Genomic DNA, 85,384 nt, shown 5'->3' with positions numbered 1-85,384 from the left:
ATCAGAGCCCATCTCCTGATAGCAGCGCGCCAGACCTAACAGGGCTGTTTTATCTTTAGCCCACTCGGGTATTTTTCTAAAGGTTTGCAGAGCCTCCACATACTTGCCCATTTCCTGATAGCAGCGTGCCAGGCCTAACAGAGCTGTTTTATCTTTAGCCCAATTGGGTATTCTTCTAAAAGTTTGCAGAGCCTCTGCGTAGTTGCCCATTTCCTCATAACAACGCGCCAAACCTAACAATGCTGTTTTATCTTCTTCCCAACCGGGTATTTTGGTAAAGGTTTGCAGAGCTTCTTCATAACGCTCTATTTCTTGATAGCAGCGTGCTAAGCTTAATAATGCTGTTTTGTCTTTATCCCAATCAGGTATGTTGAAGTAGGTTTGCAGGGCATCTGCATAACAGTTCATTTCCTGATAACAGCGCGCCAAACTTAATAAAACAATTTTATCTTTATTCCAACCAGGAATGTTCGTATAAGTTTGCAAGGCTTTCGCATAATGCTCTATTTCTTGGTAGCAGCGTGCCAGGCTTAATAATGCTGTTTTGTCTTTATTCCAGCCAGGAATGCTCATATAAGTTTGCAAGGCTTCTGCATAATGCCCTATTTTTTCATAACAGCGTGCCAAACTTAACAATGCTGCTTTGTCTTGAGCGCAATCAGGTATTTTATAAAATATTTTCAAGGCTTCTTCATAATGCTCCATTTCTTCATAGCAGCGTGCCAAGCCTAACAACGCTTTTTTGTCCTTCTCCCAGTCAGGGATTTTTTTGAAAGCTTGCAGAGATTCTTGATAGTTACCTAAGTGTTGATAAGAGCGTGCTAACAAAAGACGTTCGCTATTACCCAGATCCCTTTGGATGTATGATACAAAGCTTATCAATTCGGAATACCGCTGCAAATTAAACAAACAGATTACTTTGGCGTATTGATGGCTTTCGTTGTAAAGAGGATTCATAGAATCGAGCAAACTCAGTGCAGCAGCATACTTCTGCGCACGTATGGCATTCCAGGCTTGTTTGAGACGATCAGGTAATGGCGTCTTGATCATATGATCGACATAGGATGCTATTGAAACTCAGCATATTAGCGATGGCGCATTGTCTTGTCCATAATGTTGGGCTTGGCGCTTACATTAAATTGTTTTAGCCCAAGATTGGCTGAAATAATCCGATATAAGCACCGGTTGGGTCTTGAAGCATGGCAATCATTCCTAAATTCTGAATGGTTTTTGCCGCTACTACCAGTTTGGCTCCATGGCGCACGGCTTTGGATACCGCTTCCTGGATGTTTTCTACCGTGATGTAACTCATCCAATGGGGGCTTATCCTTGGATCTTGTGCTTGCCATGCTGGAGGCAGCCACATTAAACCGGCAATATTTTTGTTGCCTAATTTGAATATGAAGTAAGTTATTCCATCAAGTTCTACTTCAATGGTTTCCCAGCCAAATAACTGATGATAAAAATCCTTGGCTTGTTCAACATCCACAGTTAATAATCGGTTCCATCCTATTTCTCCTGCATTCCGGGCTTTATCGGTCATTTAGGTTCTCCCTCTTATTCAGAATGGTTGATAAAGGCCTGCAACAGCACCTGTTGGATCCTTAAAAAGGGCTACTAATCCGAGACCGGTGATGATTTTAGGCTCTATTATCAACTCCGCACCAAGACGCCTGGCTTCGTTAATGGTGTTCTCGATATTCTCTACCGCTATAAAACTCATCCAATGAGGCGGCGCTTGCCACTGTTGGGGTAATTGCATGAGGCCTGCGATTTTTTTAGCGCCTAATTTGAAGATAAAATAGGGCGCTCCTTCCAGATCCACTTCAAAAGTTTCCCAGCCAAAAACATCTTGATAAAAAGCTTTGGCTTTCTCAATATCATCGGTCATCAAGCGATTCCAGCCTATTTCTCCTGTTTTAGGGATTCCATTGGCCATCAGGTTTTCCTTGTTAAGCATATTTCCTATTAGATTAGCATATTTTATGATGTCCAAAATTCACTCTAATAAGTTATTGATGCATTGCCCGTCATTTTCGACTACCGCAGAAATAATCCTGCTAAACTCAGATGCGATAAGATTTTTACACTCAGTAGTCAATGGCCCATTGATTGAAAGCTGATACTCGCCATGTTGATTTTTTGAAAAGTAAATCCATAGCGTTTGGTTGCCGATAGGACGGTTTGCAGAGGCAAAATGATCCGGAAATGAATAATTGAGATTGGCAAAACGCTGATTCTGAATTTCCTTGGTAAAAAAGCTTGGCGTAATGCTGATAAGAGTCCGTAATCTGTCCGGTTTCTGCAGGCAAAGGTTCCAGTTGAATAATTGATTCAGCTTAAATTTAATTGAAATACTTCGTCTGATGGCGGCTATCTGGCTTAGGTATTTTATGTAGAAGTCAGTTAGTATTGCATTGACCTTTTTTTCTTTAAAATTCCTGGTAAGAAGGAGCTTATTCAACTGAGTTGTCAGGTATTGGCCAATTGTTACCCTCGAGCCTTTCAACCCGGCATCTCGGATGAAATGGGAACATTTTTGGTAAGGGGCAGTTTTAGTCAGCTGTTCTTCAATAGATTGGATGCAATCAATAAATTGATATTGTTCGCTTAAAGTAATATTGATTCTCTTATATTCTGAGAATAAACCTACTACTGATTTGTATTCACTCCTTTCACGGCCGCTGTGAATCAGAATAATTGGAATTTTATTTTGGCGGCTTATCTTGTAAAAAACAATCTGGCAAGCAGCGATTAATCCTGAGCTAACGTTAAGATTTTTTTCCCTATGCCAATTGATTAATTTTTCGATCGCCAACGGCTCAAGGGTATAATGGAATAAATGTTTTACTTGTCTTGCAGCATCGGGCAAATGATGTTTGGCGCCGAAACTTAACATTTGAAAGCCATGATTGTATTTCTGCCAAAAGCCGATTTTTTCTTGCAGATTTTTCTCATAATAATGATTGCTTTGTTTTACATAGCGGAAATACAAATTCGCTATTGGTTCGCCTGTTAGTTTTTTCCCCAATACGAGAGCTTCATAACATGTTTTAAATTGACTGAATACAATTTCACATGAGACATCATCCACAATAATATGCGGGATAATCATGTGCAGCTCATGCAATTCATGGTTCATTTTATAAAGATACACGCGAATCAACGGCTGCTCATTCAAAGGAATGACGCGCATGGTGTTGCTGTGGAATTCATCATTGAGGCTTTTGATTTCATGGCTTAAAGAAATATCTTTGTAGAGTAACTTGAATTGGCCTTCTTGTCTTAACCGCTGCGTGGGAGTCTTGTGGTTGAAATAAATCCAGAAGGCTTTGTTTTGATGAATAACAAAATTAAAAGCCTGAAATAAATAATCCTGATTGAGTTTGCCGTGTAATTGAACTTGCATGCCGATATTAAAACTATATTGAAACTTGTTGAGCACCCAAAATATATACTGGAAATCACATAAAGGTATTTCTTCATCCGGTTCTGCAAATGGCAGATTATTGCTGGTTCCTGCGGCAAAGAGGGTTTGGATTTCATCCGCGATATTTCTTGCAATTTTTGCAATGCTTGGAGAATTAATAAAATACTCGATTGACAGGCTTAGCGCTTCACATTGTAATTTATCATGAATCCTGTTTCTGATGTCTATGGCCATCAAGGAATCCATGCCCATTGAGAATAAATTATCTTTGGCTGTGATTTGCGCTGTATCGTCTAACCCCAACACATCTGCTGCAATCTCACATAAGGTCTGGCTCAGTATTGCAATTTTTTCTTCCCGGGTTCGCAACTTTAAGGAATTTAAAAAATGCTGCTGCGCTTGAATTTTGTGATGAGCCAGTTCAGACAGCCATGCCTGTTTTGGCGAATAGTTAAAATAGGTATCCCAGGCAACAGGGCATAACGCAATTTGGGGTAACTGGGTTTTCAATAAAACATCGAGAATCTCAAGGTTATCTTTGTTAAGCGGCATAAATCCGCGCTGCTTCAGGATTTGCGTAAGGTTTGTAGTCATCCCGGTTTCATGGAAAGGTCCCCAGTTGATGGTTAAAGCCGGCAAGCCTTGCTGCTGGCGAAAATGTGCCAATCCGTCTAAAAATCCATTGGCAGCAGCATAATTTGCCTGCCCTCTGGCTCCCAGCAGCGAAGCTGTAGATGAAAATAAGACAAATACATCGAGGTGAAGGTGTTTGGTTAGTTGATGCAGAATTAAGGCGCTTTCCATTTTTGCGCTGAATACGCTTTGCATGTCTTCATCATTTAAATTCACAATCAATCCATCACGAACAAGGCCTGCAAGATGGAATACGCCTTTTAAGGGTCTTATGCTTTGAATGTCCGCGATAAGCTGTTCCATATGCTGATAATGGGAGGCATCAACTTTATAATGGGTGATAAAGGCCTGGTTTTGTTTTTCATGTTTAATCAATATCTTGATATCTTCCGGGCACTCAGAGCGGCTGGTAATGACCAGATGTTTTGCTCCTCTTCGCGTGAGATATTTAATTAATGCCTTGCCTAACCCTCCAGTACCGCCGGTAATGAGGTAAGTCGCATGAGCATCGAACAAAGGCTCTTCTTGTACATTTGAAACTGGCAGCTTTGTTTTCTTAAGTCTTGGTACGTAGATTGAATCGCGAACAGCCAGTTGATTTTCTGGATCATCAGTACTGAATATATAAGTTAGTGGCTTGGCCAGAGTCTCATTCGGGCCCAGATCGACTGTGTAATTTTTGTTAAGCTCAAGCTCATTGCTAAAACTTTTCCAGAAAGAGCTGGCCATTGTATGGTAAGGGTTAACCGGTTCACCCTCGCGCACGGCATAAGCATTTTCAGTAACAAAGATAAAACTGCGGGGGCTTGACTTAAACATGGTTTGGCAGCAATGAAACAAGTCTGAAAACTCTTGATCATGGAGAAAGACGATGTGTTTATCTTTGATATTGGTGAATTGGGTCATATCCTTAATAAGTTGATAATTCATATGTCCTAATGCTTTTTCAGCTTTCACTTCATCCTTGGCCACAACCCAAAGCTCAGGGATTACAGGATTAGCTTGCAAGATTGAATCAAGAGGCTGCCATTTGATGCTGTAAAGATGCTGAATCCCCGGTTCATATGAGGCAAAATGCTTTCTTGTGACGGCTCTTAATTTCAGTTCCTCAATTTCGCCTATCAACAAGCCCGAGTTATCATACAGTTTTATATCGACGCCAAGTTCATTTTCATGCTTTGTTGCGCGCTTGGTTAAGTGCACCCAAATATTTCTTGGGGCTTCCTGGTAAGTCGTCATGTTTTTTATGGCATAGGGCACGTAGGTGGCAGTATCGGCATGACGGGTAGCGAGTAACAGCAGGCTTTGCATCGCGCCATCCAGGAGAATGGGATGAAAGTAATATTCAGAACCATAGTTGGCTTTGGTTGATCCTACCTTAGCCAAAACCTGGTTAACCTGCACATACCCTTCTTGTAAAACATGAAACTCATCGCCATAAAACAATGATCGTTTCCTGAAATCTTCATAAATTTCTGATACATCTATTTTCTCAATGCATTCGGATTTAAGCGCATCCAAATCCAGGGTTTCAGTCTTTGGCGTGGTTTGCGGCTTAATCTCCATTGAAGAAAATCGTTGCCAACTGATATCTTCCCTGGCAAAAATATTGATTTGGTATAGCCCGTCATTTTGGGGTTTTGCCTGTAATTGGAACTCCTGGTCTTGCTTTGGGAAGAAGGGGCGCTCAATTGTGAATTTTTCTATTGTGCAGGCGCTCCCCTTAAAGATTAATCCAGCCACGGCCAAACCACACTCGATATAAGCTGTTGCTGGAAAAACCATTTTTTCAAATACGCTATGCTGGTTGATATAGCTTAAATTTTCCAAGTCCAGTTTTTGGTGAAATAAATACTCATTGTTCGGCAGGGAAATCATTTGCCCCAAGAGGGGATGCACCGCGTTTGGAAAGACATTCCCACTGCTTTTTTTGTCCAGCCAATATTCATGGCGGTCAAATGTATAATTCGGTAACAAAATTTTTTTAAATTCATCCCCGCGGGTTTTATAGTAAGAAGCCCAATTGACCTCTTCGCCCCTGAGGTAGGCCAGCAATAACGATTTAAGCGCAATATCCTGGATATCAAGTCTGTGATTTTCTTTGGCTGATTCGACAAATTGCCCGCTGCTGAGCAAGCGGCTGGCCTCTTCAGCGCTCGCTGCCATCACCGCAAGGCGATGGGGATAATGTTCCCGGCAGGTCGCCGCCGTAAAGCAGATGTCAGCAAAATGATGTGGAGTGGTTGCTAAATATTGTTGATAACGGTTAGCTAAATTGGTTAAGGCAGTCCTGGATTTTGCGGATAAAACCAGCAAATGCTTTTTAAACGCCCTGATTGAGGTCGCGCTTTGGTTAGCTGGAAATTCCTGCAAAATGACATGCGCATTGGTGCCGCTGAATCCAAATGCATTGACACCCGCGCACAGGGGCTTTGAGCCATGATGCCAATCTATATTTTGTAAAGCGATGCGTGTGCCATTTAATTTTATATTTGGGTTTAAGCGGTTAAAATTTAAATTTTTGTAAATTTTCTTATTTTGTATCCCAATCACGGTTTTAATCACGCCGGCAACACCAGCCGCGCTTTCAAGGTGGCCAATATTTGTTTTAACCGTGCCAATATATAAAGGATTGTCACGGTCGCGCGATTCCCCATAGATTTTATTGATGGCATGAACTTCTATTGGATCGCCCAAGGCCGTTCCTGTGCCATGCGCCTCAATATAACCAACATCGCAAGAAGCCAGATCACTCTGCGCCAAGGCTTTCAGCATCACTTCCTCCTGGCTTTTGCCATTCGGCACGGTTAACCCGGCAGACTGGCCGTCATTATTGACAGCAGACGCTTTAATGACGGCAAGAATATGATCTTTATCGCGCAAGGCATCCGATGTTCTTTTAAGGAATAGCACGCCGCAGCCTTCTGCTCTCACATAACCATCGGCTTTTTCATCGAAGGTTTTGCATTGCCCATCCGGTGACAAGGCGCGGGCCTTGCATAAGGTTATATTGGATTCCGGCAAGAGCAGTATATTCACGCCGCCCGCCAAAGCATAATCAATTTCCCGGTTTTTCAAGCTTTGGCACGCATAATGAATGGCCACAAGGGAAGAAGAACAGGCAGTATCGACACTAATTGACGGTCCTTTCAAATCAAAAGTATACGCTACCCGTCCCGGTATGAGGTTTAATACATTGCCGGTTATGGAATAGGCGCTAAGCTCCTCATTTGAGAACCCCATTTTTTCGAGCAGGCCATAGTATTCATTGGGACCAACACCGGCGAATACGCCTGTCAGGCTGCCGCGCAATGCATTTGCAGGATAATTGGCATTTTCCAGGGCTTTATAACAGCATTCCAAAAAAATCCGTTGTTGGGGCTCTATCAATTTGGCTTCACGAGGGCTTATCCCAAAAAAATGGGCGTCAAAACATTTGATGTTTTCTATCAATCCAAGTTTGTTTACATAGGATTTCAGAGGCGCATTGATATTTGGATCATAGTATTTGCGATTATCCCAACGTTCCAGAGGAATATCTTGAATGCCGCTTAGCCCTTGTTCGAGCAGGCGTTCAAATGCCGCCACATCAGGCGCATTCGGCAAAGAGCAGCTCATGCCAACAATAGCAATGGAATCATCACATGCCTCAGAAGAGTTGGAAACCTGTTGTTTAATCAAATGATGATTCAGCTCAGATTCTATGAATCTTGCTAATTTATCAATCGATGGATAATCAAAGCCAATACTCACCGTCACCTTAAGGTATGGCTCAAGCTCTTTCTTAAGCCGGGCTGCCATTTCCGTTATCATCAAAGAATCAAAACCAAGCTCAAAAAAGCCGGTGTCTTCATTAATATCTTCAGCATCCGCGAGCTCCAGTATCTCTTTGCAAATCTTGCCCAGCATGTCCTTGCAGGCCTTAAGGCGTTTATCAGAATCAATTCGGAGATAACTGCTTAGCCACGGTGACAACAGTGGATTGACTTCGGGTATGTTGTCAGCCAGATCTTTTGCCAAATGCTCATGGAAAAGAGGCCTGGGCTTTGGTACAAAATCAAGCATGAATTTGAGGTAGTCCGGCGAAATAATGGCTGCATGGCTTAGCCGGCTATTGAGAAGCATCTTAATGAGCGTATAGCCCTGGTCGTTAGCAATTAAGGCTTTTTTTAGGTTTTGGTTGCGAGACCGGTTCTGGGCCATGCCAACTTCTCCCCATGGCCCCCATTGAATGGCGGTACCGACGAGGCCCAGGCGTTGCCTTTCGGCAATCAAAGCATCCAGAAAGCCATTGGCAGCACCGTATACTGATTCTTTGTTGCTCCCAAATACTGAAGCAATGGACGAATAAACGATAAAAAAATCCAGATCACAGTGTTGAGTTAGCTCATGCAGGTTCCATCCGCCCTGGACTTTGGCAGAAAATACATAGTCTACATCCTCCTCCCGATGCTCCAGCAAAGGCGCTTTAACTGCAGCGCCGGCGGCATGAATAATTCCCTTGAGAAGTCCATCTGCGTTTATCTCTGCTAGAAATGCGCGCAGCCCTTCCTTATCCGTTACATCCAGGCTGACCATGCGGACTGTGCGGCCTGGATAAAAGGATTGAATTTTTTGAATCGCTTTTTTTATCTCGGGTTTGTCTATATGCCTTGCAGTAAGAATCAGCTCTTTTGCCCCAGCCGATAACAAAGCTTGTGCAGTGACGAGCCCAAGCCCTCCAGAGCCTCCGGTAATGAGGTAACGGCCAGCATTGTGCAACGAGCGCCTGCCGTCTTCCAACGCAACTCTTTTTAAACGCGGAACATAGCGTTTGCCCTTACGATACGCCACCAGGTGTTCATAATGCGCCCCCTGATTGTGCTCAATTTCTGCAACTACTTGTGCTGCATATTGTTTATCGTCAGGATTTTCCAAGTCTATCAAAATGGTGGAATATTGCGGCAACTCCAGGGCAAGGGTTTTGCAAAATCCGGTAAGGGAGCTATGGCTTAAATTTAAATTATCCCCAGCAAGCTCCGGTATGCCGTTTGCGGTCAACACAACCAGCCGTAAATCAGCTTCTTTCCTGTTTTGCTTTTTAATCTTTTTAATCAGGTTGAGGAGCGTTTTTAATATTTCCTTTTGGGAATGAATATCGTTGCGGCAAGTTTCTAATGGCGCGGCAAAAATAATGCCGGCTAATGCATTGAATGAATAATCATCCTCTTCCTGGAGAATATGCAACCCTTCCTTGCCAAAATCAGAAGCCTTTTGCGGGTTGCCAACCAGGAGCCAATGCCCGCCTTGTGTTTTACGATGAGTGTTGTCATATGCCTGCTGTTCCCATTGCAATTGGAAACACCAATCTTTGGGAGGCAGCGCATCTTTCAACTTATCTTTATGGCCATACCAATGCTCTGTACGGGTGAACTCATATAGCGGCAATTTAACCTTGAGAAATTGATAACCCAGTGACTGATAACACTCTCGCCAATTTACTTTATGGCCTTCCTGATATGCAACCTGCATTTGTTCCAAGGTACCTGGTTTTTGGCAGAACTCTTGTTCCTTTTGAATTTGATGAATTTGATATTCCTTTTTAGCAATCAAGGCTGCGGCCTCTCTTGCCGAGTTGGCTTTAATGACCACGCGGAATAAAAAATGGCTCCGGCAGGTTGCTGCAGTAAAACAGATATCGGCAAACTCATGTTCTGTCAGGGATAAATAGGTTTGATAACTGGATAACAGCAATTCAAGGGAGGTTTTATTTTTTGCCGATATGAGCAATAGGGATTCTTTTGGCAAGGTACGGCCTTCTTGCTTTTTGCGGGGGGCTTCTTGCAGGATGATATGCGCATTTGCCCCGCTGAACCCAAATGAACTGACGCCCGCGCATCTTGGTCCATTAGGCTTATGCCAATCTATTGTTTGCAATGGGATGGCGGTATTTTTTAGTTCAATTGCGGGATTTAGCTTTTTGAAATTCAAATGCTTGAAAATTTTTTGTGTTTTTATGCTTAACACTGCCTTGAGGAGGCTTGCCACACCTGAAGCGCTTTCGCTATGGCCTATATTGGTTTTTACCGAGCTGATATAAAGCGGCTTCTCGGGGCTATGGTGTTCACTGAAAATCCTGGTTAACGCGTTGACTTCTATGGGATCAGCAAGCGGCGTGCCCGTGCCGTGCGTTTCAATATAATCGATATCTTTTGGAGATAGCCCTGATTTTGCAAGCGAACTGCGTATCACTTCTTCTTGGGCAATCCCATTGGGAACGGTGAATCCGCCGCTTTTCCCATCACTATTGATAGAAGACCCCTTGATAATAGCGAGAATATCATCTTCATCTTGAATGGCCGTACTTAAACGCTTTAATACCACCACACCGCACCCTTCGGATCTGGCATAGCCGTCGGCATCCTCGCTGAATGTTTTGCACCGGCTTTCAGGCGATAACATTTTGGCTTTCGACAGCGTAATATTTGAATAGGGGGTGAGTAAGATATTGACGCCGCCGGCAAGAGCCATATCGCACTCGCCAGACTGCAAACTTAAGCAGGCATTATGAATGGCAGTCATGGAAGATGAACAGGCAGTATCAATTGCCTGGATTGGTCCATGAAAATCAAATGCATAGGCCACGCGCCCCGCCAAGGCATTGAGAACGTTTCCTGTCGCAAAGTAGATATTTAATTCTTCTAAACTGACGCCAAGCGCTGCCAGGGCGCCTGGATATTCATTTGTTCCAACGCCAACGAATACTCCCGTATTGCTGTCCTTGATGATGTCAAGGGGTAAATTTGCATCTTCGAGTGCGTGATAGCTTTCCTCCATAAATACCCGTAATTGGGGAGCCATGAGTTTGGCTTCGCGAGGGGAAATATTGAAGAAATCCGCGTCAAAGGCTTTAACATGATCAATTAAGCCCAGTTGCTTGATATAAAGCCGGCCTAATGCATTGGCATCAGGATCATAATATTGATCATTATCCCATCGTTCCGGCGGAATATCGACCATGCCGCTTTCGCCATGCACCAGCAAGGATAAAAATTCGTCGACATTCGCTGCCCGGGGCAGGCGGCAGCTCATGCCCACAATGGCAATCGGTTCGATATTCAGAACCTTTATGGAAGGTTGGCGATGGACAGCGGGCGGCATGATGATTTGCTGCAAATGCCTCGCCAGCTTATCTAGAGTTAAATAAGGTGATAACAGCGAATTTGGAATCTTGAGCCGTGATGGGAACAGTCCCAAAAGCGCCTGATAAAGGTCGTCCAACAAGGGTTCGGTAAAGCCCAATGATTCAAAGTCTTGATGTTCATCTATCGGTTCTTTCTCGACAATCTCCTGAATAAGGGGTGCGATTTTTCCCTTGATGGTTTCTATCTGTCCTTCTTTGGAAGAACAATACAAGCTATTTAGCCAGTGGCTGTCAGCGTCGCGGTTTCTGGGTTCATGCCAATAAGGTTTTCTGTCAAAATAATAAAGTGGCAAGTCTATTTTTTGATACTGAATTGGATTTAGCCTTGGCTTCAATCCTTTTAAATAAGCGTCATAAATTTGTTGGGCATCATTTGCCAGGGTTATGCTTTCATGGTGTACGATGGTTTTTTTTATTTCATACTCTTCAGATTCAATTTGTTTAATTAATGTTTCCTTGTCGCGGACGATGATTGCCAGGCGGAACTGATAATGATCGCGGCAATTGATTAAAGTACAGCACACATCATGAAGGCTTGCGGCCGACTCCCTTAGAAATTGGACATAGTTTGTCAGCATTTGCCGCAATGAACGCTCGCTATGGGCAGAAGCCACAAAACAATAGGGCTTTCCATGTTCTGCCTCAGGGTATTGTTTTATCTGCTTGGGCGGTTCCTCTATCACAACACTGATATTGGTTCCACTGAAACTGAAATTGGATACTTGCGCGTATCTTTTTTTCCCTGGATGGTGCTGAAAGGGGACACTTTCAGTTGCAATCAGCGCGGGTATGCTGTCTGGCTCAATCATGTTATTGGGTGTTGTGTAGTGCAAGTTCGGCGCGATTGTTTCATATCTGAAGGCGCAAACTGCTTTGATAAGTGAGGCAATGCCGGAGGAAGAGATGGTGTGGCCGATGTTACTTTTTAATGCGCCTATAATCAGCGGCTTATCTTGGCGATGATGGCCCAGGTGGACGCATTGAATTGCCTGAAATTCCACCGGATCGCCAACAGCAGTTCCGGTTCCATGCGTTTCAATGTAATCAATGTCGCCGGCAGCCAGGTTCGCTTGTGCCAATGCAGCTTGATGCATCGCGATCTGGGCTTCGATGTCAGGCACCATTAAGCCTGTCCCGTCGCCATTTTGGTTCATGACAATACTTTTAATAACCGCATGGATCTTGTCGTCAGCCTCTATTGCGTCCTGCAGCCGTTTGACAATAATCACCCCGCAGCCTTCGCTGCGAACAAAACCGTCTGCTTTGGCATCAAAGCTTCGGCATTTACCCGAGGCGGAGAGCATGTTTGCTTTGGTTAAGCCCATAAAGCTTTCAGGACAAAGACTAAGATGAACTCCCCCAACAATCGCCATATTGCATTGGTGGATCCTGAGCGCGGTGGCTGCAAGATAAAGAGCGGAAAAGGAGGAAGAGCATCCCGTGTCAACAGCCATGCTTGGACCTTTTAAATTTAATACATGACTCAGTCTTCCTGCTGCAGCGCTGTTAGCAATTCCTATAGGGGTGTAGGCATTAAATTTTACATTGTCTTTATACTTGAGTTGGCTGTATTCATGAGTTGAAATTCCGCAATATACCCCAGTATTAGTATCTTTTAATGAATCAAGAGTGATGTTGGCGTGGTTTAAAGCGCGAATGGACACTTCCAGAAATAAACGCTGCTGGGGATCGATTTGTTTTGTTTCTGCGGATGACAGCTTAAAAAAAGCGGCATCAAATAACTCTGGATTATTTAAAAATCCTCCGTGGCGGCTAATGATTTTACCAGCCTTTTTTCTATCAGCATCATAATATTTTTCAATATCCCATCGGCTCCTTGGCACTTCCTTAATTGGCGACTGCCTACTCAACAACAGTTCATAAAATGCCTGCACATCTTCAACATCGGCATCGATTCCTGGGAACTGGCAATTCATCCCGATGATGGCAAGGGGTTCATTGAGAATACCTTCAATATGATTTCTTTGATTTTCGTGGGCCACGCCTGCTCCTACAATATTGTGTGGTGTGAGACTTTATGGTGTATGCAATGCAGTCATACAAGAATACAATAACCGCTCGCCCTGATGAGCTTCTTTTCCATGCATAAAGGTAAAGTTATCCACTATCATAAAATCTCCCTTTTGCCAATTTAAAACACAAGCATGATTCTCAATAACCCGATTAATTTCTTTGACCTCGCCAGGCGAAAAAGCTTGGCCATCACCATAATGGCATACTATAGGGAACATATCTTTCAAGATAAGATAGCGGTAAGCTGCATATTTCCAAAAGTGTGAAGCTTTTAAGCCGTTATAAATCATATTTGAGTAGTAATTCAGGTAAGCAGAAGAGTTAAACCAGGCCATCTGATTGCTCAAGGGATGGTGCAAGACCCCCGGTAAATAGCTTGAGAGGATCAAATCATGGCAGGGGTTGACCCATTCCCAGGTAACCTCGTCTTGCATGAGCCTTTTTTCTACGGTTGTTTTATCCGTTGTGCCGAAATAATCAGGCCAGCCTTGGGCGCAGTGTTGGCCTAAAATCTTTTTTAGCCAATGATACTTGAGTGATTTCCCATGAAAAAACTGCTGGTACAAGACGCCGTGCTTTATGATTTTTTTCTGAATTTCTCTCGGCATGTTAAGCCAAATATCCAAAGCATTCGCAAAAATGGTTCCGCCGCCTTTTGCTGGCGGAGTAATGCAGCAAAAATAGATATGGGTTGGCGGGTTTTTCGATCTTGGTTTTTCATGGTGAAGTGGTAAAGGGATGTGGGAAGGCAGATCGCACGAGGTATATATATCATTCGCCAGCAAGGTTCTTGGCAAATCATAGTCTCTGGTACTGCATCTTTCGCCAAGCCCGCATAATTCTACCGCTTGAGAGAAATGATCTGCATCAAGACAGCCAAATCCCCTGAATAAAATAGCGCCTTTCTGGTGGAGCTCAGCCATAAGTTCGGCATGATACAGGGTTAATAGTTCCAATAAAGATGCAGGGGGCGCCTCCCGTTCAGAAGAAGCGGTGACCATAGGTATATTGGTGCTTGGCTCTGTTACGATATTTAACTTCATGCTTATCGCCTTAAAATGCAATCACTTAACAGCCTCCAGGAAAATAGGGCGGGTTTCATAATAAAGTTTACCGGCGTATTTACGCTGACAAATGACTTGCAGCGCTTCTTGCATATCTCTAATAAGATCGTTTAGGATTTCTGCCGGAAAGGTATGCATGAACGGCATCGTCAAGAGCAAATTCTTAAAATGATCAAGGGTTGGAAGAGGCACGCTTGCGGTTTCCAAATTTAATTTGACTTGCTTAAACGGCAAATGGCTCAGGATATTAACCACACGCAAAAAATACTGTTCGTTTGTTGAGTTGATATATTTATCCGTCAGATCACGGTAACGATTCTGTTTGGCCAACTCACGCCAGGTTTGCAAAATGCTGTTGTCGGAGAATGAAGAAAAGACGGCATACATTTTACCTCCAGGTTTTAAAGCCTGGTAAATATTAGGGAAGGACAATTCAATAGGAGTCCAGTGCAAGCACCAGAAAGAGAGAATAAAATCAAACGGCTGAGTATGCTTGAGTTCTTCGATGCGCTGTACCTCAAAGGAAAGATTCTTCCGGGCCCAATGCTGCCTTGCATGTTTTACCATAGGTTCCGAGCTGTCGATACCAAGTATTTGGCCGCTTTTTAGGTTATCCGCCAATAACTTAGTGAATAATCCATCACCAGAGCCAATATCCAGGATATTTCCAAATAATCTGAAATTTAAACGTTTGCAAAATGCCTCATTGATTTTATTTTGAATATAATTTCCATGCACATAACGCTCAGGATCCCATGACACGTTGCCTCCAATCCTCATCTGGCTTATTCGCCTCATATTTACGCTGTTTTAGCCTCGATTGTCCACTTTTTTGATTCATCAAACAATTTGTAACAAGGCTCTTACAAGGCCGGATTTTTTTGTGCTTTACTCTCATCTATGACGTTTTTCAGAATTTCTTTTTTATTTGGCCATTGCTGTACTACTGATTGATTCAATTGTGGACAATGTTCAACAAGCCAGGGTCCGAATTGAACCAGGAGCAAAGGAATTCTGGGCTTGAGGCACGCTTCAAATTTTTTCCGGCCTTCTTTTTTACAAAGGTCTCGATTGTCTATGCAGTTTTCAATAATATCGTTGGTTGATTGCTGCCAGTTTTCTGGCGGAGCAACGCCAAGGAAGGATTCAGTCATGATCTCTGACAGTATGTTTTGACTGAAAAAAGCAAATTTTTTAGGATGAACTTGATCTTCACAAAATTCCTGCTGCAAAAGCTCACGGATTTGTTTGCCAATCTGTTTCATGTCATTCATGTTAAAGCACGGGGTTAGCCTCAAGGCTGATTGAGGCGCGGGGCTTGCGGTGAGCAAATTGCTGATTATAATGAGGCCCAATCCAAGTAATACCCGTATCATTTTTATATCCATAATATTCCGCTGATTAAGAAAATTATAAATTCCATTTCATTGTTTGCCGGCCAGTATAACAAACTGTTTTTTTCATTTTAACTATCAGGTGCCGGTACCCTTGAAGCCAAAATATAAATTAAATGTTTTTCTTGTCGCCATTCAGAACATGAACCGCAGCAGCTATTATTTCGGGTATTGTGAGAAAAGGTATTTTTTTGTTCTTTCTAGCTTGAAAATAAACTGTCTTTGGCATAGAGTATGCTTGGCTATTAATGTCAAAAGGAATACTCTATGATTAACAAAATTGCAAAAATGGCAGCCATAGCACTGGCAAGCAGTGTTTTGACGGCGCATGCGGAAGAGTCCTGTTTCATTGAAGTCGCCGTGGCATCTCCTCCAGTTGAACTCTATGAAAATGTTGCTTTTAACGCAAGCAATGATATTGGCGTTAACCGTTCTGTCACGTTAAGCGGCGGAAGCGCTCCTTATGTTATAGACAAATTGCCATGTGTTGATAATCCATACGTCATTTCAGCTACCCGTTATGGAATTTTAAATGGCGGAGCAATTGGGGAATGTGAATTAAGAGCAGGCGCTGTTAGATTAAGCCATCCTGGCAGCAGTGTTTCTGTCGTATTCCCAAATGATTTCATTTGTTTGTTAAAAAAATAACGCCCTGAATCCTGGTTGCTGTAGAGCAACCAGGGAAATATTCGCTCACGATTTTGGGCTGATTTCCCAGTAATTCCCAAAGCGGATGTTGACAGCCTCATGATGATTGTGACAGCATTATTCATTGTAGAAAATTTTTTTCATATTTTTTGCGTTGAGTAATCCCATGCATTCAAAGGACATAATTTTTTTCCATACGTCTCTCCCTGGCGTTCTCCTTCTCCGCTGATGGCGGAGCATATTCTTTTCTTGCAGACAATTTTTTCATGGGCCTAACCAGGTCGAAACAAATACCGGGTTTTTCATCCTGTTAATTAGGAAAAATGATGATCAATTCAAAAAGGGTAGTGTGGTTTATTTGGCTGCTGGCATCAATTTTCTATGCCTATCAGTATATATTAAGGGTTATGCCCAATGTTATGCTGAATGATCTCATGCAGCAATTCTCTATGGATCCCGCCGTTTTTGGGCAATTTTCCGGGATTTATTATATTGGCTATTCCCTAATGCATTTACCGCTTGGGATTTTGATTGACCGTCTTGGCCCCAGAAAAGTCATGACAGTATGCATTTTGCTTACGGTTATTGGTTTGATGCCCATTATCTTTGCCAAAAATTGGATATACCCCGTCATGGGACGCGCCTTAATCGGCATCGGGTCTTCTGCGGCTATCCTTGGCGTGTTCAAAATCATCCGCATGCTTTTCAGGGAAGAACGTTTTACGAGGATGTTGGGGTTTTCCGTAACCATTGGCCTAATAGGCGCCATTTATGGGGGCGGTCCTGTGAATTATATGGTTCATCTGTGGGGCTATCAAACTGTTGTATTGGTGTTTGCTGCAATAGGATTGATGCTCGCAGGCATCAACTTTTTCATTGTCCCTGATATGCCGTCTGACCACCAAAGCACAGTGCTCTCGGATTTAAAGGCCGTCTTTACAAACAGAAAAGTGTTATTGCTTTGTGTCTCGGCTGGCATGATGGTTGGCCCTTTAGAAGGTTTTGCCGATGTATGGGGTTCTGCTTTCTTAAAACACATTTATGGTATCGATGCTGCTTCTGCCAGTTACTTTCCTTCATTAATATTTGTCGGGATGTGTTTGGGGTCGTCGGCTTTAAGCCTTATTGCAGAAAAATCTGGATATTACATAGGAACCATTATTGCCGCAGCAAGCACAATGTTTATCATTTTCACGCTGCTGGTGGCAGGAAAGCTTTCGATAAGCAGTATTGCCGTAAATTTTATTCTAATTGGGGTGTGTTGTGCTTATCAAATTATTGCCATCTATAAAGCGTCAACTTACGTTGAAGAAAATATCGCAGGACTGACCATAGCTGTTGCCAACACAATTATCATGAGTTTTGGCTATGCCTTTCATAGCACCATAGGCTATGTCATTAACGCTTCTGGCGGTGCAAATGCAGAGCACGCATTTTCTTATGGGATGAGTGTTATTCCAATTACATTATTGATAGGAGTCCTGGGCTTTGTGGTTCTGGGATTTATGGACAAATATCAAAATAAATATGCAATTGCCCCTAGATAACAACCTTTGTATTTACAATTTCATCGGTAGCTTATTTTAATGGAATGTCTTTCTTAGGGATTCCATTTGTTACATTCCTATGATTTTTGTGCGATGATTTTCTTTGACGCAGGGCTTTTCCCATATCACGCAAATGATTATTGCAGCCCATTATCTATGATAAAGAAAATCTGTATCCTATTATTGCTTCTAACCGTTCTTTGGGGCTGTGCTTCACGCCAAAGCGCACCGATTCCGGAGGCAGCTGTCCCTGACCAATTCCCTTCAGCCCAGCAGGCGCTTCAGGATAGATCCGATTTGCCTTGTTTTGCCTGGTGGCGGCAATTTGAAGATTCAGATCTGAATAAGCTGATAACGGCGGGATTACAAAATAATCCCGATATTCACATTGCCTTGGCAAATTTAAAGGAAGCGCGTGGCGAACTGCAGCATGTCAAACTGGGCTGGATTCCATCACTGGAGTTATTTGCCGGCTATTCCACAAACCCAGCGCTTGGCGTGCCTGGCGGATTTTATGGCGTATGGCCATCTTATGCCATGAATATTGCCCGCCATTTTAAACGCGAAAAGCAGGCTCGCTACAACGTTGAGTATTATCACGCCATGATTGATGGGGTTCGTTTGACGGTCATCGGGCAAATAGCCGCTGCTTATTTTACCCTGATGGCGCAGCAGGAAGAATTAAAATTACTCAACGAGCTGGACAGGGATTTAATGGATCTCATTAATCTCACGAAAGAAGATGTTAGGATCGGTTTGCAAAATAATATTGATTTGGCAAAAATTTCTGTGGATGAGAAGGCGGTCTCAGCCCTTATCAAGCCGGTAGAGCATAATATTATCGTCAGCCAGAATGCCCTTCGTTTTCTCCTGAACCAAAATCCCGGAAACATTAAAACACGGAACAATTTTACTGCTATTGACTTGACCCGGTTTAAGCCTGGCAGTTTGCCTGCTGCGGTGCTTCGCAACCGGCCGGATTTAAGAATGAGAGAATTTGCCATTAAAAAAGCGCATGCCGGGGTTTCTATGGCCTTTGCCGATTTTTTCCCAAGTTTGCAGCTTGATGAATTTATTGGTGAGGCGCATCTTCCTGAAAGCAAGCTTGCTGAGGTGACGGACAGTTATCTGCATGAAATTATAGATCCTGCAACCTTCGGTACAATTACTGCACGAAAGGGGTTGCTTGCTGCGCGCATGGCAGAGTACATGAAAGCAGTTCATCGTATCTTAAACGAAGTGGATAATGATTTATCAGCCAATCGCCGTATGCGTGCGTTTTTTCAAGAAAAGCAAAAAGCTGAAGCGGATTATGCTTATCAGTATAAGTTGCAGGAAGGATTGTTCAAAACAGGATTAATTTCTTATAAGATGTTGCTAGAAAACAAAATTTATTTGGACAAGCTCGCGCTGGAAACCAATCAGGCCAAATTGCAGCTCGCCCTTTCGCTGGTGCAGCTTTATCAGGATTTAGCGGGGGGTTATGCTATTAGGTAATAACGGATACGGATATTCGGTGACAAGGTGACTATTTTTACAAAATTAAAGCATGCGCGAAGGCTTATCACTCTGCCGAATTTTATTATTTTTACGGGATTAATAGCGGCGTTGATCTATGTTTTCTCTTTTCTTTTTCCCATTACCGATAATGCCTTTGTGTTGAATAATGTAAGACCTGTGGCAGCGCAGGTCAGCGGGTTCATCACGAGTATTCAGGTTAAAAACGGGCAGTATGTCAAGCGTGGACAAACTTTATTTACTGTTTTTAGCATGCCTTATCAATACAAGGTTGATAAAATCGCTGCAGAACTTGGAGCTTCGCGCGCCAGATTGGCAGCCCTGCAGAAAACCCATGAGCGGGATGAAAAAATCAGTGAAACTCGCCATAAAATTTATATCAAACGGAAACAGGATGATGAAAAATACCGCAAGGGGTATGCCATCCGCTCGGTGTCCTTAATTACTCTGCAAAATTCAGAGCAGGAAACCCAAGCCGCTCTTGATGAATGGAAAGCAGCTTTAAAACAACTTGAAATTGATAACCATGTGATTAAAGCGCAAGAAGAGAAAATCAAAGCCATTGAAGCAGAGCTGAATATAGCCCGAATCAATCTTGAGCTAACCAATGTCACTGCAGAGAATAATGGCGTTGTTCAAAATCTGTTTTTAACATTGGGGACGCCTGTCAATGTGAATCAACCGCTATTTTCGTTTATTAATACCGATGACCTTTTCATTCAGGCTAACTTTAACGAGACAGATTTACGGAATGTGCGCAAGGGATGTAAAGCCTATATTTTTCCCCGTATGTATCTTGGACGAAAGATGTTTCATGGGATTGTAGATTCCGATTTTTGGTCGGCCAATCGACAACTTGTTGATCCCAGAACACAGCTGCAAACAGTCATTAATGAGAACCAGTGGATTCTTCTTCCACAACGATTGCCGGTTATTATTCGCGTGACTGATCCTGACCCCCGTTATCCCTTGCGGGTTGGAGCGAGTGCTTATGTTTACATCAAACCTTGCCAGCTGGCTTGAGCGAAATGATCCTTACGGTTTGTACCGTATGACTTTTCACAAGGCATTATTCACAGCGGTCGTTATGGTATTTGTGTATTGGCTCTTTTTACCTGACAGGTTTCTTGCCTTCATAGCGCCTGTGATTGTGGTATTTTTATACGAATTACCAACAGCGACAAGCTTTCAAGAAAGAGACTGTATTTTACTCTTTGTTTTTACAGCAATTATTATTGGGAGTATTTCATTTTATTTGATATTTCCCTTTCGATTTTTTTTCTTTTTTTATGCCATTCTATTTTTAGCCGTTGTTTATTTTATCATTGCCGACCATTTCCCAAAGTTTAAAAATGCCTCCATGCTCATCATCGCCGTCAGCACGATTAATTTATCTTTGCAGCCGGCTGCCAACCTTGGGGGTGCTTATGAAATTTTAATGGCAAGCCTCCTTTCCATGGGAACGTTGTTTGTTTGTTTGATTGTTTTTCCTAATCGTTATCTCATCATCTGGGTACATGCGGTCAGACAGTTTATCGTTTGTCTTGAAAAAAGAATTGAAGCCAGTGTCCATCAAAAAATGAGCCCTGAGTATATGATAGAAATTCCTCATCTTGGTATGATGCGAACCTACCGACGGCTCGTTCCTAAATCCTGTTTTCGGGATGTATGCCAATTATCTGCTAACCTTAGGAATATTGAATTTGCCTTGTTTAATCGCTTTGAAGCGGATAACAATATGCGGTTCTGGTGGACTGTAAGACGCTATTTGCAGTTGCTAAAACTCCATATGAAGCATCAAAAACAGCAGCGCCTGCCTTGTCTTCTGCGGTTAAGGCCGGAAACGCCATTGCAAAATCTTGTGAGTGAATATCTCATCAAGATCATTATGTGCTGGAACCGGTTATGCAACAACTATCCTTCTTAAAAAGAAAACTAGAATATGCGAGGTTCACGCATTTGGCGCTTATGTACATCATGGCGCTTTGTGTCTTTTTATTTTCAACAATCCCCCATAAAAGATGGGTGTTTCTTTCGGTGATGGTGATATGTGCGGGTATTCAGCCCGGTTTGATTGTCAAGCGCTCGATTCGGCGAATCAAAGGCACTATGCTTGCTCTCGTTTTAATGATGCCAGTACTTTATCTTGTGCAAATAAATTATCGCTTGATTCCCGTTTTGTTGATTGGATCTGCAATTTTGATGGTTGTTTCCGGCATGAACTCGAATCGATATGACATCAAAGTTTTTTTTACCACTTTTTTTGTATTTCTGCTCACTGCGCTAACAGTTGAAGAAATAACAGCAGAAGGTCCGGTCGAGATGGTGTTAAACAGGGCAATCTGCACCTTAATCGGAGTTGCTATTATTCTATCTGCGGATTATTTTTTGTTTGATTCCTATCGTTACGGGCGCAAGCTTTATTTTTTTCACCAATTGCTGACTTATCGTTTTCTCAAAAAGAAAGCGCAGGAACTGCGGGAAGAAAAAAACTTGCCAGTGAATCGTTATACCTATATTTCCAGGCTGCGAGATGAAACCAATGAACGCTTTTCTGCTTTGGCAAAGGCAGCAGAAAGCCTCGTTTCGGATTTAAGCGCCGATTTAGCTTTAAAAAAAGAGGTTGCGCAATTCCAGGGCACGCTATCGGAGCTCAGGCGGTTGCTTTTTGCGACTTGCTTTGCGCGGCTAATCCTGAATTCGCCTGAGAATTTAACGCGTAATCTCGTCGATTTTGATGCCTTGATGAGTAAGGCTCAAAGCCAGATGCTTATAACTATGCATGATAAAGACCAACCCGTAGAAACCATGGCAAAAAGCTGAAGCTTGCCGGTTTGGGTTTACGCTTTCCCGGCAATAATCTCAGTAACATCTTTTGAGAGTTCGGCTTGATGGTTAACCGGCAATCTCAGCACACGGGCATTTTCACCTAAATCCAGTTTTTTAAGATCAATTGACTGCAGCATGGGGTAGTCATAGCTTTTAAAATAGAGCTTGGCATTCTTTAAGTCTTTAAACACTGTCCACTGCGTTGTTTCTGTTCCAGCAGATCCCTTGGGATTGCGCACCATCCCGTTTGGTATAAATACATTTTCAATGATGTGATGGGCTAAAACCACAGCTTTTTCAGCATTTTCTACAGGTAAAGCCGTTGTCTGTAAAAAAGCCATTTTCACGAATCGCGAAGGGGATGTACTGTCTCCTGGCAGGCCGAACATGCCGGCGCCCTGGCTGGTTGCGCTGTATGTAATTCCATCCTCTTTGATTGGTTCAACAGCATAAGGACTTAAATTGGTGTAATTTTTCAAGTTATTGATATGCCAGTCAAAAGTAGGGGCGTTTGTCAAGATTCCAAGTGGGTTATCGTATACTTGCATGTCTTTTTTGTTAAACTCGATAACAATACTTTTGCCTTTGGAATCATTAACAATTACATGAACCGGAAAAGTTACTTTTCCTTGCTGAGGCACATCCAAATCCTGGCCAAATACAATCAGCCTGCTTAATTTTGCCTTGACTTCCTCTACCGTTTCAAACTGACTTAAAATCCAGTCCCCCAGTTGGTAATAGGGGATGCCTTGTTTGACGTTCTCATTTGTGGCTTCGGGATAGTCTGTAAAACCCGGCAAATAGAGAAACCCCATGGAAAGCCCTTTTTCATTCATGCCGTCAACAGCATGATCCTGATGGAAGAAATTTAAATACACATAGCCATATTTTGCAGTCCATGATTGACTTTCCTGGCCATTTAAAGCTTTATTCGTAAACTTTCGTCCTTTTGGGGACGTGATGATTTCACTGTCAAGCGGCGGGCCAAATTCCAAAGTGCGTCCAATAACAACAGCGCCATCCTTTGCCTTGATTAAGATATTCGTACAGGCAAAAGAGAGACTTAAATTGAATGAAAGAATGAATATAAAGGCGGCCTTGAGTTTCATTTTCTACGTCCCTGTTTTGGGTTTATAGGCGTAACATTTATGAATTTAAAACAATTCATATGGGAAGTCTATCAACTGATATGGAAATACATTGATATGACATATGGATTTTAAAATTTTACAGTGCGACAAAAACAATTTTGATTATTATCTCGCATTGAACAATGCGACCAGTTTTTTTATAATGTAATCCGTTTTTCTAATGATGTTATCCAAAGAATACACTTTTAAGACAAAGGCTTTGGGGTTACGCCCTGCCGGCGCGTCATTTTAGAATAAAACCCAAATTTGAATATGCAGAAAGGCCAAAGTCGATGGTAAAAGATGATCATTGCAAAGAAGCAAGCAACTCGCCGCTTGGGAAGAAAATCACTTATGTTTCTGAATACGCTCCGGAATTGTTATTTCCCATTCCTCGAAAAGGCAAGCGCGATGAGATCAAGGTGCCAGAGCCCCTGCCATTCTTTGGCTTTGATACCTGGAATGCCTATGAGGTTTCCTGGCTGAACCCTAAAGGTAAGCCGCAAAACGCAATTGTCCAGTTCGACATAAGCTGTCATTCAGTCAATCTCATTGAGTCAAAATCATTCAAATTGTATCTGAATTCATTTAACAATACTCGGCTGGTTTCAGTTGATGAGCTCCGCGCGCGCCTGTTGAAAGATATAAAGCGGGCGGTTGATGGAGACGTGTTGATAACCCTACACACACTGGATGATTTGTTGAGCCAAAAAATTGAGACTTTCGAAGGAACATGTCTTGATTTTTTGGACATTGAGCCTGACTCTTACCAGGTAAACCCGCAACTCTTAAGCGCCAAAGAGAACCGCAAGGTGAAAGAAACACTGTACTCACACTTGCTGAAATCAAATTGTTTGGTAACGGGTCAACCGGACTGGGGATCTATCCAGATTTCTTATACAGGCGCGAAAATTGATGAGGCCGGGCTTCTGAAATATCTTATATCATTCCGCAACCACAATGAATTTCATGAGCAATGCGTCGAGCGGATATTTATGGACATTCAAACATATTGCAAGCCATCTGAATTGATTGTTACTGCAAGATATACAAGGCGCGGGGGGCTTGATATCAACCCGACAAGAAGTTCAATACCCATTTCACCGGTTAAAAACATCAGAATGGCGCGACAGTAGCCGGAGGCATGGTTGATCTGTTCAAAAAGAAATCTTTATACCTCGATCAGAAATTTTTATCATTACTCATCATTAAATGTTTTTTGAATTTCCTTTACTATAATTCAAATTAGATTCACCATGCCTCCAAATTAATGAATAACAATATCAAAACTTATAGTCAGGCTGCCAGGCAAATTGGTTTTGTGATGAAGCACCATCACCTTGGATCTTCAGAAGTTAGATTGCTCAAAAAACTCATCCAAGACAGCTATAACACGTTTGGGGCATTGCACCATGATAAAATTTTTTTGAACCTCGGATTATGGGATGAAAAAATTTACAGTGAATACAAAGAGCTAAATTTCAATTTTTCATCTGTATCTGAAGTACAAGATATCAATTCTCAATTACTTCTTTATTTTCTGATAAGACCATTAATAAAAAATCAATTTTTTAACAAAAGACTGTTAGACGTCGGCTGCGGTAATGGTCTTGGCCTTAAAGCAAGCGCTGAATTATTAAAAACCAATTACGCATTAGGTGTCGATTTGGTTGATCGCTTAATCGCTCACTCCAATGATCATTTCTATTTGCAAAACAAAGTGAATTTTATCCAGTCTGATGCAGAAAACCTTCCTTTAGAAAATGAAAGCTTCGATATTATTACCAACCTTGAGAGCTCCCATTTGTACCCTAATATCGAAGATTTTTTTTCAGAAGTTGAGCGCATCTTGTCTGTTGGTGGTTTTTTTTGCTATTCAGATCATTATTATATTCATAAGGATCAATCAACCAAATTAGAAAAATTTGTTAAAGAGAGCAAAAAATTAAAAATTATTCAAAAAACTGATATTACAAAATTGGTGCAAGCTTCTCTCTATCAACGTTTAATTGTTAATGAAGAATCATTTTATAGAGCTGCCCTATCCATTATCGGCCATGAGCCAAATAAAATACTCCAGGAACTTCCCACTTTAGCGGCGGTTTTCGGTCTCATATTCCTGCCTTGGTGGAAAATCAGGTTTAAAAATCCAGCCTTGCAATGGGTGGCCAAGGTTGCCAGAAAGGATAAGTTTTGGGGTAAAAAATATTATTTTTATTATCTAATTCAAAAGGTTAAATAATGAAAATAAAAAAAATAAAAACGATTATATATGGATATAGTGAGGAAAGATTAATCAAAAATATCCTTTATCACTCAAAAGAACCGATTCTTTTAAAAATACCCCAATTTACTGATACATTTTCCTTGGAATATTTTGAACGTTTTAACACCATTCAGACAACTTACTGTACCTATTTGAATAATAAACTGATTAACTTTCGTACAGGAAATTTTGCAGAGGTCATTTCCCAAATAAAAAATAACGAACCCCACAGAATATTTGCTGAGATGTTTTCTTCCAATATAACATCCGAAATAGAAAAGCATGTGCCGCTATGGCAAATAATCCCTTTTAGGCCAAGGTATTTTAATGAAAAAATCAAAATGACTTTTTATTTTGGAGGTGCCAATACGAACACGCCGCTTCATTATGATAGAGAGCATACTTGCAACCTTCATTTATGTCTGAGTGGGAAAAAGAGGTTATTACTTTTTACGAAAGAACAAAATAAGTATCTATATAAACTACCTTTTTTCGGTGATTCATTAATTGATTTCTCAGAACCTGATGACCTTTTATTGAAACAATACCCAAAGCTTGCGCAGGCTGAGGGTTATGAAGTTATTCTGGAAAGGGGAGATATGCTGTTTTTGCCTAGAAATTGTTGGCACTATACTGAGTATCTTGAGCCTTCTTCCTCAGCGACTTATGTGTTTTATCCTAATAAATTCTTTCAATTTTTAGGTCATTTTACTGGCCATTTCTTCCTTGGATTTAAAGAAGAATCGGGCTTTAGGCTATATAAATGGCCTGTATTTCAGAGGTTTGACTATATGTATGCCTCGTCTGACGGAAAGCTGAAATACTTATATACGCTCATTGAAAAAATAAGCTATTTATTTTTATTACCTATTGTAAGTATATTGCATATCATTGCCTTTAAAATAAAACCAAGAAGGCCATTTTAATCAAGAAAGGGTAAAAATTGATGATGCTTACGGCTCAAAACTTATTCAGGGAATAAGGGCTTTTTTCTCTGCCAATCGCTCGTAAAATCCCAATGAAAAAATTATTGTTCCTTAAACGGGACAATTATAGGTTCTATGACCTTATCTTTTACCTGCTGCAAATTTCGATTTCCCAATGAGCTTATTAGCCAAACATCTTGGCTCAATTGGCAAAAAAAGAAAAAAAAGACTAATTATTTAATATGTTTTTTGTTTTTTTGTTAAAGTTGTAAATAATTTTGCCGATTTTAATCATATCCGCATACAGTGAGCAGATTATATGGGAATAAAACAGCATCTTACAATTCGCTCCTCTGTATTAAAAGGGCATGTTAATAAGTATGCAATATTAGGCTTAATTATCTCGATAAGCAGTATTATTGTCGCAACAATTCTTGTTTCTTATCAGATGACTGGCGGAATTAGCCTGAGTGGCTTGATTCATGCGCAGACTTCAAACCCTGCTATTTGGGCGCTTGATTTAACTCCTTTTATGTTCGCTTATTGGGGGCAGTCTTTCTGCTATGAGCTTGCAAGCAAGGCTGAATTGATCATCGAAGACAAAACCCGGGAACTGGTCGATAAACGCGGCGATCTGGAGCAAAAATTACAATATGAAAGCAATCACGACAGCCTAACCAATTTACCTAACATACGTTTGCTGTCAAAAAGGATTAATCAGGGGATTCAACAGTTGAAAAAAGGCGAAATGCTGGCGGTTATCATTCTCAATATCAATAATTTTAAGGATGTTAACTATACCTATGGGAATTTTAGCGCAAACAGCTTGCTGCTCCAGTTTTCGGAAACATTAAAATCCCTTCTTTTGGAACCTTACATGTTGCAATCATATATGGGGATGAACATGATTGCGCGCTTACAGGCAGCTGAGTTTGCAGTGCTTATTCCCCGCTTAAGAAAAGATCATAATTTAGAGCAGATAGTGGCCAATATAATCGACGGTACCTCTAAAACCTTTATGATTGACGGGAATAATATCAATATTTCCACCACAGCAGGGGTTGCTGTTTATCCAGAGCATGGCAGCAATGATGAAGAGTTAATTCATCATGCGACGCTTTGTTTATTGCACGCAGAAAAAGAAGAACAGCGTTATGCAATGTATAAGCCCAGCATGGATAAAGGATACAAAACCAAAGGAATTATGCTTAAGGAAATAAGCAGCGCAATTGATCATGAAGAAATTGAAACTTTATATCAGCCGGTTATTCAATTAAACAATGAAAATATTGTCGGCGCTGAGGCGGTAATTCACATCAGCAGCGAGAAGTATGGCGTATTTAATGCGGAGAAGTTAATTCCCCTCGTAGAAGGGACGAGTCTTGTTAAGAAATTAACTGAATTTACCCTTCGCAAAGCGACAGAACAGCTGGTTTTATGGCATGGCATCAATCAGAAGATATTTATCAGAGTCCATCTTTTTAATGCCACGGATATGGAGCTGCCTGGATTTATCGAGGATTTATTAAAAAGACACAATATGTCTGCTTCTTATTTGCGGGTTGAATTAACAGAGAAGGCTTGCTTAAGCGATCAGACGCGTTCTGTTAATTTTCTAAACAAGCTTGCCGAAATGGGAATAAAAATTGCTATCAGTGATTTTGGCAGCGGATATTCATCCTTTGTTTATCTGATCAATTTCCCTATCCATGGATTAAAAATTGATAAGTCATTTACGATGAATATGATGAAAGACGAAAAAAAACGCAAACTCGTGCACGCAATTACCCGTTTGGCTGACACAATGAATCTTGAAGTATTTGCAGAAGGAATTGCCGATAAAAATACTTTAAGCGAATTGAAACAACTGGGCTGCAAGTATGGAGAAGGCCCCTATTTTTCACAACCTGTCAGCGCAGAAAGTTTTACGTCTGCTTTAAGGCGTCTTAATCAAAATACAACCAATATTTATCCTTAAATTTTAAGGCAGTAACTGCGGATTGGAGCACTGTATCCGGCAGCGTTATGAGCCTTACCCAAGGTTTTCAATTGCAATACACTCTGGTGTGCGTCACATCGAGGGATGTGCCGTAATTAATAAAAGCTTTATTTTCAAGCAGAGGCTTTACGGCTATTACTTCTTGGGGTTCAATGATTTCCGCACGATTAAATCCACAAGCAGTCAAAATAAGGAAAATTGGCAGGCAACACATCCATTTCATCAGTTATTCCTGTTATTTTTTTATCTAAATGGTAGAGGATGTTTTTGGTTTTTTCCATGAATATTAGGCATTGAAATATTTATTCCCTCTTCTTGTTTTTTTGCATGGGCTTTCACTATACTGATGCCAGTATTATTGACCGCGGCACGCAATAAGTGGCGGCAGGCAGGAAAGGATCCATCTTAATGACCGCTTGATGATTGTCATTAGGAGTCTCTTACAGGGTAGATATCATGCTAGACAGGGCAAGTGTAATTGATGAGCAGTTTTTAAAGCGGGTAAAGAACGCTGATTTTCCGAGTGCAAAAAGCGCAATAACGCCGCATGAAGCGGGAATGGAAAAAAAAACAGCCATTGAAATTTTTGATTCCCAAATTAAATCAAGGCAACTTGATCTCATTGCCCGGCAATTAAAAGAAAAAGGGTTATCCTACTATACGATTGGCAGCAGCGGGCATGAAGGTAACGCCGTGTTTGGCCATGTTTTTCGTTATAACGACATGGCTTTTTTACACTACCGAAGCGGCGCTTTTTTTATTCAGCGCAGTAAGCAAATTCCGGATTGCGATCCTGTAAGGGATATTTTGCTTTCATTGGTTGCTTCAGCAGAAGATCCCATTGCCGGAGGGCGCCATAAGGTATTTGGCAGTGTGCCATTATATATTCCGCCCCAAACTTCGACCATCGCCTCTCATTTGCCAAAAGCATTAGGCACCGCACTGTCAATTACGCGCGCCAAAGAGCTTGGCATTGAAAGTATACTGCCGAAAGACGCAATCATACTCTGTTCGTTTGGTGATGCGTCAGTAAACCACGCAAGCGCGCAGACGACGCTAAATGCCTGCTCGTGGATAGCGGGGCAAGGGTATCCTCTGCCTCTCTTGTTGATTTGTGAGGACAATGGCCTTGGCATTTCCGTGCCCACCCCCAGTGATTGGATTGAAAAAACAGTCTCCTCAAAGCCCCATATTCAGTACATCGCTTGTGATGGATTAAATATAGCAGATTGTTATAGCAAAGCTAAGGAGGCGCTTTATCTAACCCGGGTAAAAAAACAGGTGGTTTTTTTGCATGTAAGATGTGTGCGCCTGCTGGGACATGCAGGCTCAGATATTGAATCGCAATACCGCAGTCTCTTGGAGATTGAAAAAACTGAAAAGGATGATCCTTTATTGCATACTGCCCGCATTTTACTTCAAGCTGGGTGGATGACAGAAAAAACAATCCTTGAGCTCTATCAGAATAACCAGGCGCTCATTCAAGCAAAAGCAATGGAAGCATTAAATTCTCCTCAATTAGGCGATGCAGCAGCGGTGATGTCTTCCATCCTGCCAAAAAAACGATTAAAAAAACATCATCCCTTGCCCTTGGAAGCAAACCGTGAGCATGTTTTTGGCACAGCATACCCGCAGCTTAAAATGAAGCGCAATTTATGCCAGCTGATTAATTTTGCCTTGACCGATGCCATGATCCGATACCCCAATATGGTGGTTTTTGGCGAAGATGTGGGAAAAAAAGGCGGCGTTTATCGGGTGACTGCCGATCTTCAGGCGCGATTTGGCAAGCGGCGGGTGTTTGATACGCTGCTTGATGAAACAACGATATTGGGGACTGCAATTGGCATGGCGCACAATGGTTTCTTGCCTGTCCCTGAAATTCAGTTTCTCGCCTATTTGCATAATGCTGAAGATCAATTGCGCGGGGAAGCAGCAACTCTCTCTTTTTTTTCTAATGGACAATACCAAAATCCAATGGTGGTGCGCATTGCCTCACTGGCTTACCAAAAAGGTTTTGGCGGCCATTTTCATAATGATAACTCTATTGCCGTATTGCGTGATCTGCCAGGTGTGGTTGTGGCATGCCCTTCCAATGGCGCTGATGCGGTTAAATTGCTGCGAACCTGCTTATGCCTCGCAGAGGAAGAAGGCAGGGTGGTTGTCTTTCTCGAACCCATCGCATTATACATGACCAAGGATTTGCATGAGGCGGGTGATGGACAGTGGTTATTCACTTATCCGCCGCTGACGGAATCAATTCCACTGGGAGAAGTCAGTACTTTTGGCAAAGGTGAAACGGTGATCCTGACTTATGCGAATGGGTACTATTTATCGAGGCAAGCTGCGAAAATCTTGCGGGATAGTTATGGCATTTCAGTGAAAATTGTGGATTTGCACTGGCTGAATCCTTTACCTGAAGCTGCCATTCTACGGGAAGTAGCCAAGGCGAAGCACGTATTAATTGTTGATGAAGGAAGAAAAAGCGCATCAGTCAGTGAAGGAATCATCAGTTTGCTTGTAGAGCGCGCCTCACCCAAGTTAATAATCAGACGCCTGACTGGAGAAGACTGTTTTATTCCCTTGGGCCAATCCTGGCAATATTTATTACCCAGCCGCGATAAGATTGTAGCAGCTGTGCAAAATTTTTATCAAAACACCGATACGGTATTGAAGAAGTATACAAACCCTGTGTATGTTAAATGATTAAGTAATCGGGACTTGCCTTGGATAAGGAGAATAATGTGGATGATTTATTATTTATTGATGAACAGCTTAATGACGAAGAGAGAATGATTCGTGACAGTGTTGCACGTTTTGTCAAAAATGATGTCGTCCCATTAATGGCTGAAGCTTTTGAACAAGCAGTATTCCCGCGCGAATTAATTAAAAAATCAGCTGAACTCGGCTTGCTTGGACTAACATTGCCTGGTCAGTATGGGGGGGCAGAAGCATCCTATATTGCCTATGGTCTGGTTTGCCAGGAGTTAGAACGAGGAGACAGCGGACTGAGAAGTTTTGTGTCCGTGCAAAGTTCTTTGTGTATGTATCCGATATTTCGTTTTGGTAGTGAGGAACAAAAAGAACGCTTTTTGCCCGCGATGAGCCGAGGTGAAGTGATAGGCTGTTTTGGTTTAACGGAACCGGATTCAGGGTCAGATCCTGCAAGTCTTCGAACCTTTGCCAAAAAAGTTGAGGGCGGCTGGCGTTTAAACGGTGCAAAACTCTGGATCACCAATGCGCCGATTGCGGATATTGCCATTGTTTGGGCCAAAACAGAGGATGGAATCCGCGGCTTTATTGTAGAAAAAGAGTTTGAGGGATTTATCCGTCGCGAAATAAAATTAAAAATGTCCCTGCGCGCTTCGCTGACTGGCGAGCTTGTGTTTGATGATGTATTTATTCCTGATGCCAATATTTTACCTGGTACAGAGCGCGGATTATCTGCGGCCTTAAGTTGCTTGAGTCAGGCACGGTATGGTATTGCCTGGGGCGCAATCGGCGCTGCCATGGCCTGTTTTGATATTACCCGAGACTATTTGTTGGAACGCAAACAATTCGACAGACCATTAGCTTCATTTCAGCTTATACAAAAAGATTTAGCAGAAATGTACACCGAGATTATCAAAGCGCAATGGATGAATTTACAAATCGGCCGCTTAAAAGATCAGCAGCGGGAAACTCCAACAATGATTTCACTGGCAAAAGGCAATGCTTGTCGCGAAGCGTTAAAAATTGCCCGCGGCTGCCGCAATTTGTTAGGCGGTAATGGCATAAGCCTTGAATATCATGTGATACGCCATATGCTGAATCTTGAATCTGTCTTTACTTATGAAGGTACGGATAATGTGCACACCCTGGTTTTGGGAAGACACATCACCGGGATTAATGCTTTCAGTTGAGGCAACCGCTTTTTCCCAAAATTTTTTTAGTTTTAATTGGCAGGAATAAATATTTTGTCTTATAGTTTATTGCGTGTTTAAAAAATAAATATGAAATAAGGAGATAAAAATGGCTGATTGGAACAGCGTAGTATTCCTCAAAACCAAGGGTTCATGGACTGATACGGATAAAGTAAGCAAATGGCCCGGCGTAAAACAAATCTGGTCTACTTCTGGGGATTGGGACTGGTGCATCAAACTGGATAAAGAGCACTCAACCCCTGAAAAAACCGAAGAATTCGTTGCCAAGCTTCGCCAGGCTGACTGGGTATCTAACACAGAAAGCAACTGGTGGCGCGAAGTTTATAGCAAATAAGTTTTTTGCGAAAAAGGCCTCTTTCAAAGAGGCCTTTTTATCTAAGGCGATATGACGAAATTACGAATCTCGCGGCTTGTATTTCCTAAATGTTGTTTTAACCCCCCGTTGACTCATTGAAAAAGTAACCCGAATTATTTTCTGTCTTGTTATTTACTAATAGAAAAGCTATTATACGCTTCCAATCGGGGCGTGGCGCAGTCTGGTAGCGTACTAGCATGGGGCGCTAGGGGTCGTGGGTTCAAATCCCGCCGTCCCGACCAAATTTTATAAATTAAATCAATGTATTACGTGCAAATCAATTTTTGAAAATTATAAAACAAAATATTCTTGGTACCACTTTTGGTACCAGATAAGCAATGTTTATTAAATTCCATTTCTCAGCTTTCTTTTGATCTTAGAAGCTCCCATACGCTCAAAGAATCTCTAAATTTTGGCTTTCCGTGCTGATAGAACTCAACCAATGCGGCATAAAAGATATTTTTATTGCCTATGTTGAGGGGTTAATGGGTTTTCCAGAAGCAATTAATACGGTTTTTCCTAATCGAGATGCGTCCCTAATCCAACCAAACTTGCTGAAAATTCATTTATGTATTTCATACAATCAATCACTCTCCAAGTTCTTAATGTGGATTGTTGTGCATCATCTATTATGACGTAAAATATCTTTGACGAATAAGAGTTTGCATTATACACTCCTTAGCATAACACTCAAGGATGCAAAGCATTTTGATTCTTAGCGATATTACAACAATAAATGCGGGTTACCCTTTTAGAGGCAAAATTCTTGAAGTGAATAACTCGGGCGTGCGAGTTATTCAAATGAAGGATATCGATGCGAATTACTCAATCCATTGGAATTCAGTAGTTGAAACGCAATTAACAGGGCGGCAAACACCGAATTGGCTTAAGCATGGAGATATTTTATTTGCAGCTCGAGGTCAACGCAATTTTGCTGCATTCATAGATGATGAGTTGAAGGAGCGCCATGCGATTGCTGCACCTCAATTTTTTGTAATTCGCTTAAATACTCCCTGTGTTCTACCAGAATATATAGCTTGGTTTTTAAATCAGACTATCGCACAACGCTATTTTCTCAGTAATGCCGAAGGCAGCTCAACGCCAAGTATTCGTAGGCAGATATTAGAAGCAACACCAATCATTTTACCTTCATTAAAGCAACAAAAAACCATCGTAGAATTAGCTAAAACCATTAGCAAAGAAAAACAGCTAGCGTACAAAATGATCGCTAACGGTGAGTTACTGATGCAAACCCTGCTTAATGAAATCAGTCAAACCCAATTGAATCAAGAGGAAGTTCCATCATGCTAAATAGCAATGCGTTAAACACTATAGCCACCAATGCCGACCCTGTTAATCAAGACGCCATCAATAAAGCGCTGATGGCAGCGTGTGATACTTTTCGTGGAACGATTAGTGCCGATACCTATAAAGATTTTATTCTTACCATGCTCTTTCTGAAATATATATCAGATGTCTGGCAAGATCATTTTGAGGAATATCAAAAGCAATATGGCGATGAGCCGGAATTAATTCATGAAATGATGAAAAATGAGCGTTTTGTGATCCCAGAAATTATTCTTAAAAATGAAGATGGCTCTGTTAGAGATCAATTTCAAGCAACGTTTAAAAACCTTTGGGAACGACGCCATGAACCCGGAAATGGCGAGCGGATTGATCTGTGCTTACATGCCATAGAAGAAGCGAATGGTACCAAACTGCGCGATAACGCTAAAAGTGTTTTCCAAGATATCAGTTTTAATACCGATAAGCTCGGCGAAGAAAAACAGAAAAATACTATATTAAGACATTTGTTAGAAGATTTTGCCAAGCCTGAATTGAATTTAAGACCTTCTCGTGTCGCAGGACTTGATATTATTGGCAATGCTTACGAATATCTTATCAAACACTTTGCTGCCAGTGGTGGCCAGAAAGCAGGGGAATTTTATACCCCTCCTGAAGTATCCAGTTTGATGGCAACATTACTTGATCCTCAACCTGGTGACAGCATATGCGATCCTGCTTGTGGTTCAGGTTCTTTATTGATGAAATGTGGTCGACTGATTAGAGAAAACCATCACCAAAAAAATTATGCGCTCTTTGGACAAGAGGCGATTGGGTCGACATGGTCGCTCGCCAAGATGAATATGTTTTTACATGGCGAGGATAATCACAAAATTGAATGGGGCGATACCATTAGAAATCCAAAGCTATTGGATAGCAAAGGGCATTTGATGTTGTTTGACATTGTCACAGCGAATCCACCCTTCTCTTTGGATAAATGGGGTCATGAAGAAGCTGAAAATGATCATTTTGGCCGCTTTCACCGAGGCATACCGCCTAAGACCAAAGGCGATTATGCGTTTATTTTACATATGATTGAGACGCTTAAGCCTAAAACAGGCCGCATGGGTGTCGTAGTACCTCATGGGGTTTTATTTAGAGGCTCAAGTGAAGGAAAAATCCGGCAAAAATTGATAGAAGAAAATTTACTGGATGCTGTGATTGGCTTACCTGAAAAACTCTTTTATGGCACAGGAATACCTGCAGCCATACTCATTTTCAAAAAGCAAAAATCAGATGATAAAGTGCTATTTATTGACGCGTCTAAAGAATTTAAATCAGGCAAAAATCAAAACCAGTTATCACAAGCAAACATTGATAAAATTATTGAGACCTACAAACAGCGTCAATCTGTTGATAAATACGCCTATCTTGCAAGCCTCGATGAAATCAAAGAGAACGATTACAACCTGAATATTCCCCGCTATGTGGATACCTTTGAAGAGGAGGAAGAAATTGACTTGATGGCGGTTAGAGCTGAACGCATGGCACTTAAAAAAGAACTGGCTGAGCTTGAGCTTCAGATGGAAGCTTATTTGAAGGAGTTAGGTTATGGTGCCTAATGGGTGGAAAAAGAAAAAACTTGATGAAGTAACAAGCTTGATTTTAGATGGAACTCATTTCTCACCAAAGTCAAAAGCTGGCCCATACAAGTACATAACCTCAAAGAATATTCGCTTCGGTAAAATGGATTTAAACGATATTTCTTACATTTCAGCGGAAGAGCATGAATTAATTCACAAGAGATGTCCAGTTAAATATGGTGACCTGCTTCTTACTAAGGATGGAGCCAATACAGGAAATGCAGCTTTAAATGAATTAAACGAAGAATTTAGTTTACTATCTAGCGTAGCTGTTATTCGTGCAAATCCAGAATTTACTTCTAATAAATTTCTTTTGCAAACTCTTCTTTCACCAAAGTGTCAATCAATGATTAAAGATGAAATGGCAGGGCAGGCTATCACAAGATTAACCCTACAAAAAATTAAATCGTTTGAGATCATGTTACCTCCCAAAAACGAACAAAAAAAAATCGCCCAAATCCTATCAACATGGGACAAAGCCATCACCACCACCGAAAAATTATTAGCCAACAGCGAACAACAGAAAAAAGCGTTAATGCAACAGTTGCTTACTGGGAAAAAACGATTTGTAGAAATTGAAAAATGGCAACATTCCCCACTTAAAAAACTAGTAAGAATTTCAAAAGGCCAACAGTTAAATAGAAACACTTTAAACGAGAGTGGAAGATACCCAGTGATAAATGGAGGCATCGCACCTTCTGGATATAATGATGTAGCGAACTGGTCTGGTGACGCTATTACAATAAGTGAAGGTGGAAACTCTTGTGGATATGTCTCATATCAGAAAAATGATTTCTGGTGTGGTGGACATTGTTATGCTTTAAGTGATTTGAAATTACCAATACAGACTACTTATCAGCTCCTCAAATTTAATGAAAACAAAATTATGCGGCTTCGCGTTGGATCGGGTTTACCTAATATCCAGAAAAAAGACTTAGAGAATCTAATCGTTTATTTTCCAACCAGCTTCGAAGAGCAGCAAAAAATCACTTCTGTACTTTCTATCACTGATAGAGAAATCGAAAATATCAAGCAAAAACTGCATTGTTTGCAACAAGAAAAAAAAGCCCTTATGCAACAATTATTAACAGGAAAACGAAGAGTACAAGTGTGAATTAACAAGGAGGTTTTTATGAGCAAAGGAAAAAATCAATATGTTGTCAAACATTCCAATGGATGGGCTGTAAAAGGTGAAGGTAATAGCAAAGCCACCAAGGTTACTAAAACTCAAGCTGAAGCGATTAAGATTGCTAAAATATAGCTCGAAATCAAAAGTTGGATACAAAGATTCATGGGCAAGATGGGAAAATACGCAGAGGAAATAGCTATGGCAATGATCCTTGTCCTCCAAAAGATAAAAAATGAAAATTATTGTATTACAAAATCACTGGCGTGAAATTAATAAAATTGTAAGAGACTATGAATGAATTGGAATGTAAGAGAAATATTTGAAGAACTCATCCAACTCGATGAGCACCAACGCATCGAAGCCAAATACGCAAGTGATATTGGTTACTCAATCATGCAAACTATTTGTGCTTTTGCAAACGAACCCGGTTTAGGAGGCGGCTGGCTGCTTCTTGGTATTGCTGAACCAGACTCTGAACATAGCACACATTGGGTTAGCGGTGTTGATAATATCGACAAATTATTAGGTGAGCTGCAAAATAATTGTCGCACACAGTTTGAACATTCCATCCGCATTGAATGTAAGCATGAAAAATTTGATGGCAAATCAGTTATTGGTGTTTTTGTCCATGAACTTGAACCTAATGCAAAACCATGCCGTTTTATTGGAAAACCTGATAAACATAACAAGCGTAAAACGGGCGTTTGGCGACGCGGTGCAAACGGTGATTATGAATGCACCGAAAAAGAACTAGAGCCTATTTTAATAGCAAAGGCTGGCACGAGCTATGAACAAATTATTTTACCGGATACCACGCTCGATGATTTGGATGAAAATGCTATTGCCCTATATCGAAAACTACGTGCAAAAGTTCGACCTAATGCCGAAGAATTACAAGCTGATGATTTAGGATTATTGCGTGCTTTGCGTGTTGTTAAAAAACATGGCGGCGAGTATATCCCCAATATTTCCGGGTTACTTTTATTTGGAAAAACACTTTCTTTACGCAGATTACTACCCGCTGTGCGTGTAGATTATGTTCGAGTTGCTGGCACTGAATGGGTAGAAGATCCAGAACAACGGTTTCAGTATTCTCTTGATCTGCGAGAACCATTATTAACCCTTATTCCTAAACTTGAAAATGTGATATTAGATGACATGCCTCGCTATTTTCGTTTAGAAGAGGGACAGCTACAACGCTCTGATCAGCCTTTCTTACCTCAAAAAGTGATTCGCGAAGCGATTGTTAATGCAGTGATGCATCGAGATTATCATGTCCATCAGCTCATGAACGAAGAGCAATTGCTTTGGTTAAAGCAGTTTAGAGATTTGAATTTAAGTTCCGATGAAGCCAAAGCGTTGGTCTTAATTAGAGAAGTGGGAGCCATTGACAATGGTGCGCTGCGAGCGATTACAGACCTAGATACGCTGGCAGCAAGCAAAGTACTTGGTCGCCTCTGGCAACAGTACCATTTGATTGAAAAAGGTGGAAGTGGACGTAATACCTATTATAAACCAACCCATTTGCTGATGAGCTATCATCCTCCTGAGCATCAAAATAAAGATGAGCTCAATAGAAATGATAGTAACCTCATGGCAAATAGTAATGACCTCAATCGAAATAGTAGTGACCTCGATGCAAATAGTAGTCACTTACCTGATGCTTTGCGAGAGGAAATTGAACGATTGACTCCAAAATCTCGTCATATAAGGCCTGTCATTTTGAAGTTATGCCTACATCATTCGTATTCTGCCGATCAAATGGCGACTATTCTTAATAGAAACGCGAGTGCTTTAAAAACGAAACAACTTATACCTATGTGTGACGAGGGTTTGATAACGTATACCCATCCAGAGGTACGAAATCATCCAAATCAAGCTTACGCTATCACAGAGAAAGGAAGGCAGTGGTTAAAAAACAAGGGGCAACTATGACCCAATTACCTCGCTTCCAAGAAGAATACAGCGCAAAAATACCCGCATTGGTTGTATTGAATAATTTAGGTTGGACGTTTTTGTCCCCAGACCAAGCGCTAATAGCACGTGATAACAAGCCCAGTGAAGTTGTCTTAACAACCGTGTTGTATGAAGTATTAAGAAAACGCCGCTTTATATATGCAGGAAAAGAATACCCCCTTTCAGACAAGTCAATTGATGCTATTGTTGCAGAAATTACCACTCCCGCATTAAATGAGGGATTAACCAAAGCAAATGAGCGGATATATAACCACATCTTATATGGAATTACTGTCACTGAATTTGTTGGCGGTAAAAAAATAAATCCGACTATTCCGCTGATTGATTGGCATGATATCAAAAATAATAGTTTTTTATTTACAGAGGAATATTCTGTTTTAGGTGCAGGTGGCGCACAAACCCGTTGTCCTGATATCGTTTGCTTCGTTAATGGCTTACCACTCGCGGTCATCGAAGCGAAACGTCCTGATGGGAAGAAAGGTCCAACCATTGAGGAAGGGATATCACAACATCTGCGTAACCAGCGTTTAAGTGAAATCCCTCAGTTATTCGCTTATAGCCAGCTTTTATTATCCATTAATGGCGTTGATGGCTTATATGCAACACAGGGCACAGATAAAAAATTTTGGGCAACTTGGCGAGATGAAGATATAGACGAGAATCAATTCAATCAAATTAAAAATTTAGCCCTTACCCCTCAACAAATAGACGGCTTTTTTAACCATCGGCGAGCAATAGATAGAGCTTGGTTTGAAAAACTCATCTCGCAAGGACAATTAGCTGTAACAGGACAGGATAAACTGCTTATCGGTTTATTATCACCCCAACGATTGCTCGATATCACTCGTTATTTCATGTTATTTGACAAGAAAGCCGGGAAAATCGTTGCACGATATCAACAGTTCTTTGGTATCCAACGGCTGATTGAACGAATTAACAGTTCTCGCCCTGATGGTGGGCGAGAAGGTGGCGTTATATGGCATACGACTGGTTCTGGTAAATCGCTAACGATGGTCTTTTTATCGCGCGCGCTTATTTTGCATGACAGTTTGAAACAATGTCGCATCGTTGTCGTCACTGATCGCGTCGATCTGGAAAGACAATTATCTAATACCTTTCATTCTGGTGGTGAATTTTCTGGAAAAACAGAATTTTCAAATGCAAAAGCCACATCCGGTAGACGGCTGGCGGAGCAAATCAGCAAAGGCACTGAACGTGTTATTTTTTCTCTCATTCAAAAATTTAATACCGCGGCCAAGCTGCCACAATGCAAGAATTTAAGTCGTGATATTGTCGTTTTAGTGGACGAAGGCCACCGCTCACAAGGCGGGGAAAATTATATTCGCATGAAACAGGCCTTGCCCAATGCTGCCTTCATTGCCTTTACAGGTACGCCTTTGCTTAAAGAAGATAAAACAACGAATAAATTTGGGTCTATCATCCACGCTTATACCATGCAGCGTGCAGTAGAAGATAAAATGGTGACACCTCTTTTATACGAAGAAAGACGTCCTGAGCTCATGGTCAATGACCGCGCAATTGACTCTTGGTTTGAACGAATAACTGAGGAACTTTCTGAGGATCAAAGGGCTGATTTAAAGAAAAAATATGCCAAAAAAGGCGAAATCTACCGCTCTGAAAATCGAATTGAGCTTGTTGCTCTGGATATAGCGCACCATTTTGTAAAAAATATTGATGAGGGCTTAAAAGGACAAATTGCTTGTGATAGCAAACTGTCCGCTATTCGCTACAAAAAATATTTAGATGAAGTTGGATTATTTGAATCAGCTGTCGTGATGTCACCTCCTGATACCAGAGAAGGAAACGTGGAAGTTGATGAGTCTAAAATTCCAGAAGTAACAAAATGGTGGAAAGATAATGTTGGTAATCAAGATGAACGTGAGTACACACGACAAGTCATAGAGCGTTTTGCCAATGATGAGGATTTAAAAATAATTATTGTTGTTGATAAGCTGCTTACCGGTTTTGATGAACCGCGAAATACGGTGCTTTATATTGATAAGCAGCTCAAAGAGCATAATTTAATTCAGGCTATTGCTCGTGTTAACCGATTACATGAAAAGAAAAAATTTGGATTATTGATTGATTATAGAGGAATCCTTAAAGAGCTTGATACCACTATTGCCAAATATCAGGATTTAGCATCCAGAACACAACAAGGTTATGACATTACCGATCTAGATGGTTTATATCACCAAATGTCTAGTGAATATAAACGTCTTCCCCTGCTCTATGATGCATTATGGCAAATCTTCAAAGAAGTTAAAAACAAAGGGGATTTTGAACAACTAAGGCAAGTACTTATCCCCAAAATACAAGAAGTTGATGGCGATCTCGTCGATACAAATCTGAAAGTTAGAGAGGATTTCTACGATGCACTGAGTGAATTTGCGAATTGCCTCAAAGTTGCTTTACAGTCTGATAGCTTTTTTGAAGACAAAAGTATTACTGATGCCCAACGTACTCACTATAAAGAAACATTAAAACAATTCACCAGCCTGCGCCAAATTGCAAAACTCGATGCAGGTGAAATCATTATATATGACAAATACGCTGAGCTTGTAAAAAAGCTTATGGATAAACATGTTGTTGGTGTGCAAATTAAAGAGCCAGAAGGTGTATATGAAGTTGGCAAAATGGGACATCAAGAACGCCCCGAAGAATGGAATGAAGAAAAAACAAGAAATGAAACAGATATCATAAAAACACGCATCGCTAAAATGATTGAACAGGATTTAAGAGATGATCCTTATGCTCAAGAAACATTCTCAGAACTTTTAAAAATAGCCATAAAAGAGGCAGATGAGCTATTTGAACATCCATTAAAACAATATTTACTATTTCAAGAATTTGAACATGATGTGCTAAACAGAAAACTAAAGGAAATTCCAGCGGATTTTTCTGATAATCACCATGCGCAAGCTTATTATGGCGTATTCAAGCTTCAACTTCCCGTTTCTTTTGCAACTCTCACAGAAGAAGAGCAAAAAAAATGGATTGATCTTGCTTTTACTGCGGACGAATTAATTAATATTTCGATTGCGGAACATTCTTTGAATCAACAAAATACAGAAGCAGACATTCGGAAAAAATTATTACCTATTATTTTTAAAGCGTGTAAAGAATTAGGTTTTGGAATGGAACATGCAAAAAACATTATTGAACAAGTTATTCAAATTGTTCGTGTGGGTTTAATTTCAATATGATTAAGGATAATCGATGTCTACAGATGCAACCTATATTACATTTGGGATAGATAAAATTCCTTTTGAGCTTCGACCCAAAAGACAAGAAAGCCACCGCATCACAATTAAAGTCAAACCTGATTGTCAGGTTATTGTTTTTGCACCTCCATCCGCAACTCATGACGAAATTATTGTGGCTGTAAATAAACGCGCAAAATGGGTGTATAACAAATTACGTGTATTCAGATCTCAGCAAGATTATATTACTCCTCGACAATATATAAGCGGCGAAAGTCATTACTATCTAGGTAAAAAATATTTGCTCAAAGTGATTGATGATTCAAAAGCCAAACCGCAAGTCAAATTAGTACGCGGTCAACTTCAAATTATTGCAGCAAGGAATATAGGGCATAGACGCCAATTGTTGTCAGATTGGTACAAGCAGAAAGCTTTTGGGGTTTTTAGCAAAAGATTGGATCAACTTCTATTGACAGTCCCTTGGATAAAAGAACGCCCCACGATAAATTTAAGAGCGATGCGTTCCCGGTGGGGTAGCTGTGCAGTTAATGGAAAAATAACGCTTAATACTCATCTCATTAAAGCACCGACAGCATGTATTGATTATGTGATACTCCACGAGCTATGCCACCATTCTGAACATAATCACAGCGATAAGTTTTATCGTTTATTAAGTCAGGTTGCTCCCAACTGGAAGCAGGTAAAACAATATCTCGATAAATCAGCTAATTTATATCTTATGACTTAACTTTGAGGGGGATTTATATGAATTAGTTTCCACTTAATCTGACACGGTAATCGTCCCAAAAAATAATTGCTGCCAAAAATAGGGCAATGATACGGACTCATTTTAAAAATTGATGCAAATGAGGTAGCAAAAGTTTATTATCAGGAAATGGGACTGAGCGTTGATAATCCTTTCAACCAGATTTAAAAAACACATTGGAGGTGATATGGCAAATTCCAGGAGCCTAAGATTACATTTGCTGCTGCTGTTATTTTTAACTCAATCTGATGTGGCGTTAGCTGCTTCCTTCACTCAGGAAGAATTAGCATTTATGCCGGCCAGTACCCAGATTGAGCTTTTTAAGAATGGAATCATTTCTCCTGTGGATGTATTAAATGCGCAAATCAATCTTTTTAATAAAACAAATAAAGAAGTCAATGCGGCCACCAAAACTTTTTTTAGCGCAGCTCTACAGCAAGCTAAAATAGCCGAGAGCCGTTATAGGATGGGCAATTATCGCGCTTTGGAAGGAATAACAGTCGGCTTAAAAGACGAGCATTATGATAAGGGTTGGCCTGTTTCACAAGGATCATTGCTTCATAAAAATGATCCGGTAAAAGAGGAAGCCGATCCCATAACCCAGAAGTTAAAGGATGCCGGGGCTATTTTAGTCATGCAGACAACAGTTCCCGAGTTTTATCTGACTTTTGCGACCCATTCCAAAGCATGGGGGGTAACCAGAAATCCCTGGAATTTGGCCTACTCGGTAGGAGGCTCTTCTGGCGGATCAGGCGCTGCTCTAGCGGCAGGCTATGTCACTTTGGCAACCGGGTCTGACATGGGAGGTTCTATCCGTATCCCTTCTTCTCTGTGTGGCCTTTATGGTTATAAACCTGCGTTTGGGGAAGTTCATACTGAAATGCCTTTTTCTCATTACTCGGGAACAGGCCCTATGGCACGAACATTTGCTGATCTTGTCTTAATGGAAAATATCATTTCAGGGCCAACCAAGTATTCATTGAATGTGCATCCAACTAAAAAACTCCCGCTCTCCTATCCTTCCATTCAAGGTATGAAAATAGCTTATGTTGGTGGTTTAGGGATTGCAAATCCGTCCCGGGAAGTTCAGGAAGCAATGGAGCAGGCCATTGATTTATTAAAGAAACAGGGTGCTGTAATAGATAAAATTGATCTCAATCTTGGTTTGTCGGATGAAGAGCTTAATGAATTATTTCGAAAAATGGCATTAGGCGGTCCGATGGGCGGCATGCTTCAACACTACACTGATCAAACAGACAACATGACTTCCTATGCGGCACATTTTGTTAAACTGGCTGCCAGAGGGGAATATGGCAGCAAGCAAAGTCAGGAAGCGGAAACACGTGCAAAATTAATGTATAAAATGATAGTGGATGAAACGTTTGCAAAAGGGTATGACGTGATTATTGCCCCGACACTGGTCACGCCCAATATCCCCGCCGATTATGATTTTACAAAAGACAAAATCAAAATTGATGGCACTCAGTACCATCCACAGTTGGGTGTATTAATGACCATGCCATTTAATATTTTAAATTGGATGCCTGTCATTAATGTGCCAGTTGCATTAAGCAAACAAGGAATACCGATTGGCATGCAGATAATAGGCAGGGCACAGGATACCAGGACTGTCTTTAAAGTGGCATTTAATTACAGCAAATCCGGGCCTAAATTTTTTACAGGGGAGTTGTTACCAAAAATTTATTCATGATTTGCAGGGCCTGGATAATATGTCTAATCCAGGCTTATCTAAATTTCAACTGGAAGAGATCCGCTTAAGCACTGATTGCAAGTGGCATTCAGGAGCATCAAAGCTTTTGGGGTGAAATGGACAGAACGGAAGGAAACCATGCTGTTTTTCAATCTACAAAAAAAACAACAGCCGCAATCTGAACAAGGGCTTGATTTTTTAAAAACTTGCGCGACCTTAAGCTTGCTTGTTTACCATGACAAGCTTGCCCCTGATTTACCGCCTGACTTAGAAAAAATTAATGTGGCGTCAAGCAATCAATGTTATGCAGAAGCTTATATCCATAAACCGTCTCTCAGTCAAAAAATTGCTTTAGTGTTCGTAGCGTACAGGGGTACTGATAAATTTTCTGATCTTATTTCGGATGTTTATCTTTTGTTCAAAACCGTACCTGCTGATTTTAAACATCATGCGATTCCATTTATGCAAAACCTCTCCCAGGAATTAGAAAAAAAATACCCTGATTTTGAATTGCAATTTATGTTCACGGGTCATTCGTTGGGAGCGGCATTTGCGGAATTAAGTAAATGCTGGATGGCTTCCGGGGCGAAAGCGATTACTTTTGATTCGCCGGGTATCAAAGATCTCGCTGAGATTTTAATTGATGAAGGCATCTTGCAAGCCAATGATGTACTGGAGCAAGATTCAGATATCAAGTCGTATTTGTCTAAAGAAGTCAATGCCGTTAATTCCTGTAATGGACATATCGGCATACTTTCAGGTTGCGATATCCCTTACCAATTTGATTGGTCATTGTTATATCCCAAAACACCTTTTTTCCCCTTGCCCAGCTATTTTCTGCTGAATTTTACCCTGGGAAACCAACACAAAATGACCGGTTTTTATCAGTACATTATGGATGGGCGTGCCACTTGCGCTATAAAAAATTGGCCAGAAAACCCCCTGAAAGGTTATTTGCATTATTTAAATTATGATAACCACCCTGAATATTGGGGAAAATATATGCAACAATTCTGGGCTCGATTTGAGGCAAGGCTTTTGTTTTTCTTCAATTTTAATTTTTATAAAACAGTTTTTCTATGTCTTTTAAATATTTTTTCTAAACGTATTCACAAAGAGATGCTTGTAGAGAAAGACATTGGGTCTGCAGAAAAAATGATCAATGAAACCCTTGACCAGTTCACCTTGGCTATATGTTCAGATGATATAAAACAAATTCAAACTTTCTTTGAAAAAGAATATCAGTTAAACCATATTGAAAAAAATGATTACGAGGAAATACAAAAATTTTTTTCCATCTACCTGGATAAAAAAGAAGGCGGCTTGATCAAAGAAAATTTGCTTTCGAAAAACTCATCCTTCAATTTGAAGCAGGTATTATTTAATACTGTAACCAATCAAGAAAATCAGTTTAAGGAACCAGAATCCAGTCAAGAGGATGAATCTTCAAGAAAAAACAGCCGGATATATTAAAATGGCTTCTCAAAGCTCGGTTTGTATCGATTAACCCTGATTGAGGAATTCAAATATTCTCTCATTATCAAAATTTACATTTCTTTACTATGCACTATAGTTTATTTGCTGCATTAAAAAACTGTAGCTCTATAAAAAAACATGGATATTCTTTCAGGAGGAAACATGAAAAAGCTAATTTTATCAATAATTGCTGTAAGCGCGCTATCAACTCTTGTGGGCTGTGGTTTCCGTACAGAACCCGATGTAATGGATAAAGATGCTGCTATTCGGGATACGGCAGTATATGCTTATGAAGGCAGAGTGGTTACTGATCGCGATTTAGTCGTTTATCGTAAAAACCCGCGTCATGTTTTTGTTTATGAAGGTGTAAAATATAGAGTAAAACCCTATAACAATACCTATGTCTATTACCACATTTAAATCAAAAGCTGTTGGGCCTACAGGCCCAACAGCTGCTTCTTACCCTGATCATTTACCAATAGGCATTAAATGCAATAATGGTGGATAAAAAATCAGGGCTGTTTTTTCCTTTTACAGGAAACCAGATTCCGGCGATGATGCCATACTGCGCGGAGAAATTATATTCAATAGCAGGTGCAAACGTTAATGAGTACTCCTTGCCCTGGTCCAGCGATATTTCTTTCCCGATAGGACCAAGACCCGGGAATCCTTTAAAATGAGCCGAGCCGCGCGAAAAATAGTAGCTTTCCATTACCAAAACCCAGTGTTTTGTCAGGCTGAATTCTGTTGAAATATCAATGGAATACAAATTTCCGGGCTTTATCTGGCCGCGGGTGTTTGCTGTGCCGCCAAAGACGCTTATGCCGCGAATACTCACTTTTTGTGCATATAAATAATTGAGATTGAATCGTGAGCGCAGAAAGTGTTTTCCTTCTATGGGTAACAAATGCTGAAAATTAAATCCGAGGTTAGTTTGGTAGCTGCCAAGTCCAGTACCGTCGCTTCCTTCATTGGCAGGGCTCAGCGCCAAAAATTTGCCAGTTGGAAAAATTTGCTGCAAGGTAATCCGTAAATTGGGCTTTAGGTATGAATCCTGTTGCCTCAGTGCCTGATATCCCAGCAACACTGAAACATCGCCTATATGACGACGATGATTTTCTTCAGCTTGTTTGAATATATAAGGCACGCTGAATTGAACGTCCAGATTTTCAGCTAAGCCGTAAGTATACAAGGGGTTTGCTTGAAAAGTACGGGTGTGCCTTGCGGCTACCCTTTCCCCTTTTTCATTGAATTTGCTGCTAATCGCAGTATATGGGGCAAAAAATACCAGAAACGAATGCCCCGGCGGGATCGTTTTTCCAGGAATAGCGATCAGCGGGCCAGTAAACCAGGGATCATCGGCAAAAGCGGGCATCGCCAGTAAAAGTAAGATTAAGATATTGATAAAAGATGAGATAAAAAACATGAAAGAAAAATTTTTTTACTTTTTAAAATATCAATTTTTTTCTGTTTTTACTAATTACTTTTTCTTCTCGCGCCAGATACCATCCCAATCGGTTGGTTGGGATTCAGCAAGAAGCTTCAAGCGCTTAATGTAAGTCGATGGGAGCATATCACCTGGGTAGGCGGGCGTGAGTTTTTCAAATGCTTCAATGCTGTCTACCCATTTCCCCTTTTGATACAGGGAAAAAGCTTTCTTAAATTCTTTTCTGTGTTGTTCAAGATTTTCAATATTCCGAGCCGTAACTAACTCATATATTTCCGTACTTTCCTGTTTGCCGTGTACTGTCACTTGATCCAGTAGGCGGAAAGGAAATAAATCGGCTACCTCCTGGTAGGTGGCCTTGCTGACAATAATATTGGTTGAATAATTTTTGTTGATGGCTTCAAGGCGGCTGGCTAAATTCACTGAATCGCCAAGGGCTGTAAAGCTTAGCCTGTCTTCTGAGCCTACATTACCAACAACTGCCTCGCCCGTGTGAATGCCGATGCGGATGGTAAATTCAGGAATCCCCTGATGTCTGTTTTTTTGATTCAGTTTTTCAACGCGCTGCATCATATCCCTTGCGGCAAGGCAGGCGTGATAGGGATGTTTTACATCTTTTGTGGGCGCATTCCACAATGCCATGATTGCATCGCCTATATATTTATCAAGAGTGCCTTCATGTTGTATTACAGCGTCAGTCATGGTTTGAAAGTAATCAGACAGGTAGGTCATTAATTGTTCGGGAGGAGTGGATTCAGCCATATGAGTGAAATCTTTAATATCGGAAAATAAAATGGTAATGATTTGATTTTGCCCGCCAACTTCCGCAATTTTTCCTGATTTCATCAATTTTTTGACCAGAGAACTCGGTACATAACGTTGGAAGGACGTTAAGCTCGATCTAAGGGTGGACAAAGTTTGATCCATATAACTAATTTCTTTTATGATGGTATTCAGCAATGGTTTTGGAGTTAAATTCAAGCGGGTTATTTCTTGAGCATCATTTGCCAACTGGATGATTGGCTTTGAGATTCTTTGCGATAAAAAGCGAGCGATGAATGCGCCAATGATCAAGACCAAAATCGTCAGGATAAAAGTGCGCATGCTTAGTGCCTTAAGCGGAGCCAGGACATCATGTTCAGGAACAATGATGGTGATGTGCCAGGGTCTTTCAGGGTTTATGGTTTCTAAAGAATGATATGCTAAAAAATATTCTTTATCGTTATGCATGTAGGATTTTTGCAAGGGTATGCGGTTTTGAAAGTGAAGATCTTTAAGAGGGATGTTATATTTTTTTATCTCATCAGGACCCAGTTTTTCCCCACGGAGATCTTCTGTGTGATTTGGATCGCGAAAAGCAATAACAGCGGATTCATTGTTTGTAACATAAATCATTGTATTCCCAGTCACATCCAATTGCCTGATAAACTCCTGCAATCCGTCTACAGTCAGATCCAGCGCTATCACGCCTTTTAGTTTTTGATTTTTATCATAAATGGGCGCAGCCGCAGTGATTCCTGGAACAAGAAAGTCACTTTTCTCAAAGACATAAAATTGATATATCTCAGTCCATATTGGTTTTCCAGCAGCTACTGCTTCTTGATACCAGGGTCGGACTCTTGGATCATAGTGGCGGGTTAGTATTTTTTTTTGGATTTTTTCTCCTTGTTCGTTTAATTCGTACCGCACAGAAATTGGCGGTGATTTTGAATTAATGACATGGGTTAAGCCTATGATCCCTTTTTGTTCGCGGTCAACGCCATAAAAATCGCCTTCAGCTGTTCCATAATAAACCATAAATATTTCAGGATTATAACGTATGGATTCAAAGAGAAAGCGATCAAATTGCCGGGTATTGTCCGGATCGACAATACCGCGGTTAATGGCATTCTTTATCTCGATTAAATCTTGACTTAATGGATGCAGGTAGTTGTTGAATCGTTCTTTTACCAATAATGTGGTCTTTTCAATTAAATTTTGTGCGCTGGTACTCAGAATTTTATCAAGTGCCACGTAATTTATAGCAATTATTGTGAACCCTACTAAACTTAAAAGGAGCAGGAATAAGGTGATGATGCTAACCCTGATGCTGATTTTAAAGCCTTTCATCGCATTTTTGATTGAGTAATGACAATTTCATTTATTGGTAAAAATTAAATATCGCCTCGTTAATAAGCATAGTCAGTTTATTAAATAAAAACATCTTTTTACGTCAGGGAAAGGAGCAAACAGAGCTTGCCATTATGTCTAACTGTGCTACATATTGATAATATGAAAAACAAAAAATCATCTTCAGCTGACATTGCCAGCCGAACCAATAACAGTAAGTTGATGCTTATTGCAAAGCAATGCCGGGACAAGGGATTTACTCTTTTAGAAATCCTTTTGGTATCCGCTTTGATTGCTGTATTGCTGGTTGTCACTGTGCAAACTTATGATACATCTCGCCAAAGGGCGAATGTTGAGCAGGCTATTTCTGATATTAAGGATATAGAAATAGCCATTGAAAATTATTATTTGGAAAATGGATATAAATATCCCCCAAATCTTGCAGCAATCGGAATGGATGGCCGATTAGATCCTTGGGGGAAACCTTATAATTACCTAAATATTGCTGAATTGCCAGAAAAAGGTAACGATCCTCAAGCCCGTAAGGATAAGAATCTCTTTCCACTGAACTCGGATTATGATCTATACAGTATGGGGGCTGATGGAAAAACAAAAATCTCACTCAGCGAGGAAGCCAGTAAAGATGATGTAATTCGAGCCAACAATGGCAGCTACATCGGCCTTGGTTCGGATTATTAACTAGGATGGTGCGGCATGCAAATTGAACTGAATTTTTTTCAGAGCAAAGTAGCGCGCAGAATATTCCTGCTGTTTGTTGTATCTGCCTTAATTCCTCTCATATTTCTTGCTTTTTTTCAAATATTTCAAACTGAGCGTCAAATCCGGGAAAGCAGCCTTGCCGAGGTTCGTAAGGAAGCCAAAAGTATGGGCATGGAAATTATCGGGCGCCTGCTGCATCTTGAAAACCAGCTTAATCTTTTGGGAAAGGCAATTCTTTTTTTGGCGAGCGAAAAAGGTCAAAATGAAAAAAACTTCATATTCTTAGCGCCTGATTTTGCAGCTATTACCTTTTTATCTGCATCAGGCGCCATTGCCCTGAAAGGCAAGCTTTTATCCATTCCTGCCGGGATGCCCTCAATTCCGGAAGGCAGCAGCTGGATTACGGTGCAGGAAGGGGAAGCAAAAAAGAATAGCAAGGTCATTTTGGTTCATCGCCTGGATAAGAAGCAGTATTTGTTGGGACAAGTAGGCGATATATGGGATTTTGACATTCCAACTCATGCGAAATTCTGGGTGATCGGGCCAGAGGATCGTTTAATTAGATCCAATACCGCTATTTCACCCCCAGGAAATTTAGCCATAGAAAAGGCCAGGAAAGACTCGGGTGCTTTTGCCTGGGAGTTTGGGGATACCACCTATTTTGTAGGCTATTGGAAAATATTCTTACGCCAGCGCCTTTACTCTCAAAATTGGTTTATCGCGTTGGCCCAGCCGAAAGCCAGCATCTTTTCACAAGCAAAATCCTTATACGCCTTATTTATTCCCATCGTTGTTTTCGCCCTGTTGTTAAGCCTGTTGTTAAGCCAAGCTCAAATTCGACGTTATTTGATTCCCCTTGAAAAGCTAAGACAGGCAACAAGGCGGATAGCAAGAAGGGATTTTACGCAACCAGTGAATGTAAAGAGTAATGATGAGTTTGAAGAATTGGGTGATGCTTTTAATACCATGTCGAAAAGGTTGCGCCAGCAGTTTCAAACCCTGTCTTTACTCTCTACCCTCGATCAGGCAATTCTGGCGACTGAGAAAGGAGAGCAGGTTTTGCGCATTATTTTTGAAAGATTAAGAGAATTGGTTGACTATGATTTGCTTGTCCTTGGAATATTGCAACCTTCTGACAAGCCAAACAAAAAAATTCATCTATTAAGCGATGATCCTGACCATGATGCGGTACAAACCCGTATAACGCACATTACACACCATGAGCTGGAGCAGATCTGCAACAGCGGGGACAGCGCATTAAATTTAACTGAATCGGATCCGCCTCCTTATCTTGAAATACTGGTTCAGCACAATATTAAGTATGCATTTATTTTCCCCATTTTCTACCAGGAGAAGGTAACTGCATTATTTTGTATTGGATTTTCTGATATCAATACCTTTAATGAATGCGATACAGAACAATTGCACGATGTTTTTTATCGCGCTTCAGTCGCTTTTACTCATGCTGAGTGGGAAGCGCGTTTATACAGACAAGCGCGGTATGACGATTTAACCGGGTTGCCCAATCGTTTGGTATTGAGAGACGCGATGCATGAGGCAATCCAACGCGCTGGCCGAATGGATAATCGCTGTGCTTTGATGTTTGTGGATCTTGATAATTTTAAGGACATAAATGATGCCATGGGTCATACGGTTGGCGACTATTTGTTGGCTCAAGTTGCCAAACGCATGCAGCAGGCAATTGGCGATCATATTTTATTGGCACGCATTGGCGGTGATGAATTTACCATATTAATAACTGATCTTGTCAACTACGAAACAGCGCGTCACAAATGCATGGCAGTTGCCGAAAAATTGTTACATTCGTTTAAACAGCCCTTTAACCTGCGAGACATAGAATACTATGCCTCGGCAAGTATCGGCATTGTCATTTACCCAGATGATTGCAAAACTGCTGATGAGTTGTTGAAGTGTGCCGATATGTCTATGTATAAGGCGAAAGAAAGCGGAAGAAGCCGTTATGAGTTTTTCTCGAGTGAACTTGAAGACATGGTTCAAGAGCGCAATCGGCTGCTGCAGGATATGCATAGCGCCTTGGAAAACAAGGAATTTCTGCTCCATTTTCAGCCAAAAGTGGATCAAAGAAATCATGAGCTTGTGGGAGCAGAAGTGTTAATACGTTGGCATCATCCCGCGCGGGGGATGATATCACCTGAGTTGTTTGTCCCGCTTGCTGAAGAATCCAATTTGATTTTTCCTATAGGAGAATGGGTTATCCAATCCACCTGTGAGCAAATTAAAAGGTGGCAAAATCAAGGCATTAAACCGCCTCCGCTTGCAGTTAATCTTGCGGCAAAACAATTAACGAAACAGGAACTTGGCAAAAAAATTCAGCTCATTGTCAAAGAATACAATATAGATCCCGGCTGCCTGGAATTTGAAGTTACAGAAAGCGCTTTAATAGAAAATTTCAGAACCACCAATTTGATCTTGAATCAAATCAATAAAATTGGCAGTAAAGTATGTATCGATGATTTTGGCACAGGATATTCTTCATTGCGCTATTTAAGAATGCTTCCTGTAAAAACCATCAAAATCGATAAAATATTCATCCAGGGTTTGCCGGAGGATAAAAAAAACATCAACATTGTCAAGGCTATTGTCGCATTGGCCAGTAACCTCGGAATGGATTTAGTCACTGAAGGTGTAGAAAATATCGAGCAGGCTCAACTATTGTCAGAACTCGGTTGTTTCATACAACAAGGATATTATTACAGCGAACCTCTGGCAGAAGCGGAGTTTACCCGTCGTTTTTTAAAGATTCCATGTCAATAACAAAACGATAACGAACATCGCTTTTAAGCATCCGTTCAAACGCTTTATTGACGTTTTGGATAGGGATGACTTCAATCTCGGCTGTGATGTTGTGCTGGCTGCAAAAATCCAGCATTTCCTGCGTTTCCTTGATACCGCCTACCAGTGAGCCTGATAAACTTCTTCTCGCGCTAATGAGAGAGAAGGCATGAACGGGAATTGCCTCTTCAGGAATTCCAACAACAACCATGGTTCCATCACGCTTTAATAAAGCAAGATACTGGTTCCAGTCGATTGGTGCAGATACAGTATTGATAATCAGGTCGAATCGGCTTTTAAGCGTTGCGAAGGCATGGGGATCTGATGTGTCGTAAAAATATGATGCTCCAAGCCTTAGGGCATCTTCCTGCTTGTCAAGCGTATGGCTCAGGATAGTGACCTCCGCACCCAGTGCATGGGCTATTTTTACGCCAAGGTGGCCTAATCCGCCAAGTCCAATAATGGCGATTTTTTTATTGAGGCCGGCTTTCCAGTGTTTCAGAGGAGAATAAACCGTAATTCCGGCGCAGAGCAAGGGAGCAGCTTTTGCCAAAGCGAGGCCTTGAGGAATATGAACGACAAAATCTTCCTTGACCACGATGCAGGTTGAATATCCGCCTTGGGTAATCCCTCTGCCATCATGTGTTGGGCTGCCATAGGTTAAAGTTGCACCTGAAGTACAATAGGGCTCCAAATCTTCAAGGCAATTTTCACAGAGACCGCAGGAATCGATAAAGCAGCCAACGCCAACCGGATCACCTACTTTAAAGCGTTCAACCTTTGTGCCTACTGCAGAGACGATGCCTACGATTTCATGGCCCGGCACCATTGGAAAGACGCCTTCACCCCATTCATTACGGACTTTATGAATATCCGAATGGCAGATACCGCAAAAAAGAATATCTATTGTGACATCATTTTTTCCAGGCGCACGCCTTGTAAAAGAAAAAGGAACCAGTTTTTGTTTGGCTGCGGGGGCTGCATACCCTTTCACAGTGAGCATAGGAGAATTGATTGTGAATCAAGCCTTATTTTATTCTACCATGGTGTGGCAGGACAGCAACTGGTTGCTGAATAATTAAAAACGTAACTCGTGCCGCCGCAGGTTTCACAATTAAGATCAAATCCGCATCCAGTAATGCCAGTCACAGAAAGGGAGAGAAGAAAGGCGATTATCCATCGTTTCATGAGCTCGTCCTTGATGATTTTATGTAAATTTATAATACAACAAGATCTCAATATTTACAAATTGGCATTCCAAGAGTGTTGTAGCTGGAAAGATAGCGCATTCTCAACTAAGCTAGTATTGTGCAATGCAACAGGAGCTATTGGCCGCCATGGATCAGGAAAGCAGCAATAAAAATTTTTCAGAATTGACCAAGCATACGATCGTTCATAAAAGCCTGCATCATGCATTAAAAAAAGTGACCGAGAGCTTTCTTTCATTTGAAAATATTTTTAAAGAAAAAAATTCAAAAAAACGCGCAGAACTGCTTGATAGAGTTTTTCATGCCAATATCGGTCAAATGACCACAGGCCTTTCTCCGGCTGCCTTGCTGATTGCTTACACGGATTGGTTTGCCCATCTGATGATTTCGCCAAACAAGCGTTTGCAATTAATCGAAAGCGCCTGCAAACAATATACAGATTTCTGGAACAGCAATGCCGATTATTTTTATAAAAAATCCAGTTCTTGTTTTGACATTGAGGACAGGCGGTTTCATGAACGTTTTCAAAGCGAAGCTTGGAAGAAATGGCCTTATTGCGCTATCGCCCAATTTTTTCTCCGGGTAGAGGATTGGTGGCAGGAGGCAACGAATATACGCGGGCTGGATAAAAACCACAAGGATCTGGTGTCTTTTGTTCATTTTCAATGGTTAAATGCTTTATCCCCGGAAAACAGTATTTTTTTTAATCCTGAAGTCCAGGAAAAAATTATTTCTACCAAAGGCAAAAACTTATTGGATGGCTGGAAAAACTGGCAGGAAGACCTAAAACGGTTTCTGACTAATGAAGGGCCTGTTGGCACAGAAAATTTTATTGTCGGCAAACATGTTGCAGTCACTCCTGGTAAAATTGTTTACCGTAATCATCTTTTTGAACTAATCCAGTATGAGCCGCAGACCAAACAGGTTTATCCTGAGCCGTTGCTCATTATTCCTGCCTGGATTATGAAATATTATATTTTGGATCTGTCTCCTGAGAATTCCATGGTCGATTATCTGGTTAAACAGGGACATACTGTATTTATGATTTCCTGGAAAAACCCTGATGCCAGCTATCGGGAATACGGAATGGAGGATTATTTAAAACAAGGGGTATTAAAAGCCCTCAATGTGGTTACAGAAATCACCGAACAGGGAAAAATACATGCGGCCGGTTATTGCATCGGCGGTACTATCCTTGCCATGACCGCTTCATATTTAACAAGACAAGAGGACAAACGCCTAAAAACCATGACGCTTTTCGCTGCTCAAACCGATTTTGAGGAAGCGGGAGAGTTAATGACTTTTATTGATGAAAATCAGCTTTGCTATCTCGAAGACATCATGTTTTCACAAGGCTACCTGCGTGGCGATCAGCTCTCATCCACTTTTGATTTGCTTCGCCCTAAGGAGTTGATTTGGTCAAAAGCTGTTGCCCACTATTTACTGGGGGAGCGCCAACGCATGATCGATTTGCTTGCCTGGAACGAAGACACCACAAGATTGCCCTATAAGATGCATTCCGAATATTTGCGCCATTTTCATTTGAATAATGATTTGGCAGAAGGAAATTATCAGATTGATGGCGAACCTGTCACCTTGGGCGATGTCAAAATTCCTATTTTTTCGGTAGCGACAGAAAAAGATCACATTGCCCCCTGGAAATCGGTATACAAGATTAATTTATATGTACATGGGGCAGAGATTACCTTTGTGCTTGCCAATATGGGGCATAATGGCGGAATTGTTTCTGAGCCTGGCCATAAGGGCAGAAGTTATCGCATCGGTAAAAAAACAGCCAAGATGAAATACATTGCCCCCGAACAATGGTTTGCAGAACATAAAAGCAAGAAAGGCTCCTGGTGGGTGGCATGGCATCAATGGCTGGCTGATAAATCATCCGAAAAAATCCCGCCGCCAGGCATGGGAGCGCCAGAGAAAGGACTTGAGATTCTGGCTGACGCCCCGGGTTTATATGTAAAAGAAAGATAGCCTAATAACAGGGCTTTTTGCCAGATTGCATAATAGAATAAATTTCATTATCACCAATGATCAGATGATCAAGAAGCCGTACATCAATCAGTTGCAAGGCTTTGGCCAATTTCTTTGTTATTGTCAAATCATGAGCGCTTGGCCTTGAGATGCCTGAAGGATGATTGTGGGCCAGGATAAGTGCTGCGGCATTATGATGGAGTGTTCGTTCAACAAGGATTCTCAGATGAACTGTCGCATAATTGACCGTGCCATGAAATAATTCTTCATATGCCAGAACTTGGTGATGATTATTGAGAAATAAAATGGCAAAGGTTTCATTTCTATTGTCGCGAAGCCTTCGTTTTAAAAAAACATGAGTCTCTTCTATATTTGCAAGTGCTGTTTGATTTTGCAGATGAATCCAGTCGCTGCGGCGGCACATTTCGCGCACTGCTTGCATTTGAATGTAAAACGAGCTGTTTATGCCTGAAGCAGCGCAAAAGGCTTCAAGGCTGCTGTTTAACAGGGCGCGCAAATCTCCATAACACGCCATTAAGCGATGAGCTAAAGTTATGGCTTTGTGCTTGTCACGGATGCTTCCCAGGAATGCAGCCAAAAGTTCTGTGTCAGAAAGTGCCTGTAAATCAGCATGAAATAGGCCATACGCCCCTCCTGGGCTTCGAGTGTTGTTCATGAATGATTCCTTTATAGCGAGGTTTTTGTTTTGATCATATACTGCATGCAGATCAACATGGAATTTGACCCGTAGGGAATTATTCTTATTTGAAATGGGTGTTAGATGCAAGATTTTAAAGGTAAAAAGATATTGCTTGGCGTTACAGGCGGCATTGCTGCCTATAAATCTGCGTTTCTTGTGCGTGCGTTGACGCGCCAGGGCGCCGAGGTCAGGGTGGTGATGACGTCCTCTGCCCGGGAATTTATAACGCCTATGACCATGCAGGCTTTAAGTGGCCATGATGTGCGCTGCACCTTATTTGATACTGAAGCAGAGCGGGCCATGAGCCATATTGAGCTTGCAAGATGGGCTGATTATCTGGTCATAGCGCCGGCATCAGCTAACTCCATTGCAAAGTTTGCCCATGGAATAGCCGATGATCTGTTGTCAACATTATATCTGGTTGCCGAAATACCGGTTTTTGTTTGTCCTGCGATGAACCGCAGCATGTGGGAGCATCAAGCCACCCAGGACAATATTGTATTGCTCAAACGCCGCGGCGTCATTGTGATTGGCCCGGAAACCGGATCACAGGCCTGTGGAGAGGAGGGGTTTGGACGCCAGAGCGAGACGGATAACATTGTTAAAGCCTTGCTGCTCCATAAGGTAAATCGGCTTTTAATGGGCAAAAAAGTCTTGATAACCGCAGGCCCTACCCGCGAAGCGCTTGATCCCGTGCGTTATATCAGCAATCGAAGCTCGGGAAAAATGGGGTATGCGCTGGCAATGGCCGCAAGTATAGCAGGCGCCGAAGTGACTCTGATAAGCGGTCCAACTGAGTTGCCTCCCCCTCCTGGAGTCAATTTTCAATGTGTTGAATCAGCCGAAGAAATGGCAAATGCTGTGATGAATCATTTGCAGGAAGATATGATTTTTATTGCAGCGGCTGCGGTTGCAGATTATCGCCCAAAGAATGCTGCTGCTCATAAAATCAAAAAAGAAGATAATCCGAATCCAAGCATCGAATTAACTGCCAATCCTGATATTGTGGCTCAAGTAGCAAAAAGCGGCAAGGCAGCTTATGTAGTGGGGTTTGCTGCAGAAACATCACAAGTGATCCAGAATGCCGAGAAAAAAAGAATCAATAAAAAACTGGATATGATTATTGCCAACCAAGTCGGCAAAGGACTTGGTTTTGATGAGGATTACAACGAGGTCACCATCTTGACTGCTAAAGAAAAAATTGAGCTCTCGCTTACGAATAAGACAAGTCTTGCCGGACAAATTATTGCAATCCTTGCAGCAAACTTGCAAAATGTTGCATCTTGACAACAAAACGATTGTTTAATTTTGCCGCCCTTTTTCCTCTCTACTGCTTGCAGGAGATGAACGGAGAGAAAGGTCGATGGGGTAATTAAACAAGCGTTGCCCTTATTTTTTGGAACGGGTATGGAGCATCAAATTCAATTAAAGATTCTTGATCATCGCATCGGCAAAGTCTTTCCATTGCCTGCTTATGCTACTTCTGGTTCGGCAGGACTTGATTTGCGCGCCTGCATTGATTCTCCTTTGCAGATAGCTGCTCACGAAACAGTTTTAATTCCCACAGGCATTGCCATTCATATAGCTGATCCGAATATGGCAGCGGTGATTTTACCCCGATCCGGTCTCGGCCATAAGCATGGGATTGTACTTGGCAACTTAGTGGGATTAATTGACTCCGACTATCAGGGCGAATTAAAAATCTCTTGCTGGAACCGCAACCAGGAGCATTTCACTGTTGAACCAGGCGATCGCATCGCTCAACTGGTTTTTTTGCCTGTCGTCAAAGCGGCATTTGAGATTGTTGACTCATTTGCTGGAACTCATCGAGGCGAAAATGGATTTGGCAGCTCAGGGAGAAGTTAATTTGCAGCTATATCAATATAAACCTGTTACCAAAAGCGTATTTCGCGCTTATGATATCCGCGGCGTGATTGGCGAGCAACTGGATGAAAATTCATTCTACAGTATTGGCAAGGCCATCAGTTGCCGTTTAGCCGGTATTAATCAAAGCTCTATTTTTCTGGCTCGCGATGGTCGCTTAAGCAGCGAAGCTTTGGCCAGGGCATTGCGTCAGGGTCTTTTAGACAGCGGTATTGATGTATTCGACTTGGGTGAGGTACCGACTCCTTTGATGTACTTTGCAACGCATACTCAGGGAATTGATTGTGGCTTGATGGTGACAGGCAGCCACAACCCTGCAGATTATAACGGCATCAAAATGGTATTGCAGGGGTCGACGCTCGCCAATGATGAGATTGATTTATTATATGAACTTCATCAGTCTGCTAAACAGCTAAGCGGAGCAGGCCGTTATAAAGCGCTTGATCTCATAGGCCCGTATTGCCAGCGTATAGTCAGTGATATCAAACTTGGACGGCCTTTAAAAGTCGTTGTTGATTGCGGAAACGGGATTGCAGGCCCCATAGCGCCAGAACTTATCAAGCGTTTGGGGTGTGAAGTGATACCGCTTTATTGTGAGGTCGATGGAACTTTTCCCAATCATCATCCTGATCCCACTGTCGAGGCCAATTTATTGGATTTAAAAGCCATGGTCTTACAGCATCAGGCTGATATTGGACTTGCTTTTGACGGCGATGCTGACAGGCTGGGTGTTGTTACGAATGAAGGGGAACTCGTCTGGCCAGACAGGCTCATGATGCTTTATGCTTGCGATATATTAAAAAATAACCCAGGCTCTACCATCGTCTTTGATGTGAAATGCTCTGCTCATTTAGCCCGTGTCATTGCAGAGAAAGGCGGAGTGGCCAAAATGTGTCCGACAGGACATTCGCTGGTCAAAAAATTCATGCGCCAGGAACAAGCCGAGCTGGCTGGAGAAATGAGCGGCCATATTTTTTTCAAAAACCGCTGGTATGGTTTTGATGACGCACTCTACAGCGCATGCCGGCTGCTGGAAATTTTAAGTTATTCCCGCGAGTCGGTCAGTGAGCAATTTCAAAGGATTCCTGACAGTATTAATACACCTGAAATTAAAATACCCCTCCCGGATGAGGAAAAATTTATTTTCATGCGTCGCTTCTCTGAGCAGGCATCTTTCCCGGAAGCGAGTTTAATTACGGTAGATGGAGTACGTGTTGAATTCGAAAAAGGCTGGGGGTTAATTCGCGCATCTAACACTACTCCCTGTCTTGTAGCCCGATTTGAAGCCATTGATACAGCCAGCCTTCATGAAATCCAGGCATTGTTTAAGACCCAGTTGCTCGCAGTAGATAAAAGTCTTGCAATTCCTTTTTAATTATTTTTTGGCTGAGTGCTGATTCTTTGGGGGTTGTGTTGATGGTGCCTGAGTGTTTTGCAGGTCAGAAAAAAAACTTTGGTTTTTCAGCGCTTTTACTGAATCCTCTTCCTGCTTCATTACAGTTTCTTGGCCAGAGGGCAGCGCGTCAGTTTCTGCGTCATTTAATTCATCGTGCTCATCATCTACCTTGCCCTCTAACAACTCATCTAATATTAGATCCATATCGTGCAGATCATTAATTATTTCATCAAGCGAAATCTTGGGTATGAGTTCCTCGAGCTTTTCTTGGAGCTCTTTGGCAACCCTGTCCAGCTTGGTTAAATCTTTTTCCGCATGAATCATTTCTCTCTTGTTTTTAATGAAGGCCGCCACCTCACTTTGCTTTTCCTGGGTGCAATGTTTAAGCTGGTTTTCAAGATCAGCCAGCAATATCTCGCAATTATTTTTTTTATATTCCTTAAGCCTTTCTTCATAGGTAACCTGTTTTTTGCCAAAGAGATCATATAAGTAATTCAACAGCAAATCTAATACGGTATGAACATTCAGCCAGCCACCCTTAAGTTTCTGATCAATGATGTTTGAGGCTTCAGGTGAGAAAATGACCCCCTGCCGCTTCAGAACCATGAGCACTTGTAGTTCTGTTCTCTTAACGGCAAGGCTTGTCATGGAAATTGTCGAAAGCAGCTCTTTGGAAATGACAGGATTGTTTTCGATTAAATGCTTGACTATTTCTAACTTGTTATTAGCAACAGCCTCAAGCAGGTAATCTAGCCTTTCCCTGTCATTCAATTGATGGTTTTGATTTTTTAATTCTTTTAACAGGATATCAACGCAGCCTGTACTGCCGCTTTGAATCGCTTCGGGGATAGCTATGCGTAACCTTTCAGAAAGAATATGTTCTTTGACCAGTTTTAGCAGTAATTGTTTGTAACTGCCGTTGCTCTCGTTGTATTTTTTTTCTAATTCGTGACTTAAATGGCTATTGAGATTATCGCTAACCTTTTGCAGCAATTTTTCCAATAAAAGCGGGTTTCCGCCCTGAGCTGCGCACTTGATGAGAGGAACGGCTGCCAAGCCAGGAAAATATTCCTGGAATTCGCCTTCCAGGGCCAAAAAAGCCTCAAGGCGGCCATCTTTCAGGGCTTGTAAGAAAAGCCCTTTCATCTCGTCCCTTTGGGTATCTTGTGCTTTGATTTTGGGAATGAGCGGTTTTAACGCCCCCACATTATTGTGCGCTACGGCATTTACCGCAGCAGAAAAAATTTCTTTATGACTAGGGTTTGTATTGTTCAGTAAATAAGCAATGGCATTCGCATCATTGACTCTGCTGGCGGATTGAATCAACGTATTGAATTTTTTCAATTTAGGAAAAGTATGAACAGTCGTGGCTGAACTGTTTTTTGAACCCGCATATGTTTCATAAAGCTTTGTGGCATCGGGGAATGGACAGATTCTGGTTTGAGCTTCAGGATGCCGTATCACATTGACTGAAAGGCCCAGGTTACCAAACATCAGATAACCAAAAACATTGCCATGGAGTTCTCTTATCAAGGCTTTTTCATCATTAAAATATTTAAAACTACTCTCGTAATTTGGGTCGTAAACAATATAGCCATTATTTTTTCTTCGGACTGCTGCGGCATGGTCGGTGCTGCCAAGGAGCATGACCTCGTTTGATTGCAAATTAATCTCTTTGATGATTTTTGCCCAGCTTTGATCGCTTGCAGCCAGCGCGAAATTAAAAGAAGATCGTAAAGGCTTATGATTAATATGAAGCGTTTCCATGGAGGTGGGCTGAGAGAGGTGCAAGGCATATTTTTGGGGTGATTGAGCAATCAGTACCCGTTGTGCAAAAAGATAAATCTCCTCTTTGCTAAGGCCTCCATTCTCAAAATTGCCGCTGGCAATGATTTCTAAGATTTTTTTAAAATCATCTTCCTTGTTCTGCAGTGCATAATACGCATATACTGTTGACAGGCCGCGGCAAACGCCCTCATCATTTAATTTAAGCTCAGCCGGAAACCGGTCTCGTTTGTATTGTCGGTTTATGCCGTCAATAATGGCACCTTGCTCTGTATAAGGCATAACCCTCTTCGCCTTGCAGTTTCGGTGTTTGTATTATATTCGGCCTTTCTTAAGGAATAATTAACTGATTAAAAATAAATCATTACGGTCAGGGCAAGACTGTTTTTGTATGGCTAATCGGCTTGCCGCGCTTTTGTCTTTTCTGGGTCAGGATTGGCTTTCAGAACATATAACATTACGGGAACTGCTTCTTGATTTTGAGTTCGCGCCGTAATTTTTTCCTGATGAAGGAGTCGAAAATGGCATTTCCTGGCCAAATTTTGGATATAATCAGGATGATGGCAGAATCTGGCATTCGATTGTAAACACCAGTCTTGTTGAACGCTTATTTCGCTGGTGAATAAAAATAGGCCATTGTCAGCCAGATTGGCACGGACGGCTACGAACAGCTGGCTTAAATCGCCAAGATAGGGAAGGACATCTGCTGCCACTGCCAGATTAAATGTTTCTTTGTTCCCTTGCAGATAACTCAGTAAATCGGCCTCAATTAATTCATCATAAATTCCTTTTTCCCGGGCAATGGAGAGCATTTTGGGGGCAATGTCGATGCCGGTCAAGTGCTCACTCAGTTCACGCAATACCACGCCGCATAACCCGGTGCCGCAGCCAAGATCAAGGGTGCGCTTGGCCTGCAAACAGTGCAACCGATGCAGCACTTGCGCGATATAATTAGGAAGCTTGTAGTGCAAGGTTTCCTGCATGTGCTTGTCATAATACAATGCATAATTATTAAATAAATTGGTCACATAATCTTTGGAAGGTTCAGGATTTTTGTCTTCGTTGGTCAGCGCATTCAGCATAAAGCGCGCGGAGGAATCCTCTGGCTGAATTTGGAGGGCACGTTTTAAAAAATCAATGGCTGAAGCGTGATCTTCAAGCCGGATGTAAATGGCTGCAAGATTGGTTAAGGAAGCAAAATGAGCATCATCCAGCGCCAGGATCTGCTCAAAATAATTCGTTGCCTCCTGCAGATGACCTAAAGTCATCTGAGCTACGCCTGAATTATAAAGATATTCAATATTTTGTGGCTCTTTTTCCAATAAGACGTCATAATGCATCAAGGCATTTTCAAATCGGTCATAATGCATAAAAGTGGCGGCGAGATTATTGCGGGCTTCAATATTGCGCTCGTCAAGAGCCAATGCTTTGGTAAAATAATCAACCGCCTTTTGCCCCTCATCGCGTTTCAAAGCGATAACCCCTGAATTAATCAATGCCTCTATATGCTCGCTGTCAATACCCAATACAGCCTGAAAAGATTGTTCAGCCTCGTCGAGATTGTCCTCTTGAAGGTTCAGTATTCCAAGATAAAAATGGGCATCCAAATGATTAGGATAAAGGGAAATGACATTGGTAAATTGCCTTTTGGCTGCATGCAATTGCCCTTTTTTTAAAAGCAATAAACCCAAATTGTAGTGCGCGGGCAGGAAATCTGGTTGGGCATGAACTGCTTCACGGTAATGATAGAGCGCCAATTTGTAATCTTTATTCGCATCATAGAGCACCGCAAGATTGTTGTGCGCCTGGGCGTAGCGGGGATTCAGCCGCAAGGCTTCTTGATAATGGCGCACAGCATTATCCAAAAGACCAGCTTTCTTGTAGGCATTGGCAATATTGTTGTGAAGATTCTCATCTTCTGGCCGCAAAGCTAATGCTTTTTGGAAATAGCTTATGGCTTCTTTCATGTTGCCAAGCTGCGCCTGGGCAAGCGCCATAAACTGCAATGCTTCAGGGTGCAGAGGCGATAAAGCAAGCAATTTATCATAGACATCTATGGCTTGGTTGAGCTCATTTTGCTGCTGTAATTGATAAGCTTTGGCAAACAGGGTTTGAAGTTCAAAATTCATTGCTAACTGGATTATTAAATGAAGAATCAATTATAAAAGGCCTAATCAAGTCAGGCAGCCTGGCAAGTTTCTTTTATTCAATACATTTTATAACTTTATTTTAGCATAATGGCGATTTCTTTCTGGCAAAAAACAGTTAAAAATGCGCAATAATTTATTCAAATGTTAATATTCTCTTAATATTTCTCCTTTACAATCCGAGCCCAACATCATTCCATTCCGCATGCATTATGGCAAAAGTAATTTTAATTTATGCAAACTGTGTTAACGATACTGCCAAAGGTGATTTTGCTCTGGCCGGCGCTCTGGCCAAAGACCTTGCTCACGAACTGACTTTGCAAAAAAGCCCCATCTCTGTTGTATTAACCAGTACTGTTGAAGGGTTATGGAAATATCAGAGTTTATACGGGAAGTCTAAAGAAGGGAAAATTTCTATTGAAGGAATCGATATAGAGGTTGCGGCGCTGGAATTTTTTGACACAACGCATAACGAAGTGGTCGCATTTATAGAAGCCAATCGCTGCAAATATGCACCAGTTGAACTTGTGAAAAGAGTATTGTCCCCGGATAGTAAAATGTTATTCGTTGGCGCTGCAAATCAGCCCAGTTTTAACAAGCTGTCATATATGAATATGGTCAACGGGGAACAATCGGGGCTTTTATCCTTTTTTGACGATAAGGATATATATGTATTAAACAGCGGCCTTGGTAAAAGTCGGTTCGGCATACCAAAGATTAAAGATTCGTCTGAGCTAAAAGAGCTCAGTATTGATGAAAAAAAGAAAATCCCAAACGGGAATTTTGGGTTCATTTATTTGGCCAGCATATCTCCGCTCGATGAAGGGCGTACGATTGGGCAATATATGCAATTGACCCAATACCCCCACTATGTACTGGTGGGTAATCTTGATCCTGGTTCTTTTCTTTTCAATCTTGGCATGCAAATGGAAAGCGATGAACTAAAGAGCATGACCTGCCACCAGTCTCTGGATAACCTGACGATGCGACATATGGTAGCGAGCGCCCTGCCTTTTGTCATCTCGACAGGAGTCATGAGCACGCTTGAGGCAATGAGTGAAGGCAAGCTTCCATTTTATCAGTATATGAATAATAACGAGCATTTTGTCCTGTCCTATTTGACCGCGGTTCATTCGCTTTGCACCAGTCAGGACTCTAAAAATTCATGTACGTCTGATCTTATCTTTAAATTTGCAACAGTGCTCTTTGCTCCCAAACCTCTTGAGTTTTCTAAATTAAACGAGCTTAAGAAAATGATGGCATCAAAGGAAGCAGTCCATGACTTGACGCGGATTAACAAAACGATCGTTGCTGAAGCGAATGGAAAGATTGCAGGCCGATTGCTTGCTTTTCTTGGCGAACCCACCCGGTCTACAGGATCTAAGCAGTGTCTTAAGGTTTTAAGGGTGCTTCGCAAGAATGATGAACAGTCAAATCCTGACCTTGATCAGGCCTTAAGAAGGGCAGCCGCCTGGGGTAAGGAACTTGAGCTGAAAATAATCCTTAATCATATCAAAACAATCGATATCGATAAAAAAGATTCATTAAAACTACAGCGTGGTGCAATACACTGGGCTGTTATTGGTTGCCATTTTTCCTGTGCCGAGATCTTGCTTGCTGCCGGCGCCGAAGTGAACCTTCAGGATGCTGCAGGCAAAACGCCTCTTTTCTATGCCGTTAAAGCAAACAACAGGGAGATGATAAAATTGCTGATTGTACACGGCGCCTCGGTTAACGTTAAAGACAACGAAGGCAATACTCCCTGCGCAAATATCAGCATTGAGCTCCATGGTTTTATTCAAACTTGCCTACACCCTTCATTATCTGAAGAGCGTGCTTTTAAGATACATTAAAGCTTGTGCCCGGTGGCTGATTTTATTTTTAACCGCTATGGGAAGTTCAGCCACGGTACAATGATATTCAGGAAGATAAAAGACCGGATCATAGCCAAAACCTTCTGTGCCTTGGGGTTTACGGGTGATATAGCCTTCAAGCTTCCCTGTCGCAATCAGCGGAGTGGGGTCGTATTCATGCTCGACCACTGCAATGGCACAATAAAAATAGGCAGAGCGCGCCTTTTCATCGCCAATATGCTCGAGCTGCTTTAAAAGCAAACGGCTATTATCTTCTGCACTTGCATTCTGACCGGCAAAGCGGGCTGAATAAATACCCGGCTGGCCGGCAAGCGCTTTAACCACAAGGCCTGAATCATCAGCAAGTGCGGGTTTTTTGCCAAGGCTGCTTGCATGGCGGGCTTTAAGAATGGCATTTTCAATAAAACTCAGTCCTGTTTCTTCTGCGTCCGTGATTCCAAGTTCCTGCTGGGAAATGCATGCTATCGGCGACAGAAGCTCTTTTAATTCTTTTATTTTACCAGGGTTGCTGGTCGCCAAAATGAGTTCATTGGTGGGGAAAAGCATGTCATATCCTTCAATAAAACAATGATCTGAAACGAAGGATTTATTTAGCCTATAAAAAAAGTAAATGCAAATAATTTTATCTTAAGCTTTGATTGTTATAATTTTGAACATGAATCCACTAAAGGAAAAAAGTTATGGTCAAGGTTGCCCTTCCGAAAACATTGTCTCAAGAGGTTAAAGGTAAATTAAAAACCTGTAAAATATTAAGTGTGCATATTCCGGGTACCGGCGGTAGTGCGACAGATAATTTCCCTACCCGCTTTGCACTTGATCAATTGCGCCACCAACATGATATTCCTTTGATAGAATTGGAGGGGGCAGGGAGCGGTATTAATGCGCCTAATATTGCTTATCGTCAGAAAAGATCAGTAGGCGGCTGGTTTTCGGGCAGTCTCGTTTCATCTTCTCAATCTGACGCGGAGGAAACCAACCATTTTATTGGTAATTTGGCCTCGCAGACCGATACTGGAGCTTTGGGAGCGGGAATTCTCCAGGGTGCGGGCGAACATGAAAATAATGAACTGATTTTAAACCTGCTCGAAGAACTCAAAAAAGAAGGGAAGCTTCCAGAAGAGATGGTGCTCTCAGGCCACAGCCGCGGTGCCATCAATGCCATTTATTTGGCTAACGAAATTTATGCCAGATATGGGAACACAATCAAGCTCCATTTGGTTTTGACTGACCCTGTTCCTGGACCTTTCCATGAAATGGAATGGAAGAAGCGCGTTATTCCGCCGAGTGTTAAAACCTTTACCGCGTTTTATGCCGAGGATCATGAAAACTTATTTTTCATACCCCACGATTTATCAAGGCTGACCTTTTGCTCGCCGGATACGATAGTCACGACCTATTCCACCCATGATGATCATATAACCATTACCGGCAACAGCAAAGTGTTTGGAGCCTGCTATGATGCGGTGGCAGGCATTTATGGTTTTGATGATAATTCTGATACAAATTTCAAGTTTAAAAGATTAAAGCAAAAAGATGAGTTCATATATAATGAGTATAAAAACAAAACATCGAAAGAAATTGAACAGGAATTTGAAGAGCAATATTTAACTGATACGCATATAAAAGAGTATGTCAAGAAAAACGAGGCTAATTTAATAAAAGAATATATCGAAGAACAAGTATCCGATACAAACTTCTCAAAGTTGCCTCATGAAAAACAACTTAAACAAGCCAAACAAAATATCCCCTATTGCAAGTTGTCTGAGGAAAAGAAAGAAGCCAAGGCTCGGGAAGAAATAAGTGAGGCAATAAAAAATGAGGTGTCAAAAATCGGAAGAATACTCAACAATTATCCGCCTCGCCCTACAGTTGCCATGCACAGCAAAGGCGTATTTGCACGCAAGAACTGCCAGTATGCGGCTAAAACTTCATTGCAACAACTTGAAGGGCAAATCAGCCGGTTAGAGCAACAGGTAGAGCGTTCAGAAGATGAAGAAAAAGAGCTGGCGCGCCTTCAAAACCTAAAAACCAATATTGAAAAAGTGCGCCGCGATTTTGATAATCATCCAGAAGTTGAACTTGCGCCGCCGCATCAACTCCAATCTGTGCCAGATGATTTGAATGAGGATAAAGAGGATAATGAAAAGCAGAAACAGGCTAAAATAAATAAGCGCCTGAGTTATCTTCATGATGCACACCACAAGGGCAGCGGTAAGTACAATATAACCAGCAATGAATTTGCGGCTTACCTGTTGATTTTGCCGACTCTTGGCTTATCAGCAACGATTTTCAAGACCATGGAAAACTATGATCACAAGTTCGGCATGCTGTTGCTTGGGGTATTAACCTTGAATCTGGCAACAGCTATCGCCCTGGCTGCCCAAACCACTTATAAACTTGGGTATAACCTGGCCCATGGTGGATTTTTCAAACCTGGATTTACGCCTAAAGAAATTGTCCCATCCAAAGGGGTGAGCATAGAGCAAAATAATGTGGAAGGGATTGATAGCGCAGAAGACAGTCAAAATCTCTTAAAGCAATAACTGTACATATGCGGTAAGCATCGTCTTACCGCCATTCCCTTTTGCCAGCGCTGAAAAGCTCGCCCGCGCGGCGAGCTTTTTTTTCTCTTCTAAGCCATAATAAAATGCTTATATACAACCAACATAAGGATATGACTATGTACGCCAATGAGCAAAATGAGCTTGCCTTAAGGATCGCCTTGAGGGATATCACGGCTGATTTTTCCGGCAAAAAAGAAGAAACAGGGTTTTTGCAGAAATCCGAGCTGTTTAAAACATCCTCAAAAAATATTTTACCCTTTGCTTCCTCCCAGATTATAACGCTCAGCATGGTGCAAGTACTGGAGCTGGCTTATTTTGCCATTAAGGAACAATTGAATGTGCTGGGTAATGCGCGCTTAAGTTTCGACAAGGAACGGCAGGCTCATATTGCAACTTTTTTATTGCCCGCCAGTAAGGAAAGACAGGATTTATCCAAAGAAGAGCAGGTCATGGCGGCTTTTATCGCCCTTATAGAACAGTCTCCCCTTTTTAACTTGTTCGGGATACAGCCTGCTATTCTTGATGAAAAGAAAAAACATCGCTTTTATTCAGTTTTGCCCTGTTATCGGATGAGTGAAGGATTAAGCCCCGTACTGGTTCAGAAAAGCCCTCTCGATAGTCAGCGCCTTGCTGTCCGCTTATTTTTAAAAACAGCGCTTCCTGATGCGATTGCTGATATTGACTTGGATTTTACGAATGACAGCAAGTTTATCGAGTTTTTTAAGTCGGCTTTTGAGAAAGATAATTATTTGAATCAATTACGCGTACCGCGCTTTATTATTATGAGTATTGCGAATTTATTATGGAATCTTGAACACCCATTCGACCAAAAAACTGGCTTGCCGCTCAGTCTTGAGCAATGTGTTCGCCTTTGCCGTGAAGCAGAAGGGGTGATAAGCAAATTATTAAATAAAGAAGCCTCGCCGAATTTAAACCTGCTGAGCGAGCATAAAAGGGAATTGATGCATTTTCTTGTCAAAGCGGAGATGCATATCAAGGCATTAAGAACAGCTTATGTTCAGGAACAATTATACGCTTTTAACCTCAACGATGTTACCAACTGCCTTCATCAAGGCATCAGAATTGTAAACCAAAGCCTGATTAAATCCGTCTATTGCCGAACCAATGGCGAAGAGGAACTGGCAACCAATGTAAGTTATATTCAGTTATTGCTGCAGAAAAACCCTGATCTATTACAGGCATTTAATGATTCTGCCGGTTTGGTACCTGAAAAAGCCCTTATGAATGCGCCTTTATTAACCACATTGGACGCAATGATTTTATTTTGCCATTTGACAAGCAGCGAGCAAAATAAACTTCTTAAAAAAATTGTCCAAAAATCTACTGTCAGTGCTGTCGAGTTAGCGGAAACCCTTAGAGAAATTCGAGACAAGTTTCTGGCTCCGCTGCAGAAAATCAGTGAAGATGAACTGCAGGTGTCAATCTTTAACCCGAAATACAAAGAAGCTTCCTCATTGACGGCAAGAAGATTTTTGCCTCTCATGACGCTTGTCCTACAAAACTATGGTATTGAAACGGGAATTATTGGTGAACAGGGTGAAATAAAACCGAACCTGTTGCATGGCATGCAACAAGTGCGGGAAATTTGCGAAAACGCCGCAGAAGAGAAAGGCTATTATTGCTGGCAGTTATCCGCATTACTTGGCACAAAAAAAGAGAAAACAAATACTTCCAAAAATTTAAAAGAAAATCTCAACGCCTTGCCCAAAAATCAGTATCGCATGCTGCAAATTGCGATGCTCCTTCGCCAGATTGATGATCTCCTTGAGCATTATCGCAATGTATTGCAGTATCAGGCATTTCAAACATTTTTATTGAATTGTATTTCACAGGTCGCACGAGAAATTCAGCAATTTAGTGATTATATTAAAGAAACAGACAGGGATTTATCCTCCGACGAAAGCTTAAGCCGAAGCTTGCAGGATAATTTCCGCGACATGATTATTGATTTGCAGAATAACTTTAAGAATCTTGAGAATGCTGTTGAAAATTTTGCAGAAATAGTACAAAAGCCTTTTTTCATAGAAAAATACAGGCAAACTTTAAAAATAGAAATGTGCGCTCTGGATACGCGATACCGCGTGTTGTTCGGCAAAGAGAGCGGCATTAGAGAATTGTTTGATGGCGCTTTACCGCTTGAACCAGATGAAAATAACCTTAAACACCACGTTACAGAACATCATAAGCAGCCGCTGCAAAAAGACAGTTTTTTTGCTGTTAAAACAGTAAATTTTGGCTTGTCGGAGGTGGGATCAGAGATGGTGAATAAAATATAGGTTACACCGGCATTGAGCGGTTTTGAAACTTGCTCAATGTCGGGTTGCAATGGCCCAGGCCAAAAGATCAATCCATTATCGCCCTGGCGCAGCAATAGACATCAACGCGTTCTACTCCTTTTATTTTAATAAGGCGGGCCAGTTCATTGACGGTACTGCCTGTGGTTAGCAAGTCATCAACGATGACGACATGGGCAAATGAAATTCTGCCGATGGAAAAAGCTTTTTGCAGATTGGTGCTTCTTGCTTTCCGGCTGAGGCTTGCCTGGTTTGCGGTGTTAACAATTTTTCTGGCAGTCGTTAAATCATAGGGAAATTGTAACCGTTTTGCCAGGCATTTTGTTAATTCTGCAGCGTGGTTATACCCTCGTTCAGCCAATCGTTTGCGATGCGTGGGAACGGGCAGCAGGCAGGGGGCAACTGCTGGTTTTTCGGCTAAACCATCGAGGATGAGCTGGGTAAGAAAAGAGGTAAGATACAGCCCTTCATGATATTTAAACTCATGGATCAGGGCTCTTAACGGCTCAGTGAACTGATATCCTGCGTACACCCGGTCAAAATAAGGTTTTTGTCGAATGCAGTGTCCGCAGATCGGATGCTGGCCAGAAGACATTGGCAGGGCGCAAACCTGGCAGCACTTGCCCAATGGAGTCAATAATGTTTGGCAATCGCCGCATACTGCATACTGCTCCAGATGATATTGGCAACATAGTGGACAGATACGAGGCAATCGCATCATCTGTGATATACTTTTAGACATTTTAATCATACGGGTTTGACTTCCTGTACATTGCGCGGTTGGAAGCTAAGCATGAAGGCGGAATCTGAAATTTGCAATTCTTTTAATGCGCATGCTGATGAATATGAGCAGTATGCGAAAATACAGTATGAAATTGGCGAGCGTCTTTTTGACCGCTTGCACTATCTGAAAATTAATCCTCGTTACATTTTGGATTTAGGGTGTGGCACGGGTGTTTTTTCCAGGCGGCTTAGGCAACATTATCCAAAAGCAGAAATCATAGGCCTTGATTTGGCTGTTGCCATGCTTAAAAAGGCAAAAGAAAAACAAGGTTTTAGAAAAAAATGGCTTTTGATTAATGGCGATATGAATCAATTGCCGTTTCCCTCGGGGCTTTTTGATCTCATTTTTGCAAACCAGGTGATTCATTGGGCGAATTCCCTGCCTCATATTTTTGGTGAAATGAATCGCATCATGAATCCGAACGGCTGTTTTATGTTTTCTACTTTGGGTCCTGATACCTTTTTTGAATTAAAAAACAGCTGGTCCCACGATGGTTATGCCCATACGAATGAATTTGTTGATATGCATGATATCGGCGATGCGCTGCTTCATGCTCGTTTTCTGGATCCGGTAGTCGATATGGAAATGCTTGGCGTGCGCTATAAAAGTCTATCTCAATTATTGAAGGCATTAAAAGCTCAGGGGGTCCGCAATGTCAATCCGGGGCGTAACCGCGGTTTAACCGGCAAAAGAAGCTTTGAAAAATTCAAACAATCGATGCTGGCCTTTAAGACTGAGGCCGGGCATTATCCCTTAAGTTATGAAGTCATTTATGGCCACGCATGGAAGGGCATGCAATATCAGTCACATAAAGGAACGGAAACATTGATCCCGCTTTCCAGCTTGCGAAAGCCTGCCGCCGAATGATAATAATCGAAATCTTTTATAGAGATAAACTAAACTATATAATGACCACCTATATCTTTGCCAAGGCCACTTGAGGAGTTCCCATGGAATTTGTCAGCCGCTATGTTTCCCATCAACCCGATGAGCAGGGCATGGTGAATTACTCCAATGCCGAGCACCGCATTTGGCAAATTTTATTTGAAAGACAGCGTAAATTATTGCCGGGGCGCGCCTGCGATGAATTTTTACAGGGATTGGAAAGCTTGAAGCTAACCGCAGACCGCATACCGCAACTTCCAGATATCAGCAAGCGGATGAAGGCTTTGACCGGTTGGCAGGTCGCTCCTGTTCCCGCTTTAATTTCTGCCCGCGCTTTTTTCGAGCTTTTAGCTGAAAAGCGGTTTCCGGCAGCTACTTTTATTCGCAGTGAAGAAGAACTTGATTATGTGAAAGAGCCGGATATTTTCCATGAACTCTTTGGCCACTGCCCGATGTTAACCAATCCCGTTTATGCGGATTTTGTCCATCGTTATGCTTTGAAAGTGCTGGAATTTCAGGAAGCCGACTGGCCTTTATTACAGCGATTATTCTGGTTCACGGTAGAATTTGGATTGTTATACACATCCAAGGGCCTTCGTGCCTATGGCGGGGGCATTTTATCTTCCATCAGCGAGACTGTGTACAGTGTTGAAAGTGACAGGGCAATGCGGGTTTTATTTGAACCGGTGGCTGCTTTTCGCATGCCTTACCGTATTGACATGCTGCAGCCTGTTTATTTTGTCATCCATGAATATCAAGAACTGTATGATTTCGTCACTTCAGATATAGCGGGATTTCTAAAACGGGCGAGGTCGCTTGGAGAATATCCCCCTTATTTCCCTGTCGATGAAAACAATCCCAATATTCATATCTATGCCTGTTAGGCAATTCTTGGCCAATCTCAACAGGCAGAGCGTCTTATTGTAAAAAATAATGACTCTTGATAATATCAACGCATCTTTTGTGTGCGATCTGTTGTGCTGACAAGGAGCAATGTTTGATAAAAATATTAATTGTCGATGACCACGCTCTGGTGCGAATGGGGATTCGACGATTACTGGAAGATCTACAGGATATGGCTGTAGTCGGCGAGGCAGAGTGCGGCGAGGTTGCCCTTGCCTTGGTGAAAGATCTGCGGCCGGATGTTGTTCTTTTAGACATGAAAATGCCGGGAATTGACGGATGGGAAGTCACCCGCCGCCTAAAAAAAACAAATCCCCAAACGAAAGTTATCGCAGTAACGGCAATATGTGCTGAGCCTTTGCCCAGCCGTGTGCTGCAGCTTGGCGCCATGGGGTATCTCACCAAGGAATCAAGCGCCAGTGAAATGGCAACAGCCATTCGCAAAGTTTATCGTGGCGAACGCTATTTAAGCGCTGAAATCGCGCAAAAGATGGCCATTAATAGTCTTCAAGCCCCCCAGGAAACTCCCTTTGACCTCCTTTCCGAACGTGAAATGCAGGTTATGCTGATGATTACGAGTGGAATGACCGTTCAGGATATTGCCGACCGCTTGTTTCTCAGCACAAAAACAATTAATGGTTACCGCTATCGTATGTTTGAAAAGCTGGCCATCAAAAATGATGTTGAACTGACCTATTTAGCCATGAAACACGGTTTAATTGAACGCCCGAGTGAAACAGCTCATAGCAGCTGATGAGCTGCTATAATTAGGGTGTGTCGCATCAGCCCGGATTACAGCCTGTAATCCTGGGATTTTAACCTTATGAATAAACCAAAAATTTTGTTAAACCTGAATAAATTTCTAGCTAACCTTCCTGGCGAACCTGGCGTCTACCGAATGTTGAATGCAGAGAGGGAAGTGCTGTATGTCGGCAAAGCGGCTAACCTCAAACAACGGGTCAGCAGTTATTTTGTAAAAAGCAACCAAAGTGCGAAAACTCGTTCTCTGATCAATCAGGTGGCTGATATTGAGGTTACTGTTACCTGCAGTGAAACAGAGGCGCTATTGCTGGAAAGCAGCTTAATTAAATCACTGCGGCCTAAATACAATGTCTTGATGCGTGATGATAAATCTTATCCGTACTTACATTTAAGCAGCCACCAGGCTTTCCCGCGCATGGAAATCGTCCGGGTCAAGAAAAAACCTGCAAAAGGCAGCTTTTTTGGCCCGTATCCAAGTGCCAGCGCCATCAAGGAAACCTTGGGTGTCATTCAGAAGGTATTCAAGATTCGCAACTGTTCCGATGCGTATTTTCGCGCGCGTACAAGGCCTTGCCTGCAATATCAGATCAAACGCTGCAGCGCTCCCTGTACTGGTTATATCTCGGAAGAAAAATACCGGCAATCGGTACAGGATGCCTCCAGATTCCTGCAGGGCAAATGCCAGCTCATCCTTAAGGAACTGGAAGCCCGCATGAACCAGGCTGTGGCTGATTTGGAATTTGAAGAAGCGGCAAGGCTGCGCGACGAGATAAAAAGCTTGCGCCTTGTGCAGGAGCAACAAAGCATGATCCATTTGCGCGGCGATGCGGACGTGATTGTCTTGAAGATTGAGCCGGGGTTTGCCTGTGTGCAATGGGTGACTATACGGGAGGGAGAAGTCAAAGGCAGCCAGAGTTTTTATCCCAGCCTTCCAACAGGCTATGAGTATTGCAACGAAGATCAGGAAGCAATGGGGCAGCAGGTATTTTCTGCATTTTTATCTTATTTTTATGTGGACATGCCGGAACGGATCCCTCCTTTAATTCTCACCAATCATAAAGTCGAGGATCAAAGGGCGTTACAAACCATGCTCAGCGAGCTTAGGGGAAAACGGACTGTCATTCAACAGAGAGCGCGGGGGATTAAAGCTCGCTGGATTGATTTCGCACTGAATAATTTGCATCTGGCCGTTGCTGAATATCAAACTTCAACAATGATGAGCAACCAACGCTATGAGGCTCTTGCTAAATTATTAGCGCTTCCTAAAAAAATCAAACGCATGGAATGTTTTGATGTAAGCCACACGCAAGGCTCTTGCACGGTCGCCTCCTGCGTGGTGTTTGACGAATCAGGCCCTTTAAAAAGCGCTTATCGCCGTTTTAATATAGAGGGCATCACCGCCGGCGACGATTACGCTGCGCTGGCCCAAGCCTTGGAGCGCCGCTTCAAACGGCTCACTATTGAAGGGGATTTGCCGGACGTACTGATTATTGATGGGGGTAAGGGGCAAGTAGCCATAGCAGGGCGGGTACTGTCTGAATTGAAGATAAATGGGGTGAAATTGCTCGGCATTGCCAAAGGGCCAAAGCGCAAAGCGGGATGGGAGCAGTTAATTCTTGCAGATGAGCAATCCGAAATGACTTTGCCCGCCGATTCTCCAGCACTTCATCTTTTACAACACATACGTGATGAAGCTCATCGCTTTGCCATCACGCTCCATCGTAAAAAGCGACAAAAAATAAGCCTTGATTCTACACTCGAATCGATTGAAGGAATCGGCGCAAAAAGACGCCAGGCTTTATTAGCCCGTTTTGGCGGTTTCAGAGAATTGGCGCGCGCGCCGCTTGAAGAAATCGCAAAAGTGCCGGGGATAAATCAAAATCTCGCCAAACGCATTTATCAACATTTCCATTCTTAAAAATCTCTCAGGCAATTTAAATCACTCTTTTCCCTAAAAGAGCTCTAAACTTTTTTTATTCCTTGCCGAGAATAAAGAATATCGGGAAAAAACATTCCTTCTGAAGGTAAGGATAAGGCAATGAACAGGCAGAAAACCATGCTGATAGCTTTGTTGTCCACGCTTTCTCTCTCAGCAAAAGCTGCTGACAAGCCAATTTATTACGGAACTGGTCTTTGCGAATATCCGCAATTTGAATGCATCAAGGTAAAATCGGGGCAAAGCTGGCAAAGCCTGTTTCCGAATGAAGAGCAGCGCGATATTGTCCAGCGCATCAACCGTACCTACAATTATTTATGGGCGGGGAAAACCATTGTGGTGCCAAAGAATTTGAAAAATGCAACGATTATGGATTTTTCTCCTTTCCCCTTAAAAATCACACCTGAGGAACCTGGAAAACAAATTATTGTTGATCAGGATAAATTGGCTTGGGGGGCGTATGATGAAAACGGGCGGTTGGTCAAATGGGGGCCGATTTCATCCGGAAGCGATAAATGTTCTGACAACAGCAGCCCAACCTGCCGGACAAAAACAGGGATTTACCGCATTTTCAGTAAAGAAAATGAAAAATGTAAATCCAATGTCTTCCCTATTGGCAGAGGCGGGGCAAAAATGCCTTATTGCATGTATTTCCATAAAGGTTTGGCGCTTCACGGGTCTGATGACATACCGGGTTATCGGGCAAGCCATGGCTGTGTGCGGATGTTCACCCAGGATGCCAAGTGGTTAAACCATGAGTTTGTAGAACTTTCCAATGAAAAAAATCATTTTTTAGGTACCAAAGTTATCGTCAGGCCTGTAACCAAAAATTGAGGGCGAAATGAATATGAAACCTTTAAACTTCCTGATTGTTTTAATCTTGGGCTTTGGAGCGGCTCATGTTTACGCCAAAGATGATGAATCTTCACCGCCCCTGGGATGCCGTGATGTGGGCTATAAATTTGAAATGAGAATATTAAATTTATTGCCCTCTGCTGCTGGAACAAGAAATTCGCTTTATTTTGTCTATAATATGCTGGATAAGCCTGTCAATTTGTACCACATGCGCAAAAATGATGGTACAGGCAGTTATTATCTCAATCACACCATAAAAGGTGGTCAATGGGCTGCTTTGTCTACTTGCGAAAAAGAACTGAGATATGTGTGTACAGTAAACGATGGCAAGTCATCCTATGGCAAAATCGTGGATTGCGCCGACAGCGTAAAAATCTGTGAATATGCTAATGTTGCATTTGGTTTAAACAATCGCGGTAATCATTGGTTGGTGGACAGCAACTCTAAAAGCGGTGCCGTTCGCCAAGTCGTATACTATGGAATTATCCCTCGTTAATCCGGAAAGCATCAGGGAAGGACGGTGAGCGATGGTTAATGAATAAGGGGAATTAAATGAAATCACTGATGCCATGGTTTTGTTTGGCGGCCGCAACGAGCATGCAGGTGGCATTTGCCGGTGAGGGTTTGGATGCCTACCGGCTGGGCAACTATGACAAAGCAGCCAATCAATTAACTCAAAATAATAAAAAAGATCCAGTCATTGATTATTATTTGGGGCGTATGCGCCTTTATGGATATGGCGAGCTGAAAAACGATATTTTGGCGTTGCGCCATTTTAAGGAGGCGGCCGAGCGCGGCTTTCTGCCTGCGCAAAATATTATGGCGCGTTATGCGCTGCTTAAGGAAAATAATCCGGAAAAGGCATTGTATTGGTTCCAAAAAGCGGCTGACTCAGACGATACCGCAGCGCAATTGTATTGCGCTGCAGCTTATATTTTCGGTTTTGGTACGAAAAAGAACCCAGGTTTTGCAAGGCGCTATTACATTGCAGCAGCCAAAAGCGGCGATCCCATCGCCCAATATACGCTTGCCGAGCATTTTTTAGAAAGCCGCCACCGTTCAAATCATAAACTGGGATTAATCTGGCTTGAAAAATCAGTCGAACAGGGAAATCCTTTAGCCGAGCTTAAGCTTGGCGAACTGTATGCCAGGGGGATTCACGTTAAAAAGGATTTGGATAAAGCTATATCCTTAATGAAGCTTGCAGCAAATCAGAATTACTGGCCGGCGGCATTTGCTTTAGGCGATCTGGTAAAGGAACAAAAAGCTTATCCTGAAGCAAAAGAGTGGTATTTGAAGGCCGCGACACATGGATTTTTACCGGCTCAATTTGCGCTTGCTGAATTGTACCTTAATCCCGAAACCCCATTTCATGACACTCATGAAGGCTATTTATGGATGCTCAAGGCTGCGCAGAATAATTATGAAAAAGCGCAACTGGCATTGTCCAAATTTTATTCGGAAGGCAAAGTGGTCCCTCAGGATGAACATTTGGCAAAAGAATGGCAAAAGATGGCTCTGCAAACTGCCCAAGGCGAAACAAGCAATGCCAAAATACAAGCCATTAACTGGTTAACGAATGGGAAAAAAAACTCATTTGCCGACAGTGATTACCAGTTAAAGGGAATATTCAGTGCATGGAAAAATCCCAATGCCTTAAAAGAAAATAATTATAACCCAGCGCCGGAAATGGATGTAATCACACGGGAATCGCTTTATAAGCCGGATTTTGTCATGACTGATCCGAAACAGATTGACATCAGCGAATATTACGATGCTTTGGCTGCATCGCTTGGAAAAACAAAGGGCAGTGAGGCAGGCTTTCCTCGTTATGCCTTTGATTCATCCAGACTGATTCTTCCCATCAAACCCTTATTGCCTGAAAGCTACAGCATAACCTACAGACAGGATGAGCCGCTTTATCCTGCCATAAACGAGGAACAGGAATTTGATGTCCTTTATTACTTTTCAGAGCAAGAAGTCAAACCTGAAAGGCGCGCCCTGTTTGATGAGGTTTTTGAAAAAGCCATATTAGGTAATGCCGAAGCACAGTTCAGGCTTGGGCAAATGTATGAGCAAGGAATAGAAGTTGAAAAAAATATTGATAAGGCCATGAAATATTATTTTCTGGCTGCAGAACAGGAAGACACCCGCGCAGAATACAATCTCGGCCTTCTCTTTCTTGAGGGCAAGGAGATGAAGCCAGATCATAAGGTAGCGCTTGGTTTTTTAATGGAAGCAGCCTTTAAGGGCAATGATCATGCTGAATATGCGTTGGCAAAAATCTATGAGCAGGGGTATCGCAATGCTGATGGCGAAGAAGTCATCGCGCCCGACAAAGAACAAGCGCTCGATATGTATTATTTAGCGGCTGCCAACCAATATGGGCCTGCGCAATATCGTCTTGCAGAAATCTTGGTGCGAGAAAAACCGCAGGATATAAGCGTTGCCGCTAAAAAAGAGCGCAAACAGCTGATTAAAAAACTATACCAGGGCGCGGTACACGGCGAGGTTCAGGAAGCGGCTTTACCTCTTGCCTTTTTCAATGCCATGGAAAAAGACAAACACAAGCAGGCACAGGCGTTGCAGGCCGCCAAGCTTGAGGCCGGCAAAGGAAACGGACATGCAGCTTTACTCCTTGGCCTTTTGTATGACCGCGGTATTGCAGTGGAACGTAACCCAAGCGAAGCGCTTTACTGGTATCAGCAGGGAGAATTGAATCCAGTCAGCGCCTTCATTCTTGGGACTTATTACAGCAAGGGAGATGGCATCAATAAAGATTTGGCTAAAGGCAAAATGTTGCTTCAACAGGCAGCAGACCAAGGATTTGCCTATGCAAACCTGAATCTTGCCATTCTGAAAAAACAGCAGAATGAAGATTTTGTGGATGAATTGGATAAAGCCAGGTCGCTTGGCAACAGCAAGGCCGGACTGTTGATGGCTGATTATTATTTATCCCTTGCTGGCGACGATGAGCAAATGAAGGCAGCACGGCATATTTATCAGTATTTTGCTGAAAAAGGCGATAAAGAAGCGCAGTTAAAGCTGGCTTATATGTACGAACAGGGACTTGGGGGCGCTGCTGATATGAATGAGGCTGAGAAATGGTATTTAAGCGCTGCTTTACAAAATCAGCCCATTGCACAGTATTTGCTGGCAAGGTTCTATCAGCTTGGCAAACAAGGTTCTTATCCAGATTATGCCAAAGCCCGTGAGTGGTATGAAAAAGCACAGAATCAGTACTCACCAGCCTCAGTAGCGCTCGGGTTTATTGCTGATACAGTAGAAGATAACTATCAAGAAGCCAAGGTAGCCTATCAAAAGGCAGTAAAACAGGAAAATCCAATTGGTGCATACAATCTGGCCCTGATATATGAACTTGGCAAAGGGAATCCAGTAGATTATGAAAGGGCAAAGCAGCTTTACTATCAGGCAGCCCGACTGAATCATAGCCAAGCTATGGTGCAGTTGGCCGGAATATATTTTAACGGTTTGGCAGGACCGCGTGATGAACAGAAAGCATTGCACTGGTATAAAAAAGCTGCAAAGCAAGGAAACCGGGACGCGCTTTACCAACTGGGTTTATTATCTGAAACAGGGGTTGCAACCAAACTGGATTTTAAGGAAGCAGTGAATTATTACCAAGGAGCGGCAAAGTTGGGCAATGCTAAAGCAATACTTGCGTTGGCACGCATGTATCAGTATGGGTTAGGGGTCAAGAAAGACAGCGAGCTTGCAAAAAAAATGTATGAGGAACTTGCGTCCCATAACAACCCTTACGCCCAATATCAATTAGCCTTGTTTTACTATGATGCTGGCGCAGATGAAAGGCAGCTTGAAAAAACCAGGGAACTTCTGCTTCTCGCACAAAAAAATGGCAGCCAACAGGCACAAAGAGCGTTGCAATGGCTGGAAGCTCAATCCAAAGAACGCTTAAGCTACATTGAACCGGTCATTTTAAATCAAACTCTGGTTATGGCAGATCGGCCGGCAGATTTGATGTACCTTGATGCGTTGAATGAGTGGAACCGGGGAGATGAAGCTTTGTCGCGCAGGATCCTCAACCGAATCATGCGCGAGTTTCCTCATTATATACCGGCTAAGCGTGCTTATGAGCAACTGCACCAAAAGACTTCATCCGGTATTTTCAGTTGAGCAGTCGGCCAATCAAAAAATGACTGCTCTCATGTCAGGAGCTTCTATGGCTAAATTAAATGGCGCGCAGCTATTAGTAAAATGCCTTGAAAAACAAGGCGTAAAATATATTTTTGGTATTCCAGGAGCTAAAATAGACCGGGTGTTTGATGCGCTTTTAGAATCGAAAATCAAACTGGTTGTTTGCCGCCATGAGCAAAATGCAGCTTTTATTGCGGCAGCTTACGGACGTTTAACCGGCACTCCAGGCGTTATATTAGTGACTTCCGGCCCCGGAGTTGCCAATTTGGCAACCGGACTTTTAACAGCTACCACAGAAGGTGATCCGGTCATCGCAATTGGAGGCAATGTTCCACGAGCGATGAGCTTCAAGCAATCGCATCAAAACGCTGATAATGTCAAGCTCATGGAAGGCGTCACAAAAAGCAGTGTAGAGGCACGCTTGCCTGAGAACATTCCTGAAATCATAGAAAATGCATTCAGAATTGCCACGGCACCAACCAGCGGCGCATGTTTTATCAGCCTGCCTCAGGATGTATTGGAGCAAACTACCGCCCAAGTTCCGCTTCCTGCTCTCGCGTTGCCCCGTTATGATGGTGCGGCTTATTCATTAATTGAAAAAGCAGCCGTGATGATCAATCAAGCATCCAATCCAGTTCTGCTATTGGGGATGGAAGCCAGCCGGCCCGATAATGCGCACGCAATCCGGGAGTTTCTTAAAAAAACGCTTTTTGCTGTTGTCGGCACATATCAGGCAGCGGGCGTGATTCCAAAAGAATATGTGGATTGTTTTATTGGACGGGTAGGGTTATTTAAAAATCAACCAGGAGATCAGGTTCTTGATAAGGCCGACTTGGTGATTACAATTGGCTACAACCCAGTTGAATATGACCCGGAAGTCTGGAATGCCAATAGTCATAAGAAAATCATTCACATCGATTATTCTATGTGCAAGGTTCACGCAACTTATGTCCCCGTATGTGAATTAATCGGCGATATCGCCACAAGCATTAACCGGCTGGGAGATGTCATTAATCAACGCAAGGATATCTTTACGGATAAAACCATCAAAAAGGCCCGCCAGGAATTATTCCATACAATCGAGTCGGGGAAGGAGTATGACAAAAAACCCATCCATCCCCTGCGTTTTATCTATGAATTGCGTCAGGCAGTTGATGATTCAGTAACCATTTGCTGTGATATTGGTACGGTCTATATGTGGATGGCGCGCTACTTTTTTTCTTATCGCCCCCATCAATTGTTATTCAGTAATGGACAGCAAACGTTGGGTGTTGCCCTGCCTTGGGCGATTGCCTGCAATTATGCAAAACCTTCGGATAAAATTGTTTCGATCTCCGGTGATGGGGGGTTTCTCTTCAGTGCTATGGAGCTAGAGACGGCAGTGCGCGAAGGACTGCATTTTATCCATTACATCTGGCGCGATGGCTCCTATAATATGGTTCTTGAACAGGAGCTTATGAAATATAACCGAAAAAGCGGCGTTGATTTAGGGGGCATCGACATACCGAGCTTTGCGCAGTCTTTTGGCGCTTTGGGCCTTGAACTCAACGATCCAAACCAATTTCAGGAACTATACCATATTGCAATGGCGAGCGATAAGCCCGTATTAATTGATGTGCCGATTGATTACAGTGATAACCAAAATCTCTTTAAGGCTGTTGATCCGCGGGGAGGGCACTGATGCATGAGATACAACTGTTGCCCTGTTATACCAAACCCATTACTGCCGGTCATATTGGCTCAGTTGCTGATGTTATTGCAGGGCATGTGCCGCGGGCATTAGCAAATACCCGGTTTTTTGCCAGGGATTATCAATATGGTTTTGAATTGGCCTCGCCTATCGATATCTCATCGCTTGGCGAGGCAGTGATCGTTAATGGGTATTGTTTTGCCAATGTGACCAATCAAGAATCTTCAGAGTACATGAAGACGATCAGTGGGCAGGATTTTGTAACCACATGTGTTTTTTTAGTTCCTTTGAGAGCTCGCCCCAGCTATCGGATTGACATAGATTTTGCAAAGCCCTTAAGCCTTGGGGTTTTTTATGAAAGATTGTACCAGCAAATCAATCACCCATTTGTATTCGCTGCCTTTATTTCCTTTCGTAAGCTGCATGCCGCGGCCATTGCCAAAGCGCCGGTGTATGGGGAAAACATTTTTGACAATAAAAATGGCTATTATCTCTTCCCTGAACAATATTTAGATAGCAGGGAAGCTTTTTTAATCGGGGCGGTTGCTGATTTCCATGATCATGCCAATCCTCTTTTGCAGAAATCACTGGAAGTTGTTTTGTATAACAATCCTTTTGATAAAAAAAGTGCTTTAATTTCTCATGCCCATGGCATAACGCTGGATAAGCCCCTGAAAACTGTTCATGAAATCATTCCGGATATAGTGGAGGATGCCCTGCATGTATTTGCAGAACAAAGCATATTAACCTCTATCCATGGTGAAATTTTTGTTATTGATTCTATTGAAAATCTGCTGGATAAAAAAATTTAAACGCACCACTTGAATTCTTAGGGAATAGACCTATAAATAATAATACCGCTGAGCAATTTAAATATATGAAACCTTTCCATGCTGAGTGGTAGATTGACTCGATTCATTACAAGGAGGAATAAAAATGAGCCTTATTAAACGCGACCAACAATCTTGGCCCCGAGATTATTTCAATACCATGTTAAACCAGTTTTTACGTCCTTTTGATTACGAAGAGGGAAAAAGCGCTGAGACTAATTTGTGGAGTCCTGCTGTCGATATCAAAGAGAAAAATGACAAATACATCGTCATTGCTGATTTGCCAGGAGTTGAGAAGGATAATATTGATGTCTCTCTTGAAAATAATACCCTGACCATCAAAGGTGAGCGCAAGTACGAAAAGAAAGAAGAAGAGGAGGGTTTCTCTCGAATTGAGCGCATGCAAGGCCAATTTTATCGTCGTTTTGTTCTCCCTGAGTCCACAGATGAGTCAAAGATTAAAGCTAAATATAAGAAAGGCGTTCTCGAAATAACCATCCCGAAAAAAGAGAATACAAAAGCCAAAAAAATAACTGTACAGGTTGAAGACTAGGCTGAAAAATCTGCTTAAAAAATCCGATCCAGCAGCCTGGATCGGTTTTTTTCGGACTTAGAGCAACGGAAAAAAGAAATTAAGCTGCCATTTCCTTAACACGGGCACTCAGGCGGCTTTTAATGCGGGCTGCTTTATTTTTGTGAATTAATCCCTTATGAGCAGCCTTGTCAATAACAGGTTGTGCTTTTGCATAAGCAGCGCGCGCTGCTTCTTGATCACCGGATTCAACAGCCTTAAGCACATTTTTAACATAGGTTCGGTACATAGACCGTGCGCTGGCATTGTGTTGCCGCCGTTTAATGTTTTGGCGTGCGCGCTTAATAGCTGACTTAATGTTTGCCACTTACAATCTCCACTAATTCATTTCAGAAAACTTGGATCATGCCTATTTTACTCCAAGCTGTCAAGGAGTAAGCCTTTGTTCGGATCGAGTTATGGTGATTAAATAATTATTTTTTTGCATAGAGTGTGTTAAAAATTTTCAATTGCTCCCGTACACAACTTTCAACTATAGCCCTGAAAGAAATGAGCCATGACAATATCGCGACCTTCTCAATCAACATGGTTTTGTGGGTAGCATGAGTAAAAAAGGCGATTGCTGGGACAGTAGTGTCGCAGAAAGCTTTTTCAGCCCCGCTTAAAAGATGAACGGGTTCATTATATGCCCGACATAGCTCTGTCAGTTAATCAAAAAAATTTAATCGCTTGCATCGTTGATCCAGCAATTGAAGGTCTTGTTCCTGCATCGCTTGAGATAAAAAACTGAAACCAATCAGCTCTCGCCATTGGGGTATTACCTGATGGAACTCTTGTATGATCCCATCAATGACGTTCTGGTTTAATCTTAATTTTTCAACGGCAAAATAGTTAAAAAAATCCCGTTTTGTTAAATTATTTTTTTTTTCCTTTTAGGGGCAAGGCTATTTCTTCTTTTGTGTTTTTTTGAGCGATAGTTAAGTTAAGCAAATC

At 41.9% G+C, this 85,384-nt stretch carries 62 protein-coding genes, 1 tRNA gene and 1 pseudogene; 45 read left to right on the top strand and 19 right to left on the bottom strand.

Annotated features, from left to right (window positions below):
• The 7 genes from Llon_RS08810 to Llon_RS08780 form a co-directional block, all read right to left on the bottom strand.
• Positions 1-1,050 (bottom strand): tetratricopeptide repeat protein (locus Llon_RS08810; RefSeq protein ID WP_193391627.1); only part of this gene is annotated, 1,050 nt, incomplete at its 3' end.
• A gap of 94 nt (positions 1,051-1,144) precedes the next feature.
• Positions 1,145-1,543, bottom strand: a complete 399-nt coding sequence (locus tag Llon_RS08805) for a VOC family protein (RefSeq protein ID WP_058529691.1) — start codon at positions 1,541-1,543, stop codon at positions 1,145-1,147.
• Positions 1,544-1,561: 18 nt separating this feature from the next.
• On the bottom strand, positions 1,562-1,939 hold the full coding sequence (locus Llon_RS08800; protein ID WP_058529690.1) for a VOC family protein: 378 nt from the start codon (positions 1,937-1,939) through the stop codon (positions 1,562-1,564).
• Between the two features lie 60 nt (positions 1,940-1,999).
• The gene (locus Llon_RS08795; RefSeq protein WP_058529689.1) at positions 2,000-13,249 is read right to left on the bottom strand and encodes an SDR family NAD(P)-dependent oxidoreductase; all 11,250 of its coding nucleotides are present in this window, start codon (positions 13,247-13,249) and stop codon (positions 2,000-2,002) included.
• Positions 13,250-13,282: 33 nt separating this feature from the next.
• Positions 13,283-14,323, bottom strand: coding sequence for a TauD/TfdA family dioxygenase (locus Llon_RS08790; protein ID WP_058529688.1), 1,041 nt, complete (start codon positions 14,321-14,323; stop codon positions 13,283-13,285).
• A 21-nt stretch (positions 14,324-14,344) separates the two neighbouring features.
• Positions 14,345-15,106, bottom strand: coding sequence for a class I SAM-dependent methyltransferase (locus tag Llon_RS08785; RefSeq protein WP_058529716.1), 762 nt, complete (start codon positions 15,104-15,106; stop codon positions 14,345-14,347).
• Between the two features lie 101 nt (positions 15,107-15,207).
• Complete coding sequence (locus tag Llon_RS08780) at positions 15,208-15,720, bottom strand: hypothetical protein (protein ID WP_058529715.1); 513 nt, start codon at positions 15,718-15,720, stop codon at positions 15,208-15,210.
• 285 nt (positions 15,721-16,005) lie between these two features.
• Here Llon_RS08780 and Llon_RS08775 point away from each other — a divergent pair, with 285 nt between their 5' ends.
• The 6 genes from Llon_RS08775 (at position 16,006) to Llon_RS08750 (ending at position 22,274) form a co-directional block, all read left to right on the top strand.
• Positions 16,006-16,386: a hypothetical protein gene (locus tag Llon_RS08775; RefSeq protein ID WP_058529687.1), complete on the top strand. Its 381-nt coding sequence runs from the start codon at positions 16,006-16,008 to the stop codon at positions 16,384-16,386.
• Positions 16,387-16,712: 326 nt separating this feature from the next.
• On the top strand, positions 16,713-17,933 hold the full coding sequence (locus tag Llon_RS08770) for an MFS transporter (RefSeq protein WP_058529686.1): 1,221 nt from the start codon (positions 16,713-16,715) through the stop codon (positions 17,931-17,933).
• A 156-nt stretch (positions 17,934-18,089) separates the two neighbouring features.
• Positions 18,090-19,430, top strand: coding sequence for a TolC family protein (locus tag Llon_RS11470; RefSeq protein WP_058529714.1), 1,341 nt, complete (start codon positions 18,090-18,092; stop codon positions 19,428-19,430).
• Between the two features lie 27 nt (positions 19,431-19,457).
• Positions 19,458-20,474, top strand: a complete 1,017-nt coding sequence (locus Llon_RS11465) for an HlyD family secretion protein (RefSeq protein ID WP_058529685.1) — start codon at positions 19,458-19,460, stop codon at positions 20,472-20,474.
• On the top strand, positions 20,443-21,378 hold the full coding sequence (locus Llon_RS08755) for a hypothetical protein (RefSeq protein ID WP_058529684.1): 936 nt from the start codon (positions 20,443-20,445) through the stop codon (positions 21,376-21,378). The genes Llon_RS11465 and Llon_RS08755 overlap by 32 nt, the downstream gene beginning before the upstream one ends.
• On the top strand, positions 21,357-22,274 hold the full coding sequence (locus tag Llon_RS08750; protein WP_058529683.1) for an FUSC family protein: 918 nt from the start codon (positions 21,357-21,359) through the stop codon (positions 22,272-22,274). Before Llon_RS08755 ends, Llon_RS08750 begins: the two co-directional genes overlap by 22 nt.
• Positions 22,275-22,291: 17 nt before the next feature.
• On the opposite strand, the gene Llon_RS08745 is transcribed toward Llon_RS08750, so the two are convergent.
• Positions 22,292-23,389: a linear amide C-N hydrolase gene (locus Llon_RS08745; protein WP_058529682.1), complete on the bottom strand. Its 1,098-nt coding sequence runs from the start codon at positions 23,387-23,389 to the stop codon at positions 22,292-22,294.
• 314 nt (positions 23,390-23,703) lie between these two features.
• Here Llon_RS08745 and queF point away from each other — a divergent pair, with 314 nt between their 5' ends.
• The 4 genes from queF (at position 23,704) to Llon_RS08725 (ending at position 28,580) form a co-directional block, all read left to right on the top strand.
• Positions 23,704-24,546: an NADPH-dependent 7-cyano-7-deazaguanine reductase QueF gene (gene queF, locus Llon_RS08740; RefSeq protein ID WP_058529681.1), complete on the top strand. Its 843-nt coding sequence runs from the start codon at positions 23,704-23,706 to the stop codon at positions 24,544-24,546.
• Between the two features lie 134 nt (positions 24,547-24,680).
• Positions 24,681-25,652 carry a class I SAM-dependent methyltransferase gene (locus tag Llon_RS08735; protein ID WP_058529680.1) on the top strand — a complete coding sequence of 324 codons (972 nt, stop codon included), beginning with the start codon at positions 24,681-24,683 and terminating at the stop codon, positions 25,650-25,652.
• Positions 25,652-26,602, top strand: a complete 951-nt coding sequence (locus Llon_RS08730) for a cupin-like domain-containing protein (RefSeq protein ID WP_058529679.1) — start codon at positions 25,652-25,654, stop codon at positions 26,600-26,602. The genes Llon_RS08735 and Llon_RS08730 overlap by 1 nt, the downstream gene beginning before the upstream one ends.
• A 319-nt stretch (positions 26,603-26,921) precedes the next feature.
• Entirely contained in the window at positions 26,922-28,580 is a 1,659-nt protein-coding gene (locus Llon_RS08725; protein WP_058529678.1) for a putative bifunctional diguanylate cyclase/phosphodiesterase, read from the top strand.
• Between the two features lie 67 nt (positions 28,581-28,647).
• On the opposite strand, the gene Llon_RS11460 is transcribed toward Llon_RS08725, so the two are convergent.
• Complete coding sequence (locus tag Llon_RS11460) at positions 28,648-28,824, bottom strand: hypothetical protein (protein ID WP_157079321.1); 177 nt, start codon at positions 28,822-28,824, stop codon at positions 28,648-28,650.
• A gap of 233 nt (positions 28,825-29,057) precedes the next feature.
• On the opposite strand from Llon_RS11460, the gene Llon_RS08720 reads away from it, so the two are divergent.
• From Llon_RS08720 to Llon_RS08655, 15 genes are all read left to right on the top strand, one after another.
• The gene (locus Llon_RS08720) at positions 29,058-31,304 is read left to right on the top strand and encodes a thiamine pyrophosphate-dependent enzyme (RefSeq protein WP_083503306.1); all 2,247 of its coding nucleotides are present in this window, start codon (positions 29,058-29,060) and stop codon (positions 31,302-31,304) included.
• A 38-nt stretch (positions 31,305-31,342) separates the two neighbouring features.
• The gene (locus tag Llon_RS08715; protein ID WP_058529677.1) at positions 31,343-32,500 is read left to right on the top strand and encodes an acyl-CoA dehydrogenase family protein; all 1,158 of its coding nucleotides are present in this window, start codon (positions 31,343-31,345) and stop codon (positions 32,498-32,500) included.
• A 109-nt stretch (positions 32,501-32,609) separates the two neighbouring features.
• Positions 32,610-32,855 (top strand): hypothetical protein, encoded by a 246-nt coding sequence (locus Llon_RS08710; RefSeq protein WP_058529676.1) that lies wholly within the window; start codon positions 32,610-32,612, stop codon positions 32,853-32,855.
• Positions 32,856-33,041: 186 nt separating this feature from the next.
• Positions 33,042-33,118, top strand: a tRNA-Pro gene (locus Llon_RS08705).
• A 159-nt stretch (positions 33,119-33,277) separates the two neighbouring features.
• A complete protein-coding gene (locus Llon_RS11905; protein WP_412754166.1) occupies positions 33,278-33,511 on the top strand; it encodes a transposase in 234 nt (77 codons plus the stop codon).
• Positions 33,512-33,584: 73 nt separating this feature from the next.
• Positions 33,585-34,187, top strand: a complete 603-nt coding sequence (locus tag Llon_RS08700) for a restriction endonuclease subunit S (RefSeq protein ID WP_083503309.1) — start codon at positions 33,585-33,587, stop codon at positions 34,185-34,187.
• Complete coding sequence (locus Llon_RS08695) at positions 34,181-35,782, top strand: type I restriction-modification system subunit M (protein ID WP_058529674.1); 1,602 nt, start codon at positions 34,181-34,183, stop codon at positions 35,780-35,782. Before Llon_RS08700 ends, Llon_RS08695 begins: the two co-directional genes overlap by 7 nt.
• Complete coding sequence (locus Llon_RS11320; RefSeq protein ID WP_083503304.1) at positions 35,772-36,917, top strand: restriction endonuclease subunit S; 1,146 nt, start codon at positions 35,772-35,774, stop codon at positions 36,915-36,917. The genes Llon_RS08695 and Llon_RS11320 overlap by 11 nt, the downstream gene beginning before the upstream one ends.
• Positions 36,918-36,935: 18 nt before the next feature.
• On the top strand, positions 36,936-37,064 hold the full coding sequence (locus Llon_RS11780; protein WP_237758302.1) for a DUF2188 domain-containing protein: 129 nt from the start codon (positions 36,936-36,938) through the stop codon (positions 37,062-37,064).
• A 162-nt stretch (positions 37,065-37,226) separates the two neighbouring features.
• Positions 37,227-38,867, top strand: coding sequence for an AlbA family DNA-binding domain-containing protein (locus Llon_RS08680; protein WP_058529673.1), 1,641 nt, complete (start codon positions 37,227-37,229; stop codon positions 38,865-38,867).
• A complete protein-coding gene (locus Llon_RS08675; protein ID WP_058529672.1) occupies positions 38,864-42,136 on the top strand; it encodes a type I restriction endonuclease subunit R in 3,273 nt (1,090 codons plus the stop codon). Before Llon_RS08680 ends, Llon_RS08675 begins: the two co-directional genes overlap by 4 nt.
• A gap of 13 nt (positions 42,137-42,149) precedes the next feature.
• Entirely contained in the window at positions 42,150-42,881 is a 732-nt protein-coding gene (locus Llon_RS08670) for a M48 family metallopeptidase (RefSeq protein WP_058529671.1), read from the top strand.
• A gap of 205 nt (positions 42,882-43,086) precedes the next feature.
• Entirely contained in the window at positions 43,087-44,610 is a 1,524-nt protein-coding gene (locus tag Llon_RS08665) for an amidase (RefSeq protein WP_058529670.1), read from the top strand.
• A 111-nt stretch (positions 44,611-44,721) separates the two neighbouring features.
• Positions 44,722-46,083 carry a Tle-like phospholipase domain-containing protein gene (locus Llon_RS08660; protein ID WP_131754660.1) on the top strand — a complete coding sequence of 454 codons (1,362 nt, stop codon included), beginning with the start codon at positions 44,722-44,724 and terminating at the stop codon, positions 46,081-46,083.
• A gap of 165 nt (positions 46,084-46,248) precedes the next feature.
• Positions 46,249-46,506, top strand: a complete 258-nt coding sequence (locus Llon_RS08655; protein ID WP_058529668.1) for a hypothetical protein — start codon at positions 46,249-46,251, stop codon at positions 46,504-46,506.
• Positions 46,507-46,558: 52 nt separating this feature from the next.
• Here Llon_RS08655 and Llon_RS08650 read toward each other — a convergent pair whose 3' ends face one another.
• The gene (locus Llon_RS08650; RefSeq protein ID WP_058529667.1) at positions 46,559-47,512 is read right to left on the bottom strand and encodes a transporter; all 954 of its coding nucleotides are present in this window, start codon (positions 47,510-47,512) and stop codon (positions 46,559-46,561) included.
• A 54-nt stretch (positions 47,513-47,566) separates the two neighbouring features.
• Positions 47,567-49,642, bottom strand: a complete 2,076-nt coding sequence (locus Llon_RS08645; RefSeq protein ID WP_058529666.1) for an adenylate/guanylate cyclase domain-containing protein — start codon at positions 49,640-49,642, stop codon at positions 47,567-47,569.
• A 162-nt stretch (positions 49,643-49,804) separates the two neighbouring features.
• On the opposite strand from Llon_RS08645, the gene Llon_RS08640 reads away from it, so the two are divergent.
• Both Llon_RS08640 and Llon_RS08635 read left to right on the top strand, forming a co-directional pair.
• Positions 49,805-50,341: a type II secretion system protein gene (locus Llon_RS08640; RefSeq protein ID WP_202813351.1), complete on the top strand. Its 537-nt coding sequence runs from the start codon at positions 49,805-49,807 to the stop codon at positions 50,339-50,341.
• 15 nt (positions 50,342-50,356) lie between these two features.
• Positions 50,357-53,158 carry an EAL domain-containing protein gene (locus tag Llon_RS08635; protein WP_058529665.1) on the top strand — a complete coding sequence of 934 codons (2,802 nt, stop codon included), beginning with the start codon at positions 50,357-50,359 and terminating at the stop codon, positions 53,156-53,158.
• On the opposite strand, the gene Llon_RS08630 is transcribed toward Llon_RS08635, so the two are convergent.
• A complete protein-coding gene (locus Llon_RS08630; protein WP_058529664.1) occupies positions 53,124-54,179 on the bottom strand; it encodes an NAD(P)-dependent alcohol dehydrogenase in 1,056 nt (351 codons plus the stop codon). The genes Llon_RS08635 and Llon_RS08630 overlap by 35 nt on opposite strands.
• A gap of 35 nt (positions 54,180-54,214) precedes the next feature.
• Entirely contained in the window at positions 54,215-54,364 is a 150-nt protein-coding gene (locus tag Llon_RS11450; RefSeq protein ID WP_157079320.1) for a hypothetical protein, read from the bottom strand.
• A 125-nt stretch (positions 54,365-54,489) separates the two neighbouring features.
• On the opposite strand from Llon_RS11450, the gene Llon_RS08625 reads away from it, so the two are divergent.
• Positions 54,490-56,373, top strand: coding sequence for a PHA/PHB synthase family protein (locus tag Llon_RS08625; RefSeq protein WP_237758301.1), 1,884 nt, complete (start codon positions 54,490-54,492; stop codon positions 56,371-56,373).
• A gap of 1 nt (position 56,374) precedes the next feature.
• On the opposite strand, the gene radC is transcribed toward Llon_RS08625, so the two are convergent.
• Positions 56,375-57,049, bottom strand: coding sequence for a RadC family protein (gene radC, locus Llon_RS08620; RefSeq protein WP_083503303.1), 675 nt, complete (start codon positions 57,047-57,049; stop codon positions 56,375-56,377).
• Between the two features lie 105 nt (positions 57,050-57,154).
• On the opposite strand from radC, the gene coaBC reads away from it, so the two are divergent.
• The 3 genes from coaBC to Llon_RS08605 all read left to right on the top strand — a co-directional run bounded on the left by coaBC (position 57,155) and on the right by Llon_RS08605 (position 60,332).
• Positions 57,155-58,360 (top strand): bifunctional phosphopantothenoylcysteine decarboxylase/phosphopantothenate--cysteine ligase CoaBC, encoded by a 1,206-nt coding sequence (coaBC, locus tag Llon_RS08615; RefSeq protein ID WP_058529663.1) that lies wholly within the window; start codon positions 57,155-57,157, stop codon positions 58,358-58,360.
• A gap of 120 nt (positions 58,361-58,480) precedes the next feature.
• The gene (dut, locus tag Llon_RS08610; protein WP_058529662.1) at positions 58,481-58,939 is read left to right on the top strand and encodes a dUTP diphosphatase; all 459 of its coding nucleotides are present in this window, start codon (positions 58,481-58,483) and stop codon (positions 58,937-58,939) included.
• The gene (locus Llon_RS08605) at positions 58,911-60,332 is read left to right on the top strand and encodes a phosphomannomutase/phosphoglucomutase (RefSeq protein WP_058529661.1); all 1,422 of its coding nucleotides are present in this window, start codon (positions 58,911-58,913) and stop codon (positions 60,330-60,332) included. The genes dut and Llon_RS08605 overlap by 29 nt, the downstream gene beginning before the upstream one ends.
• On the opposite strand, the gene Llon_RS08600 is transcribed toward Llon_RS08605, so the two are convergent.
• Both Llon_RS08600 and Llon_RS08595 read right to left on the bottom strand, forming a co-directional pair.
• Positions 60,333-62,420 (bottom strand): hypothetical protein, encoded by a 2,088-nt coding sequence (locus tag Llon_RS08600; RefSeq protein WP_058529660.1) that lies wholly within the window; start codon positions 62,418-62,420, stop codon positions 60,333-60,335.
• 113 nt (positions 62,421-62,533) lie between these two features.
• Positions 62,534-64,267: a tetratricopeptide repeat protein gene (locus tag Llon_RS08595; RefSeq protein WP_058529659.1), complete on the bottom strand. Its 1,734-nt coding sequence runs from the start codon at positions 64,265-64,267 to the stop codon at positions 62,534-62,536.
• Between the two features lie 230 nt (positions 64,268-64,497).
• On the opposite strand from Llon_RS08595, the gene ankY reads away from it, so the two are divergent.
• Positions 64,498-66,138: a Dot/Icm T4SS effector AnkY/LegA9 gene (ankY, locus tag Llon_RS08590; RefSeq protein ID WP_058529658.1), complete on the top strand. Its 1,641-nt coding sequence runs from the start codon at positions 64,498-64,500 to the stop codon at positions 66,136-66,138.
• Here the strand turns inward: ankY and rdgB are convergent.
• Positions 66,106-66,705, bottom strand: a complete 600-nt coding sequence (rdgB, locus tag Llon_RS08585) for an RdgB/HAM1 family non-canonical purine NTP pyrophosphatase (protein ID WP_058529657.1) — start codon at positions 66,703-66,705, stop codon at positions 66,106-66,108. The genes ankY and rdgB overlap by 33 nt on opposite strands.
• 134 nt (positions 66,706-66,839) lie before the next feature.
• Between rdgB and Llon_RS08580 the strand changes: the two genes are divergently transcribed.
• Entirely contained in the window at positions 66,840-68,702 is a 1,863-nt protein-coding gene (locus Llon_RS08580) for a V-type ATP synthase subunit E family protein (RefSeq protein ID WP_058529656.1), read from the top strand.
• 137 nt (positions 68,703-68,839) lie between these two features.
• A complete protein-coding gene (locus Llon_RS08575) occupies positions 68,840-71,020 on the top strand; it encodes a hypothetical protein (protein ID WP_058529655.1) in 2,181 nt (726 codons plus the stop codon).
• Positions 71,021-71,087: 67 nt separating this feature from the next.
• On the opposite strand, the gene Llon_RS08570 is transcribed toward Llon_RS08575, so the two are convergent.
• The gene (locus Llon_RS08570; RefSeq protein WP_237758300.1) at positions 71,088-71,780 is read right to left on the bottom strand and encodes a ComF family protein; all 693 of its coding nucleotides are present in this window, start codon (positions 71,778-71,780) and stop codon (positions 71,088-71,090) included.
• Between the two features lie 51 nt (positions 71,781-71,831).
• On the opposite strand from Llon_RS08570, the gene bioC reads away from it, so the two are divergent.
• From bioC to Llon_RS08520, 10 genes are all read left to right on the top strand, one after another.
• Positions 71,832-72,689, top strand: a complete 858-nt coding sequence (gene bioC, locus Llon_RS08565) for a malonyl-ACP O-methyltransferase BioC (RefSeq protein ID WP_058529654.1) — start codon at positions 71,832-71,834, stop codon at positions 72,687-72,689.
• An 83-nt stretch (positions 72,690-72,772) separates the two neighbouring features.
• Positions 72,773-73,591 carry a phenylalanine 4-monooxygenase gene (phhA, locus tag Llon_RS08560; protein ID WP_058529653.1) on the top strand — a complete coding sequence of 273 codons (819 nt, stop codon included), beginning with the start codon at positions 72,773-72,775 and terminating at the stop codon, positions 73,589-73,591.
• Between the two features lie 113 nt (positions 73,592-73,704).
• The gene (gene letA / locus Llon_RS08555) at positions 73,705-74,364 is read left to right on the top strand and encodes a two-component system response regulator LetA (RefSeq protein WP_058529652.1); all 660 of its coding nucleotides are present in this window, start codon (positions 73,705-73,707) and stop codon (positions 74,362-74,364) included.
• Positions 74,365-74,433: 69 nt separating this feature from the next.
• Positions 74,434-76,290, top strand: coding sequence for an excinuclease ABC subunit UvrC (gene uvrC, locus Llon_RS08550; RefSeq protein ID WP_058529651.1), 1,857 nt, complete (start codon positions 74,434-74,436; stop codon positions 76,288-76,290).
• Between the two features lie 138 nt (positions 76,291-76,428).
• Positions 76,429-77,142 (top strand): L,D-transpeptidase, encoded by a 714-nt coding sequence (locus tag Llon_RS08545; RefSeq protein ID WP_058529708.1) that lies wholly within the window; start codon positions 76,429-76,431, stop codon positions 77,140-77,142.
• 7 nt (positions 77,143-77,149) lie between these two features.
• The gene (locus tag Llon_RS08540; protein WP_065238311.1) at positions 77,150-77,659 is read left to right on the top strand and encodes an endopeptidase IV; all 510 of its coding nucleotides are present in this window, start codon (positions 77,150-77,152) and stop codon (positions 77,657-77,659) included.
• Positions 77,660-77,715: 56 nt separating this feature from the next.
• The gene (locus Llon_RS08535) at positions 77,716-81,318 is read left to right on the top strand and encodes an SEL1-like repeat protein (RefSeq protein WP_058529650.1); all 3,603 of its coding nucleotides are present in this window, start codon (positions 77,716-77,718) and stop codon (positions 81,316-81,318) included.
• Positions 81,319-81,364: 46 nt separating this feature from the next.
• Positions 81,365-83,020, top strand: coding sequence for an acetolactate synthase AlsS (gene alsS / locus Llon_RS08530; protein WP_237758299.1), 1,656 nt, complete (start codon positions 81,365-81,367; stop codon positions 83,018-83,020).
• Positions 83,020-83,841, top strand: a complete 822-nt coding sequence (locus Llon_RS08525) for a hypothetical protein (protein ID WP_058529649.1) — start codon at positions 83,020-83,022, stop codon at positions 83,839-83,841. The genes alsS and Llon_RS08525 overlap by 1 nt, the downstream gene beginning before the upstream one ends.
• Before the next feature lie 124 nt (positions 83,842-83,965).
• Positions 83,966-84,412 (top strand): Hsp20/alpha crystallin family protein, encoded by a 447-nt coding sequence (locus Llon_RS08520; protein ID WP_065238310.1) that lies wholly within the window; start codon positions 83,966-83,968, stop codon positions 84,410-84,412.
• Positions 84,413-84,491: 79 nt separating this feature from the next.
• Here Llon_RS08520 and rpsT read toward each other — a convergent pair whose 3' ends face one another.
• Complete coding sequence (rpsT, locus tag Llon_RS08515; protein WP_058529648.1) at positions 84,492-84,758, bottom strand: 30S ribosomal protein S20; 267 nt, start codon at positions 84,756-84,758, stop codon at positions 84,492-84,494.
• Between the two features lie 193 nt (positions 84,759-84,951).
• Here rpsT and Llon_RS11445 point away from each other — a divergent pair.
• A pseudogene (locus Llon_RS11445) lies at positions 84,952-85,076 on the top strand (IS3 family transposase); the annotation flags it as partial.
• Positions 85,077-85,384: the final 308 nt, after the last annotated feature.

The organism is Legionella londiniensis (assembly GCF_001467825.1).
Classification (GTDB): Bacteria; Pseudomonadota; Gammaproteobacteria; order Legionellales; family Legionellaceae; genus Legionella_A; species Legionella_A londiniensis.
This window is presented reverse-complemented; position numbering and strand designations above follow the sequence as displayed.

Coding starts and splice junctions, on each gene's coding strand:
- Llon_RS08805 (WP_058529691.1), bottom strand. CDS start 1,543: ATGACCGATAAAGCCCGGAATGCAGGAGAAATAGGATGGAACCGATTA.
- Llon_RS08800 (WP_058529690.1), bottom strand. CDS start 1,939: ATGGCCAATGGAATCCCTAAAACAGGAGAAATAGGCTGGAATCGCTTG.
- Llon_RS08790 (WP_058529688.1), bottom strand. CDS start 14,323: ATGAAGTTAAATATCGTAACAGAGCCAAGCACCAATATACCTATGGTC.
- Llon_RS08780 (WP_058529715.1), bottom strand. CDS start 15,720: ATGATACGGGTATTACTTGGATTGGGCCTCATTATAATCAGCAATTTG.
- Llon_RS08775 (WP_058529687.1), top strand. CDS start 16,006: ATGATTAACAAAATTGCAAAAATGGCAGCCATAGCACTGGCAAGCAGT.
- Llon_RS08770 (WP_058529686.1), top strand. CDS start 16,713: ATGATCAATTCAAAAAGGGTAGTGTGGTTTATTTGGCTGCTGGCATCA.
- Llon_RS11470 (WP_058529714.1), top strand. CDS start 18,090: ATGATAAAGAAAATCTGTATCCTATTATTGCTTCTAACCGTTCTTTGG.
- Llon_RS08755 (WP_058529684.1), top strand. CDS start 20,443: ATGTTTACATCAAACCTTGCCAGCTGGCTTGAGCGAAATGATCCTTAC.
- Llon_RS08750 (WP_058529683.1), top strand. CDS start 21,357: ATGCAACAACTATCCTTCTTAAAAAGAAAACTAGAATATGCGAGGTTC.
- Llon_RS08745 (WP_058529682.1), bottom strand. CDS start 23,389: ATGAAACTCAAGGCCGCCTTTATATTCATTCTTTCATTCAATTTAAGT.
- queF (WP_058529681.1), top strand. CDS start 23,704: ATGGTAAAAGATGATCATTGCAAAGAAGCAAGCAACTCGCCGCTTGGG.
- Llon_RS08735 (WP_058529680.1), top strand. CDS start 24,681: ATGAATAACAATATCAAAACTTATAGTCAGGCTGCCAGGCAAATTGGT.
- Llon_RS08730 (WP_058529679.1), top strand. CDS start 25,652: ATGAAAATAAAAAAAATAAAAACGATTATATATGGATATAGTGAGGAA.
- Llon_RS08725 (WP_058529678.1), top strand. CDS start 26,922: ATGGGAATAAAACAGCATCTTACAATTCGCTCCTCTGTATTAAAAGGG.
- Llon_RS11460 (WP_157079321.1), bottom strand. CDS start 28,824: ATGAAATGGATGTGTTGCCTGCCAATTTTCCTTATTTTGACTGCTTGT.
- Llon_RS08720 (WP_083503306.1), top strand. CDS start 29,058: ATGCTAGACAGGGCAAGTGTAATTGATGAGCAGTTTTTAAAGCGGGTA.
- Llon_RS08710 (WP_058529676.1), top strand. CDS start 32,610: ATGGCTGATTGGAACAGCGTAGTATTCCTCAAAACCAAGGGTTCATGG.
- Llon_RS08695 (WP_058529674.1), top strand. CDS start 34,181: ATGCTAAATAGCAATGCGTTAAACACTATAGCCACCAATGCCGACCCT.
- Llon_RS11320 (WP_083503304.1), top strand. CDS start 35,772: ATGGTGCCTAATGGGTGGAAAAAGAAAAAACTTGATGAAGTAACAAGC.
- Llon_RS11780 (WP_237758302.1), top strand. CDS start 36,936: ATGAGCAAAGGAAAAAATCAATATGTTGTCAAACATTCCAATGGATGG.
- Llon_RS08680 (WP_058529673.1), top strand. CDS start 37,227: ATGAATTGGAATGTAAGAGAAATATTTGAAGAACTCATCCAACTCGAT.
- Llon_RS08675 (WP_058529672.1), top strand. CDS start 38,864: ATGACCCAATTACCTCGCTTCCAAGAAGAATACAGCGCAAAAATACCC.
- Llon_RS08670 (WP_058529671.1), top strand. CDS start 42,150: ATGTCTACAGATGCAACCTATATTACATTTGGGATAGATAAAATTCCT.
- Llon_RS08665 (WP_058529670.1), top strand. CDS start 43,087: ATGGCAAATTCCAGGAGCCTAAGATTACATTTGCTGCTGCTGTTATTT.
- Llon_RS08655 (WP_058529668.1), top strand. CDS start 46,249: ATGAAAAAGCTAATTTTATCAATAATTGCTGTAAGCGCGCTATCAACT.
- Llon_RS08650 (WP_058529667.1), bottom strand. CDS start 47,512: ATGTTTTTTATCTCATCTTTTATCAATATCTTAATCTTACTTTTACTG.
- Llon_RS08645 (WP_058529666.1), bottom strand. CDS start 49,642: ATGAAAGGCTTTAAAATCAGCATCAGGGTTAGCATCATCACCTTATTC.
- Llon_RS08640 (WP_202813351.1), top strand. CDS start 49,805: ATGAAAAACAAAAAATCATCTTCAGCTGACATTGCCAGCCGAACCAAT.
- Llon_RS08635 (WP_058529665.1), top strand. CDS start 50,357: ATGCAAATTGAACTGAATTTTTTTCAGAGCAAAGTAGCGCGCAGAATA.
- Llon_RS08630 (WP_058529664.1), bottom strand. CDS start 54,179: ATGCTCACTGTGAAAGGGTATGCAGCCCCCGCAGCCAAACAAAAACTG.
- Llon_RS11450 (WP_157079320.1), bottom strand. CDS start 54,364: ATGAAACGATGGATAATCGCCTTTCTTCTCTCCCTTTCTGTGACTGGC.
- Llon_RS08625 (WP_237758301.1), top strand. CDS start 54,490: ATGCAACAGGAGCTATTGGCCGCCATGGATCAGGAAAGCAGCAATAAA.
- radC (WP_083503303.1), bottom strand. CDS start 57,049: ATGAACAACACTCGAAGCCCAGGAGGGGCGTATGGCCTATTTCATGCT.
- coaBC (WP_058529663.1), top strand. CDS start 57,155: ATGCAAGATTTTAAAGGTAAAAAGATATTGCTTGGCGTTACAGGCGGC.
- dut (WP_058529662.1), top strand. CDS start 58,481: ATGGAGCATCAAATTCAATTAAAGATTCTTGATCATCGCATCGGCAAA.
- Llon_RS08605 (WP_058529661.1), top strand. CDS start 58,911: ATGGATTTGGCAGCTCAGGGAGAAGTTAATTTGCAGCTATATCAATAT.
- Llon_RS08600 (WP_058529660.1), bottom strand. CDS start 62,420: ATGCCTTATACAGAGCAAGGTGCCATTATTGACGGCATAAACCGACAA.
- Llon_RS08595 (WP_058529659.1), bottom strand. CDS start 64,267: ATGAATTTTGAACTTCAAACCCTGTTTGCCAAAGCTTATCAATTACAG.
- ankY (WP_058529658.1), top strand. CDS start 64,498: ATGGCAAAAGTAATTTTAATTTATGCAAACTGTGTTAACGATACTGCC.
- rdgB (WP_058529657.1), bottom strand. CDS start 66,705: ATGCTTTTCCCCACCAATGAACTCATTTTGGCGACCAGCAACCCTGGT.
- Llon_RS08580 (WP_058529656.1), top strand. CDS start 66,840: ATGGTCAAGGTTGCCCTTCCGAAAACATTGTCTCAAGAGGTTAAAGGT.
- Llon_RS08575 (WP_058529655.1), top strand. CDS start 68,840: ATGTACGCCAATGAGCAAAATGAGCTTGCCTTAAGGATCGCCTTGAGG.
- Llon_RS08570 (WP_237758300.1), bottom strand. CDS start 71,780: ATGTCTAAAAGTATATCACAGATGATGCGATTGCCTCGTATCTGTCCA.
- bioC (WP_058529654.1), top strand. CDS start 71,832: ATGAAGGCGGAATCTGAAATTTGCAATTCTTTTAATGCGCATGCTGAT.
- phhA (WP_058529653.1), top strand. CDS start 72,773: ATGGAATTTGTCAGCCGCTATGTTTCCCATCAACCCGATGAGCAGGGC.
- uvrC (WP_058529651.1), top strand. CDS start 74,434: ATGAATAAACCAAAAATTTTGTTAAACCTGAATAAATTTCTAGCTAAC.
- Llon_RS08545 (WP_058529708.1), top strand. CDS start 76,429: ATGCTGATAGCTTTGTTGTCCACGCTTTCTCTCTCAGCAAAAGCTGCT.
- Llon_RS08540 (WP_065238311.1), top strand. CDS start 77,150: ATGAATATGAAACCTTTAAACTTCCTGATTGTTTTAATCTTGGGCTTT.
- Llon_RS08535 (WP_058529650.1), top strand. CDS start 77,716: ATGAAATCACTGATGCCATGGTTTTGTTTGGCGGCCGCAACGAGCATG.
- alsS (WP_237758299.1), top strand. CDS start 81,365: ATGGCTAAATTAAATGGCGCGCAGCTATTAGTAAAATGCCTTGAAAAA.
- Llon_RS08525 (WP_058529649.1), top strand. CDS start 83,020: ATGCATGAGATACAACTGTTGCCCTGTTATACCAAACCCATTACTGCC.
- Llon_RS08520 (WP_065238310.1), top strand. CDS start 83,966: ATGAGCCTTATTAAACGCGACCAACAATCTTGGCCCCGAGATTATTTC.